At 46.3% G+C, this 113,726-nt stretch carries 131 protein-coding genes, 1 pseudogene, 1 riboswitch and 1 other annotated feature (2 of these 134 cut by a window edge); of the genes and pseudogenes, 97 read left to right on the top strand and 35 right to left on the bottom strand.

Going from position 1 to position 113,726, the window contains the following annotated elements; all coding sequences use genetic code 11:
• From M3630_RS30925 to M3630_RS04915, 35 genes are all read left to right on the top strand, one after another.
• On the top strand, positions 1-244 hold the final stretch of the coding sequence (locus tag M3630_RS30925) for a terminase small subunit (protein ID WP_285860236.1). It extends 932 nt beyond the left edge of the window; only the last 244 of its 1,176 coding nucleotides appear in the window; the start codon falls outside the window, past its left edge; it ends in the stop codon at positions 242-244.
• 236 nt (positions 245-480) lie between these two features.
• Positions 481-1,758, top strand: coding sequence for a PBSX family phage terminase large subunit (locus M3630_RS05085; protein ID WP_251251438.1), 1,278 nt, complete (start codon positions 481-483; stop codon positions 1,756-1,758).
• 24 nt (positions 1,759-1,782) lie between these two features.
• The gene (locus M3630_RS05080; protein ID WP_251251437.1) at positions 1,783-3,348 is read left to right on the top strand and encodes a phage portal protein; all 1,566 of its coding nucleotides are present in this window, start codon (positions 1,783-1,785) and stop codon (positions 3,346-3,348) included.
• A gap of 64 nt (positions 3,349-3,412) precedes the next feature.
• Complete coding sequence (locus tag M3630_RS05075) at positions 3,413-4,057, top strand: phage head morphogenesis protein (RefSeq protein WP_285860323.1); 645 nt, start codon at positions 3,413-3,415, stop codon at positions 4,055-4,057.
• A gap of 265 nt (positions 4,058-4,322) precedes the next feature.
• Positions 4,323-5,603: a DUF2213 domain-containing protein gene (locus M3630_RS05070; protein WP_251251435.1), complete on the top strand. Its 1,281-nt coding sequence runs from the start codon at positions 4,323-4,325 to the stop codon at positions 5,601-5,603.
• Between the two features lie 27 nt (positions 5,604-5,630).
• Positions 5,631-6,146 carry a structural cement protein Gp24 gene (locus M3630_RS05065; RefSeq protein WP_251251434.1) on the top strand — a complete coding sequence of 172 codons (516 nt, stop codon included), beginning with the start codon at positions 5,631-5,633 and terminating at the stop codon, positions 6,144-6,146.
• A gap of 15 nt (positions 6,147-6,161) precedes the next feature.
• Positions 6,162-7,178, top strand: a complete 1,017-nt coding sequence (locus M3630_RS05060; RefSeq protein ID WP_251251433.1) for a DUF2184 domain-containing protein — start codon at positions 6,162-6,164, stop codon at positions 7,176-7,178.
• A gap of 14 nt (positions 7,179-7,192) precedes the next feature.
• Positions 7,193-7,495 (top strand): hypothetical protein, encoded by a 303-nt coding sequence (locus M3630_RS05055; protein ID WP_251251432.1) that lies wholly within the window; start codon positions 7,193-7,195, stop codon positions 7,493-7,495.
• Positions 7,496-7,510: 15 nt separating this feature from the next.
• Positions 7,511-8,011 carry a DUF4054 domain-containing protein gene (locus M3630_RS05050; protein ID WP_251251431.1) on the top strand — a complete coding sequence of 167 codons (501 nt, stop codon included), beginning with the start codon at positions 7,511-7,513 and terminating at the stop codon, positions 8,009-8,011.
• A gap of 13 nt (positions 8,012-8,024) precedes the next feature.
• Positions 8,025-8,600 (top strand): phage virion morphogenesis protein, encoded by a 576-nt coding sequence (locus tag M3630_RS05045; RefSeq protein WP_251251430.1) that lies wholly within the window; start codon positions 8,025-8,027, stop codon positions 8,598-8,600.
• A gap of 17 nt (positions 8,601-8,617) precedes the next feature.
• Positions 8,618-8,968 (top strand): hypothetical protein, encoded by a 351-nt coding sequence (locus M3630_RS05040; protein ID WP_251251429.1) that lies wholly within the window; start codon positions 8,618-8,620, stop codon positions 8,966-8,968.
• Complete coding sequence (locus M3630_RS05035) at positions 8,969-9,505, top strand: phage neck terminator protein (protein WP_251251428.1); 537 nt, start codon at positions 8,969-8,971, stop codon at positions 9,503-9,505.
• Positions 9,506-9,522: 17 nt separating this feature from the next.
• A complete protein-coding gene (locus M3630_RS05030) occupies positions 9,523-10,629 on the top strand; it encodes a DUF3383 family protein (protein ID WP_251251427.1) in 1,107 nt (368 codons plus the stop codon).
• Positions 10,630-10,646: 17 nt separating this feature from the next.
• Positions 10,647-11,084 (top strand): tail tube family protein, encoded by a 438-nt coding sequence (locus M3630_RS05025; protein WP_251251426.1) that lies wholly within the window; start codon positions 10,647-10,649, stop codon positions 11,082-11,084.
• A gap of 59 nt (positions 11,085-11,143) precedes the next feature.
• Entirely contained in the window at positions 11,144-11,608 is a 465-nt protein-coding gene (locus M3630_RS05020; protein ID WP_251251425.1) for a phage tail assembly chaperone, read from the top strand.
• Between the two features lie 181 nt (positions 11,609-11,789).
• A complete protein-coding gene (locus tag M3630_RS05015) occupies positions 11,790-13,700 on the top strand; it encodes a phage tail family protein (protein ID WP_251251424.1) in 1,911 nt (636 codons plus the stop codon).
• Positions 13,701-13,714: 14 nt separating this feature from the next.
• The gene (locus M3630_RS05010; RefSeq protein WP_251251423.1) at positions 13,715-14,281 is read left to right on the top strand and encodes a phage baseplate protein; all 567 of its coding nucleotides are present in this window, start codon (positions 13,715-13,717) and stop codon (positions 14,279-14,281) included.
• A 3-nt stretch (positions 14,282-14,284) separates the two neighbouring features.
• A complete protein-coding gene (locus M3630_RS05005; RefSeq protein WP_251251422.1) occupies positions 14,285-14,623 on the top strand; it encodes a phage baseplate plug family protein in 339 nt (112 codons plus the stop codon).
• A gap of 66 nt (positions 14,624-14,689) precedes the next feature.
• Positions 14,690-15,328: a hypothetical protein gene (locus M3630_RS05000; RefSeq protein ID WP_251251421.1), complete on the top strand. Its 639-nt coding sequence runs from the start codon at positions 14,690-14,692 to the stop codon at positions 15,326-15,328.
• The gene (locus tag M3630_RS04995; RefSeq protein ID WP_251251420.1) at positions 15,325-16,869 is read left to right on the top strand and encodes a phage protein; all 1,545 of its coding nucleotides are present in this window, start codon (positions 15,325-15,327) and stop codon (positions 16,867-16,869) included. Before M3630_RS05000 ends, M3630_RS04995 begins: the two co-directional genes overlap by 4 nt.
• 6 nt (positions 16,870-16,875) lie before the next feature.
• Positions 16,876-17,475: a Gp138 family membrane-puncturing spike protein gene (locus tag M3630_RS04990; RefSeq protein ID WP_251251419.1), complete on the top strand. Its 600-nt coding sequence runs from the start codon at positions 16,876-16,878 to the stop codon at positions 17,473-17,475.
• Complete coding sequence (locus M3630_RS04985; RefSeq protein WP_251251418.1) at positions 17,472-17,837, top strand: contractile injection system sheath initiator; 366 nt, start codon at positions 17,472-17,474, stop codon at positions 17,835-17,837. Before M3630_RS04990 ends, M3630_RS04985 begins: the two co-directional genes overlap by 4 nt.
• A gap of 1 nt (position 17,838) precedes the next feature.
• The gene (locus M3630_RS04980) at positions 17,839-19,020 is read left to right on the top strand and encodes a baseplate J/gp47 family protein (RefSeq protein WP_251251417.1); all 1,182 of its coding nucleotides are present in this window, start codon (positions 17,839-17,841) and stop codon (positions 19,018-19,020) included.
• The gene (locus M3630_RS04975; RefSeq protein ID WP_353057214.1) at positions 19,007-19,687 is read left to right on the top strand and encodes a baseplate wedge 1 family protein; all 681 of its coding nucleotides are present in this window, start codon (positions 19,007-19,009) and stop codon (positions 19,685-19,687) included. The genes M3630_RS04980 and M3630_RS04975 overlap by 14 nt, the downstream gene beginning before the upstream one ends.
• A 16-nt stretch (positions 19,688-19,703) precedes the next feature.
• Complete coding sequence (locus M3630_RS04970; RefSeq protein ID WP_251251415.1) at positions 19,704-20,687, top strand: hypothetical protein; 984 nt, start codon at positions 19,704-19,706, stop codon at positions 20,685-20,687.
• The gene (locus tag M3630_RS04965) at positions 20,684-21,790 is read left to right on the top strand and encodes a hypothetical protein (RefSeq protein ID WP_251251414.1); all 1,107 of its coding nucleotides are present in this window, start codon (positions 20,684-20,686) and stop codon (positions 21,788-21,790) included. The genes M3630_RS04970 and M3630_RS04965 overlap by 4 nt, the downstream gene beginning before the upstream one ends.
• 21 nt (positions 21,791-21,811) lie before the next feature.
• A complete protein-coding gene (locus M3630_RS04960; RefSeq protein WP_251251413.1) occupies positions 21,812-22,168 on the top strand; it encodes a hypothetical protein in 357 nt (118 codons plus the stop codon).
• 81 nt (positions 22,169-22,249) lie between these two features.
• Positions 22,250-22,384, top strand: a complete 135-nt coding sequence (locus M3630_RS04955; RefSeq protein WP_251251412.1) for a CD1375 family protein — start codon at positions 22,250-22,252, stop codon at positions 22,382-22,384.
• A 91-nt stretch (positions 22,385-22,475) separates the two neighbouring features.
• A complete protein-coding gene (locus M3630_RS04950; protein WP_251251411.1) occupies positions 22,476-22,934 on the top strand; it encodes a phage holin family protein in 459 nt (152 codons plus the stop codon).
• A gap of 2 nt (positions 22,935-22,936) precedes the next feature.
• Complete coding sequence (locus tag M3630_RS30920; protein WP_285860234.1) at positions 22,937-23,695, top strand: peptidoglycan DD-metalloendopeptidase family protein; 759 nt, start codon at positions 22,937-22,939, stop codon at positions 23,693-23,695.
• Complete coding sequence (locus M3630_RS04935) at positions 23,692-23,844, top strand: hypothetical protein (protein WP_251251410.1); 153 nt, start codon at positions 23,692-23,694, stop codon at positions 23,842-23,844. The genes M3630_RS30920 and M3630_RS04935 overlap by 4 nt, the downstream gene beginning before the upstream one ends.
• Positions 23,845-23,908: 64 nt before the next feature.
• A complete protein-coding gene (locus tag M3630_RS04930; protein ID WP_251251409.1) occupies positions 23,909-24,292 on the top strand; it encodes a hypothetical protein in 384 nt (127 codons plus the stop codon).
• A 279-nt stretch (positions 24,293-24,571) separates the two neighbouring features.
• Entirely contained in the window at positions 24,572-24,937 is a 366-nt protein-coding gene (locus M3630_RS04925; RefSeq protein ID WP_353057213.1) for a YolD-like family protein, read from the top strand.
• A 10-nt stretch (positions 24,938-24,947) separates the two neighbouring features.
• Positions 24,948-25,193, top strand: a complete 246-nt coding sequence (locus tag M3630_RS04920; protein WP_251251408.1) for a YolD-like family protein — start codon at positions 24,948-24,950, stop codon at positions 25,191-25,193.
• A 52-nt stretch (positions 25,194-25,245) separates the two neighbouring features.
• Positions 25,246-26,073: an ATP-dependent DNA ligase gene (locus M3630_RS04915; RefSeq protein ID WP_251251407.1), complete on the top strand. Its 828-nt coding sequence runs from the start codon at positions 25,246-25,248 to the stop codon at positions 26,071-26,073.
• 37 nt (positions 26,074-26,110) lie between these two features.
• On the opposite strand, the gene M3630_RS04910 is transcribed toward M3630_RS04915, so the two are convergent.
• From M3630_RS04910 to M3630_RS04900, 3 genes are read right to left on the bottom strand one after another with little or no spacing between them, the layout of a single operon-like run.
• A complete protein-coding gene (locus tag M3630_RS04910) occupies positions 26,111-26,539 on the bottom strand; it encodes a hypothetical protein (protein ID WP_251251406.1) in 429 nt (142 codons plus the stop codon).
• 12 nt (positions 26,540-26,551) lie between these two features.
• Positions 26,552-27,160: a replication-relaxation family protein gene (locus M3630_RS04905; protein ID WP_251251658.1), complete on the bottom strand. Its 609-nt coding sequence runs from the start codon at positions 27,158-27,160 to the stop codon at positions 26,552-26,554.
• On the bottom strand, positions 27,081-28,418 hold the full coding sequence (locus M3630_RS04900; protein ID WP_251251405.1) for an FtsK/SpoIIIE domain-containing protein: 1,338 nt from the start codon (positions 28,416-28,418) through the stop codon (positions 27,081-27,083). Before M3630_RS04900 ends, M3630_RS04905 begins: the two co-directional genes overlap by 80 nt.
• A 601-nt stretch (positions 28,419-29,019) precedes the next feature.
• Between M3630_RS04900 and M3630_RS04895 the strand changes: the two genes are divergently transcribed.
• The 4 genes from M3630_RS04895 to M3630_RS04885 are packed head-to-tail and all read left to right on the top strand — an operon-like array spanning position 29,020 to position 30,734.
• Positions 29,020-29,703 (top strand): hypothetical protein, encoded by a 684-nt coding sequence (locus M3630_RS04895; RefSeq protein ID WP_251251404.1) that lies wholly within the window; start codon positions 29,020-29,022, stop codon positions 29,701-29,703.
• A complete protein-coding gene (locus M3630_RS04890) occupies positions 29,696-30,229 on the top strand; it encodes an accessory gene regulator ArgB-like protein (protein ID WP_251251403.1) in 534 nt (177 codons plus the stop codon). The genes M3630_RS04895 and M3630_RS04890 overlap by 8 nt, the downstream gene beginning before the upstream one ends.
• The gene (locus M3630_RS30915) at positions 30,226-30,351 is read left to right on the top strand and encodes a hypothetical protein (protein ID WP_255675676.1); all 126 of its coding nucleotides are present in this window, start codon (positions 30,226-30,228) and stop codon (positions 30,349-30,351) included. Before M3630_RS04890 ends, M3630_RS30915 begins: the two co-directional genes overlap by 4 nt.
• 11 nt (positions 30,352-30,362) lie before the next feature.
• The gene (locus M3630_RS04885; protein ID WP_251251402.1) at positions 30,363-30,734 is read left to right on the top strand and encodes a LytTR family transcriptional regulator DNA-binding domain-containing protein; all 372 of its coding nucleotides are present in this window, start codon (positions 30,363-30,365) and stop codon (positions 30,732-30,734) included.
• 315 nt (positions 30,735-31,049) lie between these two features.
• On the opposite strand, the gene M3630_RS04880 is transcribed toward M3630_RS04885, so the two are convergent.
• A complete protein-coding gene (locus M3630_RS04880) occupies positions 31,050-31,280 on the bottom strand; it encodes a helix-turn-helix domain-containing protein (RefSeq protein ID WP_255675677.1) in 231 nt (76 codons plus the stop codon).
• 212 nt (positions 31,281-31,492) lie between these two features.
• On the opposite strand from M3630_RS04880, the gene M3630_RS04875 reads away from it, so the two are divergent.
• Both M3630_RS04875 and M3630_RS04870 read left to right on the top strand, forming a co-directional pair.
• Entirely contained in the window at positions 31,493-31,750 is a 258-nt protein-coding gene (locus M3630_RS04875; RefSeq protein ID WP_251251401.1) for a hypothetical protein, read from the top strand.
• A gap of 22 nt (positions 31,751-31,772) precedes the next feature.
• A pseudogene (locus tag M3630_RS04870) lies at positions 31,773-32,063 on the top strand (sigma-70 family RNA polymerase sigma factor); the annotation flags it as partial.
• A 128-nt stretch (positions 32,064-32,191) separates the two neighbouring features.
• On the opposite strand, the gene M3630_RS04865 reads toward M3630_RS04870, so the two are convergent.
• The 5 genes from M3630_RS04865 to M3630_RS04845 form a co-directional block, all read right to left on the bottom strand.
• Positions 32,192-32,503, bottom strand: coding sequence for a DUF2834 domain-containing protein (locus M3630_RS04865; RefSeq protein WP_251251400.1), 312 nt, complete (start codon positions 32,501-32,503; stop codon positions 32,192-32,194).
• Positions 32,504-33,138: 635 nt separating this feature from the next.
• Complete coding sequence (locus M3630_RS04860) at positions 33,139-33,471, bottom strand: DUF2834 domain-containing protein (protein WP_251251399.1); 333 nt, start codon at positions 33,469-33,471, stop codon at positions 33,139-33,141.
• A 277-nt stretch (positions 33,472-33,748) separates the two neighbouring features.
• The gene (locus M3630_RS04855; protein WP_251251398.1) at positions 33,749-34,183 is read right to left on the bottom strand and encodes a DUF421 domain-containing protein; all 435 of its coding nucleotides are present in this window, start codon (positions 34,181-34,183) and stop codon (positions 33,749-33,751) included.
• Between the two features lie 179 nt (positions 34,184-34,362).
• Positions 34,363-34,743, bottom strand: coding sequence for a DUF1259 domain-containing protein (locus M3630_RS04850; protein WP_173611550.1), 381 nt, complete (start codon positions 34,741-34,743; stop codon positions 34,363-34,365).
• A gap of 697 nt (positions 34,744-35,440) precedes the next feature.
• Positions 35,441-35,896 carry a hypothetical protein gene (locus M3630_RS04845; protein WP_251251397.1) on the bottom strand — a complete coding sequence of 152 codons (456 nt, stop codon included), beginning with the start codon at positions 35,894-35,896 and terminating at the stop codon, positions 35,441-35,443.
• A gap of 698 nt (positions 35,897-36,594) precedes the next feature.
• On the opposite strand from M3630_RS04845, the gene M3630_RS04840 reads away from it, so the two are divergent.
• Positions 36,595-37,785, top strand: coding sequence for a hypothetical protein (locus tag M3630_RS04840; RefSeq protein ID WP_251251396.1), 1,191 nt, complete (start codon positions 36,595-36,597; stop codon positions 37,783-37,785).
• 208 nt (positions 37,786-37,993) lie between these two features.
• Here M3630_RS04840 and M3630_RS04835 read toward each other — a convergent pair whose 3' ends face one another.
• A complete protein-coding gene (locus tag M3630_RS04835) occupies positions 37,994-38,179 on the bottom strand; it encodes a hypothetical protein (RefSeq protein WP_173611547.1) in 186 nt (61 codons plus the stop codon).
• Between the two features lie 115 nt (positions 38,180-38,294).
• Between M3630_RS04835 and M3630_RS04830 the strand changes: the two genes are divergently transcribed.
• The gene (locus tag M3630_RS04830) at positions 38,295-38,750 is read left to right on the top strand and encodes a hypothetical protein (RefSeq protein ID WP_251251395.1); all 456 of its coding nucleotides are present in this window, start codon (positions 38,295-38,297) and stop codon (positions 38,748-38,750) included.
• Positions 38,751-39,224: 474 nt separating this feature from the next.
• On the opposite strand, the gene M3630_RS04825 is transcribed toward M3630_RS04830, so the two are convergent.
• Positions 39,225-39,653 carry a NucA/NucB deoxyribonuclease domain-containing protein gene (locus tag M3630_RS04825; RefSeq protein ID WP_251251394.1) on the bottom strand — a complete coding sequence of 143 codons (429 nt, stop codon included), beginning with the start codon at positions 39,651-39,653 and terminating at the stop codon, positions 39,225-39,227.
• Between the two features lie 328 nt (positions 39,654-39,981).
• On the opposite strand from M3630_RS04825, the gene M3630_RS04820 reads away from it, so the two are divergent.
• Complete coding sequence (locus tag M3630_RS04820) at positions 39,982-40,236, top strand: hypothetical protein (RefSeq protein ID WP_251251393.1); 255 nt, start codon at positions 39,982-39,984, stop codon at positions 40,234-40,236.
• A 203-nt stretch (positions 40,237-40,439) separates the two neighbouring features.
• Here the strand turns inward: M3630_RS04820 and M3630_RS04815 are convergent, their stop codons facing one another.
• The 3 genes from M3630_RS04815 to M3630_RS04805 form a co-directional block, all read right to left on the bottom strand.
• The gene (locus M3630_RS04815; RefSeq protein ID WP_173611542.1) at positions 40,440-40,685 is read right to left on the bottom strand and encodes a hypothetical protein; all 246 of its coding nucleotides are present in this window, start codon (positions 40,683-40,685) and stop codon (positions 40,440-40,442) included.
• 248 nt (positions 40,686-40,933) lie between these two features.
• Positions 40,934-41,086 carry a hypothetical protein gene (locus M3630_RS04810; protein ID WP_221868915.1) on the bottom strand — a complete coding sequence of 51 codons (153 nt, stop codon included), beginning with the start codon at positions 41,084-41,086 and terminating at the stop codon, positions 40,934-40,936.
• 374 nt (positions 41,087-41,460) lie between these two features.
• Entirely contained in the window at positions 41,461-42,252 is a 792-nt protein-coding gene (locus M3630_RS04805) for a DUF2935 domain-containing protein (RefSeq protein WP_173611540.1), read from the bottom strand.
• Between the two features lie 177 nt (positions 42,253-42,429).
• Here M3630_RS04805 and M3630_RS30910 point away from each other — a divergent pair, with 177 nt between their 5' ends.
• Entirely contained in the window at positions 42,430-42,552 is a 123-nt protein-coding gene (locus tag M3630_RS30910) for a hypothetical protein (protein WP_255675679.1), read from the top strand.
• A gap of 212 nt (positions 42,553-42,764) precedes the next feature.
• Here the strand turns inward: M3630_RS30910 and M3630_RS04800 are convergent, their stop codons facing one another.
• A complete protein-coding gene (locus tag M3630_RS04800) occupies positions 42,765-43,571 on the bottom strand; it encodes a DUF2935 domain-containing protein (protein ID WP_251251392.1) in 807 nt (268 codons plus the stop codon).
• Positions 43,572-43,702: 131 nt separating this feature from the next.
• On the opposite strand from M3630_RS04800, the gene M3630_RS04795 reads away from it, so the two are divergent.
• The 5 genes from M3630_RS04795 to M3630_RS04775 all read left to right on the top strand — a co-directional run bounded on the left by M3630_RS04795 (position 43,703) and on the right by M3630_RS04775 (position 46,577).
• A complete protein-coding gene (locus M3630_RS04795; protein WP_237900561.1) occupies positions 43,703-44,197 on the top strand; it encodes a DUF1648 domain-containing protein in 495 nt (164 codons plus the stop codon).
• A gap of 137 nt (positions 44,198-44,334) precedes the next feature.
• The gene (locus M3630_RS04790) at positions 44,335-44,760 is read left to right on the top strand and encodes a DMT family transporter (RefSeq protein ID WP_251251391.1); all 426 of its coding nucleotides are present in this window, start codon (positions 44,335-44,337) and stop codon (positions 44,758-44,760) included.
• A gap of 23 nt (positions 44,761-44,783) precedes the next feature.
• Positions 44,784-45,482, top strand: coding sequence for a Crp/Fnr family transcriptional regulator (locus M3630_RS04785; RefSeq protein WP_251251390.1), 699 nt, complete (start codon positions 44,784-44,786; stop codon positions 45,480-45,482).
• Between the two features lie 21 nt (positions 45,483-45,503).
• The gene (locus tag M3630_RS04780; RefSeq protein ID WP_237900565.1) at positions 45,504-45,971 is read left to right on the top strand and encodes a DMT family transporter; all 468 of its coding nucleotides are present in this window, start codon (positions 45,504-45,506) and stop codon (positions 45,969-45,971) included.
• A 102-nt stretch (positions 45,972-46,073) separates the two neighbouring features.
• Positions 46,074-46,577 carry a CarD family transcriptional regulator gene (locus tag M3630_RS04775; RefSeq protein ID WP_173611534.1) on the top strand — a complete coding sequence of 168 codons (504 nt, stop codon included), beginning with the start codon at positions 46,074-46,076 and terminating at the stop codon, positions 46,575-46,577.
• A 65-nt stretch (positions 46,578-46,642) separates the two neighbouring features.
• Here the strand turns inward: M3630_RS04775 and M3630_RS04770 are convergent, their stop codons facing one another.
• Positions 46,643-47,611: a GNAT family N-acetyltransferase gene (locus M3630_RS04770; protein WP_251251389.1), complete on the bottom strand. Its 969-nt coding sequence runs from the start codon at positions 47,609-47,611 to the stop codon at positions 46,643-46,645.
• Between the two features lie 150 nt (positions 47,612-47,761).
• Positions 47,762-48,829, bottom strand: a complete 1,068-nt coding sequence (locus M3630_RS04765; RefSeq protein WP_251251388.1) for a CapA family protein — start codon at positions 48,827-48,829, stop codon at positions 47,762-47,764.
• Positions 48,830-48,983: 154 nt separating this feature from the next.
• On the opposite strand from M3630_RS04765, the gene M3630_RS04760 reads away from it, so the two are divergent.
• Positions 48,984-50,150 carry a UDP-N-acetylmuramoyl-tripeptide--D-alanyl-D-alanine ligase gene (locus M3630_RS04760; RefSeq protein WP_483298456.1) on the top strand — a complete coding sequence of 389 codons (1,167 nt, stop codon included), beginning with the start codon at positions 48,984-48,986 and terminating at the stop codon, positions 50,148-50,150.
• 131 nt (positions 50,151-50,281) lie between these two features.
• Entirely contained in the window at positions 50,282-50,632 is a 351-nt protein-coding gene (locus M3630_RS04755; RefSeq protein WP_251251387.1) for a transporter, read from the top strand.
• Between the two features lie 59 nt (positions 50,633-50,691).
• Here the strand turns inward: M3630_RS04755 and M3630_RS04750 are convergent, their stop codons facing one another.
• From M3630_RS04750 to M3630_RS04725, 6 genes are all read right to left on the bottom strand, one after another.
• Positions 50,692-51,453: a FixH family protein gene (locus M3630_RS04750; protein ID WP_251251386.1), complete on the bottom strand. Its 762-nt coding sequence runs from the start codon at positions 51,451-51,453 to the stop codon at positions 50,692-50,694.
• Between the two features lie 6 nt (positions 51,454-51,459).
• Positions 51,460-52,074 (bottom strand): SCO family protein, encoded by a 615-nt coding sequence (locus M3630_RS04745; RefSeq protein ID WP_251251385.1) that lies wholly within the window; start codon positions 52,072-52,074, stop codon positions 51,460-51,462.
• Between the two features lie 33 nt (positions 52,075-52,107).
• Positions 52,108-52,977: a cytochrome c oxidase assembly factor CtaG gene (ctaG, locus tag M3630_RS04740; protein WP_251251384.1), complete on the bottom strand. Its 870-nt coding sequence runs from the start codon at positions 52,975-52,977 to the stop codon at positions 52,108-52,110.
• 173 nt (positions 52,978-53,150) lie between these two features.
• Entirely contained in the window at positions 53,151-53,621 is a 471-nt protein-coding gene (locus M3630_RS04735; protein ID WP_173611526.1) for a thioredoxin family protein, read from the bottom strand.
• A 3-nt stretch (positions 53,622-53,624) separates the two neighbouring features.
• Positions 53,625-54,053 (bottom strand): disulfide oxidoreductase, encoded by a 429-nt coding sequence (locus tag M3630_RS04730; RefSeq protein ID WP_047072664.1) that lies wholly within the window; start codon positions 54,051-54,053, stop codon positions 53,625-53,627.
• 169 nt (positions 54,054-54,222) lie between these two features.
• Positions 54,223-55,008 carry a metallophosphoesterase family protein gene (locus M3630_RS04725; protein ID WP_173611525.1) on the bottom strand — a complete coding sequence of 262 codons (786 nt, stop codon included), beginning with the start codon at positions 55,006-55,008 and terminating at the stop codon, positions 54,223-54,225.
• A gap of 178 nt (positions 55,009-55,186) precedes the next feature.
• On the opposite strand from M3630_RS04725, the gene M3630_RS04720 reads away from it, so the two are divergent.
• The 4 genes from M3630_RS04720 to M3630_RS04705 all read left to right on the top strand — a co-directional run bounded on the left by M3630_RS04720 (position 55,187) and on the right by M3630_RS04705 (position 59,256).
• A complete protein-coding gene (locus tag M3630_RS04720) occupies positions 55,187-55,942 on the top strand; it encodes a cupin domain-containing protein (protein WP_251251383.1) in 756 nt (251 codons plus the stop codon).
• A 98-nt stretch (positions 55,943-56,040) separates the two neighbouring features.
• Positions 56,041-56,763, top strand: coding sequence for an NAD-dependent deacylase (locus M3630_RS04715; protein ID WP_251251656.1), 723 nt, complete (start codon positions 56,041-56,043; stop codon positions 56,761-56,763).
• 264 nt (positions 56,764-57,027) lie between these two features.
• Positions 57,028-58,944, top strand: a complete 1,917-nt coding sequence (locus M3630_RS04710) for an ABC transporter ATP-binding protein (RefSeq protein ID WP_251251382.1) — start codon at positions 57,028-57,030, stop codon at positions 58,942-58,944.
• A 90-nt stretch (positions 58,945-59,034) separates the two neighbouring features.
• On the top strand, positions 59,035-59,256 hold the full coding sequence (locus M3630_RS04705) for a hypothetical protein (protein ID WP_056490961.1): 222 nt from the start codon (positions 59,035-59,037) through the stop codon (positions 59,254-59,256).
• Between the two features lie 49 nt (positions 59,257-59,305).
• On the opposite strand, the gene M3630_RS04700 is transcribed toward M3630_RS04705, so the two are convergent.
• Both M3630_RS04700 and M3630_RS04695 read right to left on the bottom strand, forming a co-directional pair.
• The gene (locus M3630_RS04700) at positions 59,306-59,677 is read right to left on the bottom strand and encodes a L,D-transpeptidase (protein ID WP_056491162.1); all 372 of its coding nucleotides are present in this window, start codon (positions 59,675-59,677) and stop codon (positions 59,306-59,308) included.
• Positions 59,678-59,755: 78 nt separating this feature from the next.
• Positions 59,756-60,001 carry a hypothetical protein gene (locus M3630_RS04695; RefSeq protein WP_251251381.1) on the bottom strand — a complete coding sequence of 82 codons (246 nt, stop codon included), beginning with the start codon at positions 59,999-60,001 and terminating at the stop codon, positions 59,756-59,758.
• A gap of 201 nt (positions 60,002-60,202) precedes the next feature.
• Here M3630_RS04695 and M3630_RS04690 point away from each other — a divergent pair, with 201 nt between their 5' ends.
• The 4 genes from M3630_RS04690 (at position 60,203) to M3630_RS04675 (ending at position 64,666) form a co-directional block, all read left to right on the top strand.
• Positions 60,203-60,961, top strand: coding sequence for a DUF4931 domain-containing protein (locus M3630_RS04690; RefSeq protein WP_251251380.1), 759 nt, complete (start codon positions 60,203-60,205; stop codon positions 60,959-60,961).
• Positions 60,962-60,983: 22 nt separating this feature from the next.
• Positions 60,984-61,844: a GNAT family N-acetyltransferase gene (locus M3630_RS04685; RefSeq protein WP_251251379.1), complete on the top strand. Its 861-nt coding sequence runs from the start codon at positions 60,984-60,986 to the stop codon at positions 61,842-61,844.
• A 102-nt stretch (positions 61,845-61,946) separates the two neighbouring features.
• Positions 61,947-63,077 (top strand): virulence factor, encoded by a 1,131-nt coding sequence (locus M3630_RS04680; protein ID WP_251251378.1) that lies wholly within the window; start codon positions 61,947-61,949, stop codon positions 63,075-63,077.
• Between the two features lie 293 nt (positions 63,078-63,370).
• On the top strand, positions 63,371-64,666 hold the full coding sequence (locus M3630_RS04675; protein WP_221868927.1) for a phytoene desaturase family protein: 1,296 nt from the start codon (positions 63,371-63,373) through the stop codon (positions 64,664-64,666).
• Between the two features lie 108 nt (positions 64,667-64,774).
• Here M3630_RS04675 and M3630_RS04670 read toward each other — a convergent pair whose 3' ends face one another.
• Positions 64,775-65,587, bottom strand: coding sequence for a serine hydrolase (locus M3630_RS04670; protein WP_251251377.1), 813 nt, complete (start codon positions 65,585-65,587; stop codon positions 64,775-64,777).
• 111 nt (positions 65,588-65,698) lie between these two features.
• Between M3630_RS04670 and M3630_RS04665 the strand changes: the two genes are divergently transcribed.
• From M3630_RS04665 to M3630_RS04645, 5 genes are all read left to right on the top strand, one after another.
• Positions 65,699-67,324, top strand: a complete 1,626-nt coding sequence (locus M3630_RS04665; RefSeq protein ID WP_251251376.1) for a peptide ABC transporter substrate-binding protein — start codon at positions 65,699-65,701, stop codon at positions 67,322-67,324.
• 27 nt (positions 67,325-67,351) lie between these two features.
• Positions 67,352-68,089, top strand: a complete 738-nt coding sequence (locus tag M3630_RS04660; protein ID WP_251251375.1) for a gamma-glutamyl-gamma-aminobutyrate hydrolase family protein — start codon at positions 67,352-67,354, stop codon at positions 68,087-68,089.
• A gap of 179 nt (positions 68,090-68,268) precedes the next feature.
• Positions 68,269-68,703: a peroxiredoxin gene (locus M3630_RS04655; RefSeq protein ID WP_251251374.1), complete on the top strand. Its 435-nt coding sequence runs from the start codon at positions 68,269-68,271 to the stop codon at positions 68,701-68,703.
• Positions 68,704-68,782: 79 nt separating this feature from the next.
• Positions 68,783-69,835: a DNA polymerase IV gene (locus M3630_RS04650; protein WP_251251373.1), complete on the top strand. Its 1,053-nt coding sequence runs from the start codon at positions 68,783-68,785 to the stop codon at positions 69,833-69,835.
• 13 nt (positions 69,836-69,848) lie between these two features.
• Positions 69,849-70,037 (top strand): hypothetical protein, encoded by a 189-nt coding sequence (locus M3630_RS04645; protein ID WP_048032230.1) that lies wholly within the window; start codon positions 69,849-69,851, stop codon positions 70,035-70,037.
• A gap of 62 nt (positions 70,038-70,099) precedes the next feature.
• Here the strand turns inward: M3630_RS04645 and M3630_RS04640 are convergent, their stop codons facing one another.
• The 3 genes from M3630_RS04640 to M3630_RS04630 all read right to left on the bottom strand — a co-directional run bounded on the left by M3630_RS04640 (position 70,100) and on the right by M3630_RS04630 (position 72,421).
• A complete protein-coding gene (locus M3630_RS04640) occupies positions 70,100-70,537 on the bottom strand; it encodes a GNAT family N-acetyltransferase (protein ID WP_232774203.1) in 438 nt (145 codons plus the stop codon).
• Positions 70,534-71,751, bottom strand: a complete 1,218-nt coding sequence (locus M3630_RS04635; RefSeq protein ID WP_232774204.1) for an MFS transporter — start codon at positions 71,749-71,751, stop codon at positions 70,534-70,536. The genes M3630_RS04640 and M3630_RS04635 overlap by 4 nt, the downstream gene beginning before the upstream one ends.
• Positions 71,752-71,857: 106 nt before the next feature.
• Entirely contained in the window at positions 71,858-72,421 is a 564-nt protein-coding gene (locus M3630_RS04630) for a TetR/AcrR family transcriptional regulator (RefSeq protein ID WP_142064592.1), read from the bottom strand.
• 196 nt (positions 72,422-72,617) lie between these two features.
• Here M3630_RS04630 and M3630_RS04625 point away from each other — a divergent pair, with 196 nt between their 5' ends.
• The 9 genes from M3630_RS04625 (at position 72,618) to leuS (ending at position 80,677) form a co-directional block, all read left to right on the top strand.
• Complete coding sequence (locus M3630_RS04625; RefSeq protein WP_088906841.1) at positions 72,618-73,142, top strand: YqeG family HAD IIIA-type phosphatase; 525 nt, start codon at positions 72,618-72,620, stop codon at positions 73,140-73,142.
• Positions 73,139-74,260, top strand: coding sequence for a ribosome biogenesis GTPase YqeH (gene yqeH, locus M3630_RS04620; RefSeq protein ID WP_237900579.1), 1,122 nt, complete (start codon positions 73,139-73,141; stop codon positions 74,258-74,260). The genes M3630_RS04625 and yqeH overlap by 4 nt, the downstream gene beginning before the upstream one ends.
• Before the next feature lie 75 nt (positions 74,261-74,335).
• Positions 74,336-75,187, top strand: coding sequence for a shikimate dehydrogenase (locus M3630_RS04615; RefSeq protein ID WP_106656665.1), 852 nt, complete (start codon positions 74,336-74,338; stop codon positions 75,185-75,187).
• A gap of 29 nt (positions 75,188-75,216) precedes the next feature.
• Complete coding sequence (gene yhbY, locus M3630_RS04610; RefSeq protein WP_007727776.1) at positions 75,217-75,507, top strand: ribosome assembly RNA-binding protein YhbY; 291 nt, start codon at positions 75,217-75,219, stop codon at positions 75,505-75,507.
• A 14-nt stretch (positions 75,508-75,521) separates the two neighbouring features.
• A complete protein-coding gene (locus M3630_RS04605; protein WP_221868933.1) occupies positions 75,522-76,115 on the top strand; it encodes a nicotinate-nucleotide adenylyltransferase in 594 nt (197 codons plus the stop codon).
• Positions 76,099-76,689, top strand: a complete 591-nt coding sequence (gene yqeK / locus M3630_RS04600) for a bis(5'-nucleosyl)-tetraphosphatase (symmetrical) YqeK (RefSeq protein WP_088906844.1) — start codon at positions 76,099-76,101, stop codon at positions 76,687-76,689. The genes M3630_RS04605 and yqeK overlap by 17 nt, the downstream gene beginning before the upstream one ends.
• On the top strand, positions 76,689-77,045 hold the full coding sequence (gene rsfS / locus M3630_RS04595) for a ribosome silencing factor (RefSeq protein ID WP_173611506.1): 357 nt from the start codon (positions 76,689-76,691) through the stop codon (positions 77,043-77,045). The genes yqeK and rsfS overlap by 1 nt, the downstream gene beginning before the upstream one ends.
• A gap of 6 nt (positions 77,046-77,051) precedes the next feature.
• Complete coding sequence (locus tag M3630_RS04590) at positions 77,052-77,801, top strand: class I SAM-dependent DNA methyltransferase (protein WP_221868935.1); 750 nt, start codon at positions 77,052-77,054, stop codon at positions 77,799-77,801.
• A 39-nt stretch (positions 77,802-77,840) separates the two neighbouring features.
• Positions 77,841-78,085: a binding site (T-box leader), on the top strand.
• Between the two features lie 174 nt (positions 78,086-78,259).
• A complete protein-coding gene (gene leuS / locus M3630_RS04585) occupies positions 78,260-80,677 on the top strand; it encodes a leucine--tRNA ligase (RefSeq protein ID WP_251251372.1) in 2,418 nt (805 codons plus the stop codon).
• A gap of 92 nt (positions 80,678-80,769) precedes the next feature.
• Here the strand turns inward: leuS and comER are convergent, their stop codons facing one another.
• The 3 genes from comER to asnB form a co-directional block, all read right to left on the bottom strand.
• Complete coding sequence (gene comER / locus M3630_RS04580; RefSeq protein WP_251251371.1) at positions 80,770-81,603, bottom strand: late competence protein ComER; 834 nt, start codon at positions 81,601-81,603, stop codon at positions 80,770-80,772.
• A 66-nt stretch (positions 81,604-81,669) separates the two neighbouring features.
• Positions 81,670-82,380, bottom strand: coding sequence for a ComEA family DNA-binding protein (locus M3630_RS04575; protein WP_251251370.1), 711 nt, complete (start codon positions 82,378-82,380; stop codon positions 81,670-81,672).
• A 120-nt stretch (positions 82,381-82,500) separates the two neighbouring features.
• Positions 82,501-84,426: an asparagine synthase (glutamine-hydrolyzing) gene (gene asnB, locus M3630_RS04570; RefSeq protein ID WP_237900585.1), complete on the bottom strand. Its 1,926-nt coding sequence runs from the start codon at positions 84,424-84,426 to the stop codon at positions 82,501-82,503.
• Between the two features lie 230 nt (positions 84,427-84,656).
• On the opposite strand from asnB, the gene M3630_RS04565 reads away from it, so the two are divergent.
• From M3630_RS04565 to holA, 4 genes are all read left to right on the top strand, one after another.
• Complete coding sequence (locus tag M3630_RS04565; RefSeq protein WP_251251369.1) at positions 84,657-87,032, top strand: DNA internalization-related competence protein ComEC/Rec2; 2,376 nt, start codon at positions 84,657-84,659, stop codon at positions 87,030-87,032.
• Between the two features lie 53 nt (positions 87,033-87,085).
• The gene (locus M3630_RS04560; protein ID WP_012685711.1) at positions 87,086-87,631 is read left to right on the top strand and encodes an RNA polymerase sigma factor; all 546 of its coding nucleotides are present in this window, start codon (positions 87,086-87,088) and stop codon (positions 87,629-87,631) included.
• On the top strand, positions 87,631-88,482 hold the full coding sequence (locus M3630_RS04555) for an anti-sigma factor family protein (protein WP_251251368.1): 852 nt from the start codon (positions 87,631-87,633) through the stop codon (positions 88,480-88,482). The genes M3630_RS04560 and M3630_RS04555 overlap by 1 nt, the downstream gene beginning before the upstream one ends.
• A 242-nt stretch (positions 88,483-88,724) precedes the next feature.
• Entirely contained in the window at positions 88,725-89,762 is a 1,038-nt protein-coding gene (gene holA, locus M3630_RS04550; RefSeq protein ID WP_173611499.1) for a DNA polymerase III subunit delta, read from the top strand.
• A 61-nt stretch (positions 89,763-89,823) separates the two neighbouring features.
• Here holA and rpsT read toward each other — a convergent pair whose 3' ends face one another.
• Entirely contained in the window at positions 89,824-90,099 is a 276-nt protein-coding gene (rpsT, locus tag M3630_RS04545) for a 30S ribosomal protein S20 (RefSeq protein WP_005833151.1), read from the bottom strand.
• Positions 90,100-90,277: 178 nt separating this feature from the next.
• On the opposite strand from rpsT, the gene gpr reads away from it, so the two are divergent.
• The 8 genes from gpr to M3630_RS04505 all read left to right on the top strand — a co-directional run bounded on the left by gpr (position 90,278) and on the right by M3630_RS04505 (position 99,100).
• A complete protein-coding gene (gene gpr / locus M3630_RS04540) occupies positions 90,278-91,378 on the top strand; it encodes a GPR endopeptidase (RefSeq protein WP_251251367.1) in 1,101 nt (366 codons plus the stop codon).
• Between the two features lie 140 nt (positions 91,379-91,518).
• On the top strand, positions 91,519-92,697 hold the full coding sequence (spoIIP, locus tag M3630_RS04535) for a stage II sporulation protein P (RefSeq protein WP_251251366.1): 1,179 nt from the start codon (positions 91,519-91,521) through the stop codon (positions 92,695-92,697).
• A 5-nt stretch (positions 92,698-92,702) separates the two neighbouring features.
• Entirely contained in the window at positions 92,703-93,011 is a 309-nt protein-coding gene (locus tag M3630_RS04530) for a YqxA family protein (protein WP_007727739.1), read from the top strand.
• Positions 93,012-93,324: 313 nt separating this feature from the next.
• The gene (locus M3630_RS04525) at positions 93,325-94,293 is read left to right on the top strand and encodes an ABC transporter ATP-binding protein (protein ID WP_251251365.1); all 969 of its coding nucleotides are present in this window, start codon (positions 93,325-93,327) and stop codon (positions 94,291-94,293) included.
• A gap of 18 nt (positions 94,294-94,311) precedes the next feature.
• Positions 94,312-95,283 carry an ABC transporter ATP-binding protein gene (locus M3630_RS04520; RefSeq protein ID WP_353057212.1) on the top strand — a complete coding sequence of 324 codons (972 nt, stop codon included), beginning with the start codon at positions 94,312-94,314 and terminating at the stop codon, positions 95,281-95,283.
• A 136-nt stretch (positions 95,284-95,419) separates the two neighbouring features.
• Positions 95,420-97,075, top strand: coding sequence for an ABC transporter substrate-binding protein (locus M3630_RS04515; RefSeq protein ID WP_251251363.1), 1,656 nt, complete (start codon positions 95,420-95,422; stop codon positions 97,073-97,075).
• Positions 97,076-97,167: 92 nt separating this feature from the next.
• On the top strand, positions 97,168-98,178 hold the full coding sequence (locus M3630_RS04510; RefSeq protein WP_370646706.1) for an ABC transporter permease: 1,011 nt from the start codon (positions 97,168-97,170) through the stop codon (positions 98,176-98,178).
• Positions 98,179-98,194: 16 nt separating this feature from the next.
• The gene (locus M3630_RS04505; protein ID WP_173611494.1) at positions 98,195-99,100 is read left to right on the top strand and encodes an ABC transporter permease; all 906 of its coding nucleotides are present in this window, start codon (positions 98,195-98,197) and stop codon (positions 99,098-99,100) included.
• 56 nt (positions 99,101-99,156) lie between these two features.
• Here the strand turns inward: M3630_RS04505 and M3630_RS04500 are convergent, their stop codons facing one another.
• A complete protein-coding gene (locus tag M3630_RS04500; RefSeq protein ID WP_251251655.1) occupies positions 99,157-99,927 on the bottom strand; it encodes an alpha/beta fold hydrolase in 771 nt (256 codons plus the stop codon).
• A 124-nt stretch (positions 99,928-100,051) separates the two neighbouring features.
• On the opposite strand from M3630_RS04500, the gene M3630_RS04495 reads away from it, so the two are divergent.
• From M3630_RS04495 to M3630_RS04455, 9 genes are all read left to right on the top strand, one after another.
• Complete coding sequence (locus M3630_RS04495) at positions 100,052-101,143, top strand: M24 family metallopeptidase (protein WP_232774235.1); 1,092 nt, start codon at positions 100,052-100,054, stop codon at positions 101,141-101,143.
• Positions 101,144-101,159: 16 nt separating this feature from the next.
• A riboswitch (cobalamin riboswitch) is annotated at positions 101,160-101,359 on the top strand.
• A 169-nt stretch (positions 101,360-101,528) separates the two neighbouring features.
• A complete protein-coding gene (locus tag M3630_RS04490; protein ID WP_251251654.1) occupies positions 101,529-102,548 on the top strand; it encodes an ABC transporter substrate-binding protein in 1,020 nt (339 codons plus the stop codon).
• Between the two features lie 24 nt (positions 102,549-102,572).
• A complete protein-coding gene (locus M3630_RS04485; RefSeq protein ID WP_251251653.1) occupies positions 102,573-103,631 on the top strand; it encodes a FecCD family ABC transporter permease in 1,059 nt (352 codons plus the stop codon).
• Positions 103,628-104,440: a heme ABC transporter ATP-binding protein gene (locus M3630_RS04480; RefSeq protein WP_251251362.1), complete on the top strand. Its 813-nt coding sequence runs from the start codon at positions 103,628-103,630 to the stop codon at positions 104,438-104,440. Before M3630_RS04485 ends, M3630_RS04480 begins: the two co-directional genes overlap by 4 nt.
• A 219-nt stretch (positions 104,441-104,659) precedes the next feature.
• Positions 104,660-105,703: a dipeptidase gene (locus tag M3630_RS04475; RefSeq protein ID WP_251251361.1), complete on the top strand. Its 1,044-nt coding sequence runs from the start codon at positions 104,660-104,662 to the stop codon at positions 105,701-105,703.
• Between the two features lie 24 nt (positions 105,704-105,727).
• Complete coding sequence (locus M3630_RS04470) at positions 105,728-107,902, top strand: CocE/NonD family hydrolase (protein ID WP_251251360.1); 2,175 nt, start codon at positions 105,728-105,730, stop codon at positions 107,900-107,902.
• A 6-nt stretch (positions 107,903-107,908) separates the two neighbouring features.
• Entirely contained in the window at positions 107,909-108,922 is a 1,014-nt protein-coding gene (locus M3630_RS04465; RefSeq protein ID WP_251251359.1) for a methyltransferase domain-containing protein, read from the top strand.
• A 57-nt stretch (positions 108,923-108,979) separates the two neighbouring features.
• On the top strand, positions 108,980-109,528 hold the full coding sequence (locus tag M3630_RS04460) for a sigma-70 family RNA polymerase sigma factor (protein ID WP_173611489.1): 549 nt from the start codon (positions 108,980-108,982) through the stop codon (positions 109,526-109,528).
• On the top strand, positions 109,498-110,502 hold the full coding sequence (locus tag M3630_RS04455) for a hypothetical protein (RefSeq protein WP_251251358.1): 1,005 nt from the start codon (positions 109,498-109,500) through the stop codon (positions 110,500-110,502). Before M3630_RS04460 ends, M3630_RS04455 begins: the two co-directional genes overlap by 31 nt.
• A 53-nt stretch (positions 110,503-110,555) precedes the next feature.
• Here the strand turns inward: M3630_RS04455 and M3630_RS04450 are convergent, their stop codons facing one another.
• Positions 110,556-111,434 (bottom strand): GNAT family N-acetyltransferase, encoded by an 879-nt coding sequence (locus M3630_RS04450; protein WP_251251357.1) that lies wholly within the window; start codon positions 111,432-111,434, stop codon positions 110,556-110,558.
• 237 nt (positions 111,435-111,671) lie between these two features.
• Between M3630_RS04450 and lepA the strand changes: the two genes are divergently transcribed.
• Complete coding sequence (gene lepA, locus M3630_RS04445) at positions 111,672-113,489, top strand: translation elongation factor 4 (protein WP_173611486.1); 1,818 nt, start codon at positions 111,672-111,674, stop codon at positions 113,487-113,489.
• A gap of 235 nt (positions 113,490-113,724) precedes the next feature.
• Positions 113,725-113,726 carry a 2-nt sliver of a radical SAM family heme chaperone HemW gene (gene hemW / locus M3630_RS04440; protein WP_251251356.1) on the top strand. It continues 1,141 nt past the right edge of the window, so just 2 of its 1,143 coding nucleotides fall inside the window; the start codon is cut by the window's right edge — 2 of its three bases fall inside, at positions 113,725-113,726; its stop codon lies off the right edge, out of view.

The raw sequence follows: 113,726 nt of genomic DNA, 5'->3' as shown, positions 1-113,726 counted from the left end.
GGTCAAGCAAGGTAAAGACGGCGTATCCATCAAGCTGCATGACAAGATGAAAGCCTTGGAGAAGCTTGAAAAATACGTTGGCTTCATGACCGAAGAGCAGCGCTTGAAACTTGAGAAGACCAAGTTAGAGGTTGCGCATTTACGGGGTGATGATGACCAACAAGAGGACGACGGATTCCTTGAAGCCTTGGATGGAAAAGTACAGGACATTTGGGACGATGATGAAGAGGACAGTGAGGGATAAAACTTATGCATGATTTATACATTTTCGGCTCGGGAAATAATTTGCCTGAAACGCTAAAAACCGCGATATAAAGCGATTTGCATAATCAATGTATAAATGCGAGTTATCCACACTACAGACAAACCGCTCTGTTATCACGTTCTTGCAAAATGTTTGAGTCAGATAATAAATATTATGTTAACCGGAAATGTATATCGTATTCATTTTTGTGAGGAGGGAATGAGGTGCTGAAATAGATGAAGAAAGCAAAATCATCCTCCTTCAAATGGAGTCCATTATCTAACAAACAGCTAAAGGTACTAACGTGGTGGCGTCCCGACTCTCCTGTAAAGGATAGGGATGCCATTATTTGTGACGGTTCTGTACGTGCCGGGAAAACAGTAGTTATGTCCCTTTCGTATGTGGCGTGGGCAATGGACTCTTTCGAAGATGAGAACCTTGGTTTAGCTGGCAAGACGATAGGGGCACTTCGCAGGAATGTGCTTCAACCGTTAAAGCGGATTCTCAAAGGGCGCGGATATAAAGTCAAAGATCATCGAGCAGACAACTATCTAACGATCACGTACAAGGGTAAAACGAATTATTTCTACCTGTTCGGCGGTAAAGATGAAGCATCGCAGGATTTGATCCAAGGTATTACTCTTGCTGGAATGTTCTTCGATGAAGTCGCGCTAATGCCGCAATCATTTGTAAGCCAAGCCACTGCTCGTTGCTCAGTCGAAGGTGCGAAGTTTTGGTTTAACTGTAACCCTGCTGGACCATATCACTGGTTCAAAGAAGAGTGGCTTAACGATTTAAAGAATAAAAACGCGCTACACATCCACTTTACGATGGATGACAACCTGTCGCTGTCACCGAAGACAAAAGAACGCTATAAGCGCATGTATACAGGCATCTTCTTCAAGCGATACATTCTCGGATTATGGGTGCTGGCTGAAGGCATCATCTACGACATGTGGGACGATGACGAGAACACATTCGATGATGAAGACTTGCCGCCTGGATTCAAGATGCTAGCTCAACGGTATATCTCTATGGATTATGGGACAAGCAATCCCATGGTCTTCTTAGACATTTGGGACGATGGGGATACGTGTTGGATATTGAATGAGTATTATTATGACGGACGGGCAAAAGGTCAAAAAGACGATAGTCAGTATGCTGATGATTTTGAGCAGTTTGTCGGAACTGAACATATGCCCATTTATTCAGTCTTGGACCCTTCAGCAGCAAGCTTCAAGATCGCCCTACGGAATAGGGGATATCGAGTTAAGGATGCAGATAATGACGTGGAAGATGGCATCCGAAACGTAGCAACGATGATTGCAAAGCGAAAATTGCGTGTTCACCGGAGGAATTGCCCAAACTTCCTGATAGAGCGAGCAAGTTACATCTGGGATGAGAAAGCAGCGAAGAATGGTAAGGAAAAGCCGATTAAGCAAAAAGACCACTGCATGGACGCGGGCAGGTACTTCGTGAAGACAATCATTAAGCCAAGAAGATTGTCAGCTTAGACTGTTTGAAAGGAGGGACAAGGATTGAGTAGACGCAATAAACAACGCAAGAAGGTAAGGGATGCCCAGCAACCTCCTGCTACCCGGGAGCAAATCAAACCTGAGCAGAAGATGCCGCGCGGGCTGACAACGGATGCTTTTTCAAACGTATTAGCACGATTGGGACATGGGACACCGAATCTCATGGAAGGTACAGAGTACCCGCTAACTAGGCTCACGCAGAATTACCAGCTAATGAACAGCCTGTACCGGAACCACTGGATTATCCGAAAGATCGTTGATGCAATACCAGAGGACATGACACGCAATTGGATTACGATAACAACACAATTACCGCCTGACGAAATCAGAAAGATTAATAAGCTGTGGCGTACTCGGAGGGTCAAGTCAAAAATTCTTCAAGGTCTAAAGTGGGGCAGGTTGTACGGTGGCGCGGTCGGACTAATTATGATCGAGGGGCACGATGATATATTGCACCAACTATTAGACTTTGACACGATCATGCCCGGCTCTTTCAAAGGTCTGATGATTCTTGATCGATGGTCAGGGGTTTATCCTAGTCCTGAACTGGTCAAAGATATCGATGACCCTGAATTCGGTCTGCCAGAGTCCTATCAGGTAACTGTGGATGAAGGCAAGTCGATGGTGGTACATCATAGCCGCATTGTTCGGTTTATCGGTAGAGAGTTGCCATACTGGGAAAAGCTCGCAGAAGTATACTGGGGAGCTTCTGAGGTTGAGGTCATCTTTGACGAGCTGAAAAAGCGCGACAATACTAGTTGGAATATCGCTCAGCTTATCTTTCTGGCAAACCTCCGAGTTATGAAGAGTGAGGATTTAGGGGAAATGTTATCGATTGGAGATGAAAAACTCCAATCCGATATTTACAACACTCTGCAAGCACAAAACTGGCTCATGTCGAATATGGGCCTTCATCTAATCGGAAAAAATGATGAGTTTCAAACCCACTCGTATGCATTCGCTGGACTGAATGACATCTATGAGAGTTTCATGCTGGATATTGCGGGCGCGTGCCAGATCCCGGTCACAAAGTTGTTTGGCAGGGCTCCTGCTGGCATGAATGCGACCGGCGAATCAGATATGCTGAACTATTACGAGGTTGTCCAGCAGCAACAGGAATCTACTTTGGGGCCAGTCCTCGACAAGCTACTACCGATTATGTACATGTCTGAATTCGGGGCGATACCTGACGATATTGACTACACGTTCAATCCAATCCGTACACCAGATGACAAGGAAATCGCAGAGCTTGCTGACAAGAAAACTAAGTCGATTCTCGAAGTGTATAATGCTGGCTTGATTAGTCAAAAGGTATCCCTCAAGGAATTGAAGCAGCTCTCTGACACCACTGGCATGTTCAGCAATATTACAGATGAGGACATCGAAAACGCAGATGACAGCACACATCAGGGTGAGTTGGGATTTGGTGGTGAAGTAGACTATGGCGAGGAAATCCCTTTGGGCTCCGAAACGGCGAATAGAGCAGGCTTACCGCAAGGCGATACAAGCGGCTTTGAAAAGTTTAGGCGAGTCTTTGACAGGTTTAGAAGACGTATCAGAAATTCTTAACCGGATTCGTGACTATACCTATAATCCGCAATTTCAGGAGTATGCAGAAGCAGAGGCTTTGAAAATGGTTACTCATCTTTTTAGTGATGCAGGGAGAACTTGGAGACAAGCTGCAAAAACAAATAGCCGGGGGCGTCTTATCTTCGAGGCTCTTCAAAAAGAACTACGGGGTCCAATCGGCTCAGCCGTCCGGTTACAAGCTGAGAGGAATGCCGCAATCATAAAGTCGCTTCCGCTTGACGTAGCCAAACAAGTGAATGAACACGTCCTCCGGGAGGTCATGAAGGGAACACGGGCTAGTGATATTGCCGAACAGATTAAGCAGTTCTTTCCTGAGGCCACAAAGGCTAAGGCGGGGTTAATTGCAAGGACAGAAGTTAGTAAAACGTCCACTGCTCTCACACAGGCTCGTTGTGAGTTTATTGGAGCGGATTGGTACATCTGGAGAACAAGTGAGGATGCTCGCGTACGTGACTCTCATCAGCTTATGGATGATGTGATTGTGAAATGGAACGATCCACCTAACCCTGAAAAACTGGATGGGCAGAAGCATGCATTCGGTCACTATCACGCTGGATGCATTTTTAACTGTAGGTGTTACTCAGAGCCAGTGATTGATATGAATCTGATCAACTGGCCCGCAATGGTGTACTACGGAGGTCGTATCCAACGCATGACTCGTAAACAATTTGAAAAGATTGCGAGTTGATTTCGGGTTTATACAGCCTTATGCATTTCTCGTTTACCATAATATAGATTATCGGTCGCACCATGAACTGCAAAAGCGTTGGTATAAAAGCGTTTTTACAACGGGTGATTTTTTGTATATTATGCACGGTTTATGCAAACGTTGATATGGCGCTGTTTCTAGCGATTTGCCTCCACATTATTTCCCGGAGTGATCGACAGTTTATACATCGTTTATGCAACATAGAAGCTTGAATCAAGCTTCTTTTTTTATTGCCCGAGAGGAGGTGAGAACAATAAGAAGAGCGTATTACGGTTCGCGGTTCAGTAAGAACATGACGGAAACGCCAGAAGGCTTCCTGATATGCCATAACGTGCCTATTGCACGAACTGGATGGTATGAGTATTTAGGGAAAGAAATAGGTGCAGAAGACCAACGCGATGAGCTGGTGAAGGTGTACAGGAGTCCAGACGAAGTATTTAGCCCAGCAGCGATCGCAAGTTTCGAAGGCAAAGTCCTAACAGACGAACATCCGACTGAACCGGTGACACCAATCAACGCATTACGGTACACCAAAGGTGTGGTCCAGAATGTACGAAGAGGCTCGGGTGGAGATGCTGACCTATTGCTGGCTGATTTGGTCGTTTATGACCATAACCTGATCAATGAGATTCAAGACGGTAAAAGAGAGGTTTCTTGCGGCTACGATTGCGTGTACGAGGCCATGGAAGATGGTACATACCATCAAAGACAAATTTGTGGAAACCATGTGGCTGTTGTGCATAGTGGCAGAGCAGGTGATCGTGTTGCAATACAAGATTCAAAATCACTTGAGAATAATCAGATTCCGAAAGGAGATACAAGCATGAAGAAAAGACTTGCATTACCTAAGAAGCAATCGCGTGTAACTGACTTTCTAGCAGCGATTGGCTTGAAAGCATTCGCGACAGATGCAGAACCAGAAGAAATTAAGGAAGCAGTGGATGCTCTCGTAGAAGAAAGAGGAGCAGAGGACAATGATCCAGGAGAACCTACAAGTGAGTCGGCAGCTGATAATCAGGACCCCGCTGTAACTGCACTTGCTGATCAAGTCGCTAAGCTGACCGAGCTCGTCACTGGCCTTGTCCAAAACAATGCGAATAAAGATGATAAACCAGAGGATGCAATCGACAACGCCATTGCAGCTCTTGAAAAAGCAAATGGATCTGATGATGCTGCTGATGATGAAGAAGAGAGCCACACGATTCCTGTTGAGCATATGGACGAAGATGGACCAGTGTCCGATCCAGAAGACCGCCCTAAAAGTGCGCTGACTGGCGATAACGCCTATAAGATTGAGGCTTTGAAGGCGATTAAGCCAATTATCGCAGCTATCCCTGATCCCGCAGAAAGAAAACGGGCTGCCGACGCGGCGATTGCAAGCATTAAAGGCAAACCAATTAAAAATACTTATGCCAAAATCAAGCCGAATAAACCGGCCGCTGACAATAAACCTACGGTGGATCTCGCACAACTAGGTCGTGAAATTGCGAAGAAACACAATCCGCATTATACAAATCGCTCCTAAAAAACCGTAAGAAAGGATGAATAACTAATGCCAGGAAAAGTAATTGGTAAATCTCTCAACCTAGGTTATCCCGGTAGTGTTTCTCGAAGTGCAGACGCTATCATTACAAGTCGTTTGGTCGATGAAACGGATACTGAAGACATCAAATTTGGGGAAGCTGTGGTCCTTAACAGCAACAATACCTACTCCAAGTTCGACGCTACTGGAACGGCAGTTGCATTTGCTGGTGTAGCAGTACGGGAGGTAAAACAAACCACTGACTATTTCACGTCTCAAGGCTCCTATAAACCAGGTCAACCGTGTGACGTTATCGAACGTGGATCTGTGACTGTTGTGTGCAACGCAGGAACGCCAACAGCTGGCGGAGATGTGTACGTTCGAATTGCAGTCAACGCCGCTATTCCAACTGGTGTAGTTGGTGGATTCGAAGCAGCCGCAGATGGAACAAATACCGTCAAGCTAACAGGAGTCAAATGGAAAACAGGCAAAATTGACCCGAACAAGGTCGCTGAGATCACAATTCTGTCTCGGAACAATCCGTAAGGGGGATGAAAATAAATGAATACACCTAAAGCACCTATGGCAAGAAAGGTACACACAATTGATGGTCTTGCACCATCTCTGATTACGAATGACGCCGCTATTGGCACAGGCATGGCATTTCTGGTTGGTGAGTTGGAAAAGCGCGATCCTCGCCTTTTGGAACCGCTCAGTAGCGTTACATGGATGCGTGATATCGTCTCTAAAACTGGCGGCGGCTGGGTGGATTTCACGTCCAATCAATTCGTTGATTACGCAACAACGGGCGGAAATGATGACGGCATCATCGGCGGAGAAACCAATGATATTCCGGTCATGCAGGCTAACGCGACCAAGGACGTTTATAAGGTTTTTAACTTTGCTAACATCCTGAAGGTTCCTTTCGTTGACCAACAGAAGTTGCAAAACATCGGACGAAGCCTTGATGATATCTTGGACAAAGGTATCCGCCTGAATTACAACAAATCCATTGATAATATCGTGTACACGGGTGTTCCTCGAGCTGGCGTATATGGTCTGGTGAACAGCCCGGACATTACGGCTGCAGCTGTAGCAACCGGCGCGTCAGGACAAACCAAATGGAATCAGAAGACTCCCGATGAGATTCTTTCTGATGTAAATGCAATCATTACAGCGACATGGGCAGCCTCTGAGTACGATTTAACAGGTATGGCGAATCACATTCTGATTCCTCCTCAGCAATATGCGTACATCGTGGGTACAAAAGTAAGTGAGGCTGGTAACGTCTCCATTTTGCAGTTCCTCCTTGATAACAACATTGGAAAAAATCAAGGTATTGACCTTGTGATTGCCCCGTCTCGCTGGTGCGCTGGAGCAGGTACAGGTGGAACAGATCGCATGGTTGCTTATGTTAACGATGAAGACCGCGTGAATTTTGACCTTACTGTGCCACTAAGCCGTGTAATGACACAAGCACAAGTTACAGAAATGGCTTATCTAACCGCCTATGCTGCACAGATTGGACAAGTGAAGTTCTTGTATACTCAATGCGCTCGCTACGGCGATGGAATTTAAGGAGGAAGAACAGTATGCGTATCTACTCGAGAAAGGCTTTTCAATTTGACCATCCAGCGGGCCAAGAGCCTGCTGTGGTGGTGCGTGCTGCTGACTTCGCTGAGGTACCGAATTGGGTCAAACATTCTTCTATGTTCAAACTTGCAAGTCAAGCAGGAGACGTTACGGTAGCAGAAACCAAGCAGGCTGTAAAAGAAGCAGAAACTGGAACCAAAGCGAAGACAGCAGCAGAGAGAAGGGCGGAAGAACAAGCCCAAAAAGAAGCTGAAGCTAAGGCCGCAGCTGAAGCTGATCAACCACAATCCGAACAACAATAAAGAAGGTGAACCCATGTGTCGATCGCAAATGACGGCGAAATGAGTGCTGCCGGAATCATAGGGGTTGCATCCAACATTAGAACTGGAAGCAATCCCTTGTTTACGTTCGATGACTTTGTTTCCATATATCCGCAATTCGGACCAGATACAAACGGGAAGTACGTGGTCCCACTTGAGATTGTGCAAATGTATATCGATCTGGCAAACACTTGCATCAAGGAAGCGCGCTGGCATTCCTATTGGAAGGTAGCTATGGGCTGGTTTGTGGCCCATTTCTCCACGTTATACCTTCAAGGAACAGCTGATCCTAACAGTGGTGCAGCAGGCGTTTTAAAGGCGGGGCAATCGCGAGGGCTAGCAACTTCTAAATCAGCAGGCGATGTTTCGGTGAGCACGGATTATTCGATGATTGGTCAGGATTTGGATGGTTGGGCAGCTTGGAAACTCACTATCTACGGACAGCAACTTGCAACAGTTGGGCGGATAGTTGGAAAAGGCGGAATGTATGTGTATTGAGAGGTGATGACATATGTTCAGTGCATTTTCAAAAGTAACGACCGGGATTGATAAGACTGGAGAGCTCAGTAAAATACTTGATGCATTAGCCAAAAAACAGGTGTATGTAGGCATTCCCGAAGGAAGCGAACGCCCTGAAGATGACGGTCAACCAATCACAAATGCACAATTGCTGTATGCTCACACCCATGGTATTCGCCAAAAAGTCATGCGGGACGAAATGAACCCGAAAGTCGAGAGCGGTGAAATGACATATAGTAAGGCATATCAAATGTGGATACAAGCAAACGGGTCGCCTCTTTGGCGATCTCCTCCACGCCCGGTCATTGAACCGGCTATCGAACATCACAAGGAAGCGATTGCTAAGCAATTACGCAAGGTATCAGAGGTTGCCCTTGACGGAAGAGACCCTGAAGCTGAGCTGCATAAAGCCGGACTAATGGGACAAAACTTCGCGCGGGATTGGTTTACCAATCCTGCAAACGGCTGGCCCCCTAACTCCCCCATTACAGAAGAGAGAAAAGGCAGTGACAAGCCTCTCATCGATACGGGCGAACTTCGTAAAGCAATCACTTATGTAGTGAAGTAGCGAAAGGATGAATTGAATTGATCAATGTCAGTGAAGTGATTACTGATCCTGATTTTGCTCAGCAGTTTCAAGTTTTCCGTAAGTCAGGAGAATGGTCCAAGGGACGGTCAGGGTCGTCAGAAGTACCCATTATTATGACCGGAATCGTGACCGTTGCAGATGCTAAAACGTTGGAGCAGCTTCCTGAGGGTGACCGCGTAACAGGCTTGATGTGTTTCTATTCAACGCAGGAGTTGCATACAACCCGAGAGGAAGGCACTTCAGATCAAATCGAATGGCGTGGTGAGCGGTACAGGGTAAAGCAGGTATTCCCTTATGGGGATTACGGTTATTTCAAAGCGGTGGGTCAAAGGATGGAAGGTGATTAGATGGCAGACATAGCGCTTTCACTTTCCGAGATAGAAGATATATTTTGGACCTGCACAATAACAATTCTTGGACTTGACCCTCAAAAGAAAGAAAGCCAAAAACGAATTCGTATCGGCTACCCGGCAGAAGGCGCTCCAGCATGGAAGCGTACAGAGAATGTCGGGTTTATTCTTGTCTCGCTGGCAAATGACCCGATAATGGACCAAGTGGAGTTGAGTTACAACAGAGTGAGTGAAAAGTCTACGGATCACATTGCCAGCTATACACGGGTTATACAAGCGACCTGGATATTTTATGGACCAAACAGCTTTGATGAAGCAGATAAGGTGCGTGCGGGCCTGTTTAGGAGCCCATTGCTATTCTCGCCGTTGCATCTGGTCACCAATGTACCATCGCCTATTAGATTACCTGAGTTGTTTAGTGGTCAATGGTGGGAACGGACATCTTTTACTGCGAGATTTAATGAGAAAGTAGTTCGGAAATCCACAGTTAACTTTATCGAAGCAGCAGATATTGAAATTATCCCAAATAGATAGAAGGGCAGGTGTTTTACTTGGCTCAATCTCTTGATGACATTGTAAGAGTGAATGTCATTGTTTCACCCATGGCGCAGAGTGCAGGAACATATAACATTGGACTAATTATTGGTAAGGCTGCCGTCATCCCCGTTTCGGAAAGGGTTAGGGTATATTCTAGCTTTTCTGATATGAAGACAGATGGATGGAAAGAAACTGACCCAGAATGTGCAGCAGCTACCATTTATTTCAGTCAGGAGCCAACGCCAGCAAAACTAGTAGTCGGAAGATGGGATGAAGCAAATGGTGAAACTGTCGTTGAGGCGATCACAGCATGTCGAGCTGCTAACTACGATTGGTATGCCGCATATATCGTGAATACTACTTCAGCAGAAGTAGAGGCTGTAGCTGCAACGGTTGAATCCATGGAACCGGATTCTGTGTACTTTTACACTACCAACGACGAAGCAGTAAAAGCCGGAACTACCGGAAACATCATGGAAATCCTGAAAAATAAGTCTTACAAACGGACTTTCGGGCAGTATAGCACGACTCTGCACGCGGCCGTTGCTGCAATGGGCTATGCGATGGGCGCGAATACTGGTGGTGCAAATTCAGCGTACACGTTAGCTTACAAAACTGAGGTTGGAGTCGCGCCTGAGCCACTTTCTACAACGGAAGCAAAGAAAATTCTTGAGCTTAATGGAAATGTGTACACCAATTATGGTCCTAAGTTCAAGTTACTTGTCCAAGGGAAAGTGGCCAGCGGCGTATCATTCGATGAAGTTTTGAACCTTGATATGCTCAAGGCAGAAATTCAAATGGGAGCTGTAAACGCACTTGTGATGGCAAAAAAGATCCCTCAAACAGAGGATGGACTTTCTCTTTTGATGAGTGCCATTGCTGAGCAGTGTGAGAAATCAGTAACTCGAGGTGCGATTGCGCCAGGTGTTTGGAAAGGTGCTCCAATTTTAACCCTTCAAAGGGGAGACACATTGTCTAAAGGATATCTGGTATTATCCGAAAGAATTGAGGATCAAACACAAGAGGAAAGAGACGCCCGTATAGCACCACCTATTTATGTTCCAGTGAAACTGGCAGGAGCAATTGAACACGTTGTAATCAACGTGACTGTGAATCGATAGGAAGGAGGGGAAGCGAAATGTCATACACAACATATAGCTTTGCTGATGTAGCTGCTGTCATTGCTCATCCTGCTGTTGGTCAGTTTGTTGCGACGGGCGCTGGTCTTGGAAGTATTTCAACGACTATGGCAACGGACCGTTCTGCTCATGATGTCGCAGCGGATGGAACTGTTATGGTGTCCAAAATAAAAGGTAGAAACGGAAGTATTACAATTTCTGCACAACAAACATCAGACCTGAATAAATGGCTACTGAAACTTTACAATTACTTGGAACAAGCCCCTACTTCAGAATGGGTGCGTACTACCATCACAATCCGCGCATCCTTGATGCAAGATTTGATTCGGGCCACGGGAGTTTCGTTTCAGAAGCTACCAGACAAGCCCTATCAAGCGCAAGGACAACAGGTGTCATGGGTGCTTATGGCAGCGGATATTGATCAAACTGTGGCTTAATTAAACATCAAAAATCAAGGGAGCCCTAGGCTCCTTTTTTAATTGAGGAGGACAATCGAATGCAACCACGCGTATCCCATAAAGACGTTGAGATCAACGGTCGAAAATTCCGTATTAGAAAGTTTTCGGCTCGTGTAGGCTCGTTCATGATGATTAAGATGACAACAATTCTTGCTCCAATGTTTGCATCCATTAAGCCAAATTTAAACGCAAAATCTGTAGACGACATCAATGTAGATAATATCGATTTCTCAGGTATTTTAGGACAGCTTGGAAACATCTCCGAAAAAGATTTTGATTATATCCAAGAACAGGCCCTTCGCGTTTGTTTCGAATCGCTTCCAGCCGGTTATACCCCCGTTTTGAATGATAACAGATCATTTGGAGTGGCTGATATTGAAGATGATACGGCGACAGTTATGGCACTAACGGTTCATGCCATTGCGTTCAATCTGACAAGTTTTTTTCAAGGCAGCGGACTGGGTGGACTACTGGCGGGCTTGACTTCATCCCAGCAAGACTAATGAACGTCGATGAATTTTTGTTCGCTCCAGTAGTGGCAGATTTGTGGTCGCATCGTGATGTGAAACAAGATGTGTTTGACATTGATGACCTATTGGACGCCCACGAAATCCTTGAGGTTCGAGCTGAGAACAGGAGAAGAGCTAGTGAAACGGCCGAACTGCAGCAAAGGGGGATGATGGGATGATCGACGTAATTAAAGAGTACTTGGTCTCATTGGGGATGTCTGTAGATAAGCACTCTTTTGGTGAGGCTACAAGATCAATCCGAACTCTTGAGACTGGTGTCACTAATTTCGCTGGAACGACGGTCAAAAGTTTTGCATTAGCCAGTACCGCAATTGTGAGTTCTTTGGCCGCTGCCAACGCGGGTATAGCTATTTTCCTTGGTAATTTGGCAAAGGCTGACCTAGAAACAGAGAAGTTCGCGAGAAAGATGTGGTTGTCCAAGGATACCGCCGAGTCTTTGAAGAACTCGCTGTCAGCAATGGGGGCCACATTAGAGGATTTGTACCTTAGTCCAGAATTGTTGCGAAACTTTAATCAACTGCGTGCAACCATTAGCGGAATGAAGCCTCCTCCGGAATTTCAGTCCCAAATGAAAACGATCCGTTCTGTTCAGTTTGAATTTCAACGCATGCGTCTGGAAGCTACGTATGCGTTGAAATGGGTAGGTTTTTACCTGTTCAAGTATCTGGAGGTGCCGATTCAAAACAGCAAGAGGGGACTTAAGGGGTTCAACGATGCGATCATAAAAAGCATGCCGCGCTGGACAAAAAATGTAGCTCAGTTCTTCAGCTGGATCGCTCGACTTGGTATAGCGTTTGTGAAGGGTGGACGGGATGTCTTTCGATTATTCGAGAAGTTGGGTGACTACATCCCCGATCGATTAAAGATAATAGGGGCTGCACTCGTTGCTCTTGGTCTACTTATCAAAATGGGGCCATTTGGTTTGATTTTTACATTGTTTACCGGACTTCTTCTCCTCCTTGACGACTTTTACACCTACCTAGAAGGCGGCGAGAGTGCGCTTGGTCCGTTGTGGAAAAAGCTTCAGGAATTTTTCAAACTGCTCAAAGATACCGGTGTCATTGATCGTCTTGGAGAATCGTTCGCGAGCAATTTCCGAAAGATCGAGGGCTGGATAAAGACAGGCCGGGAGTGGATAGACCAGCTATTTAAAAAGTTGGAGGAACGTGGATACCTTGACTCTTTCGTAAATGCTTGGTGGTCCACTTTTGACCTTCTTTATAAAATCATCGAAGGCTTGTGGGAATGGATAAGCGAGTTCTTTGATGACCTGAATGAATCAGGGGTCTTATCTGGATTGATCGATTCTGTTATTGATCTTGGCAAAGAAGTATTCACCACCATCGGTTGGGTAGCTGACTTAGTATCCACATTTCTTGAATTAGAAAGTGTCCAAGCTGTTCTTGAGGGGATAGGATCATTCATTTCAGGTACGCTTCAGTTTGGTCTCGAACACGTCAAACAAACGATTGATAGTATTGTAAACGGAGTGAAATTGGCGCGGGCGTGGCTGTCTGATGATGCTGTTGGTTTAGAGGAAGCGTTAGTTGAAAGAAAGGACCTTACTGAAAAAGCACAAAATCGAGCGTCCTACTATGGGGGGAAAATTAAAGAAGGGATATCCTATCTATTTGCTGATGACAAGGGCTCGAATCCTTTTGTATCAAATTCGATTGAATCAGCTAAACAAACAGATAAGTTGAACAACAGTGTTACCAACCTGCCTAAAGGAATGGAACCATCCTTCAAAAAAGCATTAAATGAATCGGAAATGGTCAAGGGTTTCCGAACGTTTAATCAAGACCTGAATAAAGGGTTTAACCTGATGGCGATGATGATAAACCCTGATTTGTTTGCTCAATTCCATGAAATGTCGACTGGATTACCGAATAGTTATATGTACAGTTCAAATTCAACATCCAACCAAACTTATATCAATAACGAGAACAAACCTGTAATTTATATTAACAGCTCCGAACCGAAAGCTGTAGCACGCGAAATTGAGCAACAATTTACAGGATGGCCTGCAAAAAACATCCGTACTATCCAGCCTGTGACCGAATAAAGGAGGCAACGGACATGAACCCCATTCTTGATCTAAAGGCAACCCCGATTGCCTCCCTTGTTTATCTTAAAACCAATATCGGTGGTTGGTTTTTTGACGCAGTGTTACGTTCCACCCACACTAGCAGGTTGAATATCACACAACATCCTGTACAAACAGGAGCTGCTCTTACTGATCATGCGTTCCTTCAACCGAAGGAGTTGACCATGGAGATTGGAATGTCTGACACTGCTACCAGTCTTGTACCCGGACAATTTACTGGGGGATGGAGCCGATCTGTACAAGCGTTTAAGGTGTTACAGGAGCTACAGGCATTACGCGTTCCTTTGCAGGTACACTCCAGACTTGGGTTGTATCAAAACATGCTGATCGAAGAAATATCAGCTCCTGATGACTATACCACGTTGTTTGCATTGCGCTGCACCGTAACTCTGCGAGAGATTATGGTTGCTCAGGTGCGAACGGTCAAGATCAGTAGTAAACCAGCAGTGACAGGTCAATCAAACAGAGGTAAATTGGAGCCGCAAAGTCCGAACCAAAGCGCGTTAGTGCAAATAAATAACTCTTTATTTGGGGGATAGGCAATGGCAACGACAATTCTACCTATTACGCCTGCGACCAATCAGACATTCACCTGTACTCTCCCTGTTGGTAATAAAAACATTACTCTACAATTTACACTTATCTACAACGCCCCTGGAGGTTATTGGTCAATGAGTGTAAAGGAACATGATGCTGGAGTAATGTTGATTGATGCTTTGCCATTGCTGCTTGGCGAGTATCCAGCAGCAAATGTTTTAAAACAACACAGTTATTTAGGGATTGGGAGTGCAGTGGTTATCTCGCTTACAGAGGATAGAGCGATTACCTTTGAGTCACTTGGAAAAGATCATTTAATAGTCTGGACTGACAATATCGACTAAATTCGACATAAAGGTGACAGCTTTTTTGATAGAGTGAAATCAATAATGATGGAAGGGTGATCTAAGATGCATCTACTAAGATTGATTGTAGCATCACTTTCTTTGGTTTTACTCACTTCAAATGTTGCCTTTGCTTCGGGAGATTCTCAAAAGGGAGTTCCAAATCAGGTACCTGTAACTTCACCTAATGAAGAAGAACGTCCAACTAGAGGATTGCCAGCCGATGTTAAAGATGTAGCAGCGGCAAAAAATAAAAATAAGTTTATTGAAGATAATTTTGTTAATCTTTTGAGGACATATCCAGCTGCCGTTGATATGAAATCGACAGAACGAACCTTTGCAAGAGTGGAAAGAGGTTTGTACGATAAAGCAAAGTACTCAGATAATGAATATGATTTTACGTTGCAACTTGGTGTAATTAGCCTTGTTACTCCCGAAAAAAGGGAGTCAATAACATTTAATCTAGTTAAGCCTGATGGTAAAGAAATTGTGCCTACAAGAATATCACTTGCTCCCGAGTCGTTCTGGATACTTCAATTTCACTCCTATCCACTTCAACAATACTTAAATGCCTACATTAATGTGGTTTTTGGGGTTGAGGGTAACATCGATCCATCAACTTATATTTTAAGGATGTATGATGGTAAAGAGTACGTTGATATTAAATTAAATGGGGATTGGAAAGATGGAAAGTTGAATCTATGATTACTTTGGCGAAAGCGCTCCTTTTTGGGGCGTTTTTATTTTTATCCCATCTATTGGAGGAGACCACGGTGGCAGAGAATATAAAAAATATAGCTTTATATGAAGCCAATTATCATGGTGTGGACCCTGCAATCGTATTAGCCACACTTGAAGCCGAAACCAATTTTACTAATAAGACAGGCGACAGCGGAAGTGCACTAGGTCCAGGGCAAGTATGGCCAAAATGGCACAATGATGCTTTTATCACACAAGCGAATCGGTTCCGAATTAAATGGCCTACTTCGCATCAGGAACGAACCAATGTAGTTCTTGGTAATGACCATTTTGCTACTGCTGTTGCTGTAATGGTTATTGCTAGAACATGGAAGGCAGTAAATGGTGATTTTCGTAAGTTCTCAGAAAGATATGTCGGCCCCAAAATACCTGATTCAGACTATCAGCGTCGTTTAAATATATACCTTAAGTACACAAAGGGTACAGCTGCTGGTAACGCAGCAGCTTCGGCATATATCCCGGGTAGTTCGGAAGGATCAGGTCCATCAACTCCCAAAAACACGGGACAAATTAATGACCATGTTCTTCCTGGCACCAACTATGGCATTGTTGCAAATAGCCAACGAAATGGGAACATTCTGTATGGGCGTAAATACCGCGTACTTGTTACAACCGCAAAGGGAATCGCGCTCGATGTTTCAGATTTACGTTGTACCTTTGACGTCCGAAAAAACATGATGCAACCCCAGTTTTCAACAGTAACTATCTACAACCTGAATGTTGAAACTGAGAATCATCTCATAAATGAAGGTGACACCGTTATCGTGGAGGCTGGATATGAAGGTGAGCAGTACGGACTCATCTTTCGTGGGGATGTCGTCCAACCTATACGCGGTAAAGAAGACGGTGTAACGTACAAGCTAACGCTAAACTCAATAGATAGTGACCGTCAACTCAATGTTGGCGGTCTTGTTGTTTTTAATGTGGCAAAAGGACAATCAGCCCGGGAGCTTGTTGGAAGTATATCCAGTCAGGCAAAAATCCCTTCCGAACTAGGACGGATTTCAAGCGGGCTCTCATCCGCGAAACTTACTCGTGGCAAGGTGTTCTTTGGTACGTCAAAGGATTACCTTAGGCAACTTGCAAAATCCAATGACGCAACCTTCTATATGGATGATGGTAAGGTCAACATTATTCAGGCTGCTGACTTCGCAGACGATGAAATTCTTGACCTATCACCAGAATCAGGATTGATTGGGACTCCTATGCAGAGTGATTATGGCATTTCATTTAAATGTCTACTTAACCCGAGGGTGAGGCTTAATTCACTGGTGAGGATCAACAACAGTTTGATTCAAGCACAGGCGTTTCAACCGGGACAACTACCACGAGCGCTGGACGCAGAAGGTATTTACCGAGTGGTTGAGTTAGTTCATCTTGGAGATACGCGTGGTGACAACTGGTACACCGAGGCGGTTTGTGTATCGCAAGCAGGCGGGGTAATACCTGGATTGATTTCTTCAACAAATGCGAATTCGTGGAGGTGATTGTTCTTGAGTAATCCGGTAAATCAACGCATCAATAACAACGAATTCGAGTTTTACAACATACTGACTGACAAGATTTTTAACACTTTGCGTGTCAGTGTACCTGGTATCATCAAAAAATTTGATCATGAAACACAGACAGCAGAGGTTCAAATTGCTATACGGGAACATGTCAAACAGCCAAATCTGGAACGTATATGGACTGACATTCCTATACTACTTGATGTCCCAGTGGTCTTTCCGCGAGGAGGAGGATACGCCCTTACTTTTCCGATCAAAGAGGAAGACGAATGTTTGGTTGTGTTCTCTGATATGTGCATTGATGCATGGTTTAGTTTAGGTGAAGTTCAAAATCAGATTGATAAGCGTAGACATGATCTATCAGATGCAATTGCGATTCCAGGTTTATGGTCACAACCGAGAAAATTGGAAGACTTCTCCGGTGAACACGTTGAGTTGCGCAACGATGAAAGGAGCCAGTTTATCCGAATCAAGCCTGGAGATATTGACATAGTGTCTCCTGCTGTGCGTGTGAATGGGGTAAATATCACAACACAGGAAAGGTATAACGAATATATCAACGCGGGAGGAAGGGTGGACACATGAGATATAGGGAAATGGTCGGCGGGGATTATACAATGGGCAGGCCGTTTCTGACAAAGGCAGCAGCAGTTGGTCAAGCCATATATACCCGTTTGAAATTGTTCTTGGAGGAATGGTGGGAGCAGATTGACGATGGACTCCCTCTATTCCAAAACATTTTAGGTACTAGAGGTCATCCAGATAACGTACAGGCAGTTGACTTGTTAGTACAAGCCCGAATCATCGAGACGCCACATGTAAGCCAAATCACGGATTTTCAGAGCACATATGAAGATAGGACTTACTGGTTCAAATGCATGGTTGAAACAGACTTTGGTGAAACCATTCCAATTACGATATCTTTCGGAGGGAGGGAAATGGGATAAAATGGCCTACTTTGCCCCGTATATAGATGAAACAGGCTATCACATGCCTTCCTATACAGATATCCGTGATGATCTGATCAGTCAAGCCAAACAGATATTCGGACAGGATATCTATTTAGGAAATGACAGTCAAGATTATCAGTTTATATCTGTTTTTGCGAATAAACTTTATGATTCCTATTTAACCTGTCAGGCTGTTTACAATAGCAGGGGACCAGCAACTGCAATTGGTACTGGTTTAGATGTAGTGGTGGGGATAAATGGTATCAAGAGACTAAAGGACTCGTATTCAAATGTTCCAGTTATTCTTAAAGGTACTCCTGGAACGATAATCAAGGACGGCATTATTTCGGATAATGTTGGGAATCGCTGGTCATTACCTTCTTCCGTCACGATCGGATCAGAGGGATTGTTTACTACAACAGCTACTTGTCAGATACCTGGACCAATACAAGCAGAAGCCAATACAATCAAGGGGATTGTGACTCCAACATTAGGTTGGACAAGTGTTACTAATCTAGAAGCAGCAACTACAGGAAAATATACAGAAACGGACCCTCAGTTAAAGGCTAGACAGGCAGTTAGTACGGCAAACCCGAGTAGAACTGTGCTGGAAGGAATAAAAGGGGGGATCGCTGGTGTGATTGGTGTAACTAGGTATGTTGTGTATGAAAACGACACGGGTGAAACAAATGAAATGGGTCATCCTGAGCACTCAATCACAGTGGTTGTAGAAGGCGGTAACGATCAAGAGATTGCAGAAACCATTGCCAAACGAAAAACACCAGGATGCTATACAAATGGAACAACAACTAAAATTGTGACCGATATGTACGATGAACCAACCCAAATTCGATTCTTTCGTCCAGCCTATGTAGAGATAGCAACGGTTGTGCAGGTAAAACGACTTGGTGGATTTACTACGCAAACGGAAGACGACATCAAAAGTTACGTAGCCGACTTCATAAATAGCATTTCTCTCGGAAATCCAAGCTTAGTCATATCGAGTTTATGGGGGGCAGCCTTGCAAGCAAACAGGGTTTTAACGAATCCAAGCTTTTCAATTGTTAGCCTAACGGCAGCTCGCCTAGGAAATCAACCATCGACTTCCGATATTCCTCTTGAATTTTTTGAGGCGGTGCGTGGATCAAAACAAAATGTCACCGTGAATGTTGCGGGGTGAAGAGATGGCAATTCAACAATACCTTGACCTGATCACGTCACAACACTGGAACAAAGATAAATACATGCGGTGGTTAACTGCTGTACTCGAAAAAGGCGATGTCTCAGTAACAATTGCCAATGAAATTCCGAGTGCATTTGATGTCGAGACAGCCATAGGAGTCCAATTAGATACGGTCGGAGATTTAGTGGGCAGGTCCAGATACCTGCCTTTTCAATTGGAAGATGGTACATCGCCGGTAATGGATGACGACATTTACCGTATTGCACTGAAAGCAAAAATCGCACAAAACCAATGGGACGGGACGCTGCCACAGATATATGAAATGTGGGATAACTTGTTTCCAACCGCGCGCTTGAGAATGAACGACAACCAAGATATGACCATGAAAGCAGTTATTCGTGGTGACTTGGGACTCCACAGTGTTTTGCTTGTTACGGTAGGTTACATCATCCCTAAGCCGTCCGGGGTTCGAATCAACATTGCATGGCAATCCGAAGTCAATCGGATGGATTACGTTGGCATGCTAATTTCGGGCCAGGACACTACTACAATTAATTCCGAAATGCCACAAGACTGGTGGTTATCTGAAGCCAATCGGATGGATTATGTTGGAGGGCTCGTGACTGGTAATGACAAAGTGACGATTAAATCAGAAGCATTATAAGGAGGGCAGAAACGATATGGCACTTTATCCAATTATGGTAATCACGCAACTAGGAAAAAATCTCTACGCAAAAGCACAATCAGGTATTGCAATCAAATACACACGAATGCGAATTGGTTCTGGTTCATACAGCGGTGATCCGTCTACGTTGACCAATCTGGTACAACCTATTGGTTGGGTTCCGATCTACGGATTTAGCAGAACGGGTGCGACCGCACATGTCAAAGGACGCTTTGAAAACACAGATGTTACGCAATCAACGTATTCTTGTGAGATCGGAATATATGCTGAAGATCCCGACTTAGGTGAAATCTTGTATGGATATTCAAACGCTGGGACAAAGGGAGATTACATTCCGCCGATTTCAGCCGGTCCTTTTTCGAGGGAGTTTCAGGTAAACATCGCCGTAGGAAGTGCTAGTCAAGTAACTGCAATTGTCTCCCCCAGTGGCTTTGTAAGTTATGAAGAGTTTAACGAACATGTGCAGGATTACTCAAATCCTCATAAAACGACGTATGAACAGGTCGGAGCTGCGGCAAAGGACCATACACACCTTAATGCTACAACAATAGCTGCTGGATTTATGAGTGCGTCTGATAAAAGCAAACTGGATGGAATTCAGACTCAAGCCATTAATAAAGGAACAGCAGATACGCTATATGCCCCTCTGTCTCATGTGGGAACAGGTGGGTCAGCGCATGCCCTTGCTACATCTTCAGCAGCGGGTTTTATGTCCTCAGAGGATAAAGATGGGCAGCAGTCTCTCCGTAAATATCGCAGTGGTTATGATACGGGCGCACAGATATACACAACCGTAGAGTACAAAAGAAAAGACGGAACCTTATTTATGAAATCTGTCCTATCTAGCAAAGTAGGTAACAATTACACGGTTGATACACGTACCTTTTATGCTACGAATGGTACTACGATCAGGAATACGGAAATCTGGGACATTACTTATGATGCAAATGGTAATCCCGTAAACGAGGTGCTTCGATGAATAATTTTGGTGACGTGCTACGAGACCACGGAATCGGACTTGGAAAATACAAAATTAATTCAAAAATCTATTACAAAGACATTGGATTGGATTATCCGCCTTCAAAGCGCTTCGATACCATAAAATCAATAGGTGGAATTCAGGCGGCAGTAACGGACACGTCTGGCAATGTTTTTATAAAATTCCAGGATACAATTACAAAGCTTAATAGCAACCTTCAAATTGTTTGGACAAAAACAATCACAGCACCTAATTTCATTTTTTCGTCTTCACCTTACGCTGACACGCAAATGCTGTATCTCACAGCTGGAAAGTTATACACAGTCTTTACTGGAGCAGACAATACATCAAGTTACAAGTCGCTTGCAGTTTGTATCGATACTACAACAGGAAATATTGATTTCACATTTGCCGAAGGAACCGGTCACAGTTCGTCCCAGCAAGTTATGATGCACGTGATTCCCGTGCCCAATGAGGCTAATACTTTTTATATCTCAAATGAGCGTCTAACCTCCGGGTCAACTGGAAGCGTGCAAAAAGTTGTTATTGGCTCAACTGGAGTAAATCGTTTTATTACAAGCACTGTTTGGACGAAACAGATGGCTTATGGAGGAGCTCCGTCCTTGGCTTTGACGGCTGATAATTGCTTACTTTACTCTGACTATTACTCGACTAGCAGCTGGGCCACTAGGAAAGTAAATAGTACTGGCGCACAGGTGGCTACATCTAACGAAGTTATGCCTCAAAAATACGCTATTTATGAAACGAACTTGTATTTTTATGATAGATCAACCGACTATTTGATCCAGCTCGATACAACTGATCTCAGGTATGTAGGAGGCAAAAAATTTGCTACATCGTACATTGATGAACGGGTTGTTGGTGCATCAGCTACTGGGGTGTATGTATGGCATTTCTTTGACAACAAAGGTGGGTTCAGCAAATTAGACCCAACAACGTTCGCAGAAATATGGACGATATACGAGGATGTGACATGGTTGTTGGATCAAGAAATGGTTTCTCCGGGTCGTGTTGTGGGTTTAAGGCCTAATAGCTATTATGGAGCAGTGCAATACAATGAGTATTTGACAATTGTTAGATAAAGGGAAAGGTGCGTGTGTCTAATGATCTATGTAGAGTATGTTAATGTTACCGATGTGAAGGCTGTCATTAACTTTCAACATTTTATGCCTTTCGATAAGCATCACGGACTAGGAAAAACAGAAGAAGAATTGAAAACTACAGGAGCGTTGGTTGAAACCATTCCTGAGCCATTATATCAGGACGGGAAACAACCGGTCCTTTATATTAATCCCAAAACGAAAGAGTTGTTGTATGAATATGCAGACATCACCGCGCCTGAAGAAGACAGGATCACCCGATTAGAGAGGGACACAACTGAAATTAAAAAAGCAAATCTGGATACCCAAGATGCCGTTTTACAGCTTTATGAAATGGTCACGGCACCACAAACAAAGTAAGCCCACATAGGAGGAGCAGAGATGCTAAAACGACTATGGATATGGCTTCTTTTTTTATGTCTGAAAGGAGGTGAGAGGACGATGGTAGCAGTTTGCATAAGCTTGATTATTAATGGTCGCCGTACCTTTATGCAAATTCCAGTGAGCTTACAGGAAGCTGTAAAAGCTGACATGGAAGCAATGGGTTTGGGTACAGACGGCAAGCCTTTGGTATAGCGCCTTTCCTAATAGGAGGGCGTTTCTTTATGGGGAGCTGCTAATGCGGCTCCTTTTACTTTTACCCCCAGGGGGTGAGGAGGATGAACTGGTGAGGTTCGCACAGAGCTTAGATAACGTAGCAACACCAGCAAATGGCATTGCAGCAACAGTAGGTGTTTTTTTAGCTCCAGCCTTTCAGTACCTCTATGGAACCGGACGAATGGATATATTAATTCTTCTTTTCATCATGAACGCTCTTGATTGGGTGACGGGTATTGCAGCAGCTAAAAAAGACCTTACGTATTCTTCTGATTATGGATTGTCACGGATCCCACGGACGCTATTTCTTTTTGCATTGCCGGCAGTTGGCAATCTTCTTGATAAGGTCATGGGCACTCCAGGCTTCTTATTCTACGGAGTGACCTTTGGGTTGATCTATCACACATGGACAAGCCTGACTGCCAATGCTCACCGCGCAGGCTGGCCGATGCCAAAGTCCATTGAAAAATTGGTCGGATCAGAGATTAAAGCCAAGACTGAACGAGCTGCAAGAAAGGAGCACAAGTGATTATGATTCCTTTGATGAAAGAGTATCGAGTCACCAGTCCTTATGGTCCACGAAAGAGCCCTATCACCCAGAGGGATGAATTCCACACAGGAATTGATCTAGTAAAGCCAGCATACGCAAATATTCAAGCTTTCGTTGCTGGGACGGTTGTTTATGCCAATATGGGGCAAACGGGTACTGGAGTAGGTGGTTTTGGTAACACAGTAATTATCAAAGACAAAGACAATTACCTACATATGTACGCACACCTCACAGATTACTGTGTAACAGTTGGACAGTTCGTTGAATGTGGCCAGGTGATCGGCCGGCAAGGGAACACCGGAAAATCCGCAGGTCAGCACTTGCATTATGAGGTTCGGAAAAACGGACCGAGCTATGGTTTTGGAAACCACATTCATCCAGTTAAGTATGTTGACGATTTTTATGCGAATGAATGTCCACAGCCAGAGGTAAAACCTGTTGATAAACTTGTTGATAAAGTTTCCATCGAGATTAACGGCAAACTGCTTCCAGTGCATGGCTACCTCAACAATGGCGTCTCAACTCTTCCGGTGCGTGCGGTAGCAGAAGCTCTAGGAGTCACGCCAGGATGGTGCTCAGACAATAAGGGCGTGACAGTTAACGGCAAACAGCTGACAGTGACTATCGAAGCTGATACCTCTTATGCAGCTGCTCGTGACTTGGCTACTGCCCTTGGTCTGCAAGTGGAGTGGGTACAGGAACCCAAAACCGTGAAATTGAAAGGTTGTGTAACTGTATGAAAGACTGGCTGAGAAACAATAAAAAGAGCGTGCTACTGATCCTTACTGGTGCCCTCGGCATCGCCGCAGCTTCCATCGGATTGAGCGAAGACCTGCAACTCCAAATCGTCAGTATCGTTGATCAACTTCTGTCTTCCCCTCGCCCTTAATTGGGTGAGGGGCTTTTTTATTTTTGGCAACAATTGTATGATTGAGAAAAAACGAGGTGATAGAATGACCTACGATTTAAGAGATGTTGGCGAACGCGGAATCCCAATGTGTTTTGATTTTGGCGAACGCTGCACCGTGCTATGTTTTGACCTTGGAGAAAGACCATATCTTTTTGACGCTGATGAAAGAGGACAAGTTCTGTGTGCAGGCCCGGAATGGCAGATGCAAGATGGCCCAGAATGGGAAAGCATGAAACTTGATGATGGTCCGGGGTGGGCTATGAAAACTTCAGGGCCTGATTGGGAAGGCGTAAAGATGGATAGTGGTCCTGATTGGGAAATAAGCTTGGACGGCGGACCTGGTTGGCAAATGTATGGGCCACCAGATAGCTGGGAAAAAATATTAAAATTCGGACCTATCGAGACTGGCACGGCATTGCTCCACTAAAAAGTGGGGCTTTTCTTTTTTCGTCACTCGTCATAAAATAGGAACAAACGTTCTTGTTTAGGGAGAGTGATTCGGTTTGTTGTCTGATATCGAGAGGAAAGTCCTGCGAGTAATCGGAAACTATTCGGCAGGACGAAGAAGGACACCAACTGTAGACGAACTATGCATCAAGACAGGTCGAACTCGTGGCGGAATCATGACAATACTCGATGCTCTTACGAAAGAGGAATACATTGAGTGGCATAGGTCTGAGCCTGATAAGATGGAAGTGTTCGAGACTTGGGAAAGGAACGGTGTGTTGAGATGGCCTCTAAGATAGAAAATCCTTTTTCAATGCGTTTTGTGCTGCCGGAGCAACGAGCATTGTATCTACAGATGAAGGAAGATGACAAGCTCGTAACTATGCCTATTGTTGAGCAAGACGAACTGGAATCCTTAAACTACATTATCAATGATTCAGCGCGATCGGATTATGCTATTACTGTAACTTGGTGGAAGCAAGTAAAAGGCAACTTGGGGACCGTGTGCACGATGTGGGGTGTTGTTAAGTGGATCGATCAGAACGGCAGGAGAATAAAGCTTGTGACTGATGAAGATAGCCAGTGGATATCTATGGATCACATTACGGCCGTAAAAGCGGATTAAGGAGGGCTCTATGGCAAAGGCAGCTATACCAAAACGTCCTACAAGAGATGAATTTGAATTAGAGGAGTTAGGGAACCAACTCGTTGAAGCAAAGGATGATGGTGACGAAAGGGCATTGACCGTTTGGGGAATGTCTGAAAAAGTCAGAGGGCGGATCACAGTTCTTGATTCGCGGACAAGGCTAGTTCATGTAGAGGAAAACGGAGCAATTCGGAAAATACCATTTTTGGATATTATGAAGGTGAGTTACGAGTAATTACCAGCGCATGTCCCTTGTAGTATTGATACAATTATAGCGGTGATGCTATATGGATTTTATATACCCGATGTTACTAGAGCAAGCTGATAAACCATTTTCGGACGGCCGCTATGTCTTCGAGCCTAAAATTGACGGCCACCGCCTGATTCTATCCCGAAGAAACGGCGAGACGCGACTCTATACAAGGCACAACAATGATGTCACGGCGAAGTACCCTGAACTCATAACAGATGGTCCTGACATTGTAATGGACGGAGAACTGGCAGTGATGGACCCGGATACTGGCATTCCGGACTTCGAGCTAACTATGCAGCGATTCCAGTCGAATCGATCGCGTCTGCCGATATCCTACGTTGTATTCGATATCCTACATTATGATGGAGTTGACCTTAGAGGGCTCACGTTAATGGAACGCAAAGCTGTCCTGGACCGGGCAATAACGGACACTCCGACCATGAGCAAAATTGCGTACATTGACGGACGCGGTGAGGACTTATGGGACGCAATTGTCAATCGGAACATGGAGGGTATAGTCGCCAAGAAAAAGGATGGGCGATACCATGCTGATAAGCGGACAGACGACTTCTTAAAGATCATCAACTATAGCTATGTTGATGTTCATATTGCCGGATGGCGAAAAGGTGACTTCGGATGGTTGGCACATTACAACGGTCGACCAGCAGGTGTTATTGAGCTCGGCGTTCCTCCTGCTCACAAGCAGGCGTTTTATGGGGTGGCGAAACAGTTGATTACTGGTGAGGATCGCGATTATGTTTACATCCAGCCGCAGATAAAAGCACGAGTTAAAATACGAAACTGGACAAAGAGTGGCATGCTACGCTCACCAGTATTCGTCGAATTTATCCTAGCAGCATAGAACGGTCCTGTCTCCATATTGAGGGGGCAGGTATTTTTTATATGCTTTTTCCGATTTGCTCTAGCACCTTAATGAACAGGGGAGAGAGTTGAATAAGCAGATATCCCAATCCGGAATTTTGGATTGTTGACCAAGCCCGTTCGGACTGACCAAACATAAAGAAGAAGCATCCGCCTATCATGACTACTGAAGCTACTGGCAGAGAAATGGCCACAAGTATTTGTGTTAACGGATCAAGCGCATGAGCTAGGACCTGTAATGTTGCACCGGCTACGACTTGTGTAGCGGTAGTTGGGATGCTTTCAGCTGCACTCGCGTGCAATGCAGGGGCTAGAGCGAGCGGAACCATGGCACCTGTTTTAATCAGCGCATCTGTGATCCTCTTCACATCACGTTTTTTAGGCTTTGGTATATTCCAAGTACCATCCATAAAATCACGGAATTTGATAACTTCTGTCCTCGCCATCTTGACCACTCCTCACATGATGTCGTTTATCTGGCACACCTCAACAGGCAATCCCTCGCACAGCTCCGTAAAGCGTCTGACTCTACTTCTGCTGACCGTTACAATATGCAGGGTAGGAAAGTACCCAAACTCCTTCTGAAACAATCCTCGATCAAGCATTTCCCTGTAGCGTTTTATCTTTGCGCTGTTCTCAGCCATACTTTGTGTGTTGTCGACTTCAAGGAAGTTGTGGCGTTTATTCTTCGTAAATAAAGCATCGGTTACAAGCGTTGTTTTGCCGTCTGTCACCTTAATCTCATTCCGCCAATTGACGGGGCAGCCCATGTAAAAGTAATAATCGTTACGCATAAGTGTGTGTTTGGTTTGCAAATTGCGCCGCACAACCTTTTGCGATCCGATCATTTGCCGTCCAACTCGACTGAGGTAGTACACTGTGCCGTATTCCTCTTCGCGGAAAGATTGGATATACTCTTCCATTTGCTTGAGAACCTTTTGAGCGTTCCTGTCGCCTCCTAGACGGTGTAGCCGTTGGATATGTGACCTACTCAAAAAACCGAATCTGTCCAGACTGTGCAGGATTTGTTCTTGCCTCTCTATGCGTTTCACAGCTGTTGTCTGCATCATGCGGCTCCTTTCTGGATTTGATGGTGATATGAGGCTGCACCACCTTGCGAGTGATCTGTGGATCAATAAAAGGAGTCTGAACGATTTGTCTCTTATCGGCTGTCTGGTATATCGCGCGGCCCTTTATTTCAGGAAGAGTTTCAGCTCCAGTTTCATCCAGGACAACTCGGGAGGCGGTGGCTGTCTGCACACGGAAACATAGCTTGGCGTCACTATTTTGCTTGCATTGGCGCGGAATTACATCGCCAGTAGGGTATTGAGTGGCAAGTATTTGCCTATATCCTAAACCTGCTCCCAGTCTTGCTATCTGGCTTAGGTATGTTTGGCAACGTTCCTTGAGTGCGCGTTCCTCTTTGGTGACGGCTTCATCCGGATTCAGTTCCCCAACCTCATCCACTATGATGAAGTGCCTAACCTTCTCTCTGGCATCCTGAACGTTCCTGTAGCCATTCTGTTTAAGGGCCGATTGTTTATTCCTCATATCCTCGACAAGCGTGCGCAGAGCCTTCTCAGCCTCTTCTGGTTCTTCTGCGTAGTTGATCACTTGTCTTGCGTTTCGGAAGTCCGAAAACTCCACGCCGCCTTTCAAATCGACCAACGTGAATTGTACGCTGTCCGGCTGTTGAGTTAGTAGAGTGGTGATGATCAGATTCAAAAAGTTACTCTTCCCATACCGCGTTGCGCCGCCAACAACCATGTGGGGAATCTGTTCGAAATCATGATGGATAATCGAGTTGCCTTCTCTGATCAAGCCGACAGGCACCTTCCAATTGCCAGCGGCGAGTACTTCTTCGAATCTGACTAGGGATGGCATCGGTTGACTGTAAACCTTCACCTTGAGAAACCCATCATACGAAAGCTCGACTTCCTTTTTGGCAGTCTTTTTCTTCGAAAGGAGGGCTTTAAGTTGGGGGAGTAGGGGACTAGTGTGATCGATGGTTTTTATGTCAGTAAAGGAAAATGACAACGTGGTTTTGCGGTTGTTCAACCCATCTTGAATGTGGGCAAACTTTGCCTGGTAATCCTCAAAGCTGCGGCCCAACGGAATGCGATAACGGTACTCAGTTCCCCAAGAGTGATTTACTTTTTTGACGAGCTGCGCGGTATAGGTTTTGTCTTTGTCCTTTACATTCAATCCGGTCAGCGAAAAAATCTTGTTCAACTTCTCACTGTCATTTGTGACTCCAGACTTTTGCAAATGAGCATACAGTGCAACACCTCCCAGCACAGTAGACGAGATCACTTCCAAAAACATCTGTAATCAACTCCTTTCACGCCACCTCGTTGTTGTTTCGATAGAAACAGTTGTGATTAAAACGAACAAGTGAATGTTCAATAATCATTGCCAGCGCTACATATTGTCTTTCGTTTTGTCATTCAAAAGGTCCGCTAAACAAACGAATGGGGTAACGAACTCACTCTGGTACAATTGATGCGGTATAAATTGTCCAATATTCCGATTTACACCGGAAAAAATGACTAAAATTGTTCGGTCTTGTCCAAACTTGATTACTGAGGTGATCAGAATGTTTGGACTGGGTAAACCCGAAACAAAAGTAAAAAAGTTCTTGAAAAGGCATGGAAAGAATCAACAATGGCTATGTGCGGCTGCGCCGGTTAATAAAGACACGGCAACAAAACTCTGTACAGATGAGGACTATTATCCTCCGCCAATAGTCGGGAGAAAGGTATTGAAGGCCCTGAGATTGCTCGACAAAGACGTACAGGAAAGTGACTTTTGGACAATGTGAAAAGCCCTTCTCATTAGAGTGGGCTTTTGTTTTTTGTAAAATCTTGATAATTAGTAAGAGTAGGGATATTGTAGGAGAGAATAGTCTGCAAAAGGGGACATGTGAGTGAACACGATATTATATCTTTTACTTGGAGTCGCAGATATCATTGTTGTACTGGCATTCATTTTTAAGTTGTTCAGATTCCCTTTTTGGGACTATAAAAGAGAGTTTTTAATCATGGGCATTACCTTGTCGGTAACTTCCTACCTAATCAGAGTTATTTTCAAAATTCCTGTAATTGATCTAGGTGTTCAATATGTATTGTTTATATTATTTTTTCGGTATCTAATAAAATTCCGGATATGGGAATCAACAATGTTAACGGCAATCGGCATCTTAGCATTTGATCTATGTCAATTAATCCTTATACCAACCCTCATCTCTTTAGATATAGCAACTATTGGTGATGTTTTCAAATCAACAGGTATGGGTACATTCTTAATACAACTGGTAAATGATGTCGTAATGGTCTTAATCAGTTATCTAATTTATAGGTTTAACTGGGGCTTCTCATTTGTTATGCAACCCCCGCATGAATTGAAATGGAAACCCTCATTAAATGGCATAAACTTCATAGTGCTAATGATGGTGATAGTAGCATCTAAGGCAATTTTTGTAACGTTATACGTATTACTAAACTACTTTAACGAGATTAAATATGTTGCTATGGCAGTTGTGGTCTCGTTTCTAATTTTTATGATTACTTCTCATGTGAAGGAATTGGAGGATATTAAAAGGAATGATTGAAAAGGCAGCGGAACGTATGGCGAAGGCGATCAAAGCTGCAAATCCAGAAGAAACGTCGAGTGTCAAGGCGATGCAATACCCTATAGCCATGACAATAAACTTACTTGGGGTTGTGCTTGGATGTCTAATAATAGGTGTAATGACAGGTAGACTGAGCGAAACGTTCACAGCATTCATTTCATTCGCTTTACTACGGAGATTTTCTGGGGGCTACCATGCTCATTCATTGACCGTCTGTGTTATTATTTCTGTTTTGATTTTCACTGTTATCCCGTTTGTACCTTTAACCACCACAGCTCAGTGGATACTAAAATCTATATCTTGTTTGTTGGTGTTATTTCTTTCTCCAGCTAATTGCGAAGAGAACGAAATTAGAGATAGCATTAAGAAGTATTTTAGAATAATTTCGATATTGTTAGTAGTAGCCCACTTATTCACTGACTCAACAATTATTATATTATCGTTTTTTGTACAAGCATTACTCCTGATTGATGCAAGGCGGTTAAAGGAGGTGATAATAAAATGAAACCAGTAACTGCTAAAGTTCTTTCTAAAGTATTATCAGGTATCTCCTTCGTATTTGTTTTTGCCGCAGCTAAACTTGTAGTGGGTAGCATGGAGACACCACAAGAACTCCGTAAGAAATAAGTGATGATACGATGACATCTCCACGAATCTTTTGTGTTAGAGTTGATAAGAAGGGCGACGAATTTGATTACATGGAATTTGATCTAACTGAAGACATATTCTATGTGTCCATTTATCGACCGAAGAAAAACAAAGATGGCATTTTTGTTTTGCACACTCGATATGGAATGTACCATTGGGTGAATACACTTGAAGGTGCAAAAAGACAATGGCGCAATTATGGTTTTGTATCTCTTGACAGCGTAAATGTTGTTAATGTGAACAAAATCAGCTTTGTTGATCCTGTTGCTTACAAAGTATATTTTGAGGATGGATCATCAACAACTGTATCCAGTAATAGAATGGAATTAATCGAACATCTACCACAAAAGACAGCCCAGTAATAATGGCTGTCTTTTGTTTTTTGAAAAATGATATATTACACGATAATCTGACATTAGTCAACAAAAATTGACCCCCCCTTCTAAAGGAGATTTCCAAACTCGAATTCAGTGTTATTATTTTCCACATATAGGGATAAAAAGGCAAGAGGGGATGGATGTTCATGAACAAATCGAGGGGTTTTACCATATTTGTAGATAAAGGTTTTATTGAGCAACATGTTTTCGAAAGCATGCAGAACACCTGTTTATGCAAGTCGGCACATCACAAAACTTGACTATATGTCAAGTTTTACCCCAGAGGAGGAGCTTGAAAGCTCACTGCCGATTGCCTTTTTTTACATCGATCCATTCGTAAAAATCCTCAGCATGACAGTCGAGGATACGAGCAGCCAGAACAGCATTTTCATAACTCATCTCGCGCTCTTCAGAAATCCAGCGACTTACAATGGACTCAGTCACACCCATGCGACGAGAGAATTCAGCAGGTTTCATCATTCGGCTTCTTAGGATTTCAGGCAGTCGGCATCTCCCTTTCTGGAGAGCCATATTTTCAGTCCTTTGTTTAAAGCTAAACTTGCATTTCTTAGCATCATAACATAATTAACAAATTTATGAGATTCATGTTGTTAAAAAGAACAATCATTTCAATGAAAGGTGGTATAATGATCCTGTACATTTATTGTTTTGTACAAAAATGTTGTACATATTAACAAACGGAAAAAAAGTGTGCAGTTTTCCTGTGAATGCGAAAAGGAGGTATGATGATGTTGAAGTGGTTAGAACCAGCTATTGAACAGAGGATCTTAGAAGTTTCTGATGCCTGTGAGGAGCAAACAAACCAGTTATATGAAGAGTTGCTTGGACTATTAAAACAGCTTGAATCAACAAATTCAATATCTTTAGACCTCATATCTAAAATTGAAAATGTATATGTTTTAAAAACAAATATTGTTGTAAAACATGCATATAAAGCGGGATTTGATGATGGGATGTATGTGGGAAGCAAAATAAAATAAACACGTCTATGCTTATGATGTAAATGAAATCACCTTAATCGACGTCCTTGGCACAGAAACCGACGAAGTGGTCGACGCTGTGCAGCTCAAGTTAGAGTCCAGTAAAATTTACCAGCACATACACATCCTCGATGAGCGCGAAAAAGAAGTGATCATCGGCAGGTTTGGGCTGGATCAGGACAAAGAAAAGACACAGCGTGAAATTGCACGTGAGCTGGGCATATCTCGTTCGTATGTATCCCGTATCGAAAAGCGAGCGTTGATGAAGTTGTTTAATGAGTTCTATCGAACGAAACAGCCGCAGGGAAGATAAAAAGATAAGGGAATAAAGGAAAATCATTTGGGAAGATCACCCGTAAGAGAGGCATTCTTTCAGCCATCCGTCTTACGGGTGATTGCTGTGCGAATAACTCAAGTATGATTGTATCCGCATAGAGTTTTTCAAGAGTAACGATAGTTACCCTTCCCATCTATGGTTTTTTGTCTGAAGTAAAGAAACAGAGGAAAAGCAAATGATAGCCCAACAGTTAAAGTTGCGAATATGTAAATCCACCAATGCTTAATGTGATGCTTTCGAACTTCTTGAAAAAGGAATACCCAGAAAATTAAGCATGAGATAAGAAAATCGGTTGCAAAAAAGAAGAAATGTCGTTTGCAAAAAGTTCCGATGTAAAGAGCTTGACAAGTTGCGACGAGCGTAGCAGGGAACCATGCAATTATTTCTTTTTTGCATTGTCTTACAGTGGTTTTCAATTTTCGGGAATCTCTCTCGGAACGCCCCTTCTTCAGTATCTCTCATATTCGTATAGTCAATTCTGTCTCAAGTGTGCCGAATTACCTGCTGCACCACCTCCACAGCCTGTGACCGCAGTAGGCGTAAGGATTATCTTGCGGCGGAGGCCTCTGCCGAAAGAGTGGAGTTTTTGATATAGACAAGCGCCTGCCATTACCTCAGAATGGAAGTATAGGGGGTGATATTTTGCCAGAAGTTTATCTTGGAATTTCAATACCTGAAATTGTTGTTAGTTCGAAAATTATTCTTCCAAGTATCGCAGGGGTTTTTGTCACAGCGATACTAATAAGAAATAGTTTAAATTAAGCACCTACGCGGTGCTTTTTCTTTTCAAAACCAAGTTCAATATGGTGGGCTTACTAGGTTGACAATTAATCACATAAGTTTACGGTACAGTATTATTCTGTAAGCTAACAAAACTCTTTGATAAAATGGGGACAAGCAAATAAGAAAAGTTATTGAAGATAAAAGGTAAGGGAATAAAGGAAAATCACTTGGGAAAATCACCCGTAAAAGAGGCATTCTTTCAGCCAGCCGTCTTACGGGTGATTGCTGTGCGAATAACTCAAGTATGATTGTATCCGCACAGAGTTTTTCAAGAGGAACGATAACTATCCTTCCCATCTATGGTTTTTTGTCTGAAGTAAAGAAACAGAGGAAAAGCAAATGATAGCCCAACAGTTAAAGTTGCGACTATGTAAATCCACCAATGCTTAATGTGATGCTTTCGAACTTCTTGAAAAAGGAATACCCAGAAAATTAGGCATGAGATAAGAAAATCGGTTGCAAAAAACGAAGAAATGTCGTTTGCAAAAAGTTCCGATGTAAAGAGCTTGATATCTAATCCATTTGCACGAAGAAACGGAATGAAATAACTGTAAGGCAAGACAGCTCCCAAAATTGCCAGTAACAAATATAGGTTTTTCATTCTTTACCTCCCCCTTTATTTTTGGGGATATTATACAGTCAATAAAGAGTCAACTTCAATTCGTTTTAGAGTTATTTTTTTACAATTTAAGGAATATTCGCATTGCTCAAAATACTAAATACCATGGTGAACAATTATGTAGTTAACATGAAAATCTTGAAGGGATCCAACGAAGAGAGTATGAACAAAATGTGTACTTAGTCAATAACGAAGAATTTTCAGGGAAATAGAGAGCGGCAAAACTATCTTGCCGCCCTGGTAGAATGCGAATGCATGCTTACTGGAGATTGGTTGGGTGTGGATTTTGATGTCCATATTTAATCTCTGAAAAAATGTTATTGGGTACAAAGGGTTCTGTATGTGGAATTCGGTTCTCAAGAACATCAATTAACCTTTGGATGTCTTCTTTCGTAGAAGGTTGCTTTTCCAATTTAAGTTGATATCCTAAGTTCCCACTAACTTTAATTGTAGCCCACTCAACATCAGAGATACTTGATATTCCAGCTTGTCGTAGTCTCATTTCAAGCTTATCAGCTGTTAGCCTGAGTTTGCGCATGTTACTTTCAACCAATTGCCCATTTTCAATTACATGAACTGCCTTGCCCGTAATAAAAGTTTCGAATCCGTTAGACTTAATCTCCAGGTATTCCATCAACATCATGACCACGACCAAAACTGCTGCTAATAGAAAAGTTAATACCTCCGCATTCATGATGGTATAGGTTGCCCAATTGACAGGAAGAATTTTCAAACCACACGATTTACTAAAAGGGGGGAAGACGATGAAACTCTGTAGCAAGGAGACGAGTAGGCAACAAAACAATCGAAACGATAACGGCAGGCAATGAAAGAGGCGCTAAGCTTTTATACGCTTAGCGCCTCTAGGGTTAGTTATTTCAGTACATTCAAAGCACGTCGTAGCTTCTTTGCAAACTCTATGGGGGGTTCAACTGATTCAATATGCAAATACATGAGACGTGGCTTATCAAAGAGCCAGTGATTGTGCAGGGCAGAAACGATAAACCCTTCCTTACGAACAGCGTCAATAAATTTTTGGACTTCGTTTTGCAGGAGTGTAAATTCCCCCGTATTCAAGGTATTTCCTTCTTTATCGAGGGATTCAATGGTAATTTCATGCTCAGTATCATATGGTTTGCCCAAGATTGTTGCATTGAGATTACGCTGAATCGTGATAGAACAAGTATCATTTGACATGCCTGTCCCACCCAGAATTTTGGCTATACGATCGCATAAACTTTTCGGTATCTTCAAGTGTGATCCTCCTTTTCTTGATTTAATGCATTCTATGTAGAAGAGAATAAGAGGTTCTGGACAGAGGTAAAAAAGGGTGCATGTACAAAGTGATATTAGCAAAGAGATTACTACAAATGGTTACACGACAGACAAATTGCTCGTCGTATGCGAGAAGTGGCGTATGACACGCAGCAAAAAATAAGATAGCCACCACCTACCTAACTTTTGTGAGGTGTACGGCTATCTTCTTGTGTTTTGAACTGCCGCTATCATCAAAGCTTGCTCATGCACGGTCAGGCAACCTACAATAGCGAAGCCCTATACCCGTTTCGATCAGTAGTCGAGTTAGGTGAGTTATGTTTTTGGGGGTAAATATAAACATTTTGCTCAGGATTGAATGTAAAAACGCCATTTTATAAATACCATCCGAAAACATCCGATTTTAAACCTTCATCCGTTAAAGGTTCAGATGATATTGAACAAAAAAAGGCCAAACTATTTTTAGAGAAGAGAACTGACAAAGCGATGTGAGAAAAGGAGGGGGCAACATGGCTGGAATATAGCGATGTGGGATTCAGTGGAGGTTGAATATGATGAGCGAAGACCGGGGATAATACGAATTTAACTTAACTTTACAATTGTAAAGTTGGAAAGCAAGTGATTTAGAGGACTGCTTGTCCCATGTTTTAGCAGCCCTCTAAATCTTGCTACAATTCTACCACCAAGGACGCTCACTCAAGGCAATGATATATTTCACATTGGGGTCAACTCTTATTGCATCTTGGGCAGCAACATGTATTTTAATTTTTTCGCCAGCGTGCAAATATACATACCAGGTTTCACGTCCCGTATCCTTAAACACACGGTTTGCTGTACCACCAACACTCATATCACGAATCATATAGTCTAGGCTACGATTTTGATAGGTGTCGAAATTTATATAAAATGCTTTTCCTTGCCCAGTGTCGTTTGTCCATTGAAAATAGTCATGATCCATTCCGTATTCTGGTTTGGAAAGAGTGCCCTCAAAACTATCCATGATTCCTTGAAAATGATTCGGTGAGTCAAAACTATCAGGCTCTCGTGCATCACCCATAGCGAATGCTGAAGATGACATCGAAAGTAGGCAGGTCGTAAGTGCAAGCGTTGAAATCAGTTTCTTTAATTTCATAAATGAAACCTCCTAAATTTTGTTAAATGCCATTTGTATGCCTTATTTATTCACAAAAAAATGAAAGTTGCAGTTGCAGGTGATTGCTGCCCCTCCGGAACTATTTCATCGAAAAACACTCCTTCTTACTCTTATTTTTACCCGCCCTCAGAAGAGAAGCAGTTAACGGGATAGTGGACTAAATGTTACCAATAATGTTTATTTTCCACGTTTTCCCATTTATTACAAAAACATCATAACATGCATTTTTAAATAATACAATCGTATTGTTTAATGTTATTCTATGTTTTTTTTCGGCAGCGGTCTTCGCCTGAAGCCAAACCTTACTATAAGGTCGGGCAGGATCAGCGTAACGGATTATGAGAAGTACTGGACAGGGGCGAGTGCCAGGAGCCCTTTTTCGATTGAAAAATTAACTTATCAGCAACGGATCCAGTCCTGCCGCTTGTCCACTGCTTCTCCCATTCGAATACGCCGCTCCTGTCACAAGTGAACAGATTTCCTCTCTAAAGCTTGTGGCCGCAATAGGTATAAGGATTGGCTTGCGGCGGAGACTTCTGCCCGGAGGTTAGATATCTTCGGGGAATTATGGGTGCGATGTAACTTTATTCAAGAAAGGTGCGTCTAACAAATGTATTTTACAAACACCCTTGAAGCAAATTCCGATACCCTTGCCCCAATGAGGAGGTAACAAATACATGAAAAAGGTTGTGTTCATCGCTGCAATCGCAGCCGTTCTGTCTGTCGGACAGATCGCCTATCCAATTCAAGAGGCAGCAGCGGCAACGGTGGCCTCTTATCGCATTGCCTACAAAATGCCAACGGTCAATACGCTGGAAGAAAAAGAAGTTTTTCATTATCTCCTAAAAGGAGCGCTCAAGATCAAAAATCCGCATCCGGCCAGCATCCTGGACAAAAACAGAAGAGACCTCACGGAAATCGTCGGCGATCTAAACGGTACAGACACGCCGCGCGGTTTCATGATCGATGAATTCAGCGTTTCTAAAGATGGGTATTTACTTGCCCTGTACAATGAAATCGGGATATTGGATCCCGTCTATCCCCAAGGATATGATCCGGCCGCCATCAGCAAGCAAATATTGGACCAGCAAGCATCTGGTCAATGGGGAGGCGAGTTGCGGCAAAAGCGGGGGGAAATAGAATTAAAAGCGCGGATAAACGCACTTGTCCAGGCGGGGTACGTACAGCCTGAGGAACTGAAAGATCAGCGGCTTACGAAGCAATTTGTTGCGGAGACGTTGTACCGCATGTACAAGAAAGCGAGGCCTTATAAGGGGAGTGTAGCTCCCAAGGACAGCCAAAGTGAAGCGGTTCGCTGGGCAGTAGAGGTGGGAGTGCCGGGATTCCAGGTCGATGCAAAAGGGTATGTGTATCCGCAATCACAGCCGTACTACACAAATATGCTCGACTTCATCCATCTGTTTTTGCCTAGCAAAAAAACGGCGACTGGATGGGAGTATTTTCAATACGAAGTCAATCAAGACTTATTGCTAGAGGTTGTGCACAACTCTTCAGGCGAATTGTTGCATATAAACAACAAGCCGTTGTCTTCCCTACCCAACTATGTGATGCTATCTGATCTTCCAGAGAAGAAAAAAGCCGAAGAACAGCTCAGCGCCTCTCTTGCACCAAAAGTAATAGAGATGGTGGAACAGGTCCGGCGAGAAGTCCAAAAACCGCGCGTGTGGGACTGGCGAACAGACGTAATCCGGCATCCTTCCTTCACCAAACTTGTGAGTGAGTACCGGAAAACGAAGAGCCAAAAAGCGCTGAATCAGGTGTATCAAACAGTCAAGGCCCGTTACAATTTATTCGATCGGCAGGACTCGCCGCAGGTCATGAAAAGCGTCCTGGATCATATTCGGTGAGCTTTCGACGCATCTAGAAACTTTATCTTAAAAACATTATTATCTGTACCATTATCAAACAAAAGCACCCGTGTGGTGCTTTTTTCATGTTTCCTTCCTACTTTTTACAAGCCGTATGAGCGGAGGAGGATGGACAAAAAAAGACCCACCCTATAGCACTTCACTATGGGTGGGAGTGGGAAGTGTTACTCTGCCTATGGCTCACTCTTTAGGGATTCGATCCAGTCAGCATGACAGGTATCGCATAATAGTTCATCGCGATCCTGCTTACCTTGGAAAAACGTGATTTGGCGAACGCTGTCGGTTTCACGTTCACAGTAATAACAGCGATATTTCCCCAATTCGTTCCCTCCTTGAAGAGTTTTTCAAGAGTAACGATAGTTATCTTCTCCATCTGTGGTGTAATCTAACACACTTGGGATTTTTCAAATGATCACAAACTCACGGTTTAACGACGCTTTTTAACTTTCTCGGGAGTCTTGTTAAATGTAAAAAGGGAGAAGGATAAGATGTTGAGAGGCAAATTTAAAAATACTCTGTTATGTGCTGTTGCTGCTTCCGCTTTAACGATTGGTACTCAAGCTGCATTTGCGAGTGATAGCACACAGAATTCGATCCAGAAACTCAGTCAAGAGAAAGTCCAAGCCAATGCCCAAGGTCAGGTTCTTATTTCTTTTGATATTTCTAGAGTAGATCGTTGGCACAACTCAGAAACATTTACGGTAGACTCTACAAAATCAGTAAAGTTGAAAGTCAATACAGCTAATATCGTTTGGGCTCCGGTTTATCCAGATTCAAAGGTAAGTATCATTAGACTCGGTGACAGAAAAAGTGTGTCTATGTCGATAGTTGCAAGAGATTATAAGGAGGAGGACTTTATTCTGGAGCCCGGGACATATTACCTGGAGTTTGCTAATTATGCAAGTGTTCCGGTTTATATGAGGGGTTCTGTAGTTGAAAATTAATTTTGGGTGACATGGAGTATGTCAGTATGCTCACTCAGCGACAGGGGAAATTTACAACACTGATGAAGTGCTTCGTCGGTCAGGTAAAGCAACTGGGCAGCTGATTGGATCAAGGGAGAGGGCCTCGAACGTGTAGTTAATGGAATCGGAAATAAATGAGGATTTTAAAAAACAAAGGAGGCACGTAGTTTGGGTATGCCGCCTTTGTTTTTTTAATGATTGTGATGTTGTTTTTTCTAAATGTAGGTGCTAAGTCAATCAATAGTCCAAACACGAAGTAAGTAATGACATGCAGTAAGTAGGAAGAATGGTACTATTAGCATCCTGATGCACTTCCATTATCCAAAGGACGTGCAAATAGGAGGTTAGACTGAGAACCTCGAGGAGATATCACTCTCGAAATTTTAAAACGTTATGATGTCGCGAAGATGCAATAGAGAGATATATATTCGTATCCGGAATTTGCGGGCAACTTTATTTGACCAAGATTTCAACCTTGGTTCCGTCTGGAAAATCCTCTAGTTGATTGGAAATCCACGATCCAGCTCCGCGATTATCTGAAGGAGATATGTATTCGATATGTGCCCCTGTTCCACCCTCAGCACACATTGCCATCGGCCATTCGTCTCGATCGAACCCCTTTTTTGTAGGAATGCCCTTGAGGGATTGTTCGCGATTTTCATCTGCCCCACGACGGTCAATTGTGCATACGGCTGATTTCCCAGAGGCAACCGCTTCTTTAATATGCTTTGCAGTCTGAGGGTATCGATCAGACGGAAAAACAATCGTATGGTCTACGTTCCCGTTGCTGACTGTTTTGTTCTCTATTGGCACAAGTCCAAAGAAATAGGCGGCACCGATCAGTAACGCCACAATCAACATCAGCATTTTTTTCTGTGTCATGCTTTTGTCCTCCAATGTAAGTTCTTTATCAATAATAACACCGCCAAACATTATATCGAAGTGTTGTGAATGCTTAAAACCCTCTGTTAACCTTTATCAGAGGTGGGAAGTGTTAGGGTTACTTGAGCTATCGTGTGTACTTTTCATTAAGGAAAAAGCTTATTCAAAAAACAGATAAAGACGTATGGTGAATGAAATCACCTTAATCGACGTCCTTGGCACAGAAACCCACGAAGTGGTAGACGCTGTGCAGCTCAAACTGGGGTCCAATAAAAGTGCGCAGAACTCCATCGTCAACGTGGAGTTATTTAAAGGGGGTCCGATCACCGTGGGGATTACAAAAACAGGAGCAGCAGATTTTACGAAAGAAGTTAACACGGGGGAATCGATCAAAGAATCGATAAATACAAAAGAAGGCATAGATTACACGAAGTATATTCGCTTGTTGTATCGTTTCGAAGAGGATATGGCAGAAGATGTCGCGCGTTTTTTGGAGCGAGGAAAGTTAGCAACCGAACAATATGTGGGGATTACCGGTGAAGGATACGAAGCATCCGTAGTTGATCAGCAGGTTGTCGGATAGTCAAACGGATGCTCGAAATAAACTTTGTAATCGATCAAATCCCAAGGAACAATACTTGAAACATCTTGCTGAATAAAAGGAAATGGCGCTCCCATAAGTACATGGTCATGTTGCTTAACGTCAGTAATGGTGACTGGAAAACTAAGTGGAGTGAAAGCGACTAAATCACAAGAAAACCTTGTGAATAGTATTTCAACAAAAAGTTATTTTGTAGCGGTGACATAAAACATCTCTGCCAACACGAAAACCTGAAAAGCAGCCACACCAAACAGAGCAAAGGCCATCTTACGGTTTTTCTTCAGTTCAAATGATCCTAAAGAGGCCATGACAACGGCAAGGCATATCATCGTTACTATTCTTAAAAAAGCCACATGTGTAAAAATATTCACTACTGCAATAGAGAAGGCAACTACTGAAAAGATATGGAACCAAAGAGGTCTATTTTTCATAAAGAATCACCAATAATTCCCTTTTTACAACAATTTTAACAGATAGTCTGATTAAGTCCACTTAACACAGGGGTAATTATAAATTTTGTCATAGTGAATGCCATTAGACCGATCCATTTAGCAGGTGGATCTGGAAACATAGAAACATGAAAATGTCTCCGAGAATGGTAAAAAGAAAAACTCCCTAACAAACAGGGAGTGGTAATAATACAACCAGTTAGGATGGTGTTTATTGGAGCAGGCTCACATTACATCTCGCGTTCTGGACACCACCAACCGCACCCATGACGCATGCAAATCCAGATACACCCTCCAGCTTGAGCTGGATAATAAGATGAATATTGCACCAATTGACCATTTACTTTCTTGAATTTCTTAGAATTAACTTTCTTTTTTTTCATGGGATATGTCCTCCTTTAGGATGGGTCTAAAATAAGGTATTAACATAATTTTCCTTTTGACTGTACGAGTGTTCTCAAGTGACAAAAATGGACGGAATAAACCGTTTTAAGTAATTTGGATCTTTGTAGTAACGGGCATTATGTATTCAATACAATGAGGCACCATCCTGTCTGATAGGAGGTGCCTCTTCGTGTTTTTTGGTATAGTCCATCACTTCGTATACTTTCCCGCTCCTGTTTTTAGGAGACGGGTTCAAAAGTATTCTATATATCGAAAAGCGAGCGTTAAAGACGTGCTCGTAAGATACACTTTTCATTAATTGACAAGCTTACGGGTGAATTTTATTTAGATTGAAGATGTTCCTCTTGTTTCACTATTTTGCGTGTGTAAGGGATACTTCAAAGGCATCTAAAATCTCTAAAAAATGCGAGGCTTCTCTAAATACATGGTCAGCGAGCAATGGGGGGATTATGCTCTTTATTTTGCATTCCTCAATGAGATCACGAGCTGTTTTTTTGAAGTCACGCAATTGGCGGACAGATACACGATTTTGATCGACAAATTGATTCAGTAACGGTTTCGTTTGAGACTGGGGACGCATGGAATCAAGATCCTGAGCTTGGAACAATAATTGATCAAAATCATGGCTGAATTCTCTAGCTTGATCCACTAGCTTTCTTTCGGAAGGATCGAGCAAATGGTTAATAAATTTCGCATGGTCAGCCATGATTCGTAGGAAAAAGACATTTTCATTAATCACCGCATCTGGTAAGGGATCAAGGTTTCCCGTATTCAATTGTTCTAATCGATTCCGAAAATAGGCAGCTTCCCTGCTCACATGATCGACCAACAGCGGAAAGTTGTTACCACCGATTTTGCAATGAATAATAAGTCCGAGTACTTTGCGTTTGAAAGCCCAAATATAGGAAACGGCATTGTGAACGAGCTGATTAAAGTCATAGATTCGTTGAGGGTCGATGTCAGAAGAAAAGGCAAGTGATTGGTTTTCAATTTCTTCAAAAATACTGTAAAAGCGATTCGCTTCTTCAATCAATTTTGTGTCTTCGCAGTTAAAGCCCAATTTGAGAAACAGGGAGTGTTCTTTCATGATACGAGACCAAAAACGTATTTCCTCTAATGATCGATCAACAAAAACATTTGTCATGTAGTACCTCCGCATAGGATTTGAGCAGTTCATAGCCCATTTTCCACTTTTGATCACACATAATGTATGTCTATGCGTTTACCCAGTTTCGTGAATGGGCAGGAGCACAGAATTAAAAAAATTCTGGTGTTTTCTGGCTTGTCCCACGAAAAAAACTCCCTGTAACGGGAGTTTTCCATGTCAAAAACGACGCATCGAATGCATTTGCGTTCTGTGGTGATGGGCCCTCATGCGATGGAAGTGTTCTCTTTCTCGAAAGGTATGATGACGCAGTCGATCATGACGATGTTCAAAAGCTAGAGAGCGAAAACGTTCTGCTTGCCGCATGTGGTGATGCATACGCTGTCTATGATGCTCAATTGGATCCATGACACTACCCCCTTAACGTTGGTACTAATAGGATATGAGGACAGCTTCCTGCTTGCTTATGCATAAGTGGATATCGTAAAGAAAGAATGAAAAAGAGGCGTAAAGCCTTTCGCTTTCGCCTGGTGATGAACAAGGTTAATCTTTTACTCGATTCGCGGTCTGGTGGGGAAACAGTCTGGTGACGGCACGTCGGAAACCTCAGATAGCTTCATCAAATAGTAGCATTCTTCTCGAGACATATGGTCGGCCATGAGCGGGGATAAAACTCCAAGCAATTCATCACGCATCCGCATCTCTTCCAATTCATGCAAAAATACCTGAAAAAGCTTCATTTCCATTTCTGCTTGATGGTTAAAACGGCGTAATGCCGGGAAGTTATTCAAGTTTGTTCGGAGATACCCGGCTAATTCCACCGCTTTTAGGTAAAAATGCTCGAACTGCTTGGTAAACTGTTCACTTTTAAGCTGATAATCTTTTTCCACCATATCCAAAAGGGAAGTGATGGTGGCTGCATGCCCGACCGCATCGGATAGCCACAAAAGATGGAGCTCTACCGGGTGATTGGCAGGTGGCAAGCCTCCGGAGAGAAAAGCATGCAAAATTCGTTCATACTCTTCTAGTTCATTGACCATGTGGTTCATAAACGTTGGGGGAAGACTGATCGATATTGTACTGACGAGGTGCCTTTCCAGAATGTGGAGTTTATACTCACGCAGTTGTTGCGTGAGTTCACTTGCCTGCTGGTTGAGTGTGTGCAGTTCATCGGAAGACAGCTTCTGCCTGGCGTTATCCAGCAAGTTATCGAATGACATGATAAAGTATACGGCCCTTTCAATTTCCTGCTCTTCATTCGGAGCGAGTGATTGAAAAATAAAGCGGGCATGATCGCCCAGAATTTGTAGCCAGAAACGATGCTCAAACAACATACTTTCTCTTAAAGGTTCATTCACTGTTGTTCCCTCCTTACTCCCCATCAAGATATGTAAAAGCGCCCAGAAGTGTGTGACGGATTGACCTTGACTCTCAAATGGACATAAATGGTAAAATACTTGTAGGAGGAGCAGCGGTAAGGGGGGAGAATATGAAGAGACCAATCAAAAATATACCAAAGACAGGCAGCGAATGGTTGTGGGATGTAGTTGGTTGTTTATTTTTCGTAGGATCGCTATTCTTTTTAGTCTTTGTATGGAATAAGCTTCCTGACGAGGTGCCTGCCCATTATAATGCTTTGGGGGAAGTAGATCGCTGGGGCTCCAAATGGGAACTGCTTCTTTTACCCGGGATTGGCGTCTTTATTGTTTTCCTCATGAAGGTGCTCGAAAAACATCCAGAGCTCCATAACTATCCGGCACGCTTCTCTGAATCGAATGCCGAGCAGTTTTATTTGCACAGTCGAAAAATCGTGAACCAAATAAAAAATAGTTGCTTAATCATTTTTTCCGTAATCCTGTTGGAGTCAGTTTCCATTGCTCAAGGATGGGGAGGCGGCTTTGGGAAGTGGTTTCTGCCGATCACCATCATTGGGATGATCGTTCTGCTTGTAATAGGAATCGTGAAACAAAAAAAGATTCAATGAGAAGCATGAGCGAGGGGGCCTTCTAACGGAAAGGGCCTCTTCTTGGTTTTTAAAACGAAAATCATGAGGACATATGTCCTTCCCTATCCACCTCGCCATCCTTTTTAATTAGGAACAGATCAGTGTGAGGTGAGAGGATGAAAGGAATTATTTTTGCTATTTTGGGCGGTGTTTTCATTACCTTGCAAGGTGTCGCGAACGCAAGAATCAGTCAAGATATTGGTACATGGCAGACCGCGACACTTACGCAGTTAACGGGGTTCCTCACGGCTTTACTACTCCTGTTGTTTTTTCGAGACGGAAAATGGCAGGCATACAGGCGAGTGAAACCGTTATATTTGACAGGTGGGGCATTCGCTGCGTTTATCATTTTTAGCAATGTTACGGCTATCCAGCATATCGGGGTAACTATGACGATTTCAGCTCTCTTGATTGCGCAGTTAAGCCTGACTTTTCTCATTGATAGCAATGGGTGGTTTGGTGTCCAGCAACAAAAGATGAGGCTGCCGCATTTTATCGGGATCGGGATGATGATTCTGGGTGTGTTGATTCTGAGGGCCTGATAGCGAGAGGATGAAACAGAGGGATGAAGGAAATCGAAAATCTTGAGCTTTTGCAACAATATCTCCATGACCATCAGTTAGCGACTGTCTTTCATGAGCCTTTTCTGCCGCATTTGTCCTTGTACCAATTTGATCAAGGAGAGCTCATTTGTGCCCAGGGTGAAGCGACCTGTCACCTGTATGTTTTGGTGAAGGGCAAAGTAAAGATTTTTACGACTTCCCCTGAAGGAAAAACACTGATCCTTTCCTTTAAAAAGCCGCTTGAAGTGATCGGAGATATTGAGTATGTCCGAGGGATTTCTTATCTTAATTCGGTTGAAGCGGCCTCGTCTGTTCAGATGATCGGGATTCATTATCGCTGGTTGAAAAAATACGGGACAGACTACGCTCCACTCCTGCAATTTTTACTGCAAATCATTACGAATAAATTTTGTGTGAAGTCCAATACATTAAGCATCAACCTTCTGTACCCAGTAGAAGTACGTTTCGCTCGTTATTTGTTGTCCGTTTCGATTGAGGAGTGGAATCCTGCCAACAAAGAGCAGATCTGTACAAGCAATCTCTTGGATGCAGCGAATATGATTGGAACGAGCTATAGACATTTGAATCGGGTCATTCAACAGTTCTGCAAGGAGGGACTGATTGAGCGTGCCAATGGATTCCTTCTGATCAAGGATAGGGAAGGTTTAGCTAAAATGGCGAGCGAGACTTCGAACGAATAAGGAGACAGGAGTGTCAAAATCATGGTAGTCGGGCTATTCTTCGCGTTACTGGCTGGCTTGTTGGTCAGCCTGCAAAATATTTTCAACAGGAAAGTAAGTGAACAGGCAGGAACGTGGTCTACGACGACTCTCGTGCTTGGGATGGGATTTCTGTCGTCTTTGACGATGGGTCTTATTTTTGAAGGCAATCAGTTGTTTTCGTTTCGAGCTATGCAGACGTGGTACTGGTTCAGTGGCATGATCGGCGTTGGGGTGGTCTTTTGCCTGGTACAAGGAATGAGACTGCTTGGCCCAACGTATGCTATTTCCATTGTTCTCACTGCCCAGCTCGGTTTTGCTTTGTGGTCGGATTCAATCGGCTGGCTAGGGTTGGTTCAAGTGCCGATGACATTTACGCAATTGTTTGGAGTTTTGGTCATTGTCGGGGGTGTCATTGTATTTAAACTAGGTGGCGAATGGCAACAGAAACGCTCCATAAGTAAGATGTAAATTTATTGTTGACTTAATTTTAAACGTCATGTTAAAATAAAAAATTTTAAATTCGATTTTTATGTTATAATGGTTATAGATTGCTTTGAAGGAGGTGGACGTATGTTTCAAGTTGGAGACAAGGTTTTTTATCCGATGCACGGGGCAGGCGTAATCGAGGCGATGGAGGAGAAAGAGTTTCTGGGTGAAAAACACCTCTATTATGTGCTCAACATGATGCTGAAAGAGTTAAACATCATGGTCCCGGTTGAAAAGATGTCCGCTCTTGGTATTCGAAAGGTGGTTGAAGCCAACATTCTCGAGAATGTTTTGGCCGCCATACGAGAGGGGCAACGCGACACCGCCTTGAATGCAGCGCAGCGCTACAAGCTTCATACAGAAAAAATGAAGAGTGGCGATATTTACGAGCAATCTGAGGTCATCCGCGATTTGTTTGGAATGAGTAAAGAAAAAGTATTGGGAACGAGTGACAAAGTGATGCTGGATAATGCGCAGCAGCTCTTCATTAGTGAGATTGAACTGGTAAAAGACGTAGATACGGAACAGGCAACAGAAATGCTAAAGCAAGCTATTTGCCCAGAAGAAATGTCTGAGATTGTCCCATAAATACCATACAAGGGAAGTAAGGGGAGTGATTGTTATTGCAATCGCCCCCCTTTTTTGTATATCCGTCAGAGCAACAGGCCACGATCCAGGGTAAATTCTTGGCGACTGGCAAACTGGTGGTATCCAGCACGTAAAAAGGCTTTGGCCATTGGCGTGTTTTTTATATCGGTATCCGCGCGGATGTAAGTTTCGCCAGCTTGTACAAGAACGTCTGTGGCCTGTTTCAGCAATTGATCAATATAACCGTGTCCTCTTTGCTCGGGGAGAACACCGATGTATCCAATCGTAGCAAAGGCAGGGCTGACCGTAGGCATCAAAAATCCAATGAGCTCATTTTTTGCCGTATAGGCAAGTTGCCACCATTCCGGTTCGTATTTCATTTGTTGCAAATCTTGGAACATTTCCTGTGCCTGGGCTCGAGGGCCTTTTTTCAAGCGCTCCTCTGTTATTTGTTGATCATGGGTGAATTGCGAGACACGCAAGATGGCATCCACAAATGCAGCCTCGCCAACCTCAGGAAGAGTGCGGTACACAATCGGATCATGCGTTTTGTTTGACGGTATAGCAGTTGCCTCAATCGGAGCATGCCATTCGAATCGGTTTGTTTCCCGGCTAATCCGAAAGCCAAGCGCGTCCAGAACATTTCTTTGCTCTTGGTGATCCGTTTGCCATTGGGGAGAGGAGGAAGGTGAATCCAGAACATAGCCGATTTTCTCCGTGAGGTTTCCTGCCATGAGTGTGAAGACTTCGCGTAAGAAATGAGCTGCGAGCGAAGGGCATTCTGTCTCTTTCCATGGAAGCTCCCACAATACCAAATCAGTCGCTTGCTTACTGCCAGGCAATGTCCAGAAAGCAAGACGACCAGCGATCTCACCTTGTACCTCCAGAACAAAGCACCAGTCCTGACGCATGGCTCCTTGTGCGAACATTTTATCGAGGTAAGCAGCGATATCATCCCGCACGGATGCAGGGTGATCCGGGAAGGCTAGAAATGCAGGTAAATCCTCCGGGTGGATACGGCGAACGGTGGTCAAGCAGTCATCTCTCCTTTGTAACCATCTAAAGTGAAGTGGTTAGTTACAAGTGGATTTTACCAAAATGTTCTGTCAATCGTCAATCGTCGCCTATGTAGAAAAGAGGAAGGGTAGGGAGCATCCTGCCGGCTCCCTCGTTTGCTCCTGTTGTTATTCAATCAATACGCCCCGCGCCCTACCTATGATGCGGGTGGCGCGACTCCATAGCAACTGGAGCTTTTTTCTCTGCAGGGGGCGCACATACAGATCAGGGCTTTTCAGGTAGGAACGCATGGGGATGACGCGAAAGCATACACGTCCTTGACTTACATACCGTTGCGAAAACGTCGGAATGACCGAAATTTGCTCGAGTGAAACCTGATTCCTCTCATCTTTTTCGACGGTAAATCGCAGGATTGCTCCGCACTGGGATTGATCAAACGAGAGCATTTTCTCTGATGTAAAATTGCCCAAAGAATACGCGACTAGTGTTTGTCTCTTTGTCCCGTGAGGAGTCATGATACTCGGGGTGACGACAGGCTGCAGAACATGTGGGTGAGCCCCGAGGATGACATCAGCACCGTTGTCGAGCAGTCTTTGTACGAGCTGACGCTGGCGAGTCGTTGGAGTATAGCGGAATTCAATCCCAAAATGAAGGGAGATGATCACAACATCGACGAGAGGACGGACTTTTCTCAGGTCGGATAATATTGTGTCAAGATGAAGAAGTCGGACGATCCATGGTGTATGAGCGGGGATCACCTGCTTGTTTGTCCCGTAGGTGTAAGCAAGCAGGGCGATGCGAATGCCGTTTACCTCCTTGATCAGGTAGGTATTTGCCTCCTCAAGGCTTCGATAGGTTCCGGTATGGGCAAGCTTGTATCGATCCAAAACATCAAGGGTTCGGCATAGTCCGGTTACCCCGCCATCCAGACAGTGATTATTCACTGTAGTCAATACGTCAAATCCAGATGCTTTCAAGTCCCGAGCCAATTCATCTGGACAGTTGAAGCGAGGGTAACCGGTTCGTGCCGAACCGATTTGATAGGGCTGTGTTTTCCCGGAAAAAGTGGTTTCTAAATTGCCTATTGTGAGATCTGCCGCTGAGAGAATCGGTGTCACGGGGTGAAACATATCTGTAAAAGAGAATTGATCTGTACCAGGCAGTCTGGCAGTTGCCACCTGCTCTTTCCACATCAGGATGTCGCCTACAGCGGCGATGGTGGCCTTCTTTTTCATGCGCTTCACCTCCCCTCCTACTCTATTCCAGAAGTCGTCCGTCTGATTTGGATAGTAGCGGAACGTTTTCATAGATAATGGTCTATACAGGCTGTCTATGTCGTTCATACAATAGGAAAGCTGATCGAGAGAAGAAGAACGAGGCAAAGGGGTGATACCCGTGAAAAAGAAGAGAAGAGCTGTAGCACCTGTAAAGACGCTGATTCTCGACAAGCCAGTTATCGCTGTGACGGGAAGCGCAGGGAAGACTACGACAAAGGAAATGATCTACACCATCCTGAATCTGCGCATGCCCACATATAAATCGATGTACAACAAGAACTTCCTGGGAAATACAAGAGCGCATACCAAAAGAATTCGGGACGAGCACAAGGCCGTTGTGCTTGAGTATGGAATTTATCGAAGCGGTCATTTGCGACAGCACTGCAAAATCATCCAGCCGTCGATGGGAGTCATCACGAATATTGGCACGGCTCATATCGGAAATTTTGGCGGAGATGCCAGGCGGCTGGCATTAGCAAAAACGGAGTTAATTCGCCATATGAAACCCACGGGAACCATTTTTCTGAATTGGGATTGTCCTTATTCTCGCGAGTTTATTCAACAGCCTTACCTAGGGTCGTTCACGGGAAAAATCGTGACATTTGGCAAGGAGCAGGAGGCGGACTATAAGGCGGGGCGAACGAAAATAGAAGGCAATGGGTTTCGATTCGAATGTTCTTTGCGTGGAGAAAAGGAGTCATTTTTTGTTCCTATTCCTGGCGAGCATAATTTATACAACGCATTGGCTGCTATCGCAGTTGCACATACGATGGGGATTCCCGTCGATGACATTCGTCGCGGGTTGAGTCAGTTTCGCGGACAGCGAAAACGTCTTACCAGCTATCGGCTCGCGAATAACATTCAGGTGCTGGATGATACCTTTAGCTCGAATCCGGATGCGGCCAAGGCAGCGATTGATGTGCTAAGCCAGGTCGGGCATACCACAAAGATCGCCGTGCTCGCCAGCATGCTGGAAATGGGCAAATACGACGTAAAAGGTCATGAGGATGTCGGGAAATATTTGAGTCAAAAAAATGTAGACTATTTATATACGCTGGGAAGTAGTGCTAGGTATATTGCAAGAGCAGCGATTCGCTCTGGATTTCCGGCAAATCGGGTGAGGCATTGCTTGAGTAAGGCAGGCTTGCATCGCCGTCTAGCAAAACAGCTGAAGCCAAATACAGCCTTTCTCGTAAAAGGTTCAAATCGGTTGAAAATGGGAGAGACTGTACAATTTTTGTGCAGGGTAACTGCCAATCAAAGCATTGGGAAAGAGTGAATGCGGGAGCTGACAAGGATTTATATACAGGCTATTGCGGAAAAAATAGGTGAATGACGGCGGGCAAACGCACATACCATCTGTGCGTTTGCTGCATTTCCTATAGGGAGACTAGTAGGAGGTGACACGTCATGTCATATCAATTTCCCCCTGGCGGCCGAGATGGTTCCCCAGGTTTTCCAGGCTCCCCTGGTTCCCCCGGATCACCGGGAGGATTTCCCCCTCCACCACCAGGTCCTCCACCGAGCAGGACGCCAAGTGCACCGGGAGCAAGAGGCTATGGCGGAACACGCCGGATTGATGCTGGCGGATTCTATCCCTGTTTATATCGTTACACGTACGTGTGGTTGCGAAATGGTCGTTCTTTTTGGTTTTACCCCGTCTATGTCAGTCGGCATTCTGTATCCGGTTATCGCTGGAGAGGATATCGATGGGAGTATTACGGGACAGACTTGGATCGAATCGCTTATTTTACATGTTAACTCCATTCACGAGCAAAAAGGCCATTCCCTGAGAGGATGGCCTTTTTATTTTGGAGGACTTATTTTATGGAGAGTGAGAAATCCTTGTGATCATGAATGTCTCCTTTTTCCACATGGACCTTCACTGTATAATCCCCTGCAGCAGGGAATTGTGCGCTGGCTTCATACTGGCCTGCCGCAGTTTCCGTTGCATCAACAAAGCTGTGCTTCTCGGCATTTCCCAGCCAGAACTCGAATTTGACTGTCGCTTTGTCCAACGCTTTGTTGTCTTTCATCAGATGAACAGTGAGAGCAGATGGTGTTGCGACTTGAATATTGTTGGCTGGAGAGAAATGATAATCAACGGTCTCACCATTCGCGTGACCTGCCGCCCCATGATCGTGTGACTGACCTGCGTCAGCTTGAGGGGAAGATGGCGTCGCCCCAGTCTTGCTGTTTACGGTAAACGGGGTCTTCTGCATGTTGTGGAAATCTCGTGCTGTTACATGGTAGTAGACAAAATAAGAGCCTGGCTCACTAATGGTTTGTTGGGCCGTGTAGACACCGTCTCCTTGCAGAGAAGCCGGGATCGTTTCGTGCTTTTCTTGCCCATCTTTCCACCATTCGAATTTTACTTCCTTGGCATCATCCACGGGTTGGCCATCTTGTGTGACTTTAACGGAGAAGGTAACTGTGTCGCCCGCTACGAGCTCCTTTGGTTCCAATGTAAAGGCAGCCTTAACGGGAGCTCCGGGTTGAAAAGCTTGTTGCTCGTTTTCTTTTCCACAAGCGGCCAAAAGGAGCATAAGCATGGATAAGAGCAAAATCATCGTTCGTTTCATGTTGGATTACCCCTCCTTTTTCAATTTCAACAATTCCTGATAAATTTGTTCGGGATCGAAGTCGTCGCCCATGCCAAATTTTTGAATGACGGAATTGTTATCATCTACGAGATACGTACTCGATGTATGAGAGATAAACCCATCATCCATCTTATTGGCAAAAAAGCCAAGCGAATTTGTAACCGTTTTGATCGTTTCGTCATCACCCCGAAGCAAGGTCCAGCCTTGTTCTTGAATCCCCAACTGCTTGGCATAGTAGCGCATGACATCAGGGGTGTCGTTTTGCGGATCAATCGTGATGGTCAAAAACTCAACGTCTTGCCCCATCAGGTTTGCTTCGAGCAAACGCTTTTGCAGTTGAACCATTTTTACCGTTGTCGTGGGACAAATATCCGGGCAACGGGTATAAATCAGCTCCACCAAGCGAAATGTTTTCTTTTGCGGTGCTAGCGAATAGGATTGTCCATCGATGGTTTGCAGAGTCACATCATCAGGCAATTTCGCCTGGGCGTTTTTGGGCCCGAACCAAACCCAAGAAGCGACAAGAGCAACAAGGACAAGGACGGGTAACAACAAGAGCAGCCGTCTGATTCGGATAGCGGTAGCAGGGGCGATATTCACGTGTGTGTAACGCCTCCTTTCTGATTCTTTTGGCTATGGCGTTATGAGGCCGTCCTCTTCCTGATTCTTTTCTTTTCGATACCAGGTAGAGAAAATGTAAGCCAGGACGACTCCGTACGTCAGCTCCTGCATGAGCTTCATCACGATTCCACCCAGCCGTTGATCGTCCAGCGGGAGCAGTGGAACGGCAAACATCGATTTATCGATCGGCGTGGAAAAGAATGGAGCGCAGAGCATGGAAGGACCGTCTACATATGTTGCATACAAAGGTGTTGCTGAAAAAATAATCAGAGCGCATGCAGGAGTAATCAAAACGCCGTTGGCAAAAATGTAGGCAAGCTTCTGCAGTTCCGACATACGGTGAATTTCCGGTATCGGTGCGACAACAGGCATCCACATCAAAATCGCAGTCACCAAAAGCAGTAAATGAATCAAATTATGCAGGGCCAGATTGTTCATTGCCAGGTCTAAAATAACAGGCATATGGTAAAACGAGAACAGGGCATTGAACATGAGAATAGCAGGTATCGGGTGACTCGCTATTCTCATGAAAAGCTTGAGCCCCCGGCGATAGAACAGGGAACGGATCAACCAAGACGGGGTCCCTGCCAAGAGCAGCAAGGGCATGACAAGATAAAGCAACGATTGCTGCAGCATATGGGCGCTAAACAAAAAATGCCCGGCTACGTTCAAGGGACTCCCCATACTAAAGTAAAAACCAAGTAAGCCGAGCGTGAAAAAAGTCTTTTGCTTGCGTGTGACAGGTGTGGAGTCTTGAAAAGTTTGGCGTAATGGTCCGGTCAGCGAAAAATATGCCAGACCGATCAAGAAAGTCAAAACAATCAGCTCTGGATTCCATGTCGCCCGAAAGCCAAAGGTTTCAGTGAAATAAGTGAGGGTCATGCGATTACCTCCGTTTTCAAGGATTATCCCCAGTACTCATTATAGGCAAATAACTGGAAAAGCCTAATGACTCGTTCGGGCTATTTCTTCCACGGGAACGGAATTCTTCACATATTTGTCACGTATGTCCAATATGAAAAGAGCCTCCCGCAAATCAAGGGAGGCTGCTATCGTTATGATTTTTTCTGTTCTTCCAACCAAGCTTTCCATTCGCTTGCTTCGCGTCCACCGACGAGTCGAGCTACTTCCTTGCCGCCCTTGTAATGAACGAGGGTCGGGGTAAACTCGATCTGATAATCCTGGTAGCTGGCATTGAATTCGAGCAGGTTGTGCTTTTTCATGTCGATATCCAGGCTTTTGACAATCGGCACCAAGACAGGCGTAGTTGCTTTGCAGTGCACGCAGAGTGGACTGTAGAAGTATACAAACATGTCTTCCTGATTATCGAGCTTGGCTTTGAGCTCATCAGGCATAATGAGATTATCGTACAGAGGGTCACTCAATTGTTCGATAGTAGCCGGGTTCAAATTGGCTTTGCCGTATGGGTTTCCTTCCGCGAGCTGACGGTTCGAAATGTCAGCGTACACGATTGCACCGATCAGGAGCGCAGCCACAAGGATGGATAGAAAGATGACTTTCTTCATGAATCATTTCTCCTTTGCATTTTTCATTACGATGACAAGCAGGATGCTGATCAAGGTGAAGGCAATGAGAGCAAGGAACGGAATCGTGATAAATCCTAGCCAGTTAATATAGTCCGTGTTGCATGGCACAATGCCGCAAGCGCTGCCCAGATCTTGCAGGGCAGGTATTTTTTGAATCGAGTAATGATACAGCGATGTGAGTCCTCCGATAATGGAGAGAATCAGGGCGTACGACGCGATCTTGTCATCTTTCTTCGCGGAGGCAACCCCGAGCAAGATGACGAGCGGGTACATCAAGATTCGCTGGTACCAGCACAGGTCACACGGTATGTACTTTAACACCTCTGAAAAAAACAAACTGCCTCCTGTTGCGATGAGAGAGACTCCCCATGCGGCAAACATGGCTTGTTCCACGATTTGCTGACGTTTCATATAAACACCTCGTCCATATCTTAACATATTACAAATCGAAAGTAGATTATAAAAAGTAATAATTTATTGAACGAATGGGCTTGTCTCCTGCACCAGACTGGATGCACTACCCGATGCGCTTGCAGCAGGTAGGAACCAGTGCGAAAGCTCCCAGTTTTCCCGAGCATGATCAGTAGACCCGTACTTGTGGAGAGGATTGCCTATCCCGAATCGGTACGAACATGGTTTGAAGAGATGGCCATTCGACGAGCATGACGCCTCGCCAGTATCCCGCGCCACCATCAATGCCGATCATATTGTCTCTGCGCCAAGGACCGTTGCCTGCGTATTGAGGCAATCCTGGAACAGGGGTATGGCCAAAGATGACAGGGAGGTCTCCATCATAATAAAGGTAGAAAGGCTCGCGAATCCATAGTAAATCTTGCGGATTTTGTTCCTGCAAGGGGATGCCGGGTCGAATGCCTGCGTGTACCAAAAGTGCGGCTGGAGCTCCTGTTCGCGGATCGGCTGGCAGCTCAATATACAAAGGAAGAGACGACAAGGCTGGCAAAATTGTTGGATAGCGAGAAAGGATGAATTGCCGGGCTTCTTCTTGCTCCTCCAAAGAAGGCATCCGATTAAGAAAAGCTCGCCGAAGCGGGTGATTTCCTAAGAAAGATCGAATGGTGGCATCGCCGCCGTTGTAGCGCAGGTATAACTCCGGATTGCCGTTGCCGGATAGCCAATCTGCAAGCATTTGCTCGTGGTTGCCTTTTAGGAGATAGACTTGGTTCGGATACGCCTGCCGAAGGGCGAGTAAATCGAGCAATACTTCCTTTGATTCCGGTCCTCGATCGATCATGTCCCCCAATACGAACAGACGATCACCAGCTTGGGGGGAGAAGGAAACGTCCCGCAGCGCCTTTTGAAAAGCCTGATTCTGACCATGTATGTCCGAGACCAAATAAGTAGCCAAACAAAATCACCCTCCTCGATTACCCGTTATGCCTTTTAGTAGGATATGTTTGTGCAAAGTAGAGGGTGAAAGGGTGTGTCTCTTTCTCCGGCGTACAAATGGGTGCACATCTTTTGTGAATGGGAATAGAGATGCAGAATGAGTCAAATACCCATAAGGTGGGAGGATCAAACGACAGATGGCTACTTCCTATCGAGACTATACATCGCCGAATACTCAGTTCACGTACGATATGAGAAATAATCTGTTTTTCAAAAAGGACGATCGGAATTTTATCGATGCCTTGGGGATTGCACAATTAAATACATTGGGAAATAGCTCGCTGCTGGATATTTTCCTGACAACCGGAAATGTTGTCGAGCCGCACATACACCAAAATGCAGCAGAACTGGTGTATTGCATCGCTGGTGAGGCCATTGTTTCCCTGATTAATCCTTTTACGAATCAATTGCTTAACTACCATATTAAACCGAGACAAGTTGCCAATATCCCGCAGGGCTGGTGGCATTATGAAATGGCTTTGACAGACGATACGCATCTACTGGCTATTTTTGACGCGCCTGTTCCTGAGGTGATCTTTGGCTCCGATATTTTGCGTCTGACTCCTGCGAGTGTGTGGGCACATACGTATTGTTTAGACGAAGCAAAGGTAAAAGAAACATTTGCGCCTATTACCAAAACAGTTGTGATTGGCCCGCCAGTAGGATGTCAGCAACAGGGGCAGATGCCAGATCGAGCTGCTTCAAGCCAGTACCCGTACTATGGCTATTCGAGTCAGTTGCCAAATAGTTACGGTTATTACGATGCCAACTATGTGCAGCAGGGTGGGTATGGACAGCACCCAGTCTATCAACAGCCGACTGGTTATTTGCAATATGGCATGGACACTTACCATACCGGATATCCGCCACAACCCATTTATCCATCCTATTGAAGTGAAAGATCGTATCCTGATGAGCAGGTCTCCCAAATCCGGCATTCTTCTATTACAATCAGGAGAAGTACATTTTCAAAGAAGAAGGGGAGACCATGATGGATCATCTGGCATACTGGTTGCGGACATCTTCCTTTACCGTTGTATTCACCGGAGCAGGCATGTCGACAGAGAGTGGCTTGCCTGATTTTCGCTCGCAGTTTGGACTATGGCGCGGCAAAGATCCGATGCAACTCGCGAGTACGCGCGCGATGATGGAAAATCGGGAAGCATTTGTAGAGTTTTATCAGATGCGCATTCAAGGACTGTTGTCTTGCAAGCCACACGCCGGACACGAATGGTTAGCAGAGTGGGAGCGTCGTGGATTGGTTCATGGGATCATTACACAAAATGTAGATGGCTTTCATCAAGAGGCGGGAAGCTTGGCTGTAGCCGAACTCCATGGCTCTCTTGCGAAAATCCGCTGTCTAGCCTGTGGGACCGAGTATGCCCATACACGTTATCTGGAGGATCAAGGGACGATTTGTGCATGCGGAGGATTTTTGCGTCCAGGTGTTGTCCTGTTTGGCGAATCATTGCCGCAATCGCAAGTCGATCAGGCCATCTCGTGGACGGAACAAGCCGATTTGTTCATCGTATTAGGCTCTTCACTTACTGTGAGTCCAGCCAATTGGTTTCCGCAGCATGCAAAAGAAAGAGGAGCCAAACTGGTCATTGTCAATCAGGAACGAACCCCATTGGATGCGTGGGCAGATGAGGTCATCCAAAAGGAGCGGATCGGCGACGTGCTGCAAAAAATAGGACAGTCGTTAGGAGAATAAAAGCAGGCGTGCTCGATGGAAAGAGTACGCCTCTTCTGTTTGGGCCGGTTGACCTGCCTGATTGCTGGTGACGCTTCCTATTTTATTTTTGTACATGCGCCAATATTACTTACTATTCAATATTTTACCATTAATGAGATGATATTCCAATATTTGCTACATCCAGTTGAATCACCCTAGAGCTTGCGCGAAAAACATGATACCATCGAGTGTAAGATTCATATGGCTTCTCGATAAGCAAATAGAAAAGTACAGGTGACGTTCATGCAAATATTATCAGTAGAAAACCTCTCCAAAGGCTATGGAGAAAAAGTATTGTTCGATAACATTTCCTTCCATATTGCAGAGCAAGAGCGCATTGGTCTGATCGGGGTAAATGGGACGGGAAAATCCTCGCTCTTAAAAATCGTGGCGGGCTTGGATACAGCGGATAGCGGGAAAATTGTTCACGCGAATCATTTTCACGTGGAGTATTTGCCGCAAAATCCCGATTTTGACGAAAACTCCACGGTACTGGAACAAGTATTTTACGGTGATTCTCCGCTCATTCAGCTTTTGCGTGATTATGAAACAGCGCTAGAGGCTGTTCAGGAATCGCCTGACGACGAGAAAAAGCAGGCGCGATTGTTTGCTGTTCAAAACAGGATGGATGCGGCTGATGCGTGGGAGAGCAACACGCAAGCCAAAATGATCCTGACCAAGCTTGGCCTACACAATTTTTCGCAAAAGGTAGGAGATCTCTCAGGTGGACAAAAAAAGCGGGTAGCAATGGCACGTGCTTTGATTCAACCAGCAGACCTGCTCATTTTGGATGAGCCTACGAACCATATTGACAATGAGACAGTCGAGTGGCTGGAAGAGTATTTGTCCCGCTACAAGGGCGCTTTGCTGCTCGTCACCCATGATCGTTACTTCCTGGATCGCGTGACGAACCGCACGTTTGAGCTGGATCGCGGCAAACTCTACAGCTATGAAGGCAACTACGCGATGTTCCTGGAGAAAAAGGCGGATCGTGAAGAAAACGAAGCGGCTGTAGAGAGCAAGCGGCAAAATTTGCTTCGACGCGAGCTGGCATGGCTGCGTCGCGGTGCAAAAGCACGGACGACTAAACAAAAGGCACGTGTGCAACGGGCTGAGGAGTTGCGAGATAAAGTCGTAGATGGACCTGCTGCCAAGATGGAGATGGCACTCGGGGCCAGCCGTCTCGGCAAAAAGGTGATCGAGCTTACAAACATCCATAAAGCGTACGGTGAGCGCAAACTGATCAACGATTTCAGCTACATTGTCCTGCCGGGTGATCGAGTGGGGATTATCGGGCCAAACGGAAGCGGAAAAACGACGCTCTTGAACATGCTTGCAGGAAGAATTCAACCGGATAGCGGTTCATTGGAAATTGGGACGACCGTTAAAATCGCCTACTACACGCAGGATAACGTCGAGATGGATGAAAAGCTGCGCGTCATCGAATATGTAAAGGAAGCCGCAGAGGTTATTCAGACGAGCAACGGAGAGTCGATCACGGCCTCGCAAATGCTGGAGCGGTTCCTGTTCTCGCCGCATATGCAATGGACACCGATTTCCCGTCTGTCTGGGGGAGAGCGGAGACGTCTGTATCTGCTTCGTACGCTCATGGGAGAGCCAAATGTGCTGTTTTTAGATGAGCCTACGAATGATTTGGATATTCAAACGCTCAGTATTTTGGAGGATTATCTCGAGCAGTTCCCTGGCGCAGTCATCACGGTATCGCATGACCGGTATTTCCTTGATCGTACCGTAGACCATTTGTTTGCTTTTGAGGGGCAAGGAAACATCCGTCACTACTACGGCAACTACTCCGAGTACCTGGAAGAAAGACGCCAGGAAAAAGCAACACAGGTGCAAGAAGCGGATCAACAGGCAGAAAAGGCGCAAAGCAACAGCGGGGCTAATCGCGGCAACAACCGCACACGCAAACTGTCTTACAAGGATCAGAAGGAATGGGATGCGATTGAAGGCAAGATCGCGGCTTTGGAAGAGCGCAGCGTCAAGCTGAAGCAAGAGATTGCAGCGTCAGGCAGCGATTACGGCAAAATTGAAAAGCTCTACGCAGAAGAACAGCAAGTGGCGGCAGAGCTCGAAGCCACCATTGAGCGTTGGGCGGAATTATCTGCACTGGTAGAGGAATTGGAGCAAGGGAAATAATTAGTGACGTAGCCAGTAATTGAGGGCTGGGAATGCGACGCATCCACCTGTAGACTAGAGTAGATTACTAGAGTAGAGGAGTCGCTGTCGTTGCCTGCCTATAAGTTAGACCCGGAATGGGTTATGTCTTACCTAGAACTGCAAGAACATCAGCTCTCTTCCGAAATGCATCCAGAGGATAAAGAAGTGATCATGAACAAGATCAGGGAAATGACGTTATCGATCATGTACAAGCAAGCGAGAAGATTTCTTGTATACTTGGAATCGGATGAAACGGAAGCAGATAGAACGAAAAAGACTCATCTTATGTAAAGAAGACCCGCCTTGGATAAAAAAGAGGCGGGTCTTTTCATGTTTATGTTTATTGCTGTCTGATTCGAACGGGCGTACCAATGGGCACGATTTTTGCCAGAGCATTCACGTCCTCATTGTACATGCGAATACAGCCGTGAGATACATACTTGCCGATAGAGGAAGGATTGTTCGTGCCGTGAATGCCGTAGTGTGGCTTGCTCAGTCCCATCCAGATGGTGCCGAATACACTTAAAGGACCTCCTGGATAGGAGTTCGGATAGGGGACTTTGTTGATGATGGTAAAATCCCCTCGTGGTGTCGATGTGGCAATTTTGCCCAAGGCAACAGGATAAGAGCGGATGAGTTGGTTCCCATCGAATAGATCGAGACGTAACCTCGCAATCGAGATGCGGATGTTGTAGGACGGCAGCTTCTTCACCTCCCAGCACAAACGATACGAAATGCCGCTCTTACCATCTTATGAAAACCAACGGAACCGGTACCTTTTCTCTCGTGATTAATGTAGCTTGAAATCTAACGAAAACGTATCCGGATAGCGCAGACCGTCACTATAGAACAAGGTTCGCACCCAGACGTACATCCGTAAAGGAATGGAAGGAAAGACGATGGCGAGCTTTCCTTCCTCCAGGACAGGCAAATCGAGTGGGGATTGAATTTCATAGGGGACACCTTCTTGATCAAGCAACGTTTTGTAATGTTGGGCCTCGCTCCAGCTAACAGGATAATAAAATGATTTCTCCATCCAATTCCAACACCTTTCCAGGTTTCACTGCTTCCCATTGTATGTAAAACATTTGAGATAAAAAAAGAAACAAACGCCACAGGCATTGAAAAATAGGCAGTCCAATTATGTTTGTAAAGTGTTGACTGGGCAAAAAACGTCATGATTTTCCCAGAAAATGCGTGTAAAGTGGAAGTAAGCACAAACTGGAGGGACAAGGGAATGAAGCAGACGCACTTGCACTTTAACATGCAAATGGGCAGAAAAAAGCCAGTGAGTGTAAACAACACAGAAACGGCCTGTCCTTTTTGTGATCGAAACAGTCTCACCGATGTTTTGGCGCAGCGGGGCTCCATGATTTGGCTCATGAACAAATTCCCTGTTCTGGAGGATACACATCAAACTGTTTTGATTGAGTCGGATGAATGCCAAGGGGATTGGTCTGTTTACTCCAAAGAACATGTACGTGCATTGCTGGCATTCGGGGTAGAGAAGTGGCTTGAAATGGAGCAAAGCAAGTCTTATCGTTCCGTTCTGTTTTTCAAAAACCACGGCCCGTATTCCGGAGGGAGCATCCGTCATCCGCACATGCAGATCGTCGGACTAAACGACTACAACTATCTGGATCAAGTAAAAGACAGTGATTTTATGGGCATGATTATCGATCAAGAGGCTGGGGTTGAATGCAATCTGTCTACGCATCCGCGTGCAGGTTTTTTTGAATACAATGTCATTCTATCGGACTTTGATCGATTGCCGAAAATGGCAGACTACTTACAAATTTTAGCACATTGGATACTGACTCATGTCAATCCGCGTAACCAAAGCTACAATTTTTTCTTTTACCATTGGGGAGAAAAGCTGATCGCCAAAGTGGTTCCGAGGTTTGTTACCTCGCCTCTTTACGTAGGCTATTCGATTCCGCAGGTCGCCAATAATTTGGAAGATATGGTCGCCCAATTGCAACGACGATACTTCTAATCATAGAAAGGGTGCTTACGCTATGACGTATACGATCACGGCAAAAAAAACACTCACCTCAGAGGAACTGGCACAGATTAAAGAGCTGGTTGCGATTTGCAATGAACAGGATGGGATTGATCTCAAAGTAAACCCGGGGATGCTGGAAAAGCGTTCAGGAGAGCATGAAGAAGACTTTGTCTGTTATGCGGATGGAAAGCTGGTTGGCTTTTTAGGGCTCTACGTGTTTCATGGCGGTGAGGCAGAAGTGAGCGGTATGGTCCATCCAGCCTACAGAAGAAAAGGCATATTTACAGCGTTGCAAGCACAAGCCGCAGACGCATGCAGACGAAGAGGGATTCCGGCGCAGTTGTTTATCGTTCAGCGAGATTCGGAAAACGGTAAGTCATATATGGAGCGAATCGGCGGGGAATATCAATTCTCGGAATACTGGATGGATTTAGGGGACAAGCAAAGAGCAACGGTTTCTGGAAACGTGCTGCTTCGACCTGAGATCGCCAGTGACTACGAAACATTGATTTGGCTGAACGTCCATGGTTTTCAAATGGAAGAAGAACGCGCAAGGGAAATGGCCGAGAACATGGCGGGTGATCCCAAGGCTACCACACATTTGATGATAGTCGATGATAAGGCCGTTGGCAAAATAAGCGTAAACAAGGATGAGGGCAAGGCGTTTATTTATGGATTTTGTGTCCACCCAGATTACCAAGGGAAAGGATATGGACGCCAGGCATTGGCACAAACAATCGAGATGCTGGTGAAAGAGGGATATCAGCACGTATCACTGGAAGTAGCCTGTGAAAACAGCAATGCCTTAGGGTTGTATGAATCATGCGGCTTTTTTGTAAAGTCGGCCAATGATTACTACAAGCTGGCATTGTAGCGCGCAAACTGCTTTTGAACATCTCCCAGGTTGGAAAACGCAATAGCTTCCATGCTACGATAAGAGAGAAGCATGGAGCGTTGTAAAAAGGAGTGACTCACTATGAAACTGTTGTCCATCGAACCGACGCCCAGTCCAAACGTCATGAAGCTGAATGTCGACGAGCGTTTGCCGGATGGGGTCCAACATGTCTATACAAAAAAAGATGCGAGTAAAGCACCAGAACTCATGAACAAGCTCTTGGAGATCGAAGGGGTAACCTCGATTTTTCATACGGCAGACTTTCTCGCGCTGGAGCGAAAGTCCAATGCAGATTGGCAGCGTATTTTGACTGTCGCCCGCGAGGTTTTGCAAGCAGGTGGAGGAGCGGCTGTTCCTGATATGTCTGCGGAGGATGCGGGGGCATTTGGAGAGGCGCAAGTATATATTCAAATGTTCCGCGGTGTACCGATGCAGGTCAAGGTGACCATGGGGACAGAGCAGATTCGTGCAGCGCTGCCAGAGCGTTTTGGACAGGCAGCCGTGCGGGCGGGATCTGCGTCGCCCAACCTTATCATGGAGCGAAAATGGGTCGAGCATGGCGTGCGCTATGGCGATTTGCGCGAGATTGGCGAGGAGGTCGCATTGGAAGTCGATGCCTCCTATCCAGAGAGCCGTGTGGAAGAACTCGTGCAACAGGCCATGGCGCTTGGTCCAGGGGAAACTCCAGAGCCCGTCGTGCGTGAAAAGAAAGTCGTTACGCTGGAGATGCTCGATGATCCAGATTGGCAAAAAAGATATGAAGTGCTGGATCGGATGGAGCCTACCGAAGAGGATTTGCCTGTTTTGGAAAAAGCGCTTCGTGACGGCAAACCGTCGATTCGCAGGCTGGCGGTTGTGTATCTGGGCATGATTGGCGGCGATGATGTTTTCCCGCTGCTGTTTGAAGCGCTCCGAGATGATTCCGTCTCTGTACGACGTACAGCAGGCGATACCTTGTCTGACTTGGGTGACACCCGCGCAATTCTGCCGATGTGTGAGGCGTTGAAGGATAAAAACAAGCTGGTACGCTGGCGTGCTGCTCGCTACTTGTTTGAGGTGGGGGATGAAACCGCCTTGGACGCTTTGCGTGCCGCACAGAACGATCCCGAGTTCGAGGTCAGCTTGCAAGTCCAAATGGCCGTCCAGCGTATTGAAAGCGGCGAGGCGGCTAGCGGTACCGTTTGGCAGCAAATGACTCGCCGAAACGATTAGTCGCTGTTTCCAGTTGCATAAGAGCCCTCTATCAAGCAGGCTGAAGTGAAGTGCCCCCTGCTAAGAGGGCTTTTTTGTTCGTGTGTTCGTTGGTTGGATATACGGCGAATAGCGGGGCATACTGCTTCAAGAAGAGTGGTAAACAAGTTGGTTTATTAGGTAAATATTGGTATAAGTCAGTATAAAAATAGACACAGTTCAATAATAGTTGACTTCCACCTTATCCATCCCTTAGACTAGGAAAGGGTTTAGCTTATGTTATCAACATCGCTAGTGCGTAGGGGAGATTGTGTATGACAACCAATCACTATGACGTTGTTATTGTAGGTGGGGGACTTGCTGGTCTTTCCAGTGCCGCCTACCTGTCGTCGAAAGGCAAAAAAGTTGCAGTTTTGGAACGCGGTCAATTGGGTGGACGTGCCGTTACACTGAAGATCAAAGGATTTAACTTCAACTTCGGTGCCCACGCCATTTATGCTCGCGACAGCTCCGTTTTGAGAACGTTTGAAAAAGAATTGGGTCTGAGCATCGATTGGCAGGATTTCAATCCGACAAAAGCCAAGTACGATATTGGTAGCGATCTGACTGCAGTTCCGGCGAATGTACAAGGACTTTTCCAAACGAAGCTCTTAAAAGGCATGGACAAAGTATTGTTTACGTTTGAGATTTTGAAAACGATGCTAAAAATGGAGAAAGGCCATCCACATATGTCGATTCAAAAGTGGATGGAGAAAAAGCAAGTCAACGAAGAAGTGCGAGAAATGATGTTGACGCTTGCTTCTTCCAACTTCTTCACACGTGAACCTGAAAAGATTCCTTCTGACGTCTTCTTTTCTTACTACAGCCGTTTGTTTACAACGAATAAACCGGTAGCGTATATCGGTGGTGGCTGGCAAGCATTGATCAATGAATTCGTGCGTGTGATTGAAGCAAATCAGGGTACGATTCTGATCAAAACCAAAGTAGAAAAGTTCCAAGTAGAGAATGATCGTGTGGTTGGAGTGGTGACACCGGAGGGCGAATTTACGGCGGATGAATTTATTTGCTGTATTCCGCCGAAGGAGATGGCGAAAGTCTTTGCAGAGACTCGCCTGGAACATGCAATTGCACAGCATGCTGAATACGAGCCAACGGTTGTTATGGTGTATGACATTGGCTTGAAAGAGCGAATTGACGTACCGTTCTCCTACATCTACGAAAAAGCAAACAATATTTTCATTACCGATATCTCGTATTATGACCGCACTTGTGTACCTGAAGGCGGGCAGCTGCTGCAGGCGACTGCTTACATGCGTCAGGATGAAGTAGGAAACAAGGAAGCGGCCGAAATCCGCAAACAAGAGATTGAAAACCTGTATGACAAGCATTTCCCGGGCTGGCGTGAACAACTGGTTGTGCCACGCGTTTCTGCTCGTGCAGTCGTACAGGAGATCAAATGGACCATGAATCAGAAGCCAATGCCGATTTTCATGCCGGATTACCGCAACCTGTTCTTCGCGGGTGACTGGTGTGAAGGACAAGGCCAGCTGTCTGAGCTGTCTTTCTCTAGCGCGATGAACGTTGCCAAGCTGATTTTGGAAAAAGAATAAGTCAAAGACGAGCGGGTGTTCCTTGGAGAAGGGAATGCCTGCTTGTTTTTTCTCAGTCAACGTTTCAAAAGGAAAAGCCCGCCAATGGAGATGGCAGGCAAACATGGATTACGCTTTCTGACTATATACGTGATAAACGAGATTGCCGATTTGCGCCATGACGTTTGCAGCATCCTTTTGTTCGAGTCCCTTGTTTAAAATGGACAAAGTGACAGCATGAAAACCGGTGTAGAGGATGCCGACATCATGCGTGATTTTGGTCACAGAACCAGTCTTGTTGGCGAATTCCCATTTCGGAATCATCCCGATCACATCGCCGTCTGGGTCAGGCAAAAGGAAGGGAATGCGGTCACGGTGCTGCTGAGCCTTCAAGATGGCGACCATTTTTAAACAGCTGTCGTAGGAGATGACTTTTCCTGTTGCCACGTATCGGAGGTGGCTTCCCATGTCTTTTGCCGTTACCTCATTGTATCCTTCCAATTCGGCTGGGACGACCATGAGCTTGTTGTAGAAGTGACTGTTTGTCATTTCAGTTTTTTGCATCGCGTTGCGGATGCTCTCTGTTCCGACGAGATCAATCATCATGTTCGTAGCTGTATTGTCGCTTTGGATGATCATCAGGGTAACCAGGTCGCGAATCGTAAATTCAGTGCCGGGAGTCATATGCTGAAGAACACCTGCACCGCCAACGAGATCCTCTGCACGCAGTTTCATTTTGTCCTCTAAGGCAAACTTGCCTGCATACGCCTCTGCAAAAACAGCTGTCATGATCGGGACTTTGATTACACTGGCTGCATAAAAGCGTTGATCTTCGTTGATGGATAATGTTTCACCGGTTTGCAAATCTTCGAAAAAGATTCCCCATTCTCCTCCAGCGTCCTTGATCAGACTGGATATTTGGGCAAAAAGATTGGATAACATGTAGACCCATCTCCTTTTGTTTCGATGTAGACAAAATTTTCTCAAGATAATATTATTTAGTCATGCTCCTAACAATCAAGAAGAATTATTCCTAAGATGGGGGTTTTGCTGTTGCATAAGTGGAAGAAACTATCATTTTGTGCTGTTCTGTTAACCAGTTTAGCGTTCGCTGGCTGTGGAACACCGCAAGCAAGCACCACGGGGGAGACGACAGGTGCGAAGCAGGAGCAGAGTAGCGCCCCCCAAGTGATGCAGGTCAACCTGAACACTGGTGAGCCAAGCACGATCGACCCTGGACTGGCAGAAGATATCCCTTCGATGTCTGTTGCCCGTGCAGCATTTGATGGCCTCCTGCGCTTGAATGAAAAAGGCGAGCTGAAAGAGGCGGTCGCAGAGAAGTATGAGGTCTCCGCTGATGGTCTCACGTACACCTTCCATCTGCGGGAGTCCAAATGGACCAATGGAGATCCGGTTACGGCTCATGACTTCGAGTACGCATGGAAACGGGTTCTCGACCCGAAAACCGCTTCCAGTTACGCGTATCAGATGTACTATTTGAAAAATGGGCAAGCTTTTAACGCCAACAAGGCAAAAGCCGAAGATGTCGGCGTGAAGGCAACTGACGACAAGACACTGGTTGTTACACTGGAAAACCCGGCACCGTTTTTCCCGGAACTGGTTGCGTCTGTCACCTATTTCCCAGTCAACAAAAAAGCGGTTGAGGCCGACAAAGAGTGGGCTTCGAAGCCAGAGACGTACATTACAAACGGGCCATTCAGCTTGAAAAATTGGGAGCACAAATCAAAGATTGAGTTCGAAAAGAGCGATTCTTACTGGGATAAGGACGCTGTCAAATTGTCCAAGCTGACGTTGAACATGATCGAGGATGCCAATACAGAGCTGTCGATGTTTGAAAAAGGTGATCTGGACTGGGCGGGCTCGCCACTGGGCGATTTGCCACTGGATGCATTGGATGCTCTAAAACAATCCGGAAAGATGCAAGCTCAAGCGACAGCGGGTACGTACTGGTACATTTTCAATACGACGCAAAAGCCGTTTGACAACAAAAAGATTCGTCAGGCATTTGCTACGGCAGTCAATCGTCAGGAAATTTCCGATAATGTCGTACCATACAAGAGCACGCCAGCGACGGGTATTCTCCCGCCGACCATGGCACTCACGCCAGAGGGCTACATCAAAGACGGCGATGTAGAGACCGCGAAGAAGCTATTGGTAGAAGGTATGAAAGAAGCGGGGATCAAAGAGTTGCCGCCGATCACGATTGCATACAATACATCAGAGGTCAATTCACGTATTGCGACAGTCATTCAGGATCAATGGCGCAAAGCGTTTGGTATCGAAGTCAAACTGGTTAACAAAGAGAACAAGGTTCACCGTGAAGACATGAAGCAAGGAAACTTCACCATCGGTCGTGGTAGCTGGATTGGCGATTTCAACGATCCGATCAACTTCCTGGAAGTATTCAAGGGTGGACTGAATACATCCAAATGGGAAAACAAGGAGTTCCTCGATTTGCTCGCGCAATCTGCCAAAGAAGGGGATGCAGCGAAGCGTAAGGAAATCCTCAAGAAAGCTGAACAAATCGTCATGGATGAAATGCCTGCGTTGCCAATCTACTATTTCACCTATGCGTGGGTGAAGCAGGATAGCGTAAAAGATGTGGTAGTAGATGCACTCGGGTTCATCGACTTCAAGTATGCTTCCAATCAAAAGTAATCATGAGTCTGTGAGGGAGTGACTGGCGTGCGTCCGATCATTGGTGTGGCATGTACGAAAATGTATTTTCCGAAGAACGATCTCGACCAGTTTTTCTATGTAGGTTCAGGCTATGTGAACGGAATTGCGCGCAGTGGCGGTACTCCACTGATCTTGCCACTGCTGACGATTCAGGATGCTCCGTTTCGTGAGATGATCGAATCCCTGGACGGCTTGATTTTGTCCGGCGGTGAAGATCCTGCGCCGCATTTGTACGGCGAAGACCCGCTGCAAGGGCTGGGCGATATTAATTACGAAAGAGACATCACAGAGCTTGAGATTATCAAGATTGCGCTGGAGCTGAAAAAGCCAATCCTGGGCATTTGCCGCGGAATGCAAATTTTGAATGTGGCGTGTGGCGGCACCCTCATTCAAGATATCCCGAGCCAAGTACCAGGAGCATTACAGCATGCGCAGAAGGGTTCACGGCAATACGGGGCGCACAAGATTACGCTGCAACCTGGCTTTGTAGCGGATGCCCTCGGAAAGACAGAGGTGCTCGTGAACACCTCTCACCACCAAGCAGTCAAAGACATAGCACCGGGCTTTAAAGTCACAGGATGCGCGGCTGATGGTGTGATTGAGGCGATGGAAAGCCTCGACGGGCTACATGTAGGCGTACAGTGGCATCCAGAACGGATGTGGGCACACGACGACGACATGTTGAAGATTGCCGAGGCATTTGTTGCTCGGGCAAAGCAGTTGAAGCTGCAAACGACTAATTAGAGTCGTAATGAGAGAAACCGTTCTGGGTTTGCCCAGAGCGGTTTTTTTGCGTGCGGGAGGGCTTCCCCGTAGAAGTGTAGTGAAACAAGGATAAATGACAGGCAGAATCGAACTTCACGTAAGAGAGTGGATTTTGACATTCCGGAAGCCCTTGTATACTGAGCATAGAGGTGAGAGAAATGTTAAAGGTCGGAGACTCGGCTCCCGTCTTTACTGCGGCGAGCACAAAAGGAACCGTTGATCTTAGGGATCACATCGGCAAAGAAAATATCGTCCTCATTTTCTATCCGGGAGATGACACCCCGATTTGCACGAAGCAGCTATGTGCGGTTCAGGATCACTACACCAAAATCCAACGAGCAAACACAGTCGTTTTTGGCGTCAATCCAGGTGGCATGGACAAAAAGCGCTTATTCGCCGATAAGTTCCGCTATGAATTTCCATTGATCATAGATGAAGATGAATCCATTCGAAAAGCGTACGATGTTGGAAAAGTTCTCGGGCTGTTTTTCCAACAACGCATCGTGTACATCATCGGAAAAAACGGAACAATCTTATATGCCAAAAAAGGAAATCCTCCAGTATCAGAGCTGCTACAGGTAATCGAAAACTAAACCTAGGACGTTCTCGCTTGCGTCAATGGAACAAAACAGGGATAATAGAAATGAGAATGTATGTTTGGTGGGTATCCCTATGAAAAAAATTCTTCACTTGGATATTGACGCATTTTTTGCGAGTGTAGAGCAGTTAGATCGTCCAGAACTGCGGGGGAAGCCGGTCATTGTCGGGGGAACTGGCAATCGAGGTGTGGTATCGACCTGCAGCTACGAGGCACGCAAATACGGTGTTCGCTCCGCAATGCCAATCGCCATGGCGAGGAAAAAATGTCCGCAAGGCTTTTATTTGCCTGTCCGCTATAGCCGTTATATCGAAAAATCTGTTGAAGTCAGACAGATATTTACTTCTTATACAGAGCGTTATCAAACAGTAGGTTTAGACGAGGCTTATTTAGACGTGTCCCATTATGAAAATGCGGTACCTATTGCCCGTGATATCAAGAGGCGAATCAAACGAGAGACCGGACTTACTTGCAGCATCGGACTTTCCTACAATATGTCGTTGGCGAAAATCGCCAGTGATTTGAAAAAGCCGGATGCCTTTGTCATCATCCGACCAGAGCAGGCTTTGGATGTGCTGCGTTCGTTGCCAATTGGTACCTTGCATGGAGTTGGTAAAAAGTCACAAGAGCTGCTCGCGAAAAAGGGGATTGAGACGGTAGAGGATTTTTGGCGGCTTTCACTTGATGAGGCCACTACGTTATTTGGGAAGTTTGGTCGTTCTCTCTATTACCGGGCGAGAGGAGAAGACAATCGCGAAATCGAAATGGACCGCGCTCCGAAATCATTGAGCCGTGAAACGACACTGCCATTTGATTTGTTTGACAGGGATGCGATTGCTCCGATTGCCATCTCCCTCTTGCGTGAGGTCGAAGAGGACATCCGCGAAGAAGGGGTTGAACCCCAGACGATAACGCTCAAAATCAGGTACGCGGACTTTACCCAGCGGACCAAGCAGCACAAGGCTGTGGCAGGGGCTAACTGGCAGGAGCTGTTGGACGATTTGCTCGACGCTTTTGACTATACAGCGGGCGTTCGATTAGTTGGCGTAGGGTTTTCGAATTTTGCCGAGCAACAAGGGGAGCGGTACGAGCAGCTATCGATGTTTTCGTGGAAGCTCGGAAAGTAAGGGAGGGAGAACGGTGGAGACAGAGAATGCCTTTCATTGCTGTGCGACCTGTATTCATTTTCGTGTGGAAAAAGGGACGGGAGGAGTCAGCTATCGATGCTCTCGTCTAACCTATGAGACACGTCCGGACTATCGATTTCAATGCTGGACTCCGACAGAGAAGGTCAAGCGACTGATGGAAGCACGGAAAAGTCAACGATAGTGACAAAAAGAGGCACCCCCTTCGTTCTGATCGACAAAGGAGGTGCCTTTTCTATTCATTTGTCAGGTCGAGAGGACCATCACTTCCTCCGAACCATCCATTTCGCCATTTGAGATAAAGCCGAACGACTCATACAGCTTGCGAGCGAACTCGTTTTCAGGATGAATACTCAAGTAAATGCGCGTACAGCTGTAGCGTCTGCACATTTCTTCAACGAGCATGTTCAAAAATTGTTTGGCGTAACCCTTACCCTGATGGCGAACATCAATCATAAAGCGGTCCAGCCAAATTCGGCCATTCTCTCCTTCGATTCCGTGCATGGCATAACCGACAGCGATGTCTTTGTCATACAGACCGCATGATATCCATTCCGGTTCAAAACCTGATTGGGCGATGGAAAAAGCGTTGCTCTCGATGAAGGAGTGTTGACCTTCCTTTACAGTCAAGCAGGCAATTTGGCGCCAATTTTCTTTCGTAATTTCACGAATAGACAAGCTCAAAATTTCATCTCGCTTTCCTTTGTGCCAAGACTGGCAGAATTGCTTGCTTTTAATTGGACAAAAAGGAAAATGCCGAAGCCAAGGATGGATGCTGCCACAATCAGGAGGGCAGAGGATACAGGAAGTAAATCCGTCAATATTCCCCCTGCCAGTGGGCCTGCCACCATTCCGATTCCGTGAAACATATTAAAGAGAGAGTACGCCGTGCCGTATGCGCCGCTTCCACCTTGGTCAATGATGGCTCCCAATGTAGCCAAGGTTGGCGATAAGGTAAAACCAATGCTCGCTCCAACCAGGGCCATTGCGAGCATTGCTTGCCAGAGGGAGTCCGCCCACGCCAAAAATGGCAGAAACACAGCCAGCGTCAAGATTCCGCCAAACATGAGTTTATACGGATTCATGCGGCTGGAAAGGGAGCCGGCAACTGGAGCGATCAGTCCGTATGCGAGTGTCATGACCCCAAACAAAAGACCAATCGATGTCGGCGTCATGCTGAGTTTCTCTGTAAAAAATACGGGCAACGTCGGTTCCAGCAAACAAAGGGAAATCTCAGCCAACAGGACGATTCCAGCGATAAAAATGACTTGCGGATTGCGGATGAATCCACCGACATGAAGCTTTTCACTGACACTTCTCGTCGTGTCTTCCTTCAAGAACAAGTAAACCAGCACAATGTTGATCACGGTAAAGGCTGCTGCTGCCAGGAAAGGCATACGATGGTCACTGATTTCAAACAACCATCCGCCAATCGGCGCTCCGAGCAAGGTACCGGTCGAAATCGCCGTCAATGCAATTCCCATAACAGCTCCGCGCATTTTGGATGGGAACAAATCCGCCAGGAGGGCAAGGGCAGTTGGCCAAGTAGCCGCAGCAGCAATGCCTTGAACAAACCGTGCGGTAATCAACAAGGCCATTGTGTCAGAGAAAGCAAACAATAACGTGGAAGCGGCGAGACCGAGCAACCCGATCAAAAGCATGGTCCGTCTGCCGATCCGATCAGATATCGGCCCGAAAATAGGGGTGGCAATGAGCATCGCGACCGCATAGCTGCTAAACAGCACGCCCATCATCGTGGAGGATGGCTGCAGATTTTCCGTAAAATAAGGAACAATCGGAATCAACAAGCTGTACAGCAGCATGTCGATGAAAAGGATCAGGATGACAAACAGTAGTCCGATTCGTTGTTGTTTGGTCATTTGTGTAAAAATAGACATGATGGAACACCTCTCAACTATAAAAACTATTTTTGTTTTATTGGTTTTCTTGCATAGAACAATATCGTGGTCTTCCAAAGGTAGCGGGATGACCACGAATCATTTGTTATCTTTTATCTGCTGGTACCAATCCAAACAAGAGGACATCTACAATAGCGGAAAGCGCCTCTGAGACAGTAATCTGGTTTTTCATGTAAAAGCGCTGGTCGAGTGTAGAATTCAGCGCATCGACAATAACCTTCAGCATGAGGGTGACGTCCATATTGACGATGAGCCCTTCTCGAATCGCTTGCTCGAGAAGAACGCGCAGGGTTTGCCAATCCTCGGATAAAGAAGCCTCGACTTGGGCATATTGCTCAGGATAATATCGCTTCATCTGTTCGAGGATGCGCAAATCATAAAATTCATAGTGTGTCGGTAAAACCATCATGACGCCTTTGATTTTATCGATAAGAGAGAGACTGTCGTCTGCGAGAATTTGCTGTGTTTTTTCATCGCCCTCTTCAAAGGACTGTTGAATGATTGTTTCCAGAATTTCCACCTTGGATGAGAAGTGCTCGTACAACGTGCGTTTGCTGATCCCGAGTCGCTTCGCCAAATCATCCATGGAGAATTTCATGCCTTTATCGCGAATCTCTTCAATAAAACCTTTCATGATCCGGTTTTTAATTGCAATCAACCCCCCAGCTCAGCATAAAATAAAACTGTAAAAACAAAAATAGTTTTCTTGGTAACGTTATTTTACACAGGTTGGCAGAGCAATACAAGTGGTGATCATGCTTTTTGTTTTGCAACCAAGTGGTCGATTATGGTATAGTAGGTGCCGAAATCGCGGTTGATTGCTTCACATCATTTGGAGGTGCCCCGTGTTTTTAGAGAAGCTGATGCCTAGTCAGTTCGTCGAATCAATCCATCACATTGACATAGATCAATTGAAACGAAATAACATCCGTGCGGTGATTACAGACTTGGATAATACCTTGGTGGAATGGGACAGGCCACATGCAACCCAGGAGGTCATTAATTGGCTTGCTCGCATGCATGAGGCAGGTATACAGGTCACTGTTGTCTCCAATAACAACAAGGAGCGTGTAGATCGCTTCTGTGCCCCATTAAATCTCGGGTTTATTTATGCGGCTAAAAAGCCGACAAACCGTGCCTTTTTGCAGGCAGTGCGGCAGATGAATGTAACCATCGCTGAGACTGTTGTCATTGGCGATCAATTGTTTACCGATGTGCTGGGAGGAAATCGATTAGGATTTCATACGATCCTGGTTGTTCCTGTAGCCCAGACGGATGGTTTTTGGACGCGCTTTAATCGTCAGATGGAGCGTGTGGCCCTTATTTGGATGGAGAGGAAAGGAATGGTTTCGTGGAGGAGAAAAGCATGACGGAACAAACGCATGGCTCCTGTGCTGGATGTGGGATTGCCATTCAGACAGCAGATGCAAAAAAGCCTGGCTATGCACCTGAATCCGCGCTCGGCAGAAAGGTAGTCATTTGCCAGCGGTGTTATCGCATCAAGCATTATAATGAAGTAGCTCCTGTAGGAATGGGCGATGACGACTTCCTCAAGATTTTGGATGGCATCGGTTCTACGGAGTCGCTTGTCGTGATGGTGGTCGATATCTTTGATTTCCAGGGCTCCTGGCTCAAGGGTTTGCCACGATTTGTCGGGAAAAATCCGATTTTGCTCGTGGGTAACAAGGTCGATCTGCTGCCGAGAAACATCAACCTGAACCGCGTACGCAACTGGATGCAGCACGAAGCAAAAGAGCGCGGACTGCGCCCAGAGGATGTCGTACTGATCAGTGCGCAAAAAGGGCTTCATATCGATGAACTGTTGAATCGCATTGGAGAGCTGCGCAAAGGCCGAGATGTTTACATTGTCGGTGTGACCAACGTAGGAAAGTCGACCATGATCAACCGCATCTTGCATGACTACGGTGCGGCTGAGCTGGAGATTACGACTTCGCCATTCCCTGGTACAACACTGGACAAAATCGAGATTCCGCTCGAGGATGGCCGCTCCATTTTCGATACGCCGGGAATTATTAATCGCGACCAGATTGGACATATGGTATCCCCAACTGATCTGAGAAAGATTACCCCGACTAGCCGGATCAACTCCAAAGTGTATCAGCTCGATAATGGACAATCACTCTTTTTGGGTGGTTTGGCCCGTATCGACTTCGTACGCGGGGAGAGACAGCCGTTCATCATCTATGTGGACAACGACCTGTACATTCACCGGACGAAGCTGGAGAAAGCAGACGAAGTAATGCAAAAGCACCATGGAACCTTGCTGGTACCGCCAACAGGGGAGGAAGCTGCGAAAGCACTTCCGCCATTTGTGAAGCACACCTTTAAAATCAACAAGTCCACCACGACAACTGACATCGTAATTTCCGGTTTGGGCTGGGTCAGCATCCAAGGAAAACACGAAGCGAGTGTTGTCGTGCATGCACCTAAAGGCGTAAGTGTTGGGATGCGCAAAGGGCTGATCTAGCTTACACAAGAAAAGTCGAGATAGCCTTGCCCCTTGCCATATGCTATAGAGAGACGTCCGGGGAGGAAGAGCTCCATGATTACAAGCAAAACACAACTGGTTGGCCTGTTTGGGCATCCAGTTTCCCACTCGCAATCACCGATGATGCACAATACAGCTTTTTCCGAGACCGGGTTGGGGTTTGCCTATGCTGCGTTCGATGTAGAACCGGAAAATCTGGAAGATGCAGTCGCGGGTATTCGCGCGTTAGGCTTGAAAGGGATTAACGTCACGATCCCCCACAAGGTTGCGATCATGCCGATGCTGGATGAAATCGATCCGCTTGCCAAGCGAATCGGTGCCGTCAATACCGTTGTTTCTCGTGATGGACGCTTGATCGGCTACAACACAGATGGTATGGGCTATGTTCGTTCGCTTGTGGAAGAGACGGGAATCGTTCTTGAAAAGCAAGTAGTAACCATGGTAGGGGCTGGAGGCGCTGCCCGTGCAGTCGCGTTTACCTTGGCTGAACATGGGGTCAAGGAAATTCGCATCATCAATCGTTCCAGGGAAAGAGCCGCGGTATTGGCTGAGCATGTCGGAACGATTGTACCTACGAAAATCGTAGAACAGGGCGAAGGGGAAGCAGCTATCGCGGACTCATCGCTGTTGATCAATACGACATCGATCGGAATGCTGCCAAACGTACAGGAGACCCCTGTGCCAGCAGAATGGCTTCATTCTGGTTTAACTGTTAGCGATCTGATTTATAACCCGCTCGAAACACGTCTGCTCAAAGAAGCGCGCGCCATCGGAGCCACTGTTCATTCCGGAATCGGCATGTTCGTGAATCAAGGTGCACTGGCATTCGAACTGTGGACGGGCGAACGAGCACCGACTGGGGTTATGCGTGAGGTCGTCTTGCAACAATTAAAGAAAACAACCTGATTGGCAGGATGTAAAAGGAGGCATTGCCGATGTTGACTGGCAAGCAAAAGCGCTTTTTGCGCGCAGAAGCACATCATCTCACCCCTATTTTCCAAGTTGGAAAAGGCGGAGTAAATGAAAACATGATCACGCAGATCAAAGAAGCGTTAGAAGTACGTGAATTGATCAAGGTAGCGATTTTGCAAAACAATAATGACGATAAACATCAAGTGGCAGAAGATCTGGCAGCAGGTGCTGGAGCAGAGCTTGTGCAGTTGATTGGCCATACAGTTGTCTTGTACAAAGAGTCCCGGGAGAACAAGACGATCAAGCTGCCATAAGTGACCTGCATGCGATGAGACAGCCAATCAAGCAAGTAGGGATCATGGGAGGAACGTTTGACCCGATTCATTGCGGGCACTTGCTGGCGGCTGAACAAGCCAGAGAGCAAGCGGGGCTGGATGAAGTCTGGTTTATGCCTACACACGTTCCACCGCACAAAAAGAGAGAGAGTCTGACGCTGGCGCATCACCGCTTGCAAATGGTTCAGCTTGCCGTGTCTGATCATGAAGTGTTTCGTGTAACAGATGTGGAGTTCGAAAGAAAAGGCCCATCGTACACGTATGATACGATGGCTCAGCTCATCAGGCAGTTCCCGGATTGCCGGTTTTCCTTTATCATGGGGGGAGATATGGTAAAAATCTTGCCCAAATGGTACCAGTACCAAGAGCTGATTCATATGGTACGCTTTATAGGTCTGGCGAGGCCAGGAACCGAACTGGACCTGAAATCGAGCGAGGACGTCACATTTGTGGAGATGCCTGTTTGGGACATTTCCTCCACGATGATTCGCGAGAAGGTAGCTGCCAGGAAAAGCATCCGTTATCTTGTACCTGATGCCGTGGAGCGCTATATAAAGGAGAACCGAATCTATGAGACTTTTGGATAATCGGGAAGAGCTTCTCGTTCGCGTACGGCAACAAATGCATGAAAAACGCTACAAGCACACGCTAGGGGTCGCTGCGTCGGCTCGCGAACTGGCTGAGAGATTCGGGGCTGATCCCGACAAAGCCGAGCTTGCTGGACTGTTGCACGATTACTGTAAGTGCTGGCCAGTGGAAAAAATGTTTGAGATACTCGTTCGCCACGATATGCCTACAGAGCTTTTGGAAGGGGAAAAAGAGCTGTGGCACGCCTTTGCAGCAGCGATTGTGATCCAGACAGATCTAGGCGTAACGGATGCAGATATTTTACAAGCCGTTCGCTACCATACAACGGGTCGGGCTGGCATGTCCCTGTTAGAAAAAGTCGTTTGTGTGGCAGACTATATAGAACCGAACCGAGTTTACCCTGGTGTCGATTTTATTCGCGCCAAAGCCATGTATGATTTGGATGCCGCCCTGGCCCTCGCCTTGGGAGGCACGATTCAATTTTTGATAGAGAAGCAAAAGACGGTTTTCCCGTTGACATTGACGGCATATAACGATTTGGTTTCCCGCAAAGGGAGAGAAGGAGGGTTTTGATGGTTAAAACAGTAGAAGATTTGGCCCAATTGGTTGTGAAGGCAGCGGAGGACAAGAAAGCAGAGAACTTGAAGGTGCTCGATATTAAAAAGCTGTCCGTGATCGCAGACTATTTCATGATTTGCCACGGAAACAACGAGCGTCAAGTACAGGCAATTGTTCGCGAAATCCGTGACCAAGCCCACAAAAACGGCTTTGACGTCCGCGGTATCGAGGGAGCGGATGAAGGTCGCTGGGTACTGGTTGATCTGGGCGATATCGTCATTCATGTTTTCCATCGCGAAGATCGCGAGTTTTACAATCTGGAGCGCCTGTGGAAGGACGCAGAGGAAGTTTCCTTCAGCGAGCAAGGGTAAGGTCAGATGGCATACGCACACATGGCCGCTGTATATGACAGGCTGATGGCGGATACTCCTTATGACCAGTGGCTCGACTGGGTCGAGCGTCATTGGGCAAAGGGAGAGAAGCCTGTGCGGGTCATTGATCTTGGCTGTGGGACGGGCACGATTGCGATCCCACTCGCCAAGCGGGGATACCGCGTTACTGGAGTGGATCTCTCTACAGAAATGCTTGCGATTGCCTATGACAAAATGAGGCAGGAGCAAGTGGATGTAGCGTGGGTGGAGCAGGATATGCGGGAGCTGTCCTTGCCGGAAGCGGATGCGGTCATCTCCTTGTGTGATTCATTGAGCTATCTTACAGAGGAAGCGGATGTGCAGGAAACGTTCAAGCGCGTTTTCGCTCATCTCGCGCCTGGTGGGAGCTTTCTGTTTGATGTGCACAGTCCGTACAAGATGCTGCACATTTTCGGAGACGAGACGTTCACACATGTAGAAGATGAAGTTTCGTACATTTGGCAATGTTTTTGCGACCCACTGCGTTTGGAGGTAGAGCATCAGTTAACGTTTTTCATTCGTCAGCCAAACGGATTGTACGAGCGGATGGAAGAAGAGCATTGGCAACGGGCTTATCAGCCTGTCCAACTGATGCGCTGGCTGACAGATGCCGGCTTCACAGACATCGTCATCACTGCTGATTACTCGGATATGCCGCCACAAGAAGCGAGTGAGCGCCTATTTTTCTCAGCCCGCAAGCCGAAAAGTTTGACATGATTGGTTCGGATTGACTATAATGGCGTTATAACTACAGATTTCGACGCGTTTAAGAGGAATAGTAGGTATAGGATTCGAGCACTCACAGAGAGTTGACGGATGGTGCAAGTCAACCCGAATCTATCTGAACTCACCTCCCAGCACTTGCCCCCAAGGTCATTTACGCCATGATTGTGTAAGGGTGAGCGGCTTATCCCCGATACGGATGAAACAAGTGGGTGAATGCTTGTCATTTGCCAATCTGGGTGGTACCGCGGGAATGTAAACAACCTCTCGTCCCTTTCGCAAGAGCGATCTGGGATGTGAGGTTTTTTTATAATATCGGAAAGTATATTATTCTTTGGGTTTCTTCCCGATATTACGGAAAACATTCCGCTCATACGCGATCGCTCAACCTTGAGCAATCCTCGATAGAGGTTTTCTTATTTTCACCTATTTTAAGATGGGAGTGCTTTACCATGGTATTCAGTCATCAAAATGTCGAAAAGAAGTGGCAGCAATATTGGGAGCAGAACAAGACCTTCAAAACCTCCGAGGATGAAGGCAAGAAAAAGTTTTACGCACTCGACATGTTCCCGTATCCATCTGGAGCTGGCCTGCACGTAGGACATCCAGAGGGCTATACGGCTACTGATATTTTGTCCCGCATGAAGCGGATGCAAGGATATAACGTTCTCCATCCAATGGGCTGGGATGCGTTTGGTTTGCCAGCGGAGCAATACGCGCTCGATACAGGAAACGATCCGGCGGAATTCACCGAGCACAATATTAACACCTTCCGCCGCCAAATTAAGTCGCTCGGATTTTCCTACGACTGGGATCGCGAAATCAATACGACCGATCCGAACTACTACAAGTGGACACAGTGGATTTTTACGAAGCTGTATGAGCACGGCTTGGCTTATATTGACGAAGTAGCTGTAAACTGGTGCCCTGCTTTGGGAACGGTTTTGGCAAACGAAGAAGTCATTGACGGAAAAAGTGAGCGTGGCGGACACCCAGTAGAACGCCGCCCAATGAAGCAATGGGTCCTGAAAATTACTGCATATGCGGAAAGACTGCTCGCTGACCTGGATGAACTGGATTGGCCAGAGAGCATCAAGGAAATGCAACGCAACTGGATCGGTCGTTCTGAAGGGGCAGAAGTAACCTTTGGTATCGAAGGTCATGACGAAACCTTTACCGTCTTTACGACTCGTCCAGACACTCTCTACGGAGCAACTTATGCGGTACTGGCTCCTGAGCACAAGCTGGTTGAGCAAATTACCGTACCAGCTCAAAAAGAAGCAGTGGACGCGTACCTGGATCAAGCGAAACGCAAGAGCGATCTGGAGCGTACTGATCTGGCGAAAGAAAAGACAGGAGTATTTACCGGAGCGTATGCGATCAACCCGGTTAACGGCGAGCGTCTGCCAATCTGGATTGCAGATTACGTGCTGATCAGCTACGGAACAGGCTCCATCATGGCCGTTCCAGCGCACGATGAACGCGATTATGAGTTCGCGAAAACATTTGATCTGCCAATCAAGCAAGTAATCGCTGGTGGAGATATCTCCAAGGAAGCATATACTGGCGACGGAGAGCACATCAACTCCGGCATGCTCGATGGTTTGAACAAAGAACAGGCTATCAGCAAAATGATCGAGTGGCTGGAAGCGGAAGGCAAAGGAAATCGCAAGGTAACGTACCGACTGCGCGACTGGCTGTTCAGCCGTCAACGCTACTGGGGTGAGCCAATTCCGATTCTCCATCTGGAAGACGGCACGATGAAAGTCGTTCCGGAATCCGAACTGCCAATCATGTTGCCAAAAACAAAAGAAATCAAACCATCCGGTACAGGTGAATCGCCATTGGCAAACATCTCGGAGTGGGTTAACACTATCGATCCGGAAACAGGCATGAAAGCACGTCGTGAGACAAACACGATGCCGCAATGGGCGGGTAGCTGCTGGTACTTCCTGCGCTTCATCGATCCACACAACGACAAGGCATTGGCTGATCCAGACAAACTGAAAGAATGGCTGCCAATCGACATTTACATTGGTGGTGCAGAGCACGCGGTATTGCACTTGCTCTACTCTCGCTTCTGGCACAAGTTCCTGTACGATATCGGTGTCGTACCAACCAAGGAACCATTCCAAAAGCTGTTTAACCAAGGGATGATCTTGGGTGAAAACAACGAGAAAATGAGTAAGTCCAAAGGCAACGTCGTAAATCCTGACGATATCATCAACAGCCATGGTGCCGACACACTGCGCATGTACGAAATGTTCATGGGACCACTGGATGCTTCGATCGCTTGGTCGACAAAAGGCTTGGATGGCGCACGCCGCTTCTTGGATCGCGTATATCGTCTGTTTGTGGGCGACAACGGTGAACTGAACGAAAAAATCGTGGAAACCTCCAACGTGGCTGGCATGGAGCGCGTGTACCACCAAACTGTGAAAAAAGTAACAGAAGACTACGAGGGCCTGCGATTCAATACAGGTATTTCTCAGTTGATGGTATTCGTCAACGAAGCATACAAAGCGGAAGTTCTGCCGAAGAAATTCATGGAGGACTTTGTGAAAATGCTATCTCCTATCGCTCCGCACTTGGGTGAAGAGCTATGGGAAAAACTCGGTCACAGCGAGAGTCTGGCTTACGCAGCATGGCCTACGTATGACGAAGCGAAGCTGGTTGAAGACGAGGTAGAAATCGTCCTGCAAATTAACGGCAAAAACAAAGAGAAGCTGCTCATCGCTTCTGATTCGACCAAAGAACAGATGGAAGAGATGGCGAAAAACAACGAGATGATTAAAGAGCTGATTGAAGGAAAAACGATCGTCAAAGTCATCGCTGTTCCAGGCAAACTGGTGAATATCGTCGTTCGTTAAGAAAAGGACGGCAAGAAAAAAGAAGAGGAGTGGGGCCTGCGAGTGACAGGTATCCACTCCTTTTTTTGTAAATTTCGCTTCTTCGTTTTGCGCTAATGCGGCTGATTGTTTAAATTTCGTGCAACCAGTTCCTGATCCTCGGCAAACTTCGCTTGTGTGCGGCGAAACACTTGGGCGAAAAGCCCGGGAATCCCGTCTTGCAAAGGAATCAGACCTTCCCCCGTAATTCCACCGGGCACGCAGACCCTCTTTTGCAAAGTAGGGAGGGTGAATGCTTCTTCGCGTAAAAGATCTGCCATTCCAATTAACATTTGCGTGGTCATGTAAGTAGCAGCTTCTGCGGAAATGCCAGTTTCTTCAACAGCTTCTTGAATCATTTGCTGCAAAATATAGCTGATAAACGCAGGACCACAACTGACAATGTCAGAAGTAATTCGTAAAAATGGCTCCGAAATCTCTACAGGGGAGCTAATGTGGGCAAACAGACTTCGTATAAAATGACGTTGTTCCTCTTGGATACGTGATCCAAATTCACATAAGCTGACTCCGCTCATTACAGCATTTGTTATTGAAGGAACAACTCTGGCAACGGCACAAGGAACTTGAGACTCCAAATCGGCCAGCTTGATCGGACTGGTGATCGTAATCAACAGGTGTTCCGGCGTTAGTGCGGGAGCAATTTGTTCGAGCATCACGCTATATTCCAGTGGCTTGACGCACAGAACGATTGTAGCAGCTTCTTTGACCAAATCGGCATTACTGTGCGCGACAATGAGCCCGGGATGTTTTTCTGCCAGTTGCTGCGCCTTCGCAGGGGTTCTGTTGCTGATAATGACATGACCAGGACTAAGCGCCTTGGCCGACAGCAATGATTCAATCAAGATACTGCCCATGCTGCCCGTACCAATGAACCCAATTCTATTCATGGGCATACCTCCCTCCAATATTCTTTTCCCATTCTATGTAGGAGTGTCTATGATCATGACCGGATCTCATTGTACCACCAGCCGATCCTTTATCCGTGTAAACATCTTGTCGCCAATTCCTTCAATCTGTTTCAGGTCATCCGCTGAACGAAATGGACCTTGTTTTGACCGGTAATCCACGATTGCCTTGGCACGCGCTTCTCCAATGCCGGGAAGGCTCATGAGCTCTTCTGCAGTTGCCGTGTTGAGATTAATGGCTGAGGAGGCACCAGTGGTGGATACGCTGGCAGCAGATTGTACAAGGCCAATGGATGTAGAGACTGGCTCACTTGCCCCTTTAGCGGGGATGACAAGAGCTGCTCCATCTGTGAGCGGCGCTGCCAAATTGATCTGGACAAGGTCAGCATCAGGTAGTGCTCCTCCTGCTTTTTCGATGGCATTTGCGACACGTGTACCTGGTTCAAATTGGTACAAACCGGGATTTTTTACTCGCCCTTTCACATCGACAAAGAGAGGAGGGGAGAGTTGTTTCTTATCCTTCTCTTTATCTGTTTCCCGTGTCGTTTTTACAGGCTTGGCAGGTTGAGCAATTGCTGAATCATCAGTCCCTTCTTTTGTTTCAACATCCGATGCCGCATAAGCAGGAGAATGCAACGGTAGTTCGCCAGTCTTATGCGATTGGTCGCGTTGATATAACCAAAAGCTACAACCGACAAACAGAAAAGCCGAAGTCAACAAGATGAAACGACGATAACGCTCCCACCACTCCAGCACCATAACAAAAAACCCTCCCGTCCTTCACATAGCAATACGTGCATAGAGAGAACTTGTTCTCTATTAACGATGCTACAAAAAGTAAGAGAGGGTCTGCAAATTTATTTATTGTGTTTGCGCTGTTTAGCCGATATGCTGCAGCGAATTTTTCTTGCGGCGAAGGTCTACATTCGGGCTGACATAAGGCTCAAAATTGTGCTTTTGCTCAATGAAGATTTGATGCCACAGCATGAAGACCAGGATCGTCCAGATTTTGCGGCTGTAATCCGCATTGCCTTCGCGGTGTTCATCGAGCATGTACAGCACATAGGCCTTATTGATCAAATTATCCACCTTGGATTCGAAAATGATCTCTTTTGCCCATTTGTAAAATTCGTTTTTGAGCCAATGACGAGTCGGAACAGGGAAGCCCAGTTTCTTTCTCGTTTGGATCTCAGGTGGCAAGAAGTCTTTCATCGCTTCACGAAGCACGTGCTTGGTCGTGCCGTTGGCAATTTTGTACTTTGTTGGAATGGTAGCGGCGAATTCAAACACCTTCAGATCAATGAAAGGCACTCGCAACTCCAAAGAATTGGCCATGGTCATCTTGTCGGCCTTCATCAAAATGTTGCCTCTGAGCCATGTATGAATGTCCAAGTATTGCATCTTGGTCACATCGTCGTATTCAGAAGCGCGTTTGTAAATCTCTTCAGTAATGGTGAAAGGAGATACATACGATTCCGAACGGGTAATATCTTCCATGACGACACGCTTTTTCATCTCTTCGCTGAAAATCAGTGCGTTTCCGAAGAAGCGTTGTTCAACCGTTTTCGATCCACGGATGAGGAAGTTTTTCCCTTTTACCTGATCGGGGAGGCGTTCTGCCATGTATCCGATGGATTGACGCATCCAGCCCGGCATCCCGGAAAACATTTTGAGAGAATGAGGCTCTCTGTAAATATTGTATCCGCCAAAAAATTCATCTGCACCTTCACCGGACAATACGACGGTTACGTGTTCACTTGCCATCTGTGCTACGAAATAGAGCAGGATGGCAGATGGGTCCGCTACCGGTTCGTCTTGATGCCAGATCAGTCGTGGCAATTCATCCATGTACTGCTTGGCGTTTATCACGCGCTCGAAATGCTCCGATCCCAAATATGCTGCGGTTCGCTTCGCATAATCGAGCTCGCTATAACCAGGAATATCTGAGCCGACAGAAAAAGATTTGACTGGCTCGAATGTACGCAGCATCCCAACGATACTGCTAGAGTCAACACCACTAGACAAGAAAGCACCACGAGAAACTTCGCTAATCCGGTGTTTGTCGACAGATTCGAGCATGACACTGCGCGTACCCTCAACAAAATAAGAGAACGGCTTGCTTTCATCAGGCTTGAATTCTACATCCCAGTACCTTTCCAGCTTGATCTGGTCGTTTTCAATTACGAACGAGTGTGCAGGCGGTATACGGTAAATGCCAGCAAACATCGTTTCAGGATCAGGTACATATTGGAACGTCAAATAGTGATAAAAAGCGGTTGGATTCACTTCACGCTTGAATCCTGGGAGCTCCAGCAAACTCTTAATCTCGCTGGCAACCCCGATCGAATCATTCGTCTCGACATAGTAGAGAGGCTTGATTCCAAAATGGTCGCGTGCCCCAAACAGACGTTTTTTACGGGAGTCGTAGATTGTAAAGCCAAACATCCCGCGTAAATGCTTAGGTGCATCTGTTCCTACCTCTTCATAAAGGTGGAGGATGGTTTCAATATCAGAATCGGTATGGAAAACGTGACCGATGTCCTTTAACCATTGCTGTAACTCTTTGTAATTGTAGATTTCGCCGTTACCAATAATCCAGATGTCACGTGTTTCGTTAAACAGCGGTTGATGTCCGCCTTCCACGTCAATGATGCTTAAACGACGAAAGCCCAGGGCGATGTTGTCTTCAAGGTGAAAACCATCGTCATCTGGACCACGGTGCAGGATGACACCCGTCATTGCACTAATCGCTTCTTGTTGAACAGGCTTTTGCCGCTTGTTATAGAGTGATACGATTCCGCACATAAGAAATGACTCTTCCTCTCACTGGATTGCTCCTGCTAACTCTATCATGTATCGACCATCAGCGCAATCTCTTATGAGTGCCAGTGATTGACCTCGAAAACGCTGATTCTACAAGGGAATTAGCCTTTCTTCTTTTCTATTTTTGTCCCCATTCGGTTAGATATACTCCCTGAAGAGACCATGAATCGTTCGACAAAACGGTTCATGAAAGAACAGGACGGGGGATTGCAGTGTCAGTATGGATAGCAAGCCTAGCGATGATGATTGGTCTTATTCTGTCCGCCTATTTGCATCCTGCTTGGCTGCTGTTGGCTGCGGGCGTATCATGGGCACTCGTTGCATGTATCCCGTTACCGTACCGCAAATACGTCGCATACTACTCACTGATTTCTATTCTAGCAGGTCTCTTTTTTTATGGGTACGAGAATCTCCACAGCTCTGAAGTGAAACCATTGGCAGAAAGGGAGCAGAGCATCTGGATAGAAGGAGTCATCGATTCTCCTGTGAGACGGGACGGGGATGTAGCACGTTTTTTTGTCACGATAACATCCTGGGGTGAAAACGAGCGTGATCAAAACGAGCATCGGTCTTTCGAAAAAATCGCGCTTCGTGTTAAACTTGCTTCTTTCCAGGAAGCTGTACAAATAGAGCAGTGGAGACGTGGCAGTGTTGTCGTGGCACCGATTCGACTATCCTTACCGGCTCCCGCGCGCAATCCTTATGCGTTCGACTACGCTAGCTACTTGTATTGGCAAGGTATCCATGTCACAGGGGAAACAAGCTTTCAAGCGGTAGCGATGACACCTGCTTTTTCCGTGTGGGCGAGCTTCCAAGAATGGCAGGACTCGGGTGCCAAGCGAATTGAATCATTATTTACAGATACAGAAACGGCTGGTTACATGAAGTCGCTCCTGCTTGGTCTAGGACAAGAGGTGAACCCTGAGCTTGCGGCGATGTATTCGAAGTTGGGCTTAAGTCATATCCTGGCGATTTCCGGTTTGCATGTGACATTGGTCAGTTCCATGTTTATGTGGTGTTTGGAGCGGATTGGAATCAGACGCAGACTGGCATTTGTCGTAACGATTTTGTTCTTGATCGGGTATGTTCTCCTGGTGGGAGCAAGCGCGTCCGCGATTCGATCTGGATTGATGGGAAGTGTAGGTCTTCTCTGTCAAGTAATTGGAAAGAGGCTGGATGGCAAGGACGTTTGGGCTGGGGCACTTATTCTGATGCTGGTGGTAAATCCGTATCAGCTGTGGCATGTCGGTTTTCAGCTTTCTTTTGCGGTGACACTTGGTCTGATTATTTTTGTTCCATATAGCTTGCATGTGTTTGTCCGGGTACCCGTCTGGATTCGTACACTTGTGGCGGTTACTTTGTCAGCCCAGCTCGTTTCTTTTCCATTTCTCATCTACCATTTTCATCTGTTTTCACCTGTGTCATGGCTAGTCAATTTGGTGGTGACACCGATTCTTTCGGCCATAGCGCTACCATTCGGGTATATCGCGATTGTCCTCGATTTCGTCCACCCGTTTTTGGCGGTGCTCCCTGTTTGGATATCGACGGCAATGTTGAAATGGATTCATCTCCCGTTGTTTGCTATTGAAAAAATAAGGCTCCCCTTCACTTATTGGCCGCATCCTTCGTGGTGGTGGCTTGCTTTGTATACCTGCTTTTTGGGTGTTCTGCCCATTGCATGGAGGTTGGGCTATCATCGAAAGCGTGATATAATGCTTACTTTCGTTATATTTCTCTCGTTCATAGTAGCGGCCAGACAGCCGTTTTCAGGAGTCGAAGAAGTGCGAATTACCTTCCTTGATGTCGGACAAGGGGATTCCATCGTTGTCGAAATTGGTGATCAGAAGGTATACTTAATGGATGCGGGTGGGACAATGCGGTTCCCAGCTGCTGAACCATGGATGGAAAAGCGTGACCCATTTGAGGTGGGGAAAGACGTCGTTCTGCCGTTTTTGATGGCCAAAGGAATCGAGAAAATCGATCGTGTCATCATGACGCATGGCGATCTGGATCACATCGGGGGATTCAAATCGCTTGTTCCTCATTTTTCTTTTGGAGAGGTATTGGTGAATGGAACAGTACCTTCGAAATTGGAGGGCGAGATTGTCCGGCTTTTCCAACAGGAAGGAGTTCCGATACTAACCGGGCTTCCGGGTCAATCATGGTCAGATGGACCGGGAATCGAGTGGAAGTGGCTGCACCCAGGCGAATCGACCTTCTCAGGAAATAATGCATCCGTAGTACTCCAGCTGACTGCTTTCAACAAGACTGTATTGTTTACGGGTGATATTGAAAAGGATGGAGAAAGTCAGCTTGTTCAAAACGGTTTGACTTCTGTGGATGTTTTGAAAGTAGCCCATCATGGAAGCAATACATCGAGTACCGAAGAGCTCCTTGCAGTCATAGCACCAAAAGCTGCTGTCATCTCTGCCGGGGTGAAAAATCGATACGGGCATCCTTCGTCCGAAGTGCTGCATCGCTTAAAAAAATCGGGTTCTGCTGTGTACAGAACGGATGCTCATGGAGCGATTACGCTGGTTATTACACCTGCGGGATTGTATTGGCAGACCCAAATAATGGATACATAATCTGTTTGCAACTTTTTCAATGAGCGAACCGTCTGTAGGGGGGAGAAGCGAATATGCATGAGGCAGAGTTGATCAGGATGGCGCAATCCGGGGATCATGACGCGCTAGTCGAACTGCTTCGATCTATTGAGACCTCCGTTTACCGAAGCGCTTATTATATTCTAGGGAACGAACAAGACGCGCTTGATGCCTCCCAGGAAGTCCTCATTCGAATTTATCGAAAGTTGGACACCTATCAGGAAAAAGCAAAGTTCTCTACCTGGGTACAACGCATTGTCAGCAACGTCTGTATGGATAAATTTCGCGCGAAGAAGGAAACGGTCTCAATTGACGAGCACGAGTTGATCATTCCTGATCGTAACAACGTAGAAGAAGAAATCCTTCTCACCGGGCTGTCGAATGACATTCAGGAAGCCATCGGAAGATTGCCAAAGCAATATCGGATGGTTGTAGTACTCCGCTATCTGGAGGATTTGTCCTATCAAGAAATAGCGGAGGCGCTAGATTTGCCGCTTAACACGGTAAAGTCGTACTTATTTCGGGCTAGGCAACAGTTACAGGAGCTGTTGTACGACTACCAGAAAGGGGGGATCGGTTGATGACCAACGAAGAGATTTTTGAACTCATGCAGCGGGATCTGGATGGAGATCTGTCGGAGTCCGAGCAAGAACTGCTCCTACGTTTGATCCAGAAAGATGCTGATCTGCAGCTTATGTACAACCGTTTAAAAGATGTGTCACAACAATTAGAACATCTGCCCCCTGTCGTACCTCCGATCAGCATCGTAGATTCTATCCTGCCCAAGCTGGAGTTAGCCGCTGCAAAGCCTGCTGCGGTGAAATCTACGGTGAACGAGGAAATCCTGCCCACTCTGGAAGTTAAGCGCGAGTCGTCTTCGCTGCCGGAATCAAAAAAGTGGAAGCGGATGAAAGTATGGATGGCCAGTCTTGGTAGTACGGCCGTCGCTGCTAGCTTATTGGTTGGCGTGCTGTTTTCGGGCGGTGATGGTAAGAAGCAAGAAGTCGATTCGTTCCAGAACGGAACGGACATGACGCCAGCGGTCGTGGAACAACCCAAAGTTCCAGTCGATCCTACTCCTCAAAGCAATAATCCAATACCTTCAAATCCAAAAGAGGAAGAGGGCAAGGCTAAAAAGTCTACTGGAGCGGCTACTCAGACAAAGAGTAAAAAGCCACCGGCAAAGAACGTTCAAAAGCAAACACAGCCACCGAAGAAAACGAATCCGACACCACCACCAAAGAAAGCTGTACCTCCAACTCCAGTAGTTACAGAGGATCAACCAACGGGATGGCCGATCGGACTGGACGAGAATCCGGACAGAGAAGACAAAGAACCTGCTAATGACGATAAGGACGACGGCGGGGACAAGCAAGAGGAGAAAGACAAGGGAAAAAATAAAGAGAAGAAAAAAAATAAAGATAATGACTAACTTTTTTCCGCGTATGGACCGGCACCGCTTGCGGGGATTTTGCGTATAGTACATTATCAAGCACCCCCTGCTTACCGTTTGGGGAGGAGGAATCCCGGGGCTTTTCCCTAAACGTTTACATAGAGGTGCCAACGGATGAAAAAACCGCTACTGATTCACTGGTGGCGGTTTTTTTTCGCTTTGCCCTGATCAACATGTGCTATAATAACGCAGGTAAGAAGGAAGGAAAGGGGAGAAAACGTATGCCACTCCTATCGGCTATTCGCGAAATACGGCAAAAACAATTCTCGCCGATCTACGTCTTATACGGTCCAGAGTCTTTTATGGCCGAAGATTTATTGGCGTTGGCTCGCAAAGAAATGATTGATCCAGAATTTACGGATTTGAATTTGAGTGTGTACGATTGTACGGAAACAGGATTGAGTGAAATTTTGCAGGATGCGGAGACCTTGCCGTTTATGGGTGAGCATCGATTGGTGATTGCCAGACAAGCCTACTTTTTAACAGGAAGTAAGCCTTCGACCAAGGTAGAAAGCGATCCTGATGCTCTGCTCGATTATTTGCAAAATCCACCTCCGTATACCACACTTATTCTACATACAGAAGCTGACAAGCTCGATGAAAGAAAAAAGCTGGTCAAAACACTGCAACAAAAGGCGAAAGTGATCCCATTTCCGTTGCTAAAAGACGGAGATTTGTACGGCTGGGTGGAGAGGCAAGCAGGTAAATACCAGGCGAAAATCGATCGTCAGCAAGCCATGAAGCTTGTGGAGCGAGTGGGAGCCGAGCTGCGTCTTCTGGACAAGGAAATCGAAAAGATGGCTCTGTTTGTCGGGGTGGGTGAAAGCATCACGGACGACGTCATCGAGCTGCTCGGGGCACGTACGCTGGAGCAGGATGTATTCGCCCTGATTGAACAGGTCGCTTCGGGGAGATTGGACAAGGCACTCCGGATGATGTACGACTGCATGAAAACAGGAGAGGAGCCGATCAAGCTGCTGGCACTCTTGGCGAGACAGTTCCGCATGCTGTTGCATGTCAAGCAATTGGCTCCACGAGGTTATTCGCAGCAACAAATGGCAGGCATGATTAAAATGCATCCTTACGCGGTGAAAAAAGCAATGGAGCAAGCGCGTCATTTTTCCGAGGAGTCGTTGAAAAAACTGTTGGGCATTCTGGCAGAAGAAGATTTTCGGATGAAGTCAGGGCAAGTGGACAAGCGTCTCGCCCTCGAATTATTCGTTGCACGTGCACACGACGAACGAACAAAACGGTCGTGATATTTTTACAGTAAAAAACCCCTAGAACTAGATGTTCGCGGGGTTTTTTGCGCTTGGTCTCTTACGCTACAGGAGCGCTCAGAACGTTAAGCTTTTTCATCAAACGAGACTTTTGACGGTTTGCTGCGTTTTTATGAATGAGACCTTTCGAAGCGGCCTTGTCCAGCTTTTTCACAGCCACCAGAAGAGTAGATTTCGCTAATGCTACATCGGAAGCAGCGACAGCTTTCTCAAAGCTCTTGATGGAAGTACGCAGATCAGACTTTTGAGAAGCACGGTGTGCGCGACGCTTTTCGATTGTTTTGGTGCGTTTAATCGCGGATTTAATGTTTGGCATGTGTGTCACCTCCTTAATACGACCATAGACATACAGTCATACAACAAAGTAATTCTAGCATGGGGCGAACCCATTTGCAAGAAAGGATTCGGAATAAAAATGAAGGATTCAAGCAAGCTAGTAGCAGGAACAAAATGGTCAGTACTTTTTTCACTTCGGATCAAAGGAGCTGAAGAACATGGCACATAACATTGACATGTCTGGTTATTCCATTCGAACGGATCTGGCTTTGGAGGCCCACGAGCTTGCCCAGCAGAAAAACCAGAGTGATATTGAGGGGATTTGGCTGCAAGCTGACGACAGCGAGCCGAATTTGAAAGTAACGAGATTGCATGTGGAAACAGAGGAAGCGGGGAAGGAAATCGGCAAGCTCCCGGGGCATTACCTTACGATTGAAGTGCCCAAGCTGCGGGATAACGATACATCGATCGAGGAGCAGGTGGCCAAGCGATTCTCCGTCGAATTTGCAATGTTCCTCAAGCAACTGGGAATCACCCCAGACAAAAAGGCTCTCGTCGTTGGTTTAGGTAACTGGAATGTGACTCCCGATGCGCTTGGACCAATGGTTGTAGAAAATTTGTTGATTACACGCCATCTATACACGCTGGCGCCTGAAACCGTTGGAGAAGGGTATCGGGAAGTCAGTGCGCTATCACCGGGTGTCCTTGGGATAACAGGTATAGAAACGAGTGAGATTATTTTTGGTGTCGTGGAAAAAAGCAAACCCGATTTTGTCATCTGTATCGATGCTCTTGCGTCCCGCGCCTTGCACCGGGTCAACACGACAATTCAAATATCGGATACAGGGATTCATCCCGGATCAGGGGTCGGAAACAAGCGCAAAGCGATTGATCAGAAGACACTTGGTGTGCCTGTGATTGCGATAGGAGTCCCTACGGTCGTTTTTGCCTCCACGATTGTAAATGATGCGATTACATATTTGCTGGGGCATTTTGGACAATCGATGGTGGAGAGCAAGCGGGCGTTTAACAAACTGGCATTGAGTACGCTGCCCGAGCGGAAGGAACCGTATACGGAAGAGGATTTGCCTGACTTGGAATCCCGAAAGACATTCATGGGATTGGTAGGTTCACTGCCGGAAGAAGAGAAACGGCAACTGATTCATGAGGTCCTCCGACCGCTGGGACAGGATCTGGTCGTCACCCCAAAAGAAATTGATGATTTTATTGAAGGCGTGGCGAATGTGATCGCAACAGGTCTGAATCGCGCCTTGCACAGTGCCGTAAATGCAGAAAATAGCGGCTCGTATACCCACTAAGCCGTGAAAAGCTAGAGTGAGAGAGAAAAGCTAGAAAAGGGTTCTATCGTCTCTATGAGCCTCATAAGCTAAAGCATAGACAAGCGCGAGGGAAAGTTCTCCCGACGTGCAACCATGCTACAGCTAGAGGAGTGAGACAGATGGCGACCCTCATTCAACGCCAATTCGTTGTTCTTTCATTTATAACCGCCTTCCTGTTTGTCATGACAGGAGTGCTTTCGCTCGGCGGTAACCGAATCGCAATTTCGTCCTCAGCCATTCAACAGGCCGCTTCTCATATTTCCAGTCTGGCGATTTTGGGATGGATGGGGCAGGAGATTCCGGTTTTGTCCGAAACCGTGCAAGCACAGACTGATGATCGCACGAATAGCGTAACCGGTTTTCTCTTTCGCTTGGCAACCAATATACAGCCGGGAGACTTGCGTAGCCTGTTAGGCAGGGAATTGCCTGGGATGGTGACGACAGAGGATGCCAGATTTGTCGTACAGGGAAAGGGAGCTTCTCTCGCAGATTTTTACCTGGAGTATCCCGCCCATCCGGGACAGGTAGCAGATCAATCGCAAGTAGTTCCAATCGTAGAGCCAAAGCCGGAGGATACCACAAAGTCAGGCGAAGCAAAGCCAGCACCTGTTCCCAATTCAATCACGGATGGCAAGAAAATCGTGTACATCTACAACTCGCACAACCGGGAATCGTGGTTTAGTGAGACGAAGTCAGTGGGAACCTCGGTCGATCATCCTACGAGAAATATATCGTTAATCAGCAAGCATTTATCAGAAGCGTTGAATGACAGAGGAATTGGTTCCGATGTGAGCACCGACGACATCTATCAGCAGCTGTTGAACAAAAAAATGCATTACTCTTTCTCCTACGCGGAATCTTTGCAAGTGGTCAAAGCCGCAACGGAGAAAAACAAGGAACTGTACTACTTCTTTGATTTGCATCGAGACACAGCGCCACGAGAGCGTACGACGGTCACAATCAAAGGAAAAACGTATGGAAGAGTATTGTTTGTCATCGGAAAAAGGAACAAAAGCTACGAGAAAAATGAGGCGTTTGCGACTGAACTACATGAGTTGATGGAAAAAATGTACCCAGAGCTTTCGCGTGGCGTAATGGAAAAAGGCGCAAAAACGGATCATGGCGAGTATAATCAGTCCCTCTCCCCGGGAAGCCTGTTAATAGAAATAGGTGGTACGGAAAACAGCGTGCAGGAAAGCAAGAATACGGCAGAGGCACTGGCTGACGTTTTCGCAGCCTATTATCAGCAAGCTGAAAAAGTAGGCAAAACAGTTTCTGACGAGCCTGCAAAGAGGTGACGGGCATGAACGTGACGATGAAGCTGACTGGACTGTTAATCATCTTGCTGGTCGGGGTAGTTTTGGGATTGCAAACGGCTGAGCGCGGAATATCCAAGGTGAGTGGAGTACCTGAGGGGCAAGCGCAAACCTTTTCCATCAAAAAAGTGGACCAAGGTCAAGTGGAGATTGCGGTAATGGGAAAGCAGGTTCAGACTGCTAATCCGAAGGAAATGGTCAACTACGTCAGTCGGATCGGTTTGACTTTGGGCGGAAGCATTAAAAGTGGGGCGCAGAGTTTTGTCGATTGGGTCGGGAGTTTTTTTGAACCGTGAAAATGGTTTATGCGCAAAAAGAAGGGGTGCAGAAAGCCCCAGTGACAAAAGACCCGTACAGGCGGGTCTTTTGCATGCGACCACAAATGCATCATACGATCTGCTAAAACAGTGCAAGTGAGGCTACATCAACAATGAAAGGGCTATCATAAAATTCCCCTAGATCATTTTTAAGTGCAAGCAAAATATTCTTTTTAGTCAGTAAAGAGCTAATAGTTTGAATTTATTGTGTTGCGAAAAAATTGAATAAATGTCATAATGTCTATTGATAGGGCTATTTTGGAAGTATATATCGGTGAGAGAGGTGAGCCACGTGTCACATCCTGTCCTGCAAATCGAAAACCTGCAAACGCACTTTTTCACGGACCGCGGCCAAATCCCTGCCGTTGATGGCGTGACGATCACGGTACAAAAAGGAGAAGTAGTCGGTATCGTAGGCGAATCCGGCTGCGGAAAGAGCGTTACCTCCCTTTCCGTTATGAAGCTAGTACCCAACCCCCCAGGGAGAATCGTGGGAGGCTCGATTAAATTCAAGGGGGAGGACCTCGTATCTGTCGACGAAAAGCGAATGAGAGACATCCGCGGAAATGAAATTGCGATGATCTTCCAGGAGCCGATGACGTCTTTAAATCCGGTGTTTACGATTGGAGACCAGATAGGAGAATCAGTCCGATTACATACGAAGGCGAGCAAAAAGGACGCAAGAGCACGTGCTATTGAGATGTTGAAAAAAGTCGGAATTCCTCGAGCGGAAGCGATTGTCGATGAATACCCGCACCAGCTTTCCGGAGGCATGCGGCAGCGTGTCATGATTGCGATGGCAATGGCCTGCAATCCAGTGCTTCTGATTGCAGACGAGCCTACTACTGCGCTCGACGTGACGATTCAAGCGCAGATTTTGGACCTGATGCGCCAACTCAACCGGGAAGCTGACACAGCCATTCTCCTCATCACCCACGATCTTGGGGTCGTCGCGGAAATGTGTCACCGCGTCGTGGTGATGTACGCAGGGAACGTGATTGAACAAGGAGATGTTCGTACGATTTTAAAAAATCCGAAGCATCCTTATACGATCGGCTTGTTGAATTCGTTGCCGAAGCTGGAAGGATCACAGGAGCGTCTCTATTCGATTCCAGGCAACGTCCCGATTCCGGGTTCGCTTACTGTCGGATGCCGTTTTGCACCTAGATGCGATAAAGTATCAGACCGATGCCGCAGTGAGATGCCAGAATTAAAAGTGGTAGGGGACAATCACCTTTCCCGTTGCTGGCTGACCGAATAACCCGAGAGGAGCATGCAGGTGGCTGAAGATCTTCTGATTGTAAAAAATTTAAAAAAATACTATCCAATCACAGGCGGTGTTCTTGGAGGGGAAATAGGTGTAGTAAAGGCGGTAGATGACGTATCGTTTACCGTTAAGAGTGGCGAAACTTTGGGGCTGGTAGGGGAGAGCGGCTGTGGAAAGTCCACGACGGGGCGTTCCTTGCTGCGACTGATTGAACCGACCTCAGGTGAAATCAACTTTGACGGGATAAATGTCATGTCACTTTCCACAGATGCAATGAGAAAGATGAGACGTGACATGCAAATTGTTTTTCAGGATCCGTTTGCTTCACTTAATCCTAGACATAATATTGAGAAGATTTTGGAAGAGCCTCTGATTGTACATGGTTTGGGTTCTTCGGCAGAGCGAAAAAAGCGCGTGCAGGAAATGCTGGAGATCGTTGGTCTGAGCAGCTATCACGCGAGCCGCTATCCGCATCAATTCAGTGGAGGACAGAGGCAGCGGATCGGCATTGCGAGAGCACTGATGCTCAAACCCAAATTGATCGTTGCGGATGAGCCTGTGTCTGCACTGGACGTGTCGATTCAGTCGCAGGTGCTCAATCTCATGCAGGATTTGCAACGCGAATTCGGCCTTACATACTTGTTCATTGCCCACGATTTGAGTGTAGTGCGTCATATCAGTGATCGGGTAGGCGTAATGTACCTCGGCAGAATTGTCGAACTGACGACGAGCAGTCAATTGTACTCAAATCCGCTCCATCCGTACACGAAAGCATTACTGTCGGCGGTACCTTCGCCAGACCCTGATGCAGTACGTGAAAGAGTTATCCTCCAGGGAGATGTGCCGAGCCCTGCAAAGCCTCCGAGTGGCTGTACATTCCATACGAGGTGTCCCCATGTGACAGAGGAGTGTCGTACTGTCCGACCAGAATTTGCGGATACAGGCGACGGTCACTTTGTTGCTTGTCACTTATACAAGTCCTAATCGACAAAAGGGAGTTTGCCTGCCGAATAGGAAGTCTTGTAAAGGGGGGATGCAAAGCAGGAGGTATTGTATCGACCATCTACCATCTACCAAAAAGAAACATGCGACCATTCATTAGAAAAAGGGGGATGTTTTCATGAAGAAGAGGGTTCTCTCCGCAACCATGACCAGCCTGGTGGCGCTGGCCATGCTGATTGCTGGATGCTCTAGCACTTCTACGACACAAGCGCCGGCAGAACAACCAAAGACAGAAACTCCGGCACCTGCAACTGAGCCTGCAAAAACTGGACCGAAGCAATTAATCGTCGGTCGCGGTGCAGACACAAAAGGGCTTGACCCAATCACGCAAACAGATGGTGAAACATTTAAGGTAACCGAGAACGTTATGGATACATTGATTGGCTTCGCGGATGGCTCAACAGAGCTCGCTCCATCGTTGGCTGAGAAATGGGAAGTAACTCCTGATGGTCTCGTTTATACGCTGAAACTGAGATCAGGCGTGAAATTCCACGATGGAACTGATTTCAATGCAGAGGCGGTCAAATACAACTTTGAACGCTGGAGCGACAAGAGCCATCCACAGCATTCCCCAGAGGGCTTCGAGTACTACGTAAGCCAATTTGGTGGTTACAAGGGTGACGCGACTCATATCATCAAATCCGTGGAAGCAGTCGATCCGACCACTGTAAAATTCACGTTGAATCGTCCACTGGCTCCATTCCTTGCCAACCTGGCAATGTCTCCTTTCGCGATTGGCTCGCCTGAGGCATTGAAAAAGGATGTTAAGAAATTCAATGAGCATCCAATCGGTACAGGACCTTTCAAATTCGTAGAGTGGAAGCGCAACGACACCATCACACTCGAGAAAAACCCTGATTACTGGAACCCAGGATATCCGAAGCTGGATAAATTGGTGTTCAAGGTCATCCCAGAAAACACTGCACGTCTGACTGCATTGGCATCTGGTGAAATTGACTTGATGGATGGTCTAAACACAGACGATATCCCGGCAGTAAAAGACAATAAAGACTTGCAACTCTTCCTTCGTCCTACTAATAACATTGGATACATCGGCTTTAACGTAGAGAAGAAGCCACTCGACAATCCAAAAGTTCGTGAAGCTATTGCTTATGCGATTAACAAACCTGAAATCGTAACTGCCTTTTTCGATGGGGTTGGAGAACCAGCAGTCAACCCAATGCCAAAAACAATGTGGGGACATAACAACGATATTAAAGATCGTGAGTTCAACCTCGATAAAGCAAAACAATTGCTGGCCGAAGCAGGACATCCAAACGGCTTAAAAATCAAGTTTTGGGCAATGCCAGTTCCACGTCCGTACATGCCAGAGGGTGTGAAGATTGCAGAAGCAATCCAGCAAGACCTGAAGAAAATCGGGGTTGATGCCGAGATCGTGACGATGGAATGGGCTACGTATTTGGAAAAGACTCGTTTGGGTGAGCAAGAAATGTTCATGCTTGGTTGGACAGGTGACAATGGCGACCCTGACAACTTCTTGGCCGTCTTGCTCGACAAAAACAACATCGGAAGCAACAACTATACACGCTGGGCAAACGAAGAAGCACATCAATTGATGATGAAAGCACAGTCCACTCCAGACCAAGCAGAGCGCGAAAAAATGTACAAACAAGTACAAGAGATCATCTTCAAAGATGTGCCAATGGTTCCGCTGGCACACTCTACACCAGCATTGGCAGGAAAAGCGAATATCATAGATTACAACCCGCATCCAAAAGGGTCTGAAAGTTTGGAAAAGGTAGATTTCAAGTAAGCTGATTCATCGTAAAAGGGTAAGAGGAGTGCATACCTCTTCTTACCCTTCTCTCATTATTTGGCGATTATTTTATGCAGGAAGGCGAGGAGATGGCATTGCTAGCTTACAGCATTCGAAGAATTTTAATGCTCATTCCTGTCTTAGTGGGCATGTCAATCATCGTTTTTTCCATTATTCGTGCCATCCCTGGTGATCCGGCTTTGACGATTTTGGGAGAAAAGGCAACACCACAAGCGATTGCAGACATACGAGAAGCGTTGGGATTGAATAATCCGTGGTACATACAGTATTTCGATTATATGAAAGATATTTTGAGCGGAAATCTTGGGGAATCGTTACAAACGAATGCGCCGATTTCAGATGAAATCATGCCTTATTTGGCGGCGACGACTGAACTTACGATTGTGAGTATGCTGATTGCGGTGTTTATCGGTGTAAATGCAGGGATTCTTTCTGCGTGGAAGCAAAACTCCTGGTTTGACTACTGTGCGATGTTGATCGCCTTGGTTGGTGTATCCATGCCAATTTTTTGGCTAGGTTTGATGGAGCAGTGGGTGTTTGCCCAAGAGCTGAAATGGCTGCCATCAGTTGGTCGCGACGATTCGCGTAATCCCGTAGAGGCCATTACGCACTTTTATATACTGGATACGATGATGGCTGGTCGCTGGGATCAGCTATGGGAAGTTATCAAGCATTTGATCCTGCCAGGCATTGCATTAGGTACGATCCCGATGGCGATCATTGCACGTATCACTCGTTCGAGCATGCTGGAAGTCATGCGTGCCGACTATGTCAGAACCGCTCGTGCAAAAGGGCTGACACAGTTTTGGGTCGTGTACAAGCATGCGCTGAAAAATGCAATGATCCCTGTTTTGACGGTAATTGGTTTGCAAACAGGGTTGCTGTTGGGTGGAGCTGTTTTGACAGAGACGATCTTCGGATGGCCAGGTGTCGGTCGTTATATTGTGACCGCCATTGGAAACCGTGACTATCCGGTTATCCAATCCGGTATCCTTGTGATCGCGACGATTTTCGTCCTGATCAATCTCTTGGTCGACCTTCTGTATGCCTATATCGATCCTCGCATCAAATATCGCTAAGGAGGGACGAAGAGACATGGCACAACCACAATTACAACCACAAGATCAGGTAGTACCTTTAAAAGTGAAGCAAGAAGAAGTAGTCTCTCCTTGGAAGGATGCATGGAGGACACTACGAAAAAACAAGCTGGCGTTGGTGGGCTTCGGGATTATTTTGTTTTTCATTGTTGTGGCGGTATTAGCTCCATGGATTGCTCCGTATCCGTACGACGAAGGTCAGCTCGTAATGAAAAACAAGCCACCTTCCGAAGAGCATTGGTTTGGAACAGATTACAATGGTCGTGATGTATTTAGTCGCGTTATTTATGGGGCACAAATCTCCCTGTGGGTAGGGACGTTCTCTGTCATTGGCTCCGTTCTCGCAGGGACCTTGCTCGGTCTTTTGGCAGGATATTATGGCAGATGGATTGATACGATCATTTCGCGTCTCTTTGATATTATGCTTGCATTTCCAAGTATTCTTTTGGCAATCGCTGTCGTTGCCATCTTGGGGCCTTCTTTGCAAAACGCCTTGATTGCCATTGCGATTATTAACATTCCGACATTTGGACGGCTAGTACGTGCCCGTGTATTGAGTTTGAAGGAAGAAGAATTCGTCATGGCGGCACGGGCAATCGGAATGAAAAATTCCCGGATTATCATGCAGCATATTTTGCCGAACAGTCTCGCACCAATCATTGTGACAGGGACAATGGGGATCGCAACAGCGATTATCGAAGCAGCTGCACTTGGCTTTCTTGGGCTGGGAGCACAAGCACCAGAACCAGAATGGGGAAAAATGCTCGCTGATTCACGTCAGTACATTCAGAAAGCACCATGGACCGTTATTTTTCCGGGGCTCTCTATCATGCTGACCGTTCTCGGCTTTAACTTGATTGGGGACGGCCTGCGCGATGCACTTGACCCGCGGATGAAAAGCTAGTCCAATCGCAAAAAAGACAGAAGGGAATGTGATGCCGTCCTTCTGTCTTTTCTTGTTTATCCTTCTTCCATGAAGGTGCGGCACAACTGATTGAAAGCAGGAGCAGCTTTCGTGATGACTTGATGCTTTACGTTCGGGATCATTTCGAGTCTTGCTTTTGGCAATTTCATGCTAAGCGTCTGCGCATAATGGTGCATCCGTTGATCACGTTCGCCATAGGCAAGTAAAATCGGAAGCTGGATGTTGCTCAGGCGCTCTGTACATTGATATCGATGTCCGGCAGCGTAAAGGTATTTCAGGCTAGTAGGATCTGTTTTGGAGGCGTGTGCCGTCCATTTTTCGCGCATTTCTGGGTTATCGACATGTGAGGAAGCAATGGAACGGGCAAGAAGAGGAACGCCGTGAAGCATCGACAACGCCTGGGCCATCCAAAATCGTCCATGTAAATACAGGTCATTCACTTCGGAAAACCCGCTCACGAGTATACCGCCTTGTGCATGATCAGGATAGCGAAGACAATATTCAAGGGCGATAGAGGCACCTTGGGAGTAGCCCAAAATAAAGGGACGCTCAATGCCGAGTGCCGGGATCAGCTTATGGAGCCGTTCTGCCAGCTCCCCAATGGAAAAGGGCTTCTCCATCGGAGAACTGTCGCCATGTCCGGGTAAATCAGGGACAATGAGCTGATATGTATCTGCGAGTGTTTGCTGATAAACAAAATTGATAGAGCCGATACATGGCGCATGGATACACAATAACGGCTGGCCTTTTCCTGATATGTGAAAAGCAAACTGTTTGCCATCCTGATGGACGAGTATTTGTTCCATTTTCATTTTCACCCCACCTATAGGTTGTCCGATCCAAGGGAGATTTTTCAATTGAACTCTTCTTTTTTTGATGGGGAAGTGGTATTCTCGCAATAGAATAATTGGTGAAAGCAGGGTGAAGAAGTTGTTTCAAGAGCGCATTTCGAAGCTCCACACGTTTTTGACAGAGCAAGAGCTGAACGCGGTGTTGATTACCTCTCCCAAGCACGTCTACTATTTGACCGGATTTTTTACTGACCCGCATGAACGTTTTATGGGTCTTGTTATTCCTGCTGAGGGAAAGCCTTCCTTGATTGTACCTGCTCTTGATCGTGAAGCAGCGGCAGAAGCTTCGTTCGTTCAAGATATCCATACACATACGGATATCCAAAACCCGTATGAAATTCTCAAGCAAGTGTTGCCAGCGAACTTGGCGAAGCTCGGCATTGAGAAAAGTCATATGACTGTCGAGCGCTATGAAGCACTTGGACAAGTTGTTCTGGCGTCAAGCTATGTGGACGTGGAAGAGCCACTCCGTGAAATGCGTTTGATCAAATCCGCGGATGAAGTGGATCGTCTGAAACACGCTGTTCAGTTGGTCGAGGATTCCTTGCGGGAGACCCTGAAAAAAGTTCAGAAAGGCATGACCGAGACAGAAATCGTAGCTGAGCTGGAATTCCAGATGAAGCGCTTGGGCGCAGAAGGCCCATCCTTTACGTCCATGGTATTGGCAGGGGAGAAGTCGGCACTTCCACACGGAAAGCCAGGAACCCGCCAGGTGCAAGAAGGCGACTTGCTTTTGTTTGATATCGGAGTAGCTGCAAACGGATATGTATCCGATATTACTCGTACCTTTGCTGTAGGCGAGATCAGTGCCCAGCTGCAAGAGATTTACGAGACGGTATTGGCGGCCAACGAAGCGGCAATTGCTGAGATTCGTCCCGGTGTGACCTTTGCGCATTTGGATAAAACCGCTCGCGATGTCATCACTGCAAAAGGCTACGGTGAATACTTCATGCACCGTCTTGGGCACGGACTTGGGATGGACGTACATGAATATCCGTCTGTTCACAGCCAGAACCAAGAAGTGCTTCGACCAGGGATGGTTTTTACGATCGAGCCGGGCATCTATTTGCCAGGTGTAGGCGGCGTGCGGATTGAAGACGATGTATTGGTTACGGAAACGGGCGTTGAAATACTCACGCAGTTCCCGAAAAAACTGACTTCCATCAACTAATGAAGAAATCATAAAAATTGAATACGTATCGAATGGTGCTGGATGGCATATGCCGTCAGCTTAAAAGGGAAGTCCGGTGAGAAACCGGCGCGGTCCCGCCACTGTAACGAGGAGTGCCTAGCAAATAGCCACTGTTTTTTGGAAGACAAAAAATGGGAAGGTAGCTGGGTGTGTTGATCCGTAAGCCAGGAGACCTGCCATGCGATCCTATACAATCGACCCACGAGGATGGGGCAGATGTGGAAGCAGTCTATAAAAGGGCGCCTTTATGCCTGCTTATAGTTATATCTACGTTTGTCATGCACCTCCCGATTGAAATGGGGGGTGCTTTTTTGTGGAGGATTTGGTTCAAGCCATCATTTCCAAACAGAAAAGAGGATTACAGATGATGAAGGCAAACAAAACGCATACAGTAATAAAAGGACTAGCTTTCGGTATTATGACAGCTGCCATGCTTTTGGTTTCGGCATGCGGCTCCACTACGACAACACAGGCTCCAGCCAAAACAGAACAAACAGCTGCTCCAGCAGCAGAAGGCAAGCCTGTAACACTAACCAATAATGGTATCGAAATGACTTATCCAACAGCACCTGAGCGTGCAGTGACTTTGAACCAGCACGTCACCGAAATCATGCTGGCATTGGGCCTTGCTGATAAAATGGTCGGAACTGCTTACCTGGATGATGAAATCCTTCCTGAGTTAAAAGCAGATTACGACAAGATTCCGGTACTGTCTGACAAGTATCCTACGAAAGAAGTGCTGCTGGCAGCGAACCCAGACTTTGTCTACGCCGGATGGAAAAGTGGATTCGGCGAAAAGGGTGTAGGATCGATGCAAGATTTGGAAAAGGTCGGCATCAAATCGTATCTGCAATCGTCATCTAGCATGCCTGGCCCGACTATCGACGATGTGTTTGCGGACATTACGAACATTGGACGCATTTTCCGTGTGGAGGACAAAGCCAATGATTTGATCCATAAAATGAAGAGTGAAATGGATCAAACAATGAGTAAAATTGGCAAGATTGACGAGCCACTAAAAGTGTTCGTGTACGACAACGGGGAAGATAAACCATTCACAGCAGCCAACAACTACATGACATCCTTAATCAAGAATGCAGGTGGTAAGAACATTTTTGACGATATTCAAAAGGGTTGGGCAGAGGTAAGTTGGGAACAAGTAGTAAGTCGCAATCCAGACGTGATTATTATCGTAGATTACGGGGACAGAACCGTCGAGCAAAAACGCAATTTCCTTTTGAGTAAAAAAGAATTGGCGGATATCCCTGCGATTAAAAATCAACGACTAATGGTATTGCCTTTGTCCGCAGCTTCTGAAGGTGTTCGAGCATCGATTGCACTGAAAATTTTGGCGGAAGGACTCTACCCGGATAAATTCAAATAGAGTACGCCCCTTTTAAGGGAGGGAATAGCACTGCAACAGATCAAGTTACCTTATATCATCCTTACTTTACTGGTCGGACTTTTCCTCTCGATTACGTTCGCAGTTACCCTGGGATCAGTAGAGATTAAGCCGACTACGGTATGGAAAATCGCCTTATCAAAAATTCCGATGTTGGCCCAATTGATCGAAGTGGATTGGTCCAAAGGTGAGCAAACGATTATTTGGGATATTCGCTTTCCTCGTGTACTCTTGGGGGCAATCGTCGGCGCAGGTCTGTCTGTCGTGGGAGTAGCGATTCAATCGTTGGTTCGCAACTCCCTGGCTGACCCGTATGTGTTAGGCGTATCTTCAGGTGCTTCGGTTGGCGCTACCTCTGTAATTATTTTTGGAGCATTCAGCATGTACGGGCAGTATGCGCTATCCTTTGGCGCTTTTACAGGCTCCCTTGTGTCCATCATTCTTATTTTTACGCTATCCCGTATTGGTGGACAAAACTCGACGGTACGCCTGCTCATGGCTGGAATTGCGATATCTGCGATCTTGTCGGCCATTACCAGTCTGCTTGTTTTTTCAGCGCCAAATGAGCATGGAATTGGGACGGTCCTGTTTTGGTTAAGTGGCAGTCTGGCTGGCGGGAAATGGGAGTACCTGACGATCCCTACAATGATTGTCGTCATCTGTCTCATCGTCTTAATGGCCCAATACCGCTCGCTCAATGCGATGCTGATGGGCGAAGAGTCAGCGGGGACATTGGGGGTGAATACGGTACAATTCCGCAAGCTTCTCCTGGTAATCACGGCACTGCTCACGGGGGTGATCGTGTCCATCGCGGGATCAATCGGTTTTGTCGGATTAATGATGCCCCACATCGTCCGTGTAATGGTTGGATCAGATCACAGACGTGTCCTGCCTGTCAGCGCTTTGTTTGGCGCGATCTTTCTCATCTGGGTTGATGTAGTTGCCAGGCTTGCCTTTGCACCGGAAGAGCTGCCGATTGGTATTTTGACAGCACTGTGTGGAGGTCCATTCTTTATATGGTTGATGCTGCGGAGTTCTTATTCCTTTGGAGGTAGCGGACGATGAATTTGCAGGTTGAGAATATATCGGTCGAACTGGAGAAAAAGGGAATCCTGCACAACGTCAGTCTGGAGGTGCGCTCTGGAGAGTTTGTGGGGCTGATCGGGCCGAATGGCAGTGGGAAGTCCACGTTGCTAAAAAGCATTTATCGCGTACTGAAGCCGCGTTCGGGATGGATCTCACTCGATGGCGACGACGTATACAAGCTAACCTCACGCCAAAACGCTCAGCGAATGGCGGCAGTACGGCAGGAGACCTCTGTCGAATTCGATTTTTCGGTGACCGAAATCGTGAATATGGGACGTGCCCCGCATAAGCGACTATTTCAGTCCGATAACGCGGACGACGTTCGGATTTGTGAAGATGCACTACAGCGGGTAGGGATGCATACATACGCTGATCGCAGCTTTTTCAGTTTATCCGGTGGGGAGAAGCAGCGAGTGCTGATTGCCAGAGCTTTGGTGCAGCAAGCGCAGTTTCTTGTTCTTGATGAGCCGACGAATCATTTGGATGTTCGGTACCAGTTGCAGGTCATGGATCTCGTCAAAACGTTGGGGATTACGGTCTTGTCTTCGCTGCATGATCTCAATATCGCAGCGATGTACTGTGATCGGCTGTACGTAATCTGTGAGGGGGAAATCGTTACATCGGGGACACCAGAGGAGGTCTTGACACCCAATCTGATCCGGGATGTTTTCGGAGTAGAAACAGAAGTGACGACCCATCCCATTACAGGAAAAAAGCATGTGTATTTCTACTCGGAAGCGATCCGTGTCAAGCCACCTATCCAGAAGGTAATGAGTGGAGCCAATTAATAGGGTGCAAGTTGAGTTTCGTTGATTTTCATAAGAGGGGGATGCCTAGTCGGCGTCCTTTTTTGTTAAGCCGACGGCAGAAAATTCAATCTTTCCACCAGTTAGATGAAAGGGTCTCTTATTGATCAAAGGAGCCGTGCAATACGTCGCGAATTTGTTGGATATAGCCAAATTTATTTCGATCAGAAAATTCATGGAACAAGATGGGAGATGACCCGTATGACGGAAGTAACGAGAGAACAGGCGCGCAAATTTCACGACGGTGTTCACGTTCTGGATGGGCATTTTGATCTGCTGATGGATGTGGAGATTCAGCGTGGATATGGTCGAACCAAAATGATCGAGACGGAGTACTTGCCACGGTTCCAGCAGGGTGGCGTGCATTCCATTGTGGCAGCCGTGTTCGTCGAGGATGCTTTTGTACCAGAGATGAGTCTTCGCAAGGCGCTCAATCAGATCAGTGCTTTGCATGCAGAGGCGGCAGAGTCTCCCGAGCACATCGTCATCGTCAAAAATCTGGGTGATTTGCAACGGGCAAGAGCGGAGCATAAAGTATCGTTCATTCTGTCGTTGGAAGGGGCAGAGCCGCTGCATAACGATTTGAGTCTCTTGCGTGTCTTTTATGAGCTCGGAGTACGGATGATGGGGCTGGTTTGGAGTCGGCGCAACTTTGCTGGGGACGGCAGCTTTTTTGCACCGGTTCGTGAAGGGAAAAAAGGAGGCATCACCGATTTCGGTGTTCGTCTTATCGAGGAAGCGGAAAAACTGGGTATCGTCATCGATGTGAGCCATTTGAATGACGAAGGGTTCTGGGACGTGATGGAGATCGCAGAAAAACCGGTGATCGCTTCTCACTCCAACAGTCGAACAATCGTGCCGACAATGCGCAATCTGACAGATGAACAGATCAAAGCAATTGCGGAAAAGGACGGACTAGTCGGGTTGAATGCGTGTAGCATGTTTACAGCGACTAACAGTGCCGACTCAACTATCGAGAGACTGATTGATCATGTTGACTATATGAAAAAGCTTGTCGGAGCAAGGTACATCGGTATTGGCTTAGACCTGTGCGATGATTTGACGAAATATTTGCCCTTGGACAAGATTGCCAAAACGAAAGAGATGCCATTTGACGTAGTAAAAGGCCATGCGTCACTGCCGGAAATTACGCGTGAGCTATTGAAGCGCAGATACACCGATGCAGAGATCGAAGGAATCTTGGGTGGCAATTTCCTCAGAGTGTATCAGCAAGTGTGGAAGTAGATCGGGTAACAGGAGGAATGACGGGTGGCACAGACTGGGCACAAACAAGCTTTTTTTGGCTATTATCAATCTGGCATCAAGGTAGCTGATATACGCTTTGAGGATGGGGAAGTTTGGCATCGGAGCACAGGTTGGGATACGGGTGGTACGGTTGACGGTCCATTTTTACTACTGGCTGAAGGGGAAGCAACCTACGAGTTGCCACTCCTTACCCTGGCACAGAAGCTGCCGGAATGGGAGCGAATTGACTGGGAGAGCGAATCAGTCGTGTTTCCGGGAAGTGGAGGGCACTACCAACGCCATCTATCCATCGAAGGAACAGGTCCCACAGGGCAAAAGCAAGCTTGGGTCTGGGCGGTGCGCGAAGCAGCGCAGCCAATTGACTTGATCATTTGTGAGAACGAAGTCATCGCGTTGGTGCTGACAGGTCGTGGTGATAGTGTTGTATTGGTGAAAACAGGGTGGGAGGATTTGACTCCGCTTACGATGTGGCAAGACCCTACGCTGTCTGAAGTTAACTACGGCGTACATCATTTGGGTAGGCATGATGTAGCGATGAGAGATGGCGTTCGGCTGGCTACCGAGGTATGGCTACCCGCAGGCTTGGGGGAAGGACAGCGGGTTCCAACAATTTTCATGCGCACTCCCTATGGACGGATGGATGGCATTTTTCGCCGTTTGCCCTTTGTAGCTCGTGGATATGCGCTGGTTGTTCAGGATACGCGCGGACGGGAAGATTCCGAAGGAGAGTGGATTCCACTCGTTCATGAGCGTAATGATGGAGATGACAGCCTCAACTGGATCGCGAGTCAGGAGTGGTCAGATGGCAACGTAGGGATGCTCGGTGGCTCCTATGTGGGGTACGTGCAATGGGCTGCGGCCGCAAGCGGAAATCCGCATCTGAAGGCGATTTTCAGCTACGTGACAGTAGGAACACCTTATGTGGACATCCCGCGCAAAGGGGGGACGATTCTTGGTGGCCTGTCATGGATTTTCATGATGGCTGAGAAGCGTCGAAATGTCGCGGCTCTTTCCCGAGATGACTGGAGTGAGGTCATCAAAGTGCGTCCGATCAAGGACATCCCGCAAAAAGTGCTGGGGAAAGAAATCCCGTTTTGGACAAAATGGATGGAACACCCGAATGGAGACGAGTTCTGGACCATGTCGGACTGGAAGCGGCATGCGGATCAGGTAAAGGTGCCTGCTACCCTGGTATCTGGCTGGTATGACGACAACGGGATGGGGACGAGCGAATCATGGGAGGTTATCTCCCGAAATGTGCCAGAGCACGCCAGACTCATCTTGGGGCCATGGTATCACAAGGCGAATACGACACGGGAAATCCATCATGTGCCCTTTGGAAACAACGCCATCCGCTACGATCTGGATATAACGCAGCTACGGTGGTTTGACCGCTATCTAAAAGGAGTGGAAAATGGCGTCGATCAAGAGCCGCGGGTTGAGTACTACATGGTGGGAGAAAACGAATGGAAGACCTCGCAGACTTGGCCGCCAGCGGAGACGACGCTGACGAATCTGTATCTGAGCAGTGGGGGAAACGCCAATACGAGCGGCGGAGATGGAACACTGACCCTGTCTATCCCGGATGAACAAGCGGTGGATACATACAGTTATGATCCGCTAGACGCAGCACCGTATCTGTTGGATTTGTCCGAGAATGAAAATAGTGTTCCGGAAAACTATCGTGATGTGGAAGAACGAGCAGATGTACTTGTCTACACATCAGAGCCATTGGAAGAGGAAGTCGTCATCGCGGGAGAAATCTCGGCTATTATCTACGCATCCAGCTCGGCGCGGGATACTGATTGGCTGGTCCGGCTATGTGATGTAGACGAGGAAGGCAATTCGATTCGTCTATCGGACGGGATTATTTGTGCACGCTACCGACACTCATTCGCGGAGCCAGAGCTACTTGTTCCAGAACAAATCGAACGCTATGAGATTCGCATGACCAAGATCGCCAATGTCTTCCGAAAAGGTCACCGTATTCGCGTCTCCGTTACTTCTGGTGCCGAGAACTTCTCGTTCCCCAATCCGAATACAGGCAACGATCTGGCAACGGAAACCGAGACGGTCATTGCCTCGCAACGTATATATCATGACAGCCAGTATCCGAGTCATATCAAGCTCCCTCTCTTGCGTTCTGGGGGAAGCAAGCAATTTTCAGGAGGTATCTAAATCATAATGACTGTTTATAGTTGCAGAATATGCAAGTTCCGTTACGACGAGTGGCTAGGTGATACGAAAAATGGCGTCCCGCCCGGGGTGCCTTTTCCACATTTAGCAGGTTCTGTGTGTACTGATTGTGGGATGAATGAGGAAGGACGGCACTTGCCGCTTCCTGAAACGAAGTACACGAACGTAGAAGCAACGTATTACGATCAGTTTGCCGGGAAGGCTAGCATCGCTTTTTATCGAAACTGGTTGCTGCAGGAAGCGGAGCAATCTTCAGTCTCGGTGCTGGAGCTGGGGGTTGGAACAGGGAGAATTGCCATTGAGCTGGCACGGAATGGCTTGTCCGTCTGCGGGATTGATTGGAGCCCGGATATGCTTGCGATGGCCGCCAAAAAGAAACGGCGCATGTTAAAAGGGAAAGAAGAACTGCTGGAGCTGGTAGAACAAAATATGTGGGAGCTGGAGCTTGATCGGCAATTTACACATGCGCTACTTCCGGAAGGGATTTTTCAGCAGGCCACCTGTAGAGACAAGCAACGTCAATTGCTTTCGGTCATCCACGATTACATAATGGAGGACGGAACAGTGGCAATTGATTTACTCTTGCCGCCAGTAAAAAATCAATGGACAACGATGCAACGCAAATTCGTTTTCCCAGACCGTATGGTATATCAAAAGGTAGAAGGTGAAACCTCGCTCTTGGATCAAAAGTTCCGCTACACGCTTACTTATGAGACTTTTCTTGATCAGATCGAGCAGCCGAGGTATCGCGTAGAGCGAGAGATGGCGTTGCTTTTGCCTACAGAGCTTGAGCTGTTACTGGAAGGATCAGGCTTTCGCGTCACCTATAGCAAAGAGAATGTCTTCCACAAGCAAGACTTCGAGTCGAGTCAAGCGGACGAGGGCTATGATATGGATCGTTGGCAGCATGGGGGATATCCATTCGCTGAACCTGTCGGGAAACCGGGTGGAGCTACCCGCTGGACGATTTTGGCGAAAAAAATTTCTTCCTCCACTTTGTAACAAAAAGTTTGTAGCTGCATCTAACCAGTATGATAGCGAGTGAAGGAGGTCGCGCCCTTGGAAAAATTGCAGCAGACGACTGATGCTGCGTTTGAACAAATCATGAGGGAATATGGGACCCGTGTGCTTCGACTCGTCACCTTTCTGGTCAAGGATCGCAGCTTGGCGGAGGACATTACCCAAGATGTATTCGTTAAGGTGTACCGGCATCTTCCTCGCTTTCGGCAGGAGAGTAGTGTGCACACGTGGTTATATCGAATCGCGGTTAATGAGTGCAAAGGTTATTTGCGTTCTTGGTCGTTCCGTCATATCCTTCCCCGCTCGTGGATGAGACAGAATGGGGAGCTTTCTACAGAAAGTCTTGTTCTCGATCGAGCCGAGAGGGACCAACTCGTAGCAGAAGTGTTGCAGCTCCCTCCGCTCTATCGCCAAGTGATTGCCCTTCATTACTATGCGGATTTATCCATCGGAGAGGTGGCTGAGGTGCTAGGAGTAACGGAAGGAACAGTCAGAACCCGGTTGCATAGGGCCAGACAGCAACTACGGCAGAGTATGGGAGAGGGGAGGGACTGGGAATGGACGAAAACCGATGGCTCACGGGCTTAAAGGAACGGGCAGATCAGACCATTTTTCGTGATGTACAGTTCACTGCATCGATGGAAGAGCATGTACAGCAGAGGGTGAGATCTGGGACTAGGTGGATGACTGGCCGGAGGAAGCTAGCCTTGCCGGGCATTGTACTGACGGTGGGCTTGCTATTGTGGCTGGGGCTCCCCATTCAGGAGGAGAGACAATCTGCACAGCATGAGATGATACCTCCACAACAAGAGGCACGTATACCCTCCCTGTTGCCAGGGGGACAAATCGTCGAAGCGGATTTGTGGAAGCTGTCGCCTTCTTTGTCCTCCACTTACAACAATCAGTCCTTTTCTTATTTGGGAGAAAAACCTGTCCGGATCATGACAGATCAGGACGGTTTGTACGAAGGACAGACGCAGCGGGTGATATGGCTGTTGAATGGGGATTACGCACAAAAAGTAGAGATCGCAGCTTACAACACCGATGGGACCCGTTTGTCATTGGGCAGCTACGAGGTCATGGACCCGTTATACGATGCAGATGGTCATTTTCCTTCAGGGATCGTGTTGCCTGAACCGGGAAAGTGGAAGCTGGAAGTAAAATCAGGAGGCAAACATTTCGGACAAGTTTTTGTTGAGGTGAAAAAGGGGATAGCACCTGCGAATCGTCAGCTCGTCGGGTCTATCATTCAGCGGTATTTGGAGACGGAAAGCGATAAGTTGGGGTGGCTGGGAAAATATCGAGAGATGAACGTTGAGCTACTGGGAGTGGAAGCGCCAGACGCTGCAAAGCGAATTGTATACGCTTGGGTGAAAATAACGGGTAGCAATTCTTCCGCGCTCAGTGCACCGATGGTCTTTCAAATCGTCTACAATGGGAATGACTATCGGGTAACGGACTTCCAAATGCCCGAGGAAGGCAGCAACTACCAGAGCAGCCTGCAAAAACTGTTTCCACCTAAAGTGCTCGAGCAAGTTCACAATCGATCAAAAACAAAGTAAGGATGACAAAACGGACCTTAGCCTAAAAAAGGTCCGTTTTTCGCTTTTCATATCTATCCGTATATTTGAGCACCTATCGCCCAGTACGTCCCATTGCGGCGGGGCAGGTTACTAGCATTTGCAACCATCACTGGGGGATGAGAAACCTGAGTGAAGCCGTTTTGCTCCAAATAAGCGTGAAACGCTGCTTGTTCATCCGGTACGTCTATCCGTACGCGTCCGGTATGATATTGTGTCAGCTTGTACAGGATGTGTTCAGCTATGACGGCATTTTCTGCGACGATCGGTCCAGCGATAAGGTTGACGGGGCCTTGAACGGCAAAGCCATATCCAATGACCTTACCGGAGCGATTTTTGGCTACCAGACAGGTACTAGCTTGTTTCATGCGTTTCTCGAGAAAATGCGAGCGTTTACTACCCAGTGCTGCTTTGTCCAATTCAACCATACTCGAGAAATCGTCCAACTCCATTGACACAATTGCAAACTCATCATTGGCTTCGTTTTGCGGAGGAGCTTTAGGTACAAAGCGTTCAGCTATAAACTTTCGAATACGATCGACTGTCTGGAACCCGAGATTTTTGTACAATGGCTCTCCTTCTGGAGTTGCAATGAGCATAATGGTTGTATCGGTCGAAACAGACGCCATGCACGCCTTCATGACCTGGCGACCATAGCCTTTGCCTTGTGACAAGGGATGGACAATCACCATGCCAATGCTCGCAAGCTTGTCATCGTACGGGATGATCGCCGCACATGAAAGTAGGGTGCCACTCGCGTCTTTGTGACCAAAAACGGTCCCGATAGACAGAATTGTGTGAATTTCCGCTTCGTCGTAATCCCAGCCTACGGAATCAGATAAGGCAATGAGTCCGGGAATATCCGATATCGTTAAGGAATGCAAGCCAGAGTCAACGCTGTTCACTTTGATCATTCTCCGTTTCTTTCTTTGTGTTCGCGGCTGTGTTGCCGAAGAGATCGTTTCATGCTTCCGCCACCTTTTACCACTTTATCACAGGGAAAGTTTGGATTCGAGAAAAAGGAGGCAAATGCCTGATTCTCTTTGGTTGCTCTTTATATCATCGGTTTGTTATAATTACCGTTAGTGTATTTTTTGCGAGGCGCAATCTGAACGTTTGAATGGATTCGCGTGGGAGGGAACGAACAACACATGGATCGTCGTGAAAGACAAAAAAGGATACGAAATTTTTCCATCATCGCCCACATTGACCATGGAAAGTCGACGCTGGCAGACCGCATTTTGGAGCTGACCGGTGCTTTGACTGCACGTGAGATGGAAGCCCAGTTTCTTGACACGATGGAGCTGGAAAAAGAGCGCGGGATTACAATTAAGCTGAATGCCGTGCGTTTGAACTATAAAGCAGATGACGGTGAGGAATACATTCTCCACCTGATTGACACTCCTGGGCACGTCGACTTTACGTATGAAGTATCCCGCAGTTTGGCTGCCTGTGAAGGGGCTATTCTCGTCGTGGATGCGGCACAAGGGATCGAAGCCCAGACATTGGCTAACGTGTATTTAGCGTTGGACAGCAATCTGGAGATCATTCCAGTTATTAACAAGATCGACCTGCCGAGCGCAGAGCCTGAGCGCGTGAAGCAAGAGGTTGAGGACGTGATCGGTCTGGATGCCAGCGATGCGGTTTTGACTTCTGCCAAAGCGGGTATCGGGATTAAGGAAGTACTGGAAGCTGTTGTGCAAAAAGTACCTGCTCCAGAGGGAGATCCGGATGCACCTCTCCAAGCTTTGATTTTCGACTCCTATTTTGATGCGTATCGCGGCGTTATTGCCTCCATTCGTGTCATTAACGGAACCTTGAAAAAAGGTATGAAGATCAAGATGATGGCGACAGGCAAGTCGTTCGAGGTAACCGAAATCGGTACATCGACTCCACGCCAAACGCAAGTAGAAGAATTAACCGTTGGAGATGTAGGCTACGTAGCTGCTTCCATTAAAACAGTGGGAGACACCAGTGTGGGGGATACCATTACAGATGCAAATCGCCCTGCACCTGAACCGCTACCAGGTTATCGCAAAATCAACCCGATGGTTTTCTGCGGTTTGTACCCAATCGAAACGAACGAGTACAACGATCTGCGTGATGCATTGGAAAAGCTTCAGCTAAACGATGCGTCCTTGCAGTTTGAACCGGAGACTTCCCAAGCGCTTGGCTTTGGTTTCCGTTGCGGTTTCTTGGGTCTTCTGCACATGGAGATCATTCAAGAGCGCATCGAACGGGAATTCAACATTAACTTGATTACGACAGCGCCGAGCGTTATTTACCGCATTACCAAAACGAACGGCGAAGTATTCGAAATCGACAACCCGTCCAAAATGCCGGAAGCGCAAAAGATCGAAATGGTCGAGGAGCCTTACGTTACGGCGACTGTTATGGTACCGAAAGAATACGTCGGTGATGTTATGCAGTTGTGCCAAGGTAAACGCGGTGAGTTTCTTGACATGCAGTATATGGGTGAGAACCGTGTGCAGCTGAAGTACGACATGCCTTTGTCGGAGATCGTTTACGATTTCTTTGACATGCTGAAGTCGGGTACAAAAGGCTACGCATCCTTTGACTACGAGCTAGGTGGGTACAAAGCATCCAAGCTGGTGAAAATGGATATTCTCCTCAACGGCGAAGTGGTGGATGCTCTGTCGTTTATCGTTCACAAAGACACGGCTTATCCTCGTGGAAAAGTCATCTGCGAAAAGCTGAAGGAATTGATTCCGCGTCAGCAATTCGAGGTGCCGATTCAAGCGACCATCGGACACAAGGTTGTTGCTCGTGAAACGATCAGTGCGTTGCGTAAAAACGTTCTTGCTAAATGTTACGGCGGGGACATCTCACGTAAACGTAAGCTGCTCGAAAAGCAAAAAGAAGGAAAGAAGCGCATGAAGTCTGTTGGTTCCGTAGAGGTACCGCAAGAAGCATTTATGGCTGTATTGCGCATGGATGATAAGAAGTAGGCCTGACCTTGTGTCAGGTCTTTTCCATTAAAAGCGGTGGTCAAAAAGTCGGCTTTTGATCACGAAGTAGAAAAGAAAGTTGATTCGGCGTCGAAACTGGCATTCACCTTCGAAGTCCGGTGCTCATGTAGGTCCCCTACACTCCGCTCCTCCTTCTTCAGGTTCTCGCCATTTTCTCGGTGCTGAAAAGCCGACTTTTTGACTTTTTATTTTATCAATTTAGGAGGGAAGGGACAT

The sequence above is a fragment of the Brevibacillus sp. MER 51 genome, from assembly GCF_023714195.1.
Classification (GTDB): Bacteria; Bacillota; Bacilli; order Brevibacillales; family Brevibacillaceae; genus Brevibacillus.
Note: the sequence above shows the minus strand (reverse complement) of the source record. Positions and strands in the feature narration are given on the sequence as shown.

What these genes read in the sequence shown, in the direction of transcription:
- M3630_RS05085 (WP_251251438.1), top strand. Translation starts at nt 481, where the DNA reads ATGAAGAAAGCAAAATCATCCTCCTTCAAATGGAGTCCATTATCTAAC.
- M3630_RS05075 (WP_285860323.1), top strand. Translation starts at nt 3,413, where the DNA reads ATGGTTACTCATCTTTTTAGTGATGCAGGGAGAACTTGGAGACAAGCT.
- M3630_RS05065 (WP_251251434.1), top strand. Translation starts at nt 5,631, where the DNA reads ATGCCAGGAAAAGTAATTGGTAAATCTCTCAACCTAGGTTATCCCGGT.
- M3630_RS05060 (WP_251251433.1), top strand. Translation starts at nt 6,162, where the DNA reads ATGAATACACCTAAAGCACCTATGGCAAGAAAGGTACACACAATTGAT.
- M3630_RS05055 (WP_251251432.1), top strand. Translation starts at nt 7,193, where the DNA reads ATGCGTATCTACTCGAGAAAGGCTTTTCAATTTGACCATCCAGCGGGC.
- M3630_RS05045 (WP_251251430.1), top strand. Translation starts at nt 8,025, where the DNA reads ATGTTCAGTGCATTTTCAAAAGTAACGACCGGGATTGATAAGACTGGA.
- M3630_RS05035 (WP_251251428.1), top strand. Translation starts at nt 8,969, where the DNA reads ATGGCAGACATAGCGCTTTCACTTTCCGAGATAGAAGATATATTTTGG.
- M3630_RS05025 (WP_251251426.1), top strand. Translation starts at nt 10,647, where the DNA reads ATGTCATACACAACATATAGCTTTGCTGATGTAGCTGCTGTCATTGCT.
- M3630_RS05020 (WP_251251425.1), top strand. Translation starts at nt 11,144, where the DNA reads ATGCAACCACGCGTATCCCATAAAGACGTTGAGATCAACGGTCGAAAA.
- M3630_RS05015 (WP_251251424.1), top strand. Translation starts at nt 11,790, where the DNA reads ATGATCGACGTAATTAAAGAGTACTTGGTCTCATTGGGGATGTCTGTA.
- M3630_RS05010 (WP_251251423.1), top strand. Translation starts at nt 13,715, where the DNA reads ATGAACCCCATTCTTGATCTAAAGGCAACCCCGATTGCCTCCCTTGTT.
- M3630_RS05005 (WP_251251422.1), top strand. Translation starts at nt 14,285, where the DNA reads ATGGCAACGACAATTCTACCTATTACGCCTGCGACCAATCAGACATTC.
- M3630_RS05000 (WP_251251421.1), top strand. Translation starts at nt 14,690, where the DNA reads ATGCATCTACTAAGATTGATTGTAGCATCACTTTCTTTGGTTTTACTC.
- M3630_RS04995 (WP_251251420.1), top strand. Translation starts at nt 15,325, where the DNA reads ATGATTACTTTGGCGAAAGCGCTCCTTTTTGGGGCGTTTTTATTTTTA.
- M3630_RS04985 (WP_251251418.1), top strand. Translation starts at nt 17,472, where the DNA reads ATGAGATATAGGGAAATGGTCGGCGGGGATTATACAATGGGCAGGCCG.
- M3630_RS04980 (WP_251251417.1), top strand. Translation starts at nt 17,839, where the DNA reads ATGGCCTACTTTGCCCCGTATATAGATGAAACAGGCTATCACATGCCT.
- M3630_RS04975 (WP_353057214.1), top strand. Translation starts at nt 19,007, where the DNA reads ATGTTGCGGGGTGAAGAGATGGCAATTCAACAATACCTTGACCTGATC.
- M3630_RS04970 (WP_251251415.1), top strand. Translation starts at nt 19,704, where the DNA reads ATGGCACTTTATCCAATTATGGTAATCACGCAACTAGGAAAAAATCTC.
- M3630_RS04965 (WP_251251414.1), top strand. Translation starts at nt 20,684, where the DNA reads ATGAATAATTTTGGTGACGTGCTACGAGACCACGGAATCGGACTTGGA.
- M3630_RS04960 (WP_251251413.1), top strand. Translation starts at nt 21,812, where the DNA reads ATGATCTATGTAGAGTATGTTAATGTTACCGATGTGAAGGCTGTCATT.
- M3630_RS04955 (WP_251251412.1), top strand. Translation starts at nt 22,250, where the DNA reads ATGGTAGCAGTTTGCATAAGCTTGATTATTAATGGTCGCCGTACCTTT.
- M3630_RS30920 (WP_285860234.1), top strand. Translation starts at nt 22,937, where the DNA reads ATGATTCCTTTGATGAAAGAGTATCGAGTCACCAGTCCTTATGGTCCA.
- M3630_RS04935 (WP_251251410.1), top strand. Translation starts at nt 23,692, where the DNA reads ATGAAAGACTGGCTGAGAAACAATAAAAAGAGCGTGCTACTGATCCTT.
- M3630_RS04930 (WP_251251409.1), top strand. Translation starts at nt 23,909, where the DNA reads ATGACCTACGATTTAAGAGATGTTGGCGAACGCGGAATCCCAATGTGT.
- M3630_RS04920 (WP_251251408.1), top strand. Translation starts at nt 24,948, where the DNA reads ATGGCAAAGGCAGCTATACCAAAACGTCCTACAAGAGATGAATTTGAA.
- M3630_RS04915 (WP_251251407.1), top strand. Translation starts at nt 25,246, where the DNA reads ATGGATTTTATATACCCGATGTTACTAGAGCAAGCTGATAAACCATTT.
- M3630_RS04910 (WP_251251406.1), bottom strand. Translation starts at nt 26,539, where the DNA reads ATGGCGAGGACAGAAGTTATCAAATTCCGTGATTTTATGGATGGTACT.
- M3630_RS04905 (WP_251251658.1), bottom strand. Translation starts at nt 27,160, where the DNA reads ATGCAGACAACAGCTGTGAAACGCATAGAGAGGCAAGAACAAATCCTG.
- M3630_RS04900 (WP_251251405.1), bottom strand. Translation starts at nt 28,418, where the DNA reads ATGTTTTTGGAAGTGATCTCGTCTACTGTGCTGGGAGGTGTTGCACTG.
- M3630_RS04890 (WP_251251403.1), top strand. Translation starts at nt 29,696, where the DNA reads ATGATTGAAAAGGCAGCGGAACGTATGGCGAAGGCGATCAAAGCTGCA.
- M3630_RS30915 (WP_255675676.1), top strand. Translation starts at nt 30,226, where the DNA reads ATGAAACCAGTAACTGCTAAAGTTCTTTCTAAAGTATTATCAGGTATC.
- M3630_RS04885 (WP_251251402.1), top strand. Translation starts at nt 30,363, where the DNA reads ATGACATCTCCACGAATCTTTTGTGTTAGAGTTGATAAGAAGGGCGAC.
- M3630_RS04880 (WP_255675677.1), bottom strand. Translation starts at nt 31,280, where the DNA reads ATGGCTCTCCAGAAAGGGAGATGCCGACTGCCTGAAATCCTAAGAAGC.
- M3630_RS04875 (WP_251251401.1), top strand. Translation starts at nt 31,493, where the DNA reads ATGATGATGTTGAAGTGGTTAGAACCAGCTATTGAACAGAGGATCTTA.
- M3630_RS04860 (WP_251251399.1), bottom strand. Translation starts at nt 33,471, where the DNA reads ATGAAAAACCTATATTTGTTACTGGCAATTTTGGGAGCTGTCTTGCCT.
- M3630_RS04855 (WP_251251398.1), bottom strand. Translation starts at nt 34,183, where the DNA reads ATGAATGCGGAGGTATTAACTTTTCTATTAGCAGCAGTTTTGGTCGTG.
- M3630_RS04845 (WP_251251397.1), bottom strand. Translation starts at nt 35,896, where the DNA reads ATGAAATTAAAGAAACTGATTTCAACGCTTGCACTTACGACCTGCCTA.
- M3630_RS04840 (WP_251251396.1), top strand. Translation starts at nt 36,595, where the DNA reads ATGAAAAAGGTTGTGTTCATCGCTGCAATCGCAGCCGTTCTGTCTGTC.
- M3630_RS04835 (WP_173611547.1), bottom strand. Translation starts at nt 38,179, where the DNA reads ATGGAGAAGATAACTATCGTTACTCTTGAAAAACTCTTCAAGGAGGGA.
- M3630_RS04830 (WP_251251395.1), top strand. Translation starts at nt 38,295, where the DNA reads ATGTTGAGAGGCAAATTTAAAAATACTCTGTTATGTGCTGTTGCTGCT.
- M3630_RS04825 (WP_251251394.1), bottom strand. Translation starts at nt 39,653, where the DNA reads ATGACACAGAAAAAAATGCTGATGTTGATTGTGGCGTTACTGATCGGT.
- M3630_RS04815 (WP_173611542.1), bottom strand. Translation starts at nt 40,685, where the DNA reads ATGAAAAATAGACCTCTTTGGTTCCATATCTTTTCAGTAGTTGCCTTC.
- M3630_RS04810 (WP_221868915.1), bottom strand. Translation starts at nt 41,086, where the DNA reads ATGAAAAAAAAGAAAGTTAATTCTAAGAAATTCAAGAAAGTAAATGGT.
- M3630_RS04805 (WP_173611540.1), bottom strand. Translation starts at nt 42,252, where the DNA reads ATGACAAATGTTTTTGTTGATCGATCATTAGAGGAAATACGTTTTTGG.
- M3630_RS30910 (WP_255675679.1), top strand. Translation starts at nt 42,430, where the DNA reads ATGTCAAAAACGACGCATCGAATGCATTTGCGTTCTGTGGTGATGGGC.
- M3630_RS04795 (WP_237900561.1), top strand. Translation starts at nt 43,703, where the DNA reads ATGAAGAGACCAATCAAAAATATACCAAAGACAGGCAGCGAATGGTTG.
- M3630_RS04790 (WP_251251391.1), top strand. Translation starts at nt 44,335, where the DNA reads ATGAAAGGAATTATTTTTGCTATTTTGGGCGGTGTTTTCATTACCTTG.
- M3630_RS04785 (WP_251251390.1), top strand. Translation starts at nt 44,784, where the DNA reads ATGAAGGAAATCGAAAATCTTGAGCTTTTGCAACAATATCTCCATGAC.
- M3630_RS04780 (WP_237900565.1), top strand. Translation starts at nt 45,504, where the DNA reads ATGGTAGTCGGGCTATTCTTCGCGTTACTGGCTGGCTTGTTGGTCAGC.
- M3630_RS04775 (WP_173611534.1), top strand. Translation starts at nt 46,074, where the DNA reads ATGTTTCAAGTTGGAGACAAGGTTTTTTATCCGATGCACGGGGCAGGC.
- M3630_RS04765 (WP_251251388.1), bottom strand. Translation starts at nt 48,829, where the DNA reads ATGAAAAAGAAGGCCACCATCGCCGCTGTAGGCGACATCCTGATGTGG.
- M3630_RS04755 (WP_251251387.1), top strand. Translation starts at nt 50,282, where the DNA reads ATGTCATATCAATTTCCCCCTGGCGGCCGAGATGGTTCCCCAGGTTTT.
- M3630_RS04750 (WP_251251386.1), bottom strand. Translation starts at nt 51,453, where the DNA reads ATGAAACGAACGATGATTTTGCTCTTATCCATGCTTATGCTCCTTTTG.
- ctaG (WP_251251384.1), bottom strand. Translation starts at nt 52,977, where the DNA reads ATGACCCTCACTTATTTCACTGAAACCTTTGGCTTTCGGGCGACATGG.
- M3630_RS04735 (WP_173611526.1), bottom strand. Translation starts at nt 53,621, where the DNA reads ATGAAGAAAGTCATCTTTCTATCCATCCTTGTGGCTGCGCTCCTGATC.
- M3630_RS04730 (WP_047072664.1), bottom strand. Translation starts at nt 54,053, where the DNA reads ATGAAACGTCAGCAAATCGTGGAACAAGCCATGTTTGCCGCATGGGGA.
- M3630_RS04720 (WP_251251383.1), top strand. Translation starts at nt 55,187, where the DNA reads ATGGCTACTTCCTATCGAGACTATACATCGCCGAATACTCAGTTCACG.
- M3630_RS04715 (WP_251251656.1), top strand. Translation starts at nt 56,041, where the DNA reads ATGGATCATCTGGCATACTGGTTGCGGACATCTTCCTTTACCGTTGTA.
- M3630_RS04710 (WP_251251382.1), top strand. Translation starts at nt 57,028, where the DNA reads ATGCAAATATTATCAGTAGAAAACCTCTCCAAAGGCTATGGAGAAAAA.
- M3630_RS04695 (WP_251251381.1), bottom strand. Translation starts at nt 60,001, where the DNA reads ATGGAGAAATCATTTTATTATCCTGTTAGCTGGAGCGAGGCCCAACAT.
- M3630_RS04690 (WP_251251380.1), top strand. Translation starts at nt 60,203, where the DNA reads ATGAAGCAGACGCACTTGCACTTTAACATGCAAATGGGCAGAAAAAAG.
- M3630_RS04685 (WP_251251379.1), top strand. Translation starts at nt 60,984, where the DNA reads ATGACGTATACGATCACGGCAAAAAAAACACTCACCTCAGAGGAACTG.
- M3630_RS04680 (WP_251251378.1), top strand. Translation starts at nt 61,947, where the DNA reads ATGAAACTGTTGTCCATCGAACCGACGCCCAGTCCAAACGTCATGAAG.
- M3630_RS04675 (WP_221868927.1), top strand. Translation starts at nt 63,371, where the DNA reads ATGACAACCAATCACTATGACGTTGTTATTGTAGGTGGGGGACTTGCT.
- M3630_RS04670 (WP_251251377.1), bottom strand. Translation starts at nt 65,587, where the DNA reads ATGTTATCCAATCTTTTTGCCCAAATATCCAGTCTGATCAAGGACGCT.
- M3630_RS04655 (WP_251251374.1), top strand. Translation starts at nt 68,269, where the DNA reads ATGTTAAAGGTCGGAGACTCGGCTCCCGTCTTTACTGCGGCGAGCACA.
- M3630_RS04650 (WP_251251373.1), top strand. Translation starts at nt 68,783, where the DNA reads ATGAAAAAAATTCTTCACTTGGATATTGACGCATTTTTTGCGAGTGTA.
- M3630_RS04635 (WP_232774204.1), bottom strand. Translation starts at nt 71,751, where the DNA reads ATGTCTATTTTTACACAAATGACCAAACAACAACGAATCGGACTACTG.
- yqeH (WP_237900579.1), top strand. Translation starts at nt 73,139, where the DNA reads ATGACGGAACAAACGCATGGCTCCTGTGCTGGATGTGGGATTGCCATT.
- M3630_RS04615 (WP_106656665.1), top strand. Translation starts at nt 74,336, where the DNA reads ATGATTACAAGCAAAACACAACTGGTTGGCCTGTTTGGGCATCCAGTT.
- yhbY (WP_007727776.1), top strand. Translation starts at nt 75,217, where the DNA reads ATGTTGACTGGCAAGCAAAAGCGCTTTTTGCGCGCAGAAGCACATCAT.
- M3630_RS04605 (WP_221868933.1), top strand. Translation starts at nt 75,522, where the DNA reads ATGAGACAGCCAATCAAGCAAGTAGGGATCATGGGAGGAACGTTTGAC.
- yqeK (WP_088906844.1), top strand. Translation starts at nt 76,099, where the DNA reads ATGAGACTTTTGGATAATCGGGAAGAGCTTCTCGTTCGCGTACGGCAA.
- rsfS (WP_173611506.1), top strand. Translation starts at nt 76,689, where the DNA reads ATGGTTAAAACAGTAGAAGATTTGGCCCAATTGGTTGTGAAGGCAGCG.
- M3630_RS04590 (WP_221868935.1), top strand. Translation starts at nt 77,052, where the DNA reads ATGGCATACGCACACATGGCCGCTGTATATGACAGGCTGATGGCGGAT.
- leuS (WP_251251372.1), top strand. Translation starts at nt 78,260, where the DNA reads ATGGTATTCAGTCATCAAAATGTCGAAAAGAAGTGGCAGCAATATTGG.
- comER (WP_251251371.1), bottom strand. Translation starts at nt 81,603, where the DNA reads ATGAATAGAATTGGGTTCATTGGTACGGGCAGCATGGGCAGTATCTTG.
- M3630_RS04575 (WP_251251370.1), bottom strand. Translation starts at nt 82,380, where the DNA reads ATGGTGCTGGAGTGGTGGGAGCGTTATCGTCGTTTCATCTTGTTGACT.
- asnB (WP_237900585.1), bottom strand. Translation starts at nt 84,426, where the DNA reads ATGTGCGGAATCGTATCACTCTATAACAAGCGGCAAAAGCCTGTTCAA.
- M3630_RS04560 (WP_012685711.1), top strand. Translation starts at nt 87,086, where the DNA reads ATGCATGAGGCAGAGTTGATCAGGATGGCGCAATCCGGGGATCATGAC.
- M3630_RS04555 (WP_251251368.1), top strand. Translation starts at nt 87,631, where the DNA reads ATGACCAACGAAGAGATTTTTGAACTCATGCAGCGGGATCTGGATGGA.
- holA (WP_173611499.1), top strand. Translation starts at nt 88,725, where the DNA reads ATGCCACTCCTATCGGCTATTCGCGAAATACGGCAAAAACAATTCTCG.
- rpsT (WP_005833151.1), bottom strand. Translation starts at nt 90,099, where the DNA reads ATGCCAAACATTAAATCCGCGATTAAACGCACCAAAACAATCGAAAAG.
- gpr (WP_251251367.1), top strand. Translation starts at nt 90,278, where the DNA reads ATGGCACATAACATTGACATGTCTGGTTATTCCATTCGAACGGATCTG.
- spoIIP (WP_251251366.1), top strand. Translation starts at nt 91,519, where the DNA reads ATGGCGACCCTCATTCAACGCCAATTCGTTGTTCTTTCATTTATAACC.
- M3630_RS04530 (WP_007727739.1), top strand. Translation starts at nt 92,703, where the DNA reads ATGAACGTGACGATGAAGCTGACTGGACTGTTAATCATCTTGCTGGTC.
- M3630_RS04515 (WP_251251363.1), top strand. Translation starts at nt 95,420, where the DNA reads ATGAAGAAGAGGGTTCTCTCCGCAACCATGACCAGCCTGGTGGCGCTG.
- M3630_RS04510 (WP_370646706.1), top strand. Translation starts at nt 97,168, where the DNA reads ATGGCATTGCTAGCTTACAGCATTCGAAGAATTTTAATGCTCATTCCT.
- M3630_RS04505 (WP_173611494.1), top strand. Translation starts at nt 98,195, where the DNA reads ATGGCACAACCACAATTACAACCACAAGATCAGGTAGTACCTTTAAAA.
- M3630_RS04500 (WP_251251655.1), bottom strand. Translation starts at nt 99,927, where the DNA reads ATGGAACAAATACTCGTCCATCAGGATGGCAAACAGTTTGCTTTTCAC.
- M3630_RS04490 (WP_251251654.1), top strand. Translation starts at nt 101,529, where the DNA reads ATGATGAAGGCAAACAAAACGCATACAGTAATAAAAGGACTAGCTTTC.
- M3630_RS04480 (WP_251251362.1), top strand. Translation starts at nt 103,628, where the DNA reads ATGAATTTGCAGGTTGAGAATATATCGGTCGAACTGGAGAAAAAGGGA.
- M3630_RS04475 (WP_251251361.1), top strand. Translation starts at nt 104,660, where the DNA reads ATGACGGAAGTAACGAGAGAACAGGCGCGCAAATTTCACGACGGTGTT.
- M3630_RS04465 (WP_251251359.1), top strand. Translation starts at nt 107,909, where the DNA reads ATGACTGTTTATAGTTGCAGAATATGCAAGTTCCGTTACGACGAGTGG.
- M3630_RS04455 (WP_251251358.1), top strand. Translation starts at nt 109,498, where the DNA reads ATGGACGAAAACCGATGGCTCACGGGCTTAAAGGAACGGGCAGATCAG.
- M3630_RS04450 (WP_251251357.1), bottom strand. Translation starts at nt 111,434, where the DNA reads ATGATCAAAGTGAACAGCGTTGACTCTGGCTTGCATTCCTTAACGATA.
- lepA (WP_173611486.1), top strand. Translation starts at nt 111,672, where the DNA reads ATGGATCGTCGTGAAAGACAAAAAAGGATACGAAATTTTTCCATCATC.